The organism is Pseudomonas sp. GW821-FHT02B10, assembly GCF_059421865.1.
In genome coordinates, this window is sequence record NZ_JBWKVU010000007.1 from 1 (window position 1) to 113133 (window position 113133).

Sequence of the window (113133 nt, forward strand, 5' to 3'; positions counted from 1 at the left end):
GCGCAAGATCGGGAACCAAGGTCCTGCGGACCTTATCGCAGCCTCGCGGGCTCGGCAGCGGCTACAGGGCCAATGTCGCGCCAAAATCGGTGGTGGCGTCGGACGGCGATCTCAAGGCCGATAGAGATTCGTGTAGCCGCTGCCGCAGGCTGCGATCGGCCGGTACGGCCGTGGCGTTCTGAAGGCTGCAGGGAGTTTGGCGCAAGATCGGGAACCAAGGCCCTGCGGACCTTATCGCAGCCTCGCGGGCTCGGCAGCGGCTACAGGGCCAATGTTGAGCCGAGATCGGTGTGGCAGTGGTTATAGCGAAAATTCCTACAACACGCGTCGACTCCCATCACCTTGTCCCGCCGGGCCCCGGACTCTATGGTTTGGTCTGTCACTGCCAATTCAGTGACAGGGCGTAGGAACCCTTTTGATGACCCTTGGCGCGTACGCGTCCCGACTGATTGCGGCCCCTTTGAGGTGTCCGTAAGATCAGCCGCGGCGGCTGTGCGCGGGCACGTTTCGACGTGGCCGAGTCCCTGGGTATTCGGTTCCTACCCCGCGCACGGCTGCCACCCAAGCCCGTAGGAAGGCTGTTGGCGGCTCAGATCCCTACCCGGAGCCAGTTCAATGAAAAAAGTCGTTCCCGATCCACCCGCGCTCATCGACGACACCTCCCCCCGCCGCTACATGGCCCTGACCAGCAACGACTGCACCATCCCCGCCTTGCTGATCGACACCGAGGCGCCATTGGATGTGCTGCACGAAGCCGCCGCCCACCGCATCCGCGCCGCGGCCCAGTTGCTGGAAAACCTCGCCAGCGACGCCAACCTGCACAGCAATCCGGCGCTGCTCCAGGATTTCGCCCAGCTCTGCGTCATCCCCCTGCGCGACGGTTGCGACCTGCTGGACGTACTCGGCCGGCGCCTGCAGGAACAACTGCTGAGCTGAACCTCGATCCGGGGCCGGCGACCTTCTGCCGGCCCTGCCCCCATACCCAGCCCCCGCAATTGCAAAGGGACATTAGCCCATCTGTGCTAATCGACCCTCCCCCACCCCGGCGATATAGTGCCAACCACTCACTCGCTCTTCTCAACACCGCCACTCTGCGGTGTCGGGGTCGGCTGCGCCGTAGAAAACACAACAATGCCAAGGAAGAATCACCATGAACCTCCACCCCACTGCTCGTCCCCTCGCCCTGCTCGGCATCCTGGCTCTCGCCCTGGGCGGTTGCGCCATTGCCAAACCCAGCAACGACGACCTCAAGAACCGCGCCCAGACCACCCTCGGCAAGCCCGTGACCACGGTCTCCAATGTGCGCAGCGACGCATCCCAGACCTACTTCACCGCCAGCACCAGCAACGGCGAATACAATTGCATCCTGCCCAGTGGCGGCATGGTCGCCTTCGCCTCCATGGGCGGCGTCGTAGCGCTCCCTGCCGAGTGCACCAAGCAGTAAGCCGCGGCCCATCGCCGAGGGTTGATGGCGCCAGACTTCACACCGTGAAGCAGGGCGGCTGCAGCGCCCGGTGCGGCCACACAGGGCTGCTCAGCTGGAAATCCGCGACTTCAACAGCCAGGCCTCGAAGGCTGTGGCAGTCAGCGGCCGGCTGATCAGGTAGCCCTGGGCCGTGTCGCAATGCCAGCGCTCCAGCAGGCGCAGGCTGCGCTCCTGCTCCACCCCTTCGGCCACCACCTTGAGCCCCAGGTTGTGGCTCATCTCGATGGTGGAACGCACGATCACCGCGTCGCCGCTGGTTTCGTCGAGGTTGCGGATAAACGACTGGTCGATCTTCAGTTCCTGCACCGGCAGCCGCTGCAATTGCGCCAGCGACGAGTAGCCGGTGCCGAAGTCGTCCACCGACAGGCTGATGCCGCAGTCGCGCAGGCTCTGCAACACCTCCAGCGCCTGCTCCGGGTGACGCATGATGGCGCTTTCGGTGATCTCGAAAATCAGCTGCTCGGCGGACAATCGATAACGCTGCAGCAACACGCTCACCCGCGCCGCCAGGTCATGGCCATGCAGGTCGTCCGCCGAGATGTTCAGCGACAACTGCAGATGCAGCCCGCGCATGTTCCATTCGGCCAGTTGCCGCATGCCCTCCTCGATCACCCACAGGGTCAGGCTATTCATGCTGCCGGTGCGCTCGGCCAGGGGGATGAACTCCGCCGGCGAGACCATGCCGAACTCCGGGTGCTGCCAGCGCAGCAGGGCTTCGGCCTGGTGCACATGGCCATGGCGCAGGTCCAGCTTGGGCTGGTACAGCAAGAACAGCTCGCCTTCCGCCGCGGCCCGGCGCAGGTCGCGGATCAGTCCGATCTGGCGCTGATGGGCCAGGTCGCGGTCCTGCTGGTAGATCTGCAGGTAACCGGGCTGGGCGGCCGCATCGTGGCGAGCGATGGCGGCGCGGCTGATCAGTTCTTCCGCCGATTGGCCGTCGGTGGGGTAGACCGCCACGCCGATGCACACCTGGCGCTGCACTTCATCGCCACGCAGGGGCTGCGGCCGGCTCAATAACGCATGGAGCCGGTCGGCCATGGCCACCGCGCCATCGATCTCGGTATTTTCCAGCAGCAACAGAAACTCGTTGGCGGTGATGCGCGCGGCGGTGTCGCCGGTGGACACCGTCTCCGACAGGCGCCGGCTGACTTCGCGCATCATCTGCTCCACCCCTTCCGGGCCCAGGCCTTCGTTGATCGCCCGATAGTCCTCGATCCCCAGGTACAGCAGCACCACCTTGCGCCCGGCGCTGATGGCATTGCTCAGACGCTCCATGGCCAGCGCCCGGTTGGGCAGGCCGGTCAGGGGGTCGTGCAGGGCGTTGTGGGCCAGTTGCAGCTCGCGGCTGGCAATCCCGCTCTGCATGGCGTTGATCGCCTCGGCCAGCAAGCCGAACTCGTCGGTGCGCTTGAGCACCACCGGCACCTGGTAGTTGCCGGCGCCGATGCGTTGGGCGGCATCGGCCAGCACATTCAACGGCCGCGACACCCGCCGCGCCATGAACAGGGCACCGGCCAGCGACACCACCAGCGCCACCAGGGCAATCACCAGGAACTCACGGTCCAGCGGCGCGAAGGCCTGCAAGGCGTGATCCAACGGGCTTTGCAGCAACGCCAGAACCTTGGGGTCGTCGGGATCGTCGGTATTGGCCAGCTGCAGGGCCTGATTGAGGAAGCGCTTGCCGTGGGCATCGCTCAACTGTGGTCGCGCGCGCCAGGACGCATTGCGCAGGGTGGTGATGATGGTCGCCCAGAAAATATCCGGCTGAGTGCTGAACAACTCCCCCGCGCGCCCGTCCTGCAGGGTGAGGAATGACACCTCCAGGTTGCTCATGGAACGCAACTCGCTGGCGAACAGGTCGTCCATGCGAAACGCCATGACCACCCGATTCATGTGCATCGGCGTCAGTATCTGCCCCTGGACCAGCAGATAAGGCTGGCCCTTGAGCGCGACGATCAACATGCTTTTGTTCTGCCGCAGGGCCGTGCGCAATGCTCGGTCGTAGGGGAAATGCTCACGCTCGGCGATCGCCCCCAGGGTGCTGGCGATCACCGTGCCTTCGGCGCCGAGCACGAACAGCTCGCTGCCGCGGGTGCCGGTACCATGCTGACGCAGCGCCTCGAGAATCGCCCGCGAGTCGCCGCTGATCACCGCCTCACGGAACTGCGCGTCCACCACTAACCAGTCCACGCCATAACGCAAGCGCCGACCGCGCAGTTCGAGCAGGCGTTCGAAGACCCGGGCGCCGGTTTGCAGCTGCACTTGCGCCTGGTTTTCCACCGCATGATTGGTCGCGGCCTTGACGGCGAAATACACCACCCCGATCACGATCAACAGCAACAACGCCAATACCCCAGTGATCCTTACCTGGAACGTATGGCGCCACTTCATGAGACGGCTCTCGTCGCCGCGACCTCACTGTTGTCGACCCTGCACCCCCACGGCGACACCCGCCGCTCCCCGCTGAAAAGTCCTTTGATCATTACGCGTCCCTCTGGGCAGCTAAAGATGCGTCAAATAAATGCCATTTTCCTGACAACATTCAATCGGTCCAGATTAGACTGCCAAGAGAAGAAGATCACGCAATAAAATCAGGGGGTTCATAAAGTCATTTTTTTGTCACCGCCAATTTACCAACGTTCTTGCGCAGAAATGACAGCCTCACAATCAGCACTTTGGAAGCTGCACTGCGTTGCGGTGACAAGGACTGAAATAATTGATCCGGCCCGGGCACCATTGAAACCGCTCGTCACCTGCCCCATCTAACCAGGCATACCCCATTGCGCAGGTGCCCCATGAGCGACCAGCAAGAACTTCCTGAAACCTTGAGTGAATACGCCGACCCGGAAAACGCCGAACTCCATACGTCCTCCGGCAAGGGCCTGGCCCTGCCCGGGCAGAATCTGCCAGACAAGGTCTACATTATCCCGATCCACAATCGGCCGTTCTTCCCCGCGCAAGTCTTACCGGTGATCGTCAACGAAGAACCCTGGGCCGAAACCCTGGAGCTGGTGAGCAAGTCCGAACACCATTCCCTGGCGCTGTTCTTCATGGACACCCCGCCGGAAGACCCACGCCATTTCGACACCTCGGCCCTGCCGCTGTACGGCACCCTGGTCAAGGTGCACCACGCCAGCCGCGAGAACGGCAAGCTGCAGTTCGTGGCCCAGGGCCTGACCCGCGTGCGCATCCGCACCTGGCTCAAGCACCATCGCCCGCCCTATCTGGTGGAGGTCGAATACCCGCACCAGCCGAGCGAGCCGACCGACGAGGTCAAGGCCTACGGCATGGCACTGATCAACGCGATCAAGGAACTGCTGCCGCTCAACCCGCTGTACAGCGAAGAACTGAAGAACTACCTCAACCGCTTCAGCCCCAACGACCCGTCGCCTTTGACCGACTTCGCCGCCGCGCTGACCTCGGCCACCGGCAACGAACTGCAGGAAGTGCTCGACTGCGTGCCGATGCTCAAGCGCATGGAAAAAGTCCTGCCAATGCTGCGCAAGGAAGTCGAGGTCGCGCGCCTGCAGAAAGAGATTTCCGCCGAGGTCAACCGCAAGATCGGCGAACACCAGCGCGAGTTCTTCCTCAAGGAACAGCTCAAGGTCATCCAGCAGGAGCTGGGCCTGACCAAGGACGATCGCAGCGCCGACATCGAGCAGTTCGAGCAGCGCCTGGCTGGCAAGGTCCTGCCTCCTCAAGCGCAAAAGCGCATCGTGGAGGAAATGAACAAACTGTCGATCCTCGAGACCGGCTCGCCGGAGTACGCGGTCACCCGCAACTACCTGGAATGGGCCACCGCGGTGCCCTGGGGCGTGTACGGCGAGGACAAGCTCGACCTCAAGCATGCGCGCAAGGTGCTGGACCAGCACCACGCCGGGCTCGACGACATCAAGAGCCGGATTCTCGAATTCCTCGCGGTCGGCGCCTACAAGGGCGAGATCAGCGGCTCCATCGTGCTGCTGGTGGGCCCGCCCGGCGTGGGCAAGACCAGTGTCGGCAAGTCCATCGCCGAATCCCTGGGCCGGCCGTTCTACCGCTTCAGCGTCGGCGGCATGCGTGACGAGGCCGAGATCAAGGGCCACCGCCGCACCTACATCGGCGCCTTGCCGGGCAAGCTGGTGCAAGCGTTGAAAGACGTCGAGGTGATGAACCCGGTGATCATGCTCGACGAGATCGACAAGATGGGCCAGAGCTACCAGGGCGACCCGGCCTCGGCGCTGCTGGAAACCCTCGACCCGGAACAGAACGTGGAATTCCTCGACCACTACCTGGACCTGCGCCTGGACCTGTCGAAAGTGCTGTTCGTATGCACCGCCAACACCCTGGATTCGATTCCCGGCCCGTTGCTGGACCGGATGGAAGTGATTCGCCTGTCGGGCTACATCACCGAGGAAAAGCTGGCCATCGCCAAGCGCCACCTGTGGCCCAAGCAGCTGGAAAAGGCGGGTGTGTCCAAGGCTAACCTGAGTATCAGCGACGCGGCCCTGCGCGCGGTGATCGATGGTTACGCCCGAGAGGCCGGCGTGCGCCAGCTGGAGAAACAGCTGGGCAAACTGGTGCGCAAGGCCGTGGTGCGGCTGCTGGAAGAACCGGACGCGGTGATCAAGCTCGGCCCGAAAGACCTGGAGGCGTCCCTGGGCATGCCGGTGTTCCGCAACGAGCAGGTGCTCAGCGGCACCGGGGTGATCACCGGCCTGGCCTGGACCAGCATGGGCGGCGCCACGCTGCCGATCGAAGCCACGCGGATTCATACCCTCAACCGTGGCTTCAAGCTCACCGGGCAGTTGGGCGACGTGATGAAGGAGTCGGCGGAAATCGCCTACAGCTATGTCACCTCGCACCTCAAGCAATTCGGTGGCGATGCCAAGTTCTTCGACGAGGCATTCGTCCACCTGCATGTGCCGGAAGGCGCCACGCCGAAGGATGGCCCGAGCGCCGGGGTGACCATGGCCAGCGCCCTGCTGTCCCTGGCGCGCAACCAGCCGCCGAAAAAGGGCGTGGCCATGACCGGCGAACTGACCCTGACCGGGCATGTCCTGCCCATCGGCGGGGTGCGCGAGAAGGTCATCGCGGCGCGCCGGCAGAAGCTCTACGAGCTGATCCTGCCGGAAGCCAACCGCGGCCACTTCGAAGAGCTGCCGGAGTACCTCAAGGAAGGCATCACCGTGCACTTTGCCAAGCGTTTCGCCGATGTGGCGAAAGTGTTGTTCTAAACGCTGTCCGTAGGAGCAGGGGGACGCCCAGTCCTTGCTCGCGATGAACGATGACGCAGTGCGTCAGGTACTACGCGCTGCCTTCATCGCGAGCAAGCTTCGCTCCTACAGCGTCTGCCTTCCCCGGCACATATTCCTCAATCTTCGGTTATGCTCGCCCTTTGTCATGACCGGAGCTTTCTGACCCATGTCACCGATTCGTCTGTTGCTGCCCCTCAGCCTCGCCCTGCTCGCCGCCTGCGCCAGCCAACCCAAGCACAACGTCACGGTCGAGAACCAGAGCGAATGCCCAGTGCAACTGAGCAACGGGCAAAACCTGATCCTGACCCTGCCGAGTAACCCGACCACGGGTTATCGCTGGGCGATCCAGGACTCGGCCGGCGGCGTGCTGCGCAAAATCAGCCCCGAGGTCTACAGCAACCCCGAAGACAGCGGCCTGGTGGGCAGCGCCGGCCAGTCCACCTGGCGTTTCCAGGCCTTCGCCGTCGGCACCGGGCGCCTGCTGCTGACCTATCAACAGCCCTGGGCCCCGGAAGTCGCGCCGGTGAAAGCCTTCGACTGCGCCATTTCGGTCAAATGACATGGGCTGGCTGATCCTGGCGCTGATGGGCGCGGTGACCTTCCTCTACGGCCTGAGCATTCACGCCACCCTGCTGTGCCTGCTGGTGAAGCCGCTGCCGGTGCTGGCCCTGCTCGGCTGGCTGCACGATGCGCCCCCCAGCGACTATCGCCGCTGGATCAGCCTCGGCCTGTTGTTCTCCCTGCTCGGCGACGTGCTGCTGGCCTGGCCCGCCGACCTGTTCGTGTTCGGCCTCGGCGCCTTCCTGGTCGCGCACCTGGCCTATCTCAAGGCCTATACCAGCGATTGCCGGCGCCTGGCGCCCTTGCCCCTGCTGCTGGCCCTGATCGTCGGCGCGGCGTTGCTGGGCATCCTGATCAGCCATGGCCTCGGCCCGTTGCTGGTGCCGGTGATCGTCTATGGCCTGGCCATCAGCGCCATGCTCTGGCGCGCCCTGGCTCGCCTGGGCAGCGAGGTGCCCAAGCGCTCGGCGCAACTGGCCGCCGCCGGCGCCGTGGCCTTCGTGTTCTCCGACAGCGTGATCGGCATCAGCCGTTTTGTGGTGGCCTTCGATGCCGCGCCCTACCTGATCATCCTCAGTTACTGGCTGGGGCAATGGGGGATTGCGGCGTCGGCCTTCCGCCAGAAGCCCCGCTGAGCCTGTAGCCCTGTAGCCGCTGCCGAGCCCGCGAGGCTGCGATCGGCTGCGCAGCGGCCGTAAAACCAGTCGCCACGGCTCTTCAGATAAACCCCATGCGCAGGCTTGGCGAGGACTACGTCCTCGTGCGCAGCCTCGCGGGCTCGGCAGCGGCTACAAGCGGCGAATCCAGCCGGCGGCACCTTGTGTCGCCCTTACGGCCCTGAAGGCCCTTCGGGCCTTATCGCAGCCTGCAGCAGCGGCTACAATGCCGCCCCTCTTTCTATCTCCACCGCTGGAACCGCCGTGAGCAAAGAACCCGACCGCCTTTTCGCCCAGCCCCTGGCCCAGGTGCCCGACTTCGCCTTCAACGAGGACGTGGTGCGGGTGTTCCCGGACATGATCAAGCGCTCGGTGCCGGGTTACCCGACCATTGTCGAGAACCTTGGCGTACTCGCCGCCCAGTTCGCCCAGCCCAACAGCGTGCTCTACGACCTGGGTTCGTCCCTCGGCGCCGTGACCCAGGCCCTGCGCCGCCATGTGCGCACCGACGGCTGCCGGGTGATCGCCATAGACAATTCAGCGGCCATGGTCGAGCGCTGCCGCGAATACCTCAACGGCCAGAACTCGATGTTCCAGGAGCTGTTGCCGGTCGAAGTGATCGAAGGCGACATCCTCGCCCTGGAGTTCCAGCCGGCCTCGGTGGTGGCGCTGAACTTCACCCTGCAATTCATCGCCCCCGAACAGCGCCTGGCCCTGCTCGGGCGCATTCGCCAGGCGCTGCTGCCCGGCGGCGCGCTGATCCTCTCGGAGAAACTGCGCTTCAACGACCCCGAGGAGCATGCGCTGCTCACCGACCTGCACATCGCCTTCAAGCGCGCCAACGGCTACAGCGAACTGGAAATAGCCCAGAAGCGCAGCGCCATCGAAAACGTCATGAAGCCCGACAGCCTCGAAGAACACCGCGAACGCCTGCTGGCCGCCGGGTTCTCGAAAGTCGTGCCGTGGTTCCAGTGTCTTAACTTTGCCTCGTTGATTGCCTTGCCATGATTGATCTGTCCCCCCTAGCCCGCCGTCTGGCCGGTACGCCGCTGGCCGACTGGGCCAACACCCTGCAAGCGCAACTCGACACCAAGATGGAAAAGGGCCACGGCGACCTGGAGCGCTGGCAGAGCGCGCTGGACGCGCTGCCGAAGATCCAGCCGAGCACGGTCGACCTGCTCAACGGCCTGACCCTGGATACCGATTGCGACGACGCCACCCGCGCCCAGATGCGCAGCGCGCTGATGGGCCTGTCGCCCTGGCGCAAGGGCCCGTTCGACCTGTTCGGCGTGCATGTGGACACCGAATGGCGCTCGGACTGGAAATGGTCGCGGGTCGCGAAGCACCTCGACCTGCAAGGCAAACGCATCCTCGATGTCGGCTGCGGCAACGGCTACTACATGTGGCGCATGCTCGGTGCCGGTGCCCACAGCGTGATCGGCGTCGATCCGAACTGGCTGTTCTTCTGCCAGTTCCAGGCGGTGCAGCGTTACCTGTCGGAGCCCGCGGTGTGGCACCTGCCGTTCCCGTTCGAAGACCTGCCACCCAACCTGGAAGGCTTCGACACGGTGTTTTCCATGGGCGTGTTCTACCACCGCCGCTCGCCGATCGAGCATCTGCTGGCACTCAAGGACTGCCTGGTCAAGGGCGGCGAACTGGTGCTGGAAACCCTGGTGGTGGAAGGCGACCGGCATCAGGTACTGGTGCCGGAAGACCGCTACGCGCAGATGCGTAACGTATGGTTCCTGCCGTCGGTGCCGGCCCTGGAACTGTGGCTGCGCCGTGCCGGCTTCAGCGATGTGCGTTGCGTGGATGTGAGCGTGACCAGCGTCGAGGAACAGCGCGGCACCGAGTGGATGAAGTACCAGTCGCTGAGCGATTTCCTCGACCCGAACGATCACAGCAAGACCATCGAAGGCCTGCCGGCGCCGATGCGCGCCGTTATCGTCGCCAGGAAGTAAATGCCCCACACCGTGTAGGAGCGAGGCTTGCCCGCGATAGCGATTTCGAGCGTCACGCCAGGTTCGAGGTATGCATGGCCCGGGCTGGCGTCATCGCGAGCAAGCTTCGCTCCTACAGAGGCAGGGGTTCAGTTGCGACTGGCCCGGCGTGCCTTGAAAAACTCGCTCAACACCGCGCCGCACTCTTCGGCCAGCACCCCGCCCTCGACCAATACCCGGTGGTTGAGAAAGCCCTGGCTGAAGAACTGCCCCTGGCTCTGCACGATGCCCGCCTTGGGTTCCAGCGCGCCGTACACCACCCGGGCGATACGCGAATGCACGATCAGCCCGGCGCACATGCTGCACGGCTCCAGGGTCACGTAGAGGGTGCTGCCGGGCAGGCGATAGTTGTCGAGCGCCTGGGCCGCGGCGCGGATCGCGACCATCTCCGCATGGGCACTGGGATCGCTGCCGCTGATCGGGCAGTTGTAGCCGCGACCGATGATTTCCCCGTCCTGCACCAGCACCGCGCCCACCGGCACTTCGCCCAGGGCCGCGCCCTGGGCGGCCAGGGCCAGGGCTTCGCGCATGAAGTCCTGGTCGCGGCTGCGATCGATGATCCGGGCGGGGCGAATCTGCCGCATCAGGCCACCTCGATGGCGGCCATCAGGCCGGTTTCCATGTGGTCGATCACATGGCAATGGAACATCCACACCCCCGGGTTATCCGCCACCAGCGCCACCCGGGCACGCTCGTTCTTGCCCAGCAGGTAGGTGTCGGTGAAGTACGGGGTGATCTTCTTGCGGTTCGAGGCGATGACCTTGAAGCTCATGCCGTGCAAGTGGATCGGGTGCTGGTACTGAGTCATGTTCTTCAATTCGAAAATGTAGCTCTGGCCCTTCTTGAGCGTGGCGATCGGGCGGTCGGCGCAGGTCTTGTCGGTGATATCCCAGGCCTTGCCGTTGATCTGCCAGAGGCTCGGTGGCTTGCCATTGTCCACGTTCACCGAGACCGAGCCAACCCACTCGAAGTTGAAGTTGAGCTTCTCGGCGTTATCCAGGTCCGGCTCGGCGATCGGGTTGGCCGGCAACGCCGGCGGCCACTCGGTCGGCGCATCGCTGTTGGCCACCGAACGCAAGGTGCCCAGGCGCACCGGGCCGTTGCGCAGCGACAATTCTTCACCGGCCGGCGGCGCCTTGATCGCCAGGCAGATGCGCATGCCCGGCCCCAGCCAGTATTCCTTGCCCAGCGGCCGCGGCTCGATGGGGTTGCCGTCCAGGGCGTAGATCTGCGCTTCGACACCCGGAATGTTGATGCGGTAGGTCAGGGTGTTGTCGAGGTTGAGCAGGCGCACGCGGGTGATCTGCCCGGCCGGGATCTCCACCACTGCCTGGGACACGCCATTGATGGTCGACAGGCGCCCCGCCGTGCCGCCACGCGCCGCCTCGCGGGGAATGCTGAAAGGCACGAAGGCACCGGCTTCATCCACATGCCAGCTTTTCAGGCTCAGGGTGCGTTCGTACTTGAAGCCGGTGGGTTCGCGCTCTTCGATGATCAGCGGGCCGACCAGGCCGCGGCCCAGTTCTTCGCTGCTGTTGACGTGGGGGTGGTACCAGTAGCTGCCGGCATCCGGCACGCGGAACTTGTAGTCGAAGTATTCGCCCGGCATCACCGGCAATTGCGAGACGTAAGGCACGCCGTCCATCTCCAGCGGCAGGCGGATGCCGTGCCAGTGGATGGTGGTGGCCACCGGCAGGTGGTTGATGAAGCGCACCCGCAGCCACTCGCCCTGGCGCACCCGCAGCTCGGTACCCGGCGCGGACGGGCCAAAGGCCCAGGCTTCGGTCTTGTGGCCTGGCACCAGTTCCACGTCCAGCGGTGCGGCGATCAGTTGATAATCGTGGCCCGCCTCGGCGTCGGCCATCTTGCCTAGCCAGTAACGCGCCGCGCCGCCGGCGCCCACGCCAACCACTGCAAGACCGGCCAGACCACCGAGTATCTGTCGACGGGTAAAGGACATGGACTCAACTACCTCACGTATCCGCGGCGGGCCGGGGCCCGCAAAAGGCGAATACGATACACCCGCAGTTGAGAAACAGTAAGGCCGGCGCGGCGACCGGCCGCAGGCATAACCGCCCCTGTAGCCGCTGCCGAGCTTGCGAGGCTGCGTACGGGCGCGAAGCGCCCGCCAAGGCATCCAACGTGGTGGCTCAGGTGCAACGCATTGCCTGGGTTGCGGACGCTTCGCATCCGTACGCAGCCTCGCAAGCTCGGCAGCGGCTACGTTGGAGATAAGCCGACGAGCAGATGCACCACGCCGCCGACCAGCGCCATCACCCCGGGCACGCCGGCATTACGTAAGGCCATGGCATCGAGCAAGGTCGGGTCATGCAATTCCACCCGCACCCGGGTCAGGGCCACGCGTTGCCGGGTCTTGAGGTTGTTGGCGCCGCCCAGCGCCGCGATGACGGCCTCGTCCAGGGCGGCGTCGTCCTTGACCGGGGCCGTTGCTTTCGGCTGGTCGGGCACCAGGTCCGGGGTCAGGGCCTTCCAGAACGCCCGCTGCAATTTCTCGAACATGTTCAGTTCTCCAGAACTGGTGAAGGGGCCAGCGTCGATTGCCGATGCTGGTGCAAGGCGTCACGTACCTGCTCGGCGCTTTCCAGGCCGAGAATGCGCCCGGCGAGGGCCTGGCACTGGCTCAACTCGACCTCGCGCACGCCGGCCTTGATCGCCGGAATCAGCGGCACGCTGACCGACAGTTCGTCCACGCCCAGCCCCAGCAGCAGCGGCACCGCCAGGGTTTCCGAAGCCAGCGCCCCGCACACGCCGACCCACTTGCCATGGGCATGGGCGGCCTTGACCGTGGAGGCGATCAGACGCAGCACCGCCGGGTGGAAACTGTCGGCCTGGCTGGCCAGGCGCGGATGATCGCGGTCCATGGCCAGGGTGTACTGGGTCAGGTCGTTGGTGCCGATGGAGAAGAAGTCCACCTCCGGCGCGAACAGGTCGGCCAGCAGCGCCGCCGACGGCACTTCGATCATGATCCCCAGTTTCGGCAACTCCTTGAGCCCCAGGGCCAGGGCTTCGTCCTCCAGCATCTGCCGCGCCTGCCGCAACTCCGCCAGCTGGGTGACCATCGGCAGCATGATGTGCAAGCGAGCCAGCCCGGCGCTGGCGAGAATCGCCCGGAACTGTTCGCGCAACAGCTGCGGGCGCTCCAGGCACAGGCGAATCCCGCGCATGCCGAGGAAGGGGTTGGCTTCAGGCTCCATCGGCACATAGGCCAGCGGTTTGTCGCCGCCGACATCCAGGGTCCGCACCACCAGATTGCGCTCCGGCCCCAGGGCCCGGGCGATGGCGCTGTAGGTCGCGGCCTGTTCCTCGTGGCTCGGGGCGACGCCGCGGTCCTGGTAAAGAAACTCCGAACGCAACAGGCCGACGCCCTCCCCGCCCAGGTCCATGGCCTGCTCGGCCTCGGCCAGCGAGGCGACGTTGGCCGTCACCTCGAAATGATGGCCGTCGCGGGTCATCGCAGCCTGGGCCGACTGTTCCAGCTCCTGGCGCTGGCGCTGCTGTTGCTGCTGACGTCGTGCCTGCAACTGTGCGATCACCGCCGGCGCAGGCTCCAGGTGTAATTCACCCTGGTCGGCATCCAGCAGCACCGGTGTGCCGCTGGCCAACGCCAGCACCTGTACCGGCAGGCCGCAGATCGCCGGCAACCCCAGGGCCCGGGCCAGAATCGCCACATGGCTGGTGGCGCCGCCGCCGACCGTGGCGAAACCCAGAACCTTGCGGGTATCAAGGCCGGCGGTCTGGGACGGGGTGAGCTGCTCGGCAATCAGGATCGCCTGCTCCGGCAGGGCCCAGGCGCTGTCCTGTACACCCAGCAGCAACTTGAGCACCCGCTGGCCGACATCCATCAGGTCCAGGGCGCGCTCGGCCAGCAACGGACTGCCTGAAACCTTGAACAGCTCGGCGGTGGCTTCGGTGGCGCGGTTCCAGGCGAATGCCGCGCTCTTGCCGTCGCTGATCAGGGCCTGGGCCTGCTCCAGCAGGCTCGGGTCTTCCAGCAGTTCCTGGTGAGCCTTGAAGATCTCGCCCTGGGCTGCACTGGCGGCCTTGTCCCGCAGGACTTGCAGGGCCGCGGTGGCCTGCGCCAGCGCCCGCTCCAGTTGCCCGCGCTGCGCGGCCTGATCGCTGGCGAACTCGACGATCTCAAGCTTCTGCTCGGCCACCTGCACCACTTGCCCGAAGGCCGAACCCGTCGAGGCGCAGACGCCTCGCAGCAACTTGCCCGATGGCGCGGCAACCGGCGCCACAGGTTCGGCGGCGATCACCGCGGTCACCGCCTCGCCACAACCACTCGCCAGCAATTCGGCCAGGGCCTTGATCGCCCTCTCGGCATCCTCGCCCGCCGCGCTGACTTGCAGTGCATCGCCCTGCGCGGTCTGCAACGCCATGATCGCCACCAGGGACTTGGCGTTGGCACTGGCCTGCTGCTTGTGCAGGCAGATGCTCGCCTTGAAGCCCTTGGCCGCCTGGGCGAACACCGCCGCCGGGCGCGCATGCAGGCCATTGGGATTGGGCAGCGTCACCGGTTTGGAAAACAGCGCCTCGCCCTCTTCCTCTGACTCCGCGCTTGGCGCAGGCGCGCCCAGGCTCAGCTGCAACAATGGCTGGCCGCTGTCCACCAGCGCGCGGTCCGCGGTCAGCCAGGTGAACGGCTCGCCGCTGACCACCAGCATCAGCGTCAGCAGGCTGCGGGAATGCACGGCGATGTAGTCGGCATCGAACTCGATCAGCGGTTGCCCGGCCTCGACCCGCTGGCCCTCCTCCACCAGGCGGCTAAAGCCCTTGCCCGCCAGGTTCACCGTGTCCAGGCCGATGTGCATCAGCACCTGCACCCCGTTGTCGTCGGTGATGCTCACCGCATGGCCACTGTCCTGCACATTGCTGACCACACCGGCCAGCGGCGCGCGCAGGGTCTGCGAGGTCGGGTCGATGCACAGGCCGTCACCGATGACCCGGCTTGAGAACACCGGATCCGGCACTTGCTCCAGGGGCATCAGCAGCCCGGACAGCGGCGCGAGCAGTTGCAATTGTTGGGTTGTAGCCATGACTTCACCTGCTGTTTGTTCTTGTAAGTGCCGATGGAGCGCGAGCCCCGACAGCATCGCTTATTTCCACCAGTACTCGACTTGCAATCCGACGTTCGCGCCATGCCTGGCGGTGCCGAAGGCGCCGGTATCGGACAGCGCCGACCCCGCCGCCAGCTCATTGGCCGCGCGCTTGGCGGCCTGGTTCCAACTGGCATAGGTGTAGTACAGACGCACCTCGGGGCGCGCCCAGAATTCCGGGCCCTTGGGCGACCAGGTCGGGGCGAAGGTGAACTTGCTGAGCTTACGCGTGCCGCCGGGGGCCTCGACCTGATCGTGGCCCAGCTCGGTGACCAGCTTGAACTGCTCGCTGATCGCATAGGCCGGGCGGATGCCCAGAGAGATCCAGTTCTGGTCGTTGCCGTCGGGGCGGATGTCTTTCTGATAGATCGCCTCGACCTGCCCGCCAAACCGCGGGGTCAATTGCCAGTCGAAGAACTCCACCAGGCGGTAGCTCTTGTTGCTGTCGTCCAGTTGCACATTGCCGGTGTAACCCAGCCCGGTGCCCGGGCCTTCGCCGTACTGCAACGCCAGCTTGTTCTTGCCGCCGAGGAAGTCCTTTTGCACATGCTGGGCGGTGATCGCCCAGCCCCGATGGGCGTCGCGACTGTCGGGCTTGTCGATGTAGCTCAGGCCCAGTTCCAGCTCGCCGCCGGGGTTGGTCTTGAAACCGGCGACGTTGAAGTCGTGCCGGTTGATGTAGTCCTTCTGGTACAGGTTGTCCTTGCGCGAGAAGGCGTAGCTGTATTTCAGATCGCCGATCAGCACGTCCTCGATGCCGCCGCCGGTGGCGCTCTGGTTCCAGTAGTAGAAGTCGGAGATATGGATGTCGTTGCGCTTGTAGTAACGCCGGCCGGCCCACAGCGAGCCGCCATTGAGGCTGGGCATGTTCGACCATTGGGCATACATCTGCGGCATGCGCGCCGAGCCGTTGTCGCCCTGGAAGGTCAGGCTGCGGTCGAACTGGTTATACAGCGACGCCATGGCATCGACACTGAGCACCGAGCCGTCGTCCAGGGTGTACAGGTCCTGGCGCAACTCTAGCTCGGCGTACTGTTCGCATTCGTTGCCCAGGCGGTATTTGGACTGGGCGCCGGGCAGCTGGAAACAGGATTGCGAGCTGCTGTTGACCGAGGTCCCGAGGCCGCTACGCAAGTAACCGGCGAACTCCAGGGCCTGGGCCGGGAACGGCAAGGCCAGGCAGACGCAAGAGGCTGCGAGACCGCGATTTATTGTTGTTTTCATAAGCCACCCCATTATTTTTATTCTGTGTGTGTGCCCCGCAGGCGCCGCCCTACCGGCGAGCGAAAGCTCGCGGTGTACAGGGCACGCCGCGCTCATGCGGGGAAGGTTGTCAGCGGTCGATCAGGTGCAGGACAAAGGACTCGTAAGGCCGCAGGAACAGCTGGCGACTGCGGGTTTGATGGTCTGCGTAGTTACTGATGACCAGGCGCTGCTCCATGCGCTCGGTCATCACTCCCTCCGGCAACTGCACTTCACAGGCGCTGCCGTAGAAATTGTTCACCACCAGCAGGCGCTCGCCCTGGCCCTCGCGCAGATAGGCCCAGACCTGCGGGTGCTCGGCCAGCAGCTGGCGATATTCACCGTCCTGGATCAGCGGCTCGCGACGGCGTAGGGCAATCAACTGGCGGTAGTGGTGCAACACCGAATCCGGGTCTTCGAGCTGCTGCGCGACGTTGATCCGCGCGGCATTGGCCGGCACGCCGATCCAGGGCTCGACGCTGCTGAAACCGGCATGGGCCTCAGTATTCCATTGCATCGGCGTGCGCCCGTTGTCCCGGGACTTCTGCATGATCGCCGCCATGTTGTCCGCCTCGCTGTCGCCGGCTTCGCGCTTGAGGCGGTAGATGTTCAGGGTCTCGACATCGCGGTATTGGTCGATGTGGGTAAAACCGGGGTTGGTCATGCCCAGCTCTTCGCCCTGGTACACGAACGGTGTGCCCTGGAGAAAGTGCAGCGCAGTGGCGAGCATCTTCGCCGAGACCACCCGGTACTCGCCGTCGTCGCCGAAACGCGACACCACCCGTGGCTGGTCGTGGTTACACCAGAACAGCGCGTTCCAGCCGCCACCGGCCTGCATGCCGCTCTGCCACTCGGAGAGGATGCGCTTGAGCTGGAGGAAGTCGAAATCGGCGCGAATCCACTTCTGCAGGTTCGGGTAATCGACCTTCAGGTGGTGGAAGTTGAAGGTCATCGACAGCTCTTTCGACTCGGGCTGCGAGTAACGAATGCAGTGCTCGAGGCTGGTGGAAGACATCTCGCCGACGTTGATCAGGTCAAAGCCCTCGAAGACCTCGCGATGCATCTGCTGCAGGTACGGGTGCACGTTCGGGCCGTCGGTATAGAAGCGCCGGCCATCGCTGGCGTCTTCCGGGAAATCCACCGGTTTGGAGATCAGGTTGATCACATCCAGGCGGAAGCCGCCCACGCCCTTGTCGCGCCAGAAACGCATCATCTTGAACACTTCGGCGCGCACCTGGGGGTTGTCCCAGTTGAGGTCCGCCTGGGTATGGTCGAACAGGTGCAGGTAGTACTGGCCGGTCTGCGCTTCGTATTCCCAGGCGGAACCGCCGAACTTGGACTCCCAGTTGTTCGGCTGGTCGCGCCAGATGTAGAAGTCGCGATACGGGTTGTCGAGGCTGCTGCGCGCCTGCTGGAACCACTCGTGCTCGATGGAGGTGTGGTTGACCACGATGTCCAGCATCAGCTTGATGCCGCGCTTGCCGGCCTCGGCGATCAGCAACTCGCAATCGGCCATGGTCCCGTAGCTCGGGTCGATGGCGTAGTAGTCGCTGATGTCGTAGCCGTTGTCGCGCTGGGGCGAGCGCAGGAACGGGGTGAGCCACAGGCAATCGACGCCCAGCCAGTGCAGGTAGTCGAGCTTGTCGACCACCCCCAGCAGGTCGCCGGTGGCCTGGCCGCTGTGGCTGTAGAAACTCTTCGGGTAGATCTGGTAGATCACCGAACGCTGCCAGTCTTGCATGGCGGGCTCCTTCAATGGGGTTGGTACTGGCCTTGAGGGCCTCATCGCGAGCAAGCTCGCTCCTACAGAGGAATATGCGGTCATGTAGGAGCGAGCTTGCTCGCGATGCGATTTATCAAGCGACGCGATACCCCGGCCGGATGATCTTCAGGCTCAAGCCGCAGGTCAGCACGAACGGCACCACCAGGGCGACGACCATGCCGACCACGAACATCGGGATGTACTGGGGAATGATCGAGATGAATCCCGGCAGCCCGCCGACGCCGATGGCCGAGGCCTGGACCTTGTTCAGCGAGAGGAAAATGCAGCCCAGCGCCGAGCCGATCAGCGCGGCGTAGAACGGGAACTTGTAGCGCAGGTTGACCCCGAACATGGCCGGCTCGGTGATGCCGAAATAGGCGGAGATCGCCGAGGTCGAGGCCATGCTGCGGTCCCGCGCGTTACGGCTCATGCTGAACACCGCCAGTGCCGCGCTGCCCTGGGCCAGGTTGGACATGACGATCATCGGCCAGATGAAGGTGCCGCCCTGGGTCGAGATCAGTTGCAGGTCCACGGCGAGGAACATGTGGTGCATGCCGGTGATCACCAGCGGCGCGTAGAGCAGGCCGAAAATCGCTCCGCCGACCATTGGCGCCAACTCGAACAGGGTGACCACGCCTTCGGTGATCAGGATCCCCAGGTGCCGGGTCACCGGGCCGATCACCGCCAGCGCCAGCACACCGGTGACCACGATGGTGGTGATGGGCACGACCAGCAGGGTGATCGCGTTCGGCACCCGCGCCCGCAGCCATTTCTCGATGACGCTCATGACATAGGCCGCCAGCAGGATCGGCAGGATCTGCCCCTGGTAGCCGACCTTCTCGATCTGGAACAGGCCGACGATGTCGAAGTACGGCAGGCTCTGGCCCTCCAGCCCGGCCACGGCCTTGCCGTAGTTCCAGGCATTGAGCAGGTCGGGGTGCACCAGCATCAGGCCCAGCACGATGCCGAGGATTTCGCTGCCGCCAAAGCGCTTGGCCGCCGACCAGCCCACCAAGGCCGGCAGGAATACGAAGGAGGTGTTGGCCATCAGGTTGATCAGGCTCCAAACGCCATCCAGGGTCGGATAGGCCTCGAGCAGGGTCCGGCCTTCGATGAACATGCCCTTGGCGCCGATCAGGTTGTTCACCCCCATCAGCAGGCCGGCAATGATCAGCGCCGGCAGGATCGGCATGAAGACATCGGAAAACACCCGCACCAGACGCTGCATGGCGTTGGTCTTGTCGGCGCCCTTCTGCTTGACGTCGGCGATGGTGGAAGCGGCCAGCCCGGTGAGTTGGCGCAACGCGGCATAGACCTTTTCGACTTCGCCGGGGCCAATGACCACCTGGAACAGGCCACCGGTGAAAAACGAGCCCTTGACCAGATCGATCTGGTTCAGCGTCGCGCTGTCCACCCGGCTCGGGTCCTTGAGCGCCAGGCGCAGGCGGGTGACGCAATGCGCGGCTTGTTCGAGGTTGTCGGCACCACCGAGGCTGTGCAGCAACTCGCTGGCGATCGTGGAGTAATCGTGGCTCATGCTTGTTCTTCCGCTTTGGTTTTTTGTTATTGGCAGCACGCCGAAGCGAAAAATACTCGTCTGTACGAGTTAAAGCAACAACTCGTACAGACGAGTTTGCCGGCATCGCTCCGAAACCCGGGTCGCAGGGAGTTTCTGCTGCGCAAAAACGGCTCTAGATCCACACTCTCCGGCAGAGCGCGCCATGCGCGACAGAAAATTCTTAAACTGCTGTAAGGTGTTTCATTGCCATTTCGACACCCGCAGTCAGGCGTTCGACCCACTCGCCTCAAATAGACAAATCCGCTCACGGCCCTTAAGGTTCCCGCCTTGAGCGCAGACGGCACAGAGCCATCCCATGAGTAAATACAACCAGATCTACAGCGATCTGCTTGCCAGCATCACCACCGAGCGCCTGGAACGCGGCGCTCGTCTGCCTTCCGAAACCGAGTTGATGGACAGCTACCAGGCCAGCCGCGGCACCGTGCGCAAGGCCATCGAGCAGTTGCAGGAGCGCGGCTTCGCCCAGAAGATCCATGGCAAGGGCACTTTTGTGCTGTCGCCGCACCCGATCGAGTTCCAGCTGGGCGGCATTGTCAGCTTCCAGGAAACCTATCCGCGCCTGGGCAATGACGTCAGCACCGAGGTGGTGGAGTTCACCCAGTTTCCACTCGAAGGCGCGTTGCGCGAACACCTGCAGGCCGAGGAAGGCAGCCTGATTACCCGCATCAAGCGGGTGCGGCGTATTGATGGCAAACGGGTGATTCTCGACATCAACCACTTCGTCGCCGAGTTGATCCCGGGGCTGGACCGGCAGATTGCCGAGCACTCGATCTACGCCTACATCGAGCAGACCCTGCAATTGCAGATCAGCTACGCCCAGCGGACCATCGAGGCCACCCCGCGCACCCGGGATGACCAGCAGCACCTGGACCTGGAGGGCCAGAGCCACGTGATAGTGGTCAGCAACCAGACCTTCCTGCAGGACGGCCGGCAGTTCGAGTACACCGAATCACGCCATACCCTGGACAAGTTCTACTTCTCGGACGTCGCCCGACGCTGACCACCGCGGCAGGCCCGCTCAACCCAGCAGCGCCACCAGTTCGGCGCTCGGGGTGCCGACCCGTCGGGCCTCCTTGGCGACGTTCACGGATTGCGCGACCCGCGCCACCTCTATCACCGGATGCTGCAACAGGTAACCGCCCCGGGCCTCCAGCCAGCTCAGCACTTCCGCCAGATGCCAGAGCGAGGCACTGCCCTCGTGGATCGCCAGGGGGAAACTGCCGGCATGGTTGAGCATCAACTTGCGCATGTTCTGCCGGGAGACCCCGACGATGTCGGCAATCTCGCTCAGGCCGACGAAATCCGGGCTGGCCTCTACCAGCCGCGCATCCGGAATGATCCGCTTGATATCGCCCAGGGCACTGAGCAGCGCCGCCTCACCGCTTTCGGCCTCGCGGCTGAACTCCAGTGCCAGGCGCCCCGCCAGCCCGGTACCGACCAGCGCATCGGTACAGCCCCCCGCGCCGAGGCGCTCCACCAGCACGTCCGGGTCGCAGTCGTGGGCGGGCAGCAGGTAGTTGAGGGTAAACAGGTATTCCATGGTCATGACTCCCGACGAGGTTGCGGGACTTTCCCGCCGCGCAGCTGATTCAGCGTGCAGTTGTCGATTACCCGGCACAGCGCCCGGGCATGCTGGAGGGGATTTTTCGGCGTGCTCCACACACTGGTGATGCAGAACTCGCCGCAACGACACACCTCGCTGTTGTAAGGGCAGTAGATCTTGCCCCAGGCATGACTACCGCCGACTTCGACGCGCCAGCCCTGCCATTCGGCGTAGCGCAGCGCCATTTCAATGTCTTTCTTGGGATGAGGTGTGCGAGCCATCCATGGCCTCCAGTCTCGTCAACAATGAATAGGTTGTCAACTGACAACCACAAATATTCTGAACACCTGCGCCGGAGTCGCCAGAGGCCGCCGCTGGGAGTTCGATGAATGTCTGTCGAGGGTACACAGGCCAGGCGGGCGACGATGTGCCCATGTCTTTCCTGGTATTGCGGAAGGGCTGGAAAACGGGCTTTTTAAAGACCCTGAAACACAAATGGCGATCGACACCCGAAGGTCTCGATCGCCATTGCTGTTGCCTGAACGATCAGCTGCCGATTACTCGGCCGGGATCATTCCCACTCGATGGTGGCTGGCGGCTTGCTCGACACGTCGTAGGTGACGCGGGAGATGCCTTCGATCTCGTTGATGATCCGGCCGCTGACGGTTTCCAGCAGCTCGTAAGGCAGGTGCGCCCAACGCGCAGTCATGAAGTCGATGGTTTCCACGGCACGCAGGGCCACGACCCAGGCGTAACGACGGCCGTCACCGACCACGCCCACCGATTTCACCGGCTGGAACACCACGAACGCCTGGCTGACCTTGTGGTACCAGTCGGCCTTGCGCAGCTCTTCGATGAAGATGTGGTCGGCGCGACGCAGCAGGTCGGCGTATTCCTTCTTCACTTCGCCGAGGATGCGCACGCCCAGGCCCGGGCCCGGGAACGGGTGACGGTAGACCATGTCATACGGCAGGCCCAGCTCCAGGCCCAGACGACGGACTTCGTCCTTGAACAGCTCGCGCAGTGGCTCGACCAGCTTGAGGTTCATTTCTTCCGGCAGGCCGCCCACGTTGTGGTGCGACTTGATCACGTGGGCCTTGCCGCTCTTGGCGCCAGCCGACTCGATCACGTCCGGGTAGATGGTGCCCTGGGCCAGGTACTTGATGTTGTCCAGCTTGCAGGATTCGGCATCGAACACGTCGATGAAGGTACGGCCGATGATCTTGCGCTTCTTCTCCGGGTCGGCTTCGCCGGCCAGGTTGTTGAGGAACTGCTCCTCGGCGTTGGCGCGGATCACCTTGACGCCCATGTTCTCGGCGAACATGGCCATCACTTGCTCGCCTTCGTGCAGGCGCAGCAGGCCGTTGTCGACGAAGACGCAGGTCAGCTGGTCGCCGATGGCCTTGTGCAGCAGGGCCGCGACCACCGAGGAGTCGACGCCGCCGGACAGGCCCAGCAGCACGTTGTCGGTGCCGACCTGGGCACGCACCTGGGCGATGGCGTCTTCAGCGATTTTCGATGGGGTCCACAGGGCTTCGCAGCCGCAGATGTCGAGGATGAAGCGCGACAGGATGCGACCACCCTGCTTGGTGTGGGTCACTTCCGGGTGGAACTGCACGCCGTAGTAGCGCAGGTCGTCGTTGAACATGCCGGCGATCGGGCAGCTCGGGGTGCTGGCCAGGATGTGGAAGTCTTGCGGCATCTTGGTGACCTTGTCACCGTGGCTCATCCATACGTCGAGGCCGAACAGGCCGTCGGCGTCGACGTGGTCTTCGATGCCGTCCAGCAGGCGACTCTTGCCGACCACATCGACGCGGGCATAACCGAATTCACGCAGTTCGGAACCCTCGACCTTGCCGCCCATTTGCTCGGCCATGGTCTGCATGCCGTAGCAGATACCGAAGACCGGCACGCCCAGATCGAACACCGCTTGCGGGCAACGCGGGCTGTTGGCTTCGTGCACGGACTCGGGGCCGCCGGCGAGAATGACGCCTTTGGGAGCGAATTCGCGAATCGCTTCGTCATCCATGTCGAACGGATGCAGTTCGCAGTACACGCCGATTTCACGCACGCGACGGGCGATCAATTGGGTGTACTGAGAACCGAAATCGAGGATCAGGATGCGGTGGGCGTGAATGTCGAGGGCCATGATTCAGTCTCGTCTAGGTAATTCGAAAACAGTCGTGATTCAGAAACGACTCGGGGCTGAATAAAACAGCCCCGGTCATTTAACGTTTTGCTTGAAGCATCAACCTACGCGGTAGTTTGGCGCTTCCTTGGTGATCTGCACGTCATGGACGTGGGATTCAGCCATGCCGGCGCCAGTGATGCGTACGAACTCTGGCTTGGTGCGCATTTCTTCGATGTTGGCGCTACCGGTGTAGCCCATGGAAGAACGCAGGCCACCCATCAGCTGATGGATGATGGCGGTCAGGGTGCCCTTGTAGGGAACACGGCCTTCGATGCCTTCCGGAACCAGCTTCTCGGCACCCGCGGAGGAGTCCTGGAAGTAACGGTCGGAAGAGCCCTGGGCCTGGGACATGGCACCCAGCGAACCCATGCCGCGGTAAGCCTTGTAGGAGCGCCCCTGGAACAGTTCGATTTCGCCTGGCGCCTCTTCGGTACCGGCGAACATCGAGCCCATCATCACTGCGGAAGCACCAGCGACGATGGCCTTGGACAGGTCACCGGAGAAGCGGATGCCGCCGTCGGCGATCAATGGAACGCCGGTGCCTTCAAGGGCTGCGGCGACATTGGCGATGGCGCTGATTTGCGGTACGCCGACACCGGCGACGATACGGGTGGTGCAGATCGAGCCAGGGCCGATACCGACCTTGACCGCGTCGGCGCCAGCTGCGGCCAGGGCCTTGGCTGCGGCACCGGTGGCGATGTTGCCGCCGATCACCTGCACTTGCGGGTAGTTTTCCTTGACCCAGCGAACGCGGTCGATCACACCTTTGGAGTGACCGTGGGCGGTGTCGACCACCACCACGTCCACGCCGGCGTTGACCAGGGCGGCAACGCGGTCACCGGTGTCTTTACCGGTACCGACGGCAGCCCCTACGCGCAGACGGCCTTGATCGTCCTTGCTGGCCAACGGGTAAGCCTTGGCTTTTTCGATGTCGTTGACGGTCATCATGCCTTTGAGGGCGAACTTGTCGTCGACGATCAGCACGCGCTCGATGCGGTGCTTGTGCAGCAGCTCGCGCACGTCGTTCTTGTCGGCGCCTTCCTTGACCGTGACCAGACGCTCTTTAGGCGTCATCACTTCACGGACGCTGGCGTCCAGGCGGTTTTCGAAACGCACGTCACGGGAAGTGACGATGCCGACCAGGTCGCCATCGTGCAGTACCGGAACGCCGGAAATATTGTGCATGCGGGTCAGTTCGAACAGGTCGCGCACCGTGGCGTCAGCCTCGATGGTGATCGGGTCTTTGACGACGCCGGCTTCGAACTTCTTGACCTTGCGGACTTCGGCAGCTTGCTGCTCGATGGTCATGTTCTTGTGGATGATGCCGATGCCACCTTCCTGAGCCATGGCGATTGCCAGACGGGCTTCAGTGACGGTGTCCATTGCGGCGGAAACCAGTGGAATATTCAGCTCGATGCCACGGGTAAGACGGGTCTTGAGACTGACTTCGTTAGGAAGCACCTCGGAATAACCAGGCACTAGGAGAATGTCGTCGAAGGTCAGAGCTTCTTGGCTGATACGCAGCATCGCGGGGGCTCCCGAGCGGGAAAATGGAAGCGCGCCATTATACTCAGACACCTACCCGGGCTCAATGTAAAAGTCTGTCTATTATCAACGGGGTGATGGATGGGGAATTTGCCAGAACACAGCATCTGTTTCGCGAACAGACATGGCACCTGCTGATGATGAATTCACCACCCGGAACCGGCTGCCGAAATCCCCTTACAACTCCACCTTCACCCAGCTCACCGGCTGATCCAGCCATTCGGCGAACTCGTCGAGAAAACTCTGCTTGAACCCGGCTTCGGCCCAGTTGTTGAAGATGAAGCCGAGGTTGGAAAACCCGCACTCCTGCAAGAACAGAAAGCCATTGATGTCATCTTCATGCCCGCACTCGGGGCAGGTGAAGTTATCGGTGCGCCCCGGCATCCAGTCCTCCAGGCTCTCGAACAGCGCCTCCCCCACTTCCTGGCGGCACTCGGCGCAACCCGCTTCCTCGAGAAACCCTTTGGCCGGGGTATAGATGCAGCGCTTGGTAATGATTTCCAGGCCGTTGACCGGTTCACCGAAGGGCAAGGCCTCCGGGTGCAGCACCACCTCCCGCGCGCCAGGGGCGATCGCATGCGCCATGCGATTGCCGGTACGGCCACAGGTGCTCAAGGCTTCCTCGACGATGTTCTTGCGCACCAACCAACGCACGATCGCCCGGGCGCGGGGTTCGTGAACCGGCAAGGTGGAGATTTTCGGGACGATGATGCTTTGCGAGTTCATGGATGGGGCCTGAAGCGTCTGAAGGGAAGTCTGCGTCGCCTGCTCGAACAGTACCGCCAGCAAACCGATACCTACCTAAGTGTAGAAGTCGGCGTGCCTGGCAAATCCGAGGGCCCGCAGCTTAATCCCTGAACCCCACAGGTCAAGTGCTCAGGTAACGACCGATCAGGGCCATGCCGCTGGCCAGCACCAGCCAGGTCACCAGCCGGACGAACGCCTCGCGGGACAATCTCATGGTCAGCCGCCGGCCAATCCACAGGCCCAGGGCCATGGCCGGCAACAAGCACAGCGCCAGCACCAATAAAGGCAGTTGCGCATAAACGCCGGCAATGGCGAACAGGCTCAGGCGCACCACCGTGCTGCAACTGATCAACGCACTCTGGGTGGCCCGCGCCGCATCCTTGGGCAGGCGGCTATTCAGATAGATCGCATATAAAAAGCCGCCGCTGCCGAACAGCGCGCCGAACGTTCCACCCACGGTCCCCATGGGAATCGCCCAGCCCGCCGCCAGCGCCTTGGGCCTTGCCTTGACCCAAAGGCTGTACGCCGCATAAGCGCTGATAAACAGCCCCATCAACAGCAGCAACACATCGGACTTGAGGTTGAGCAGGAAGATCACCCCCAGGGTGCAGCCCAGCGCCATGCACGGCAGCAGGCGCAGCAGCTCGGAGCGATCGACATCCCGCCGCGACGGCAGGAGATTGCCGAAAGCCGCGACAAAATCCAGCAGCACCAGCAGTGGGACTATCTTCGACAGCGGCATGAACAGGATCAGCACCGGCCCCGCCACCAGCGCCGTGCCGAACCCGGCGATGCCAAACACGATATATGCCAGGGCGATCCCCAGGCCGATCGCCAACCAGCCACTCGTCCCCCACGACCACTGCCCCAACAACTCGACCATGCTCATCGATTCGCCTTCCTTCTTTATCAAGGAATGACTTTAGCCAGCCACAACCCTTGCGACTAATATCATCAAAGCCATCCACCCATCTCAAAAAGGCATGACGCGTGATTTCAACCCGCCAACTGCGCTACTTCGTGGAAATCGCCGACAGCGGCAGTTTCAGCGCTGCCGCCGAACGCCTGTTCGTTGCCCAGTCAGCCCTCAGCCGGCAGATCAAGGAACTGGAAACCCACCTCAAGACGCCATTGTTCGAGCGCACCACGCGCCTGCCCAGGCTGACGGCGGCAGGCGAGGCGTTCTACCCGCGTGCCCGCAACCTGCTCGATGAGCTGAACAAGGCCAGCGAACTGGCGACCCAGGTCGGCCAGGGGCAGCTGGGAACATTGCGCCTGAGCCACTCCAGCACCGTGTCCATGAGCGGCCGCCTGCTGCGGGCCATCAGCGGTTACCTGAAGCAGTGCCCGGGGGCCTCGATGGACATCGCCACCCTGTCTTCCGAAGCGCAGTTGGAAGAAGTCGCCGAAGGCCGGCTGGATATCGGCCTGCTGCGACTGCCGGTACTGCGCCAGCGCGAGGGCGTGCGGATCACGCCACTGTTCAGCGAACGCCTGCTGCTGGCCGTGCCGCCGGGCCACCCTTTGGCAGCAGATCCTCCCAAGCAGGGCGTGGATCTGGCGCAACTGCGCGACGAAGCCTTTATCTCCATTCCCCATCCGCAGCGTGGCGGCCTGAGTTACCTGTCGGCCGAGCTGTGCATGCGCCAGGGCTTTTTCCCCAAGGCGGCGCGGGTGTTGTCGCGCAAGACCACGCAGCTGCAACTGATCCAGGCGGGATTCGGCATCGCCCTGCTGCCCGAGTCGATGCGTGACATCGCGCCCGCCAGCCTGCACTTCCTGCCCTTGGCGGACCCGGCCTGCCAGAGCACGGTCGCCCTCGCCTGTCGGCAAGATCCGGCACCTTTGGTCAAGCAGTTCATCGAACACTTCCACAACGCTCTCACGCCCTAACCGCCGAAGGCGTATTCGAGGCCGGCAAAGGCATCGTCTCCTTTTGTTTCGATCCATGGAGATTGTTTGCCGAATGCCTTTAAACTGCGCCCCATGATTAAAGATCCCTTTGCAAGACTCGGCCTGGACCGCGAAGTCCTGACCGTCAGCCAGCTCAACGGCCGTGCGCGGGTGTTGCTGGAAGACGTGTTCAGCAACATCTGGGTCGAAGGCGAAATTTCCAACCTCGCCCGCCCGGCGTCCGGCCATGTGTATTTCACCCTCAAGGACAGCGGTGCCCAGGTGCGCTGCGCGCTGTTTCGGCAAAATGCCGCGCGGGTGCGCCAGGCGCTGAAGGACGGCCTGGCGGTCAAGGTGCGCGGCAAGGTCTCGCTGTTCGAAGGCCGCGGCGACTACCAGTTGATCCTCGATACGGTCGAACCGGCCGGCGACGGCGCCCTGCGCCTGGCCTTCGATGCGCTGAAGGAAAAGCTCAGCGCCGAAGGCCTGTTCAGCACCGAACGCAAGGTGCCGCTGCCCGCCCATCCGCAGCGCATCGGCATTATCAGTTCGCCGACCGGCGCGGTGATTCGCGACATCATCAGCGTGTTCCGGCGCCGAGCGCCACAGGTGGCCCTGACCCTGATCCCTACCGCCGTACAAGGCCGCGAGGCGACCGCGCAGATCGTCCGCGCCCTGAAAATGGCGGATGCCCGGGGCTTCGACGCGCTGATCCTGGCCCGTGGCGGCGGCTCCCTGGAAGACCTCTGGTGCTTCAACGAAGAAGCCGTGGCCCGGGCGGTGGATGCCTGTGTCACGCCGATCGTCAGCGCCGTGGGTCATGAAACCGACGTATCGATCAGCGACTTCGTCGCCGACGTGCGCGCACCAACGCCCTCGGCGGCCGCCGAACTGCTCGCGCCGGACTCCAGCGACCTGCAACACCGGGTCGAAAGCCTGCATCGACGCCTGGTGATGCGCATGCGCGATCGGTTGCTGCGTGATCGCCTGCGCCTGGAAGGCATGGCCCGGCGCCTGCGTCACCCAGGTGAGCGCCTGCGCCAGCAAGCGCAGCGCCTGGATGACCTGGACATGCGTATGCGCCGGGCGTTCGAGCGCAGCCTCAATACCCGCCGCGAGCGCCTGATTCGCCTGGAAACCCGGCTCGCCGGCCAACACCCCGGGCGTCAACTGGCGCTGCTGCGGCAACGCCTCGACAGCCTGGCCGAACGCCTGCCACGGGCCATGCGCGAAGGTTTGAAATCCCGTCGCCTGCAACTGCAAAGCCAGATGCAGACCCTGCATGTGGTCAGCCCGCTGGCCACCCTGGGCCGTGGCTACAGCATCCTGCTGGACGAACGCGGCCAGGCCATTCGCAGCGCCGCACAGACCCAGCCGGGCCAGCGCCTCAAGGCCCGGCTCGGCGAAGGCGAACTGCAGGTCCGGGTCGAGGACAATCACCTGACGCCTGTCACCCTTTCTTTACTGGATTGATCCATGCCGCGTTTTCTTAGCTCCTTGTTGTTGCTGTGCCTGACCTTCAACGCCCACGCCGATAGCTATATCACGCGCCTGCTGAACAAACCGGTACCCGGCGGCGTGGCGGTGATCGACCTGGGCAGCGCCGCCCAGGCGCCCAAGGCCAGCTATCAGGGAAAACCGCTGCTGGTAGTCAAGGAACAGAACAACTGGCTGGCGATTGTCGGCATCCCCCTGACCGTCAAACCCGGTACCCAGCAGATCAGTGCTGGCGGCCGCAGCCTGAACTTCAACGTGACCAGCAAGAAATACCCGGAACAGCACATCACGCTGAAGAACAAACGCCAGGTCAACCCCGATCCGGCCGACCTCAAGCGTATCGACGCCGAGTTGGCCGAGCAGGTCCGCGCCTACCGCAGTTTCAGCCCCAACACCCCGAGCAACCTGCTGCTGGACAAGCCGGTGAGCGGCCCGCTGTCGAGCAAGTTCGGCGTCCGCCGCTTCTTCAACGGTGAGGAGCGCAATCCACACGCCGGGCTGGACTTCGCGGTACCTGCGGGGACGCCGATCAAGACGCCGGCGGCCGGCAAGGTGATCCTGATCGGCAATTACTTTTTCAACGGCAATACCGTATTCGTCGACCACGGCCAGGGCTTTATCAGCATGTTCTGCCATATGTCGAAGATCGACGTAAAGGTCGGCCAGCAACTGGCCCGCGGCGGGGTGGTCGGGAAAGTCGGCTCCACCGGGCGCGCCACCGGGCCGCACATGCACTGGAACGTCAGCCTGAACGACGCCCGGGTCGATCCGGCGATCTTTATCGGGGCCTTCCAGCCCTGAGCCGTGGCTCCCGCAGGGATTGCGCAGGTTCAAAACTCTGCGCAATAAGATCGAGCCAGCCATAAGCTCGACAGAATAAAATCTCGCAAAAAACCATTTTTAAGAGATTTATCTCAATTTTTTTCGACTGCTTGCCATCTTTCACCCCAGTGGTTAGGGTTGAGGGCATGAAAACCTCTCACACCCTCATTCAGCGCCGTCAACACCGAAGCCTCTGCCTCGTCAGCGCACGACTGCCAGGTTGAGTCGCGGTACCTCGTCCCCTGCTTCAAACAACACACCCATTGATTCACCGGCAGGCCGCCTCTTTTCGGCCCGGACAATAAGGATTTCCCCATGAGCATGCTCAAAGACCCTTCCTCGAAGTACCGCGCGTTCCCGACCATCAACTTGCCGGACCGCACCTGGCCGTCGAAGACCATCACCTGCGCGCCGATCTGGTGCAGCTCCGACCTGCGTGATGGCAACCAGTCGTTGATCGAGCCAATGGATGCGGTGAAGAAGCTGCGCTTCTGGAAAACCCTGGTCGCCGTCGGCGTGAAAGAAATCGAGGCCTCCTTCCCGGCCGCGTCGCAGACCGACTTCGACTTCGTGCGTACCCTGATCGAAGGCGGCCACATCCCGGACGACACCACCATCCAGGTGCTGACCCAGGCCCGTGAAGACCTGATCGCCCGCACTTTCGAATCGTTGCGCGGGGCGAAGAAAGCCATCGTCCACCTGTACAACGCCACCAGCCCGTCGTTCCGCCGCATTGTCTTCAACCAGGACAAGGAAGGCGTGAAAGAGATCGCGGTGAACGCCGCCAAGCTGTTCGTCAAATACGCTGCCCAGCAGCCGGAAACCCAATGGCAGTTCGAATACTCGCCAGAGACCTTCAGCGCCACTGAGCTGGAGTTCGCCAAGGAAGTCTGCGACGCAGTGATCGAGGTCTGGAACCCGACGCCAGCCAACAAGGTGATCCTCAACCTGCCGGCCACCGTCGAAGTCGCCACGCCGAACATCTATGCCGACCAGATCGAATGGTTCGGTCGCCACATCAACCGTCGTGACAGCGTGATCATCAGCCTGCACACCCACAACGACCGTGGTACCGGCGTAGCCGCCACCGAGCTGGGCCTGATGGCCGGCGCCGACCGCGTCGAAGGCTGCCTGTTCGGCAACGGCGAACGCACCGGCAACGTCGACCTGGTCACCGTAGCCCTGAACCTCTACACCCAGGGCATCGATCCGGAACTGGATTTCTCCGATATCGACGGCGTGCGCAAAGTGGTCGAAGAGTGCAACCAGATCCCGGTTCACCCGCGTCATCCGTATGTCGGCGACCTGGTTCACACCGCCTTCTCCGGCTCGCACCAGGACGCTATCCGAAAGGGCTTCGCCCAGCAGAAATCCGATGCGCTGTGGGAAGTGCCGTACTTGCCGATCGACCCGGCCGACATCGGCCGCAGCTACGAGGCGGTGATTCGCGTCAACAGCCAGTCGGGCAAAGGCGGTATCGCCTACCTGCTGGAACAGGAATACGGCATCAGCTTGCCACGCCGCATGCAGATCGAGTTCAGCCAGGTGGTACAGCGTGAAACCGATCGCCTGGGTCTGGAGATGACCGCCCAGCAGATCCACGCGCTGCTCCACAGCGAATACTTGCAGGCCAACACCCCGTACGCGCTGGTCAGCCATCGCCTGCAGGAAGAAAACGGCCACAGCGCCGTGGAAGTGGAAGTGTCCGGCAAGGGCCAGGGCGAGACCAACCTGCACTGGCGCGGCAAGGGCAATGGCGCCCTGGAAGCCCTGGTGGCCGGCTTGCCGGTTCCGGTGGAAATCATGGACTACAACGAGCACGCCATCGGCGCGGGCACCAACGCCAAGGCCGCGGCCTATATCGAACTGCGGGTGAACGGCGAGCGCGCGGTGCACGGTGTGGGTATCGATGAAAACATCACCACCGCCAGCTTCAAGGCCCTGTTCAGCGCGCTGAACCGCTCCCTGAGCCAGCTGGACGCCAAAGCCGCCTGACGGTTTACGGCCACAAAAAAAGCCCCGGATGATCCGGGGCTTTTTTTGGCTGTGTATTTATTGCCCCGCTCAGGCGGTGGTATTGATCCGCGCCGTCAGCGCCTGGAGCAAGGCCGCCTGCAATACTTGCAGGTTGTTGGCGGTGATCGCGATCTGCGCCTGCACCTCCAAGGCCTGTTGCGCCTTCTGCTCCTCGCTCGCCTGGCCCTTCTGCACCCCGGACAATTGCGACTGCTGCTCGGACAGGGTCTTTTCCGTCTGGTCGATCTGCTTCTGCAACTGCGCGACGATATCAGCAGTGGATGAGCTGAAGTCGGCCTTGGCACCGTACTCCTGCATGTCGACACTCACCGAGTCGCTGTCATCGACAGCGCCCTTGTCCTGCACCTCGAGCGGGCTGGCCTGCTGCTCGGCGATGTTGAGCTTTTGCGGCGCGGCCCCTAGCGGGAATGGATTGATGCTCGCGGCACCGATAGTGGTCATGACAAATCTCCCTGAAAATCCTCTTACCCCTTAACGGCCCACCCCGACAGATCTTTAAGCCTGAGTGAACTCGAAGGTGTCCGCATCGAGGTAGGCTGGAAAGCGCGCGCGATAGGCCGCCAGGTCCGCGGCATTCAGGCAGACCTGGAATACCCCGTCGGCCTCCCCCGCGCTGAGCAGGGTCTCGCCCTGGAAATCCAGCACCTGGCTATCCCCGGTGTAGGCAAACCCCTTGCCGTCGGTACCGACCCGATTGACCGCGGCCACATAACACAGGTTTTCGATGGCCCTGGCCGGCAACAAACGGTTCCAGTGCTGACGCCGCGCCCCCGGCCAGTTGGCCGTGTACAGCAGCAAGTCGGTATCCCGGGCATCGCGGCTCCACACCGGAAAGCGCAGGTCGTAGCAGATCAGCGGCCTGACCCGCCAACCCTTGAGTTCGAACTGCACCTGGCGCTCGCCCGGCGTGTAGTGATCGTGCTCGCCCGCCATGCGGAACAAATGGCGTTTATCGTAATGCCAGACCTCGCCGTCAGGGCGAGCCCACAGCAGGCGGTTGCGGTGGCTGCCGTCGGCGGTCTGGATAATCACGCTGCCAGTGATGACCGCATCGAGCCTGGCGGCCTGGCTGCGCAGCCACTTGCTGGTCGGACCGTTTTCCGCCTCGGCGAGGGCTTCGGACTCCATGGAAAATCCGGTGGTGAACATTTCCGGCAGGATAATCAGGTCGGCGCCCCGGGCCTGTTCGAGCAACAGCTCGAAGTGCTCGAGATTGGCCTGGCGGTCGTGCCAGACTAGAGAGGTCTGTATCAGCGCCACATTCAGATTGGGCAAAGCACTCAGATCACGCATAGCTTCTCCGCTGCCTGACGCAGCGTCTCCTCACGCTTGGCAAAGCATAGCCTTACCAGACGCTGTCCTTGTGGTGGCTCGCGGTAGAACACCGACACCGGAATGGTCGCGACACCGTGCTCGCGGGTCATCCAGATCGCCATCTCGACGTCATTCAGGTCCGGGCGGATCTGCGAGTAGTCCACCAGTTGGAAGTAAGTACCGGCCACCCGGGTAAAGCTGAATCGCGAAGGTGCCAGCAGGTCGCAGAACAGGTCGCGCTTGGCCTGATAGAAACCGGGTAGCTCTTCGACATGTTCCGGGTGTTCGGCCATGTAGTCCGCCAGAGCGTACTGCAAAGGGGTCACGCCGCAAAAGCTGACATATTGATGCACCTTGCGCAGCTCCGCGCTCAGGGCCGGAGGTGCGACCACATAGCCGGTTTTCCAGCCGGTCACGTGATAGGTCTTGCCAAAGGAACTGACCACAAATGCCCGTTGGTACAGCTCCTCATGGGCCAGCACGCTGACGTGAGGGATGCCGTCGAATACCAGATGCTCGTACACCTCGTCGCTGACCAGGTAGATATCCCGATCGCGAATCAGCGCAGCCAGCTGGTCCAGTTCCGCATGGCTGATCAGCGCACCGCTGGGGTTGTGCGGGGCATTGAGAATGATCATCCGCGTACGCGGGCTCAGAGCTTCACCGAGTTTCTGCCAGTCGATGGCGAAATCGTTCAGGCCAAGCTGTACATGCACGCAACGGCCGCCGGCCAGCTCCACCGAAGGCTCATAGCTGTCGTAGCAAGGATCGAAGACGATCACTTCATCACCGGCCTGGATCACTGCCTGGATGGCGCAGAAGATCGCCTGGGTGGCCCCTGGAGTGATGGTTACCTCGGTATCGGCATTCACCTGCACGCCATAACTGCGGGCGATCTTGGCCGCCACTTGCTGGCGCAAGGCCGGCAGACCGGTCATCGGTGCGTATTGGTTGTGGCCGCTGGCGATATGCCGGGCGACGGCATCGCGCAGGGCCTGTGGGCCATCGAAATCGGGAAAACCCTGGGACAGGTTCAGCGCGCCGGTTTCCACGGCGAGCTGTGACATTTGCGTGAAGATGGTGGTGCCGACATTCGGCAGCTTACTGGTGATCATGGGTGATTCCCTGCTGAACACCCGGCTCTACGGCGGCTCGGGGAGGTCCCGAGAATAGCCCAAACCACAGGCATGAAAAAGGGCGCCAAAGGCGCCCTTTTTCCAAGGCAAATCCTGTAGGAAGTAGCTTACCGGCGAAGCGTTGAATCAGGTCCGGGGCTTCGCCGGCAAGCCGGTTCCCGCAGCGAGTCTCAGCGCTTGTCTTTGCGCTTCTTCTCGGCCTTTTTGTGGTGCGTCATCAAACGACGCTTCTTGTTGACCTGACGGTCGGTGAGCGTGTTCTTGTTGCCTTCGTACGGGTTTTCACCGCCCTTGAATTCGATGCGGATCGGCGTACCGACCAGCTTCAGAACACGCCGGTAGGTGTTTTCCAGGTAGCGCACATAGGACTTCGGCACCTTCTCCACCTGGTTGCCGTGGATCACGATCAGCGGCGGGTTGGCGCCACCCAGGTGGGCATAACGCAGCTTGATGCGACGGTTGTTGACCATCGGTGGCGCGTGCTCGCTCACGGCGTCTTCGAGGATCTGCGTCAGGCGGCTGGTCGGCCAGCGGGTTACCGCGGACTTGAAGGAGTTCTGCACCGACTGGTAGAGGTTGCCCACGCCAGTGCCGTGCAACGCCGAAATGAAGTGGATGTCGGCGAAGTCGACGAAGAACAGCCGGCGCTCCAGCTCGGTCTTCACATAGTCACGCTCGCGCGGGTCCATGCCATCCCATTTGTTCAGGGCGATGACCAGCGCCCGGCCTGCTTCCAGGGCAAAGCCCAGCAGGTTCAGGTCGTGATCCACCACGCCTTCGCGGGCGTCCATGACGAAGATCACCACGTTGGCGTCCTTGATCGCCTGCAGGGTCTTGACCACCGAGAACTTTTCAACTTCCTCGTGGATCTTGCCGCGCTTGCGCACACCGGCGGTGTCGATCAGCGTGTACTTCTCTTCGTTACGCTCGAAGGGAATGTAGATACTGTCCCGGGTGGTGCCCGGCTGGTCGTAGACGATGACCCGGTCTTCGCCGAGCATGCGGTTGACCAGGGTGGACTTGCCCACGTTCGGCCGACCGATGATGGCGATCTTGATCCCGTCTTTTTCGCTCGGGCCCGGAATGCGCTTGGCTTCCTCGCCTTCGGCTACGACTTCTTCCTCACCCTCTTCCGGCTCATCTGCGTCGTCTTTCGGGAACTCGCGCAGGGCGATTTCCAGCATCTGCGTGATACCACGACCGTGAGCGCCGGCGATCGGGATCGCGTCGCCCATGCCCAGCGGGGCGAACTCGGCACGCGCCATGTCAGGGTCGATATTGTCGACCTTGTTGGCGATCACGTAAGAGGTCTTGTTACGTTTGCGCAGATGCTCGCCGATCATCTGGTCGGCCGCGGTGAAACCGGCCTTGGCATCTACCAGGAACAGGACGACATCGGCTTCTTCGATGGCCAGCAGCGACTGCTCGGCCATCTTTTCGTCCATGCCATGCTCGTCACCGGAGATACCGCCGGTGTCGATCAGAATGTAGGTACGCCCTTGCCACTTGGCCTCACCGTATTGGCGATCACGGGTCAGACCGGACAGGTCGCCGACAATGGCGTCGCGAGTCCGAGTCAGGCGGTTGAACAAGGTGGACTTGCCGACGTTCGGTCGGCCCACCAGGGCGATTACGGGAACCATGCGGCTCTCCACTGCGTTAATTCAGAAAATACAAAAGCCGCTGCGAGGCAGCGGCTGGTGCTCGGGGCAGCACGTGACGTGCTGCGAACCTTGCCGGGGCAAGGCCGCTTGGGGATCAACCCCAAGCATAGTCAAACCATTACTTGATGGTCAGGGCTTCCAGTTTGCCGCTGTTGCCATACACATAAATCATGTTGCCCACTACCAACGGACGCGCACGCAGGCCATCGCTGTCGATACGCTCACGGCCAACGAAGCGACCGTCAACCTGGCTCAGCAGGTGCAGGTAACCTTCCAGGTCACCGACCGCCACGTAGCTGGAGAAGACTTCCGGGGCCGACAGTTGACGGCGGGCCAGCGAGTCGTTGCTCCACAGCGCAGTGGTGGAACGCTCGTCGATGCTTTCGACGGTGCCGGAAGACAGGCTCACATAGACGCTGCCGAAACCTTGAGCGACACCCGCATAGCTGGAAGCATCGCGCTGCCAGAGCGGACGACCGCTTTCCAGGTCCAGCGCCGCTACGCGACCCTGGTAGCTGGCGACATACAGGGTGCCGCCGGACAACAGCAGGCCACCGTCGATGTCGACCACGCGATCCAGCTCGGAACGACCTTGCGGAATAGCCACGCGCTGTTCCCACACCGGCACGCCATTACGGATATCCAGGGCCACCACTTTACCGGTCGACAGACCGGCAACCGCCAGGCGGTTGGTGGTGATTGGCGCACTGGTGCCGCGCAGGGTCAGTACCGCCGGGGTGCTGTCGTAGACCCACATCTGGTTGCCGGTGGCGGCATCGAGGCCGATCACACGGTCATCCTGGGTCTGGACCACCACCACATCGCCATTGGTGGACGGCGGAGCCAGCACTTCACTGGTCACCCGCGCGCGCCACTTCTCTTCGCCGCTCGAAGCGTCCAGAGCGACCACTTCGCCCTTGAGGGTACCGATCATGACCAGGCCGTAACCCACGCCAACGGCACCGGACACAGGCAACTCCAGGTCCTGTTTCCATTTGACGTCGCCGTTCATGCGATCCAGTGCCTCTACCACGCCAGTGACGTCGGCGGCGTAGATGGTGCTGCCGTCGATCGCCGGAACCAGCATGTTGTAGGTTTCGCCCTGGCCGTCACCGACCGAACGGCTCCACTGTTTCTGCAGGACCACTTCTTCTTTGAAGTCGACCAGTTCGGCAGGTGGCAATTCTTTCTTGCTGTTGCTGCTGCAACCCGCGGCCAGAACGGCCAGAGCCAGCAATGCTGCATGTTTCCAACGGATCACGTCACGCATCCCCTTTGGCCAGGTCGTCCAGCTTGATTTGTAGGCCACCGACCGCCGCTTCATCGGACAGCGCGGCCTTGGCTTTTTCATACGCAGCATGGGCTTCGTCGGTACGGCCCAATTGGACCAGCAGGTCGCCCTTGAGCTCTTCGCGAGTGGCCAGGAATGCCTTGTCGGCATCGCCTTCGAGTAGCTTCAGCGCTTCGTCAGCCTTGTTCTGCGCGGCCAGGACCTGGGCCAGGCGCTGACGGGCGATTTCGCCCAGCGTCGGGTTGGCCGGCTTGTCGGCGATGGCTTTGAGCTCGGTCGCTGCGTCGTCCAGCTTGCCGGTGTCGACCGCCACCTTGGCGACGAACAGGCTGCCGTATTGCGCGTAGGCAGTACCGCCGAACTCACTGTTGAGCTTGCCGGCCAGGTCTGCAACACGGGCTGCATCCGGCTTGCCGTCAGGCGTCAGCGTGGTCTCCAGCAATTGCTGATAGAGCATCGAGGCGCCTTGCGATTGATTGTTCTGATACTTGTGCCAGGCCTGCCAGCCGAACACGATGACCAGCGCCAACAGGCCGCCGGTGACCAGGGGCTTGCCGTTGCGCTGCCACCAGTCCTTCAAATCCGCCAGCTGTTCATCTTCGGTACTCGACACCCCAATACTCCTTATTCGCTAAATCGGCTGTTTGACAGCTTCAACCCTGCACGACGCAGGTGGCCAGGTGTGCAGCGAGCGCATCCCAGGCAATGCTTTGTTGTTCGCCCTGGCCACGCAGGGGTTTGAAACCTACCACTTGCTGGGCCAGTTCGTCGTCACCGAGGATCAATGCGTACAACGCACCGCTCTTGTCGGCCTTCTTGAACTGGCTCTTGAAGCTGCCGGCGCCGGCGTTGATCTGCAGGCGCAGGTTGGGCAACTGATCACGAACCCGTTCACTCAGCGCCAGAGCAGCCAGTTCGGCGGCTTCCCCGAAAGCGCAGAGATAAACGTCGACCTGGCGCGAGATCTCTTCCGGGATCTGCTCCAGAGTTTCCAGCAGCAGTACCAGACGCTCGATGCCCATGGCGAAACCGACACCCGGAGTAGGCTTGCCGCCCATCTGCTCGACCAGGCCGTCGTAGCGGCCGCCGGCACAGACGGTGCCCTGGGCACCGAGCTTGTCGGTGACCCATTCGAAAACGGTCTTGCTGTAGTAATCCAGCCCGCGCACCAGCTTCGGGTTGATCACATAAGGGATACCGGCGGCATCCAGACGGGCCTTGAGCCCCTCGAAGTGCACGCGGGACTCTTCGTCCAGGTAATCGGCCAGCTTCGGCGCGTCCACCAGCACGGCTTGAGTGTCCGGGTTCTTGGTGTCGAGCACGCGCAGCGGGTTGGTTTTCAGGCGGCGCTGGCTGTCTTCGTCGAGCTTGTCCATGCGTGCCGAGAGGAACGTCACCAGCGCATCGCGATAACGCGCACGGGCTTCGGCGGTTCCCAGGCTGTTCAGCTCGAGCTTGACCGCGTCACGGATACCCAGTTCGCCCCACAGGCGCCAGGTCAGCACGATCAGTTCGGCGTCGATGTCCGGACCGTCGAGGTTGAAGACTTCGCAACCGATCTGGTGGAACTGGCGATAACGGCCTTTCTGCGGACGCTCGTGACGGAACATCGGGCCGATGTACCAGAGTTTCTGCACCTGGCCACCGCCAGTGATGCCATGCTCGAGCACAGCGCGCACGCACGCCGCGGTGCCTTCCGGACGCAGGGTCAGGGAGTCGCCGTTACGGTCGTCGAAGGTGTACATCTCTTTTTCGACGATGTCGGTCACTTCACCGATGGAGCGCTTGAACAGCTCGGTGAACTCGACGATCGGCATACGAATCTGCTTGTAACCGTAGTTATCCAGCAACCGCGCAACGGTGCCCTCGAAATAGCGCCACAGGGGCGTCTGCTCGGGCAGGATGTCGTTCATGCCACGAATGGCTTGCAGAGACTTGCTCACAAAAAATCCTTAATTCGTTCGATTAGCCGCGCGCGATCAGCGCTGCGTCGGCTTCGACCTTTTCGGCCGCTTTCTCGCGGATCAGTTTTTCCAGTTGATCCACAAGATTGTCATTCGTCAGTTTCTGCGACGGCTTGCCGTCGATGTAAATCAGGTTCGGCGTCCCGCCGGTCAGGCCGATGTGCGCCTCTTTGGCTTCACCCGGACCGTTGACCACACAACCGATGACCGCCACGTCCAGCGGTACCAGCAGATCCTCGAGACGCCCTTCCAGTTCGTTCATGGTCTTGACCACATCGAAATTCTGCCGCGAGCAGCTCGGGCAGGCGATGAAGTTGATGCCACGGGAACGCAGATGCAGGGACTTGAGAATGTCGTAGCCGACTTTCACTTCTTCGACCGGGTCGGCCGCCAACGAGATGCGAATAGTATCGCCAATCCCTTCGGCCAGCAGCATACCGAGGCCCACGGCGGATTTCACCGTGCCTGAACGCAAACCGCCGGCTTCGGTGATACCCAGGTGCAGCGGCTGGATGATTTCCTTGGCCAGCAGGCGATAGGCTTCGACGGCCATGAACACGTCGGAGGCTTTCACACTGACCTTGAAGTCCTTGAAGTTCAGGCGCTCAAGGTGCTCGACGTGACGCAGGGCAGACTCCACCAGCGCCGCCGGGGTCGGCTCGCCATATTTCTTCTGCAGGTCCTTTTCCAGGGAACCGGCGTTGACGCCGATACGGATCGGGATCCCGCGATCACGGGCCGCATCCACCACCGCACGCACGCGGTCTTCACGACCGATGTTGCCGGGGTTGATCCGCAGGCAATCGACGCCCAGTTCGGCCACGCGCAAGGCGATCTTGTAGTCGAAGTGGATGTCGGCAACCAGCGGCACCTTGACCTGCTGCTTGATACGGCCGAAAGCTTCGGCCGCGTCCATATCCGGTACGGAAACCCGCACGATATCGACACCGGCGGCTTCCAGACGGTTGATCTGGGCCACAGTGGCCGCCACATCGTTGGTGTCGCTGTTGGTCATGCTCTGCACGGCAATGGGGGCATCGCCACCCACGGGTACCGAGCCGACCCAGATCTTGCGGGACTCGCGACGTTTGATTGGAGATTCGCCGTGCATGACTTATTGACCTAACTTCAGGCGAGCAGTCTCGCCACTGGTGAACGGAGCCACATCGACCGCTTGTCCGTTGTAGCTGACCTGCGCACCACGGGCATAACCCAGGCGCACGGCAAATGGCGGCTTGCCGGAAACATCGGCGGTCTCGCCCTTGCGCTTCAGGCCACTCAACAACACTTTACCGCTGCCGTCGGTGATCTGGGTCCAGCAATCGGCTGTGAACTGGATCTGTACCTGACCCGCGCCGGCTACAGGCGCGGCGGCGGGCGCAGTTGGAACTGCCGGGGCAGCCGGAATAGTCGCTGCTGCGACCACGGGCGCTACAGGGGCAGGCGCGGCCAAAGCGCTCGGCGCTGGTGCCGCCGGGGCCACGACCACTGGAGCAGGAGCAACCGGGGCCGCAGGTGCGGCAGCCGGAGCACTTGGCGCAGGAGCCGCGGCATCCGCAGCGGTCTGGCCTGGAGCCGGGGTTTCAGGCAGGGCCAGGGCGGTTTCGCCCTCGGTCTGACCTTCCACGACCGCCTGGTCTTCCGGCTCGTCGATCGGATGAATCTGCGTGGTGCCGTCGGCCCCCTCGACTTCGACGTGTTCCTGATTGAGGCCAACCAGCTCCTTGGTGCGCACGGACGTTTGATCCTGCCACCAGATAAAGCCACCACCGATCACCGCGATCAGCAGCAACAGGCTGACGATGCGCAAAATGGTGTGGGAAACCCGTACTGGCTCTTCGATACGGCCGAGGCTGTGCACATTGCTGCCCTGGGAATCGGTGCCCGTGTATTGGTCGAAGGCCTGGACCAGAACGGCCTGGTCCATCCCCAGCAACTTGGCATAGGCACGGATATAACCGCGGGCGAAGGTATGCCCCGGCAGTTTGTCGAAAGCGCCGGCTTCCAGGTTGCTCAACGAGTTTGCGGTCAGATTGAGCTTGAGGGCCACTTCAGCCAGCGACCAACCATTGCTTTCGCGGGCCTGACGCAGGGTCTCACCGGGGTTGACGCGAGTCGCTGCTAGAACTTCGGGATGCGCCGCTTTCATCATTGCTCCGACAGGTATTGCTGATATTCCGGCGTACCGGGATAGAGTCGTTTTAATTGCAGGCCGTAACTGGCGGCCTTGTCGCGATCTTCAAACACCGTTGCCAGCCGAACGCCGAGCAATAGACTACGTGCATTTTGCTCGCTCAGCAGGCTAAAACGATCGTAATAGTCGCGTGCGGGCACATAATGCCTGTCTTCGAAGGACAACTCAGCCATTTCCAGCAATGCGCGAGGCTGCTGGCGGTTCAGGCGCAGGGCTTTTTCCAGGTGTTGCCGGGCCAGGTCACGCTCACCCAGCATCGCGGCGGTCATGCCAAGGTTCTCGAACACTCGGGATCGCTCGGGGTACAGGGTATCAGCAGCCGCCTGCTCAAAGCGCTGATAAGCATCTTTGTAACGTTTTTCTTCGAAGAGAAAACTGCCGTAGTTGTTCAGGATACGGGCATCGGAGGGACGCGCAGCCAGGGCCTTGCGGTAATGCTGGTCAGCCAGCTCGGGCTCCATTTCAGCCTGGAACACCAGCGCCAGGGCGGCATTGGCATCAGCGTCGGACTCGTCCAGCTCCAGGGCCTTTTTCAGCGGCACTTTCGCCCGCTCGGTCATGCCTTGCTGCAGATACCCCAGGCCCAGCTGAACATAGGCCTCACGCGCCTCGTCCCGCCCCTTGCTTGTCTTCATCGGGTTGAAATCCCCCGAAAGAACACAGCCAGCCGACAGGCTGACAAAAAGCAGAAGCAGCGCGACGCGCAAGGTCATGGAGATCCTCTCTCAGGTACGATTCGCAGCGCTTTGCGGCATATCGGCGTCGGCGCTCAACTCGCGCACGGCGATATAACGTTCGCTACGACGGGTGCGATCCAGCACCTGCCCGACCAGTTGTCCACAGGCCGCATCGATGTCTTCGCCGCGCGTGGTGCGCACGGTGACGTTGAAGCCTGCGTGATGCAGTTGATCCTGGAACCGGCGAATGGCGTTGTTGCTCGGCCGCTCGTAACCGGAATGCGGGAACGGGTTGAACGGGATCAGGTTGATCTTGCAAGGAATGTCCTTGAGCAACGCGATCATCTCGACAGCGTGTTCAACCTTATCATTGACGTCCTTGAGCAGCGTGTACTCAATCGTCAGCACACGTTTCTCGCCCAGCGACGACATGTAGCGCTGGCAGGACTCGAGCAGCATCTTCAGCGGGTACTTCTTGTTGATCGGTACCAGCTGGTTGCGCAGCGCATCGTTCGGTGCGTGCAGGGACAACGCCAGGGAAACGTCGATGTGCTTGGCCAGCTCATCGATCATCGGTACCACGCCGGAGGTCGACAGGGTCACGCGGCGCTTGGAAATGCCGTAGCCCAGGTCGTCCATCATCAGGTGCATGGCCGAGATGACGTTGTCGAAGTTCAGCAGCGGCTCACCCATGCCCATCATCACCACGTTGGTGATGGCACGGTCGACGGTCGCCGGGACGCTGCCAAAGGATTTGTTGGCAATCCACACCTGGCCGATGACTTCGGCGGCGGTGAGGTTGCTATTGAAGCCTTGCTTGCCGGTGGAGCAGAAACTGCAGTCCAGGGCACAGCCTGCCTGGGACGAAACGCACAAGGTGCCGCGTTTGCCCTGGGGAATGTAAACGGTCTCGACGCAGCTGCCGGACGCCACGCGCACCACCCACTTGCGGGTGCCGTCGCTGGAGATGTCCTCGCTGACCACTTCCGGACCGCGAATTTCGGCAACGGCCTTGAGCTTTTCGCGCAAGGCCTTGCCGACGTTCGTCATGGCGTCGAAATCATCGACGCCAAAGTGGTGAATCCATTTCATTACCTGACCGGCACGGAAACGCTTCTCCCCGATTGAGTCGAAGAATTTTTCCATTTCCGGTTGAGTCAGACCCAACAGGTTAGTTTTGCCAGTCGATGTAGTCATGGTTTCACCTTCACTCACGGGCCTTTGGCTTAGCGAGTGGTCACTTCGGTGGAAGCGAAGAAGTAAGCGATTTCGCGTGCAGCAGCGGCTTCGGAGTCCGAACCGTGAACGGCGTTGGCGTCGATGGATTCAGCGAAGTCAGCGCGGATGGTGCCGGCAGCAGCTTCTTTAGGGTTGGTAGCGCCCATCAGTTCACGGTTCAGAGCGATAGCGTTTTCGCCTTCCAGAACCTGAACGACAACCGGACCGGAAGTCATGAAAGCAACCAGCTCGCCGAAGAAGCCACGAGCGCTGTGCTCAGCGTAGAAGCCTTCAGCTTCGGCTTTCGACAGTTGCTTCATTTTCGAAGCTACAACGCGCAGGCCAGCTTTTTCGAAACGGGTAACGATCTCGCCGATGACGTTTTTTGCAACAGCGTCAGGCTTGATGATGGAGAAAGTACGTTGAACAGCCATGGTGTAACTCCAGAAACGGTGATTAAAGCGAAAAATTAAACCCGCGAATTATACGCGGGTTTATAGGGATTGCCTAACTGCGTACGGGACAGACTCAGTCTGCTTCTTCGATCCAGGCGGCCTGAATGGCTTCAAGAACCTTCTCGCCACCGCGAGCCGGATCGTCGCTGAATTCCGGCAGTGCCAGAACCCATTGGTGCAGATCGACAAAGTTTACGTACCGCGGGTCCACATCCGGCTTGGATTCAGCCAGCTGGATTGCGATTTCCAGCACATCAACCCATTTCAGACTCATGATGATTCCTTGAATCAGTGCGGCGCTTCGGCTGCATGGTTGAGCGAGTATTTCGGAATTTCGACGGTCAGGTCTTCCTCGCCGACGATCGCCTGGCAGGATAGACGCGATTGCGCCTCCAGGCCCCAGGCTTTGTCCAGCAAGTCTTCTTCCAGCTCGTCGGCTTCGTTCAGCGAGTCGAAACCCTCGCGAACGATGCAGTGACAGGTGGTACAGGCGCAGACGCCGCCGCAGGCGCTCTCGATCTCGATGTGGTTGTCATGCGCCACTTCGAGAATCGAGGTACCCGGGGCAGCCTCTACAACCAGGCCATCCGGGCAAAACACGGCGTGTGGCAGAAAAATGATCTGCGGCATCAGTTATTCCTCGATTTCATTCAGATTGCGCCCCGCCAGAGCGGCTTTCACCGTCGAGTCCAGGCGGCGGGCAGCAAAAGCATCGGTCACTTGCGACAGACGCTTGGTCTGCTGCTCGATGGCGTAACCATCGGTGCCACGCATCAATTCACTCAATTCCTGCATTTGCAGCTCGATGACCATGCGCTCTTCGACATCCAGCAGACGCTCGCCGTCCGCCTCCAGAGCACCCTGCACCGCCTCGATCAGGCGCTGGGCATCGACCTGCTGCTCACGCAGCACGCGGGCGACCTTGTCGTCGCTGGCGTACTGGAAGGAATCCTTGAGCATCCTGGCGATTTCGCCATCGGTCAGACCGTAGGAGGGCTTGACCTGGATGCTGGCTTCGACGCCCGAGCCCAGTTCACGAGCGGACACGCTCAGCAGACCGTCGGCATCGACCTGGAAGGTCACGCGGATCTTCGCTGCCCCGGCGACCATGGCCGGAATGCCGCGCAGTTCGAAACGCGCCAGGGAACGGCAGTCGCTGATCAGCTCGCGCTCGCCCTGCAACACATGAATCATCATGGCCGACTGGCCATCTTTGTAAGTGGTGAAGTCCTGGGCCCGGGCGACAGGGATGGTGGTGTTACGCGGAATCACCTTCTCCATCAACCCACCCATGGTTTCCAACCCCAGGGACAGCGGAATCACATCAAGCAGCAGCAGTTCGCCACCATCGCGCTTGTTGCCGGCCAGGGTATCGGCCTGGATCGCGGCACCAATGGCCACCACCTGATCCGGGTCGATCTCGGTCAGCGGCTGGCGACCGAACATTTCGGCGACCGCCTCGCGAACCCGTGGAACACGGGTCGAACCACCGACCATGACCACTGCCTGGACATCTTCCAGCTCGACATTGGAATCACGCACGGCGCGACGGCAGGCCTTGAGGCTGCGCGCCACCATCGGCTCGATCAGGGCATCGAAGGCTTCGCGGGTCAGCGGCGCCGACCAGGCGCCATAGGTCACGTCGACCGATGGGGCATTGGTAAGCGCTTCCTTGGCGGCACAGGCGATTTGCAGCAGATTACGCTGCTTGCCCGGATCAAGATCGGCGGACAGGCCGGCGCTCTCGATGATCCAGCCGGCGATCGCATGATCGAAATCGTCACCGCCCAGGGCGCTGTCGCCACCGGTGGCCAGCACTTCGAAGACGCCGCCGGTCAGGCGCAAAATGGAAATATCGAAGGTCCCGCCACCCAGATCATAAATGGCCACCACGCCTTCAGCGTGTTGATCCAGACCATAGGCCACGGCCGCCGCGGTCGGCTCGTTGAGCAGACGCAACACATTGAGACCGGCCAGCTTGGCCGCATCCTTGGTCGCTTGACGCTGCGCATCGTCGAAATAGGCCGGAACGGTGATCACCGCCCCCACCAGCTCACCGCCCAGGGTCGACTCGGCGCGCTGGCGCAGGACCTTAAGGATATCGGCGGAGACTTCCACCGGGCTTTTCGGGCCCTGGATGGTGTCGATGAACGGCATGTGCGACTCGCCGTCGACGAAGCGGTATGGCAACTGCTCGCCCAACTGCTTGACGTCGGACAGACCACGCCCCATCAAGCGCTTGACCGACAACACGGTGTTCAGGGGATCGGCAGACGCCGCCAGCCTGGCAGACTCGCCCACCTCGACACGGTCGGCGTGATAGCGTACGGCAGATGGCAGGATGACCTGCCCGCTGGCGTCGGCCAGCGGCTCGGAAAGACCACTGCGCAAGGCAGCGACCAGCGAATTGGTAGTACCCAAGTCGATCCCCACAGCCAGGCGACGCTGGTGCGGTTGAGGACTTTGGCCGGGTTCAGCGATCTGCAGTAGGGCCATGTTTATCTGGACTTATCTGTATATCAGGCGTGCGACCGGAGCGGCACTGGGTTAATCGTCGAGGCGCTCTTCTAACTGGCGCACTTCGTAGGTGAGCTTGTCGAGGAACTGCATGCGCCGCATCAGGCGCTCGGCCTGTTCGCGTTGCGCAGCATCATCCCAACAGGCTGCGAAGCTTTCGTTCAATTCATCCTGGGCCACTTTCAGGCGGCGCTTGAAAGCTGCAATACCGGCCAGATCGGCCTCGTCCTGCAGATCCTCGAGCTCTTCGCGCCACTGCATCTGCTGCAGAAGGAACTCCGGATCGTGCACCGTGACCTCCAGCGGCAGCTCATGACCGCCCATCGCGAGCAGGTATCGCGCGCGCTTGGGGGGACTCTTGAGAGTCTGGTAGGCCTCATTGAGGCTGGCGGATTGTTCCAGCGCCAGGCGCTGCTCACGCTCGGAAGCGTCAGCGAAGCGGTCCGGATGAACGGCACGCGCCAACTCACGGTAGCGCGTGGCCAACTGCTCGAGATCCAGGCGGAAGCTCGGTTGCAGCTCAAATAAAGCGAAATGACAAGGAGTACCCACGAGCCGCCTCAGATGTTGAAGCTTTCGCCGCAGCCACATTCACCGCGCACGTTGGGGTTGTTGAACTTGAAGCCCTCGTTCAACCCTTCCTTGACGAAGTCCAGTTCGGTGCCATCCAGGTAGGTCAGGCTTTTCGGATCGATGATCACTTTCTCGCCATGACTCTCGAACACCTGATCGTCTTCACCGATCTCGTCGACGAACTCCAGGACATAGGCAAGGCCGGAACAGCCCGTGGTGCGAACACCCAGACGAATCCCATCACCTTTGCCGCGCCCGTTGAGGGAGCGCCGCACGTGTTGAGCAGCCGCTTCTGTCATGCTGATAGCCATCGTGACTCCTTACTTGTCGCTCAATCTGTGAAAGCTGATCCGCGAAAATCAGATCAGGCCTTTCTTCTGCTTGTAGTCGCGAACGGCTGCCTTGATGGCGTCTTCGGCGAGTACCGAGCAGTGGATTTTCACTGGCGGCAGGGCCAGCTCTTCAGCCAGCTGAGTGTTCTTGATGGTCTCTGCTTCATCCAGAGTCTTGCCTTTCATCCACTCGGTAGCCAGGGAGCTGGAGGCGATAGCCGAACCGCAACCATAGGTCTTGAACTTGGCGTCTTCGATGATGCCCTGTTCGTTGACCTTGATCTGCAGGCGCATCACGTCGCCGCACGCCGGAGCGCCGACCATGCCGGTGCCGACATCAGGATCTTCCGCGTTCATCTTGCCGACGTTGCGCGGGTTCTCGTAGTGGTCGATGACCTTTTCGCTGTAAGCCATGATTCTTAATCCTCACTCATCAGGGCCGCTCTTGAGCCCCTGTAGTTACGCCTGCGTCAGTCGCCGCGTCGCTACAGGAGCTGTACCTGGCGGCTTCTATATTTAGTGTGCCGCCCACTCGATCTTCGAGATATCGACGCCATCTTTGTACATGTCCCACAGCGGCGACAGAGCGCGCAGCTTGGTCACGGCCTCGCAGACTTTCTGCGCGGCATAATCGATTTCTTCTTCGGTGGTGAAGCGGCCGAAGGTGAAGCGGATCGAGCTGTGTGCCAGTTCGTCGTTGCGGCCCAGGGCGCGCAGTACGTACGAAGGCTCCAGCGAAGCCGAGGTGCAGGCCGAACCGGAGGAAACCGCCAGGTCCTTGAGCGCCATGATCAGCGACTCGCCTTCGACGTAGTTGAAGCTCAGGTTCAGGTTGTGCGGTACGCGGGAGGTCATGCTGCCGTTGATGTACAGCTCCTCCAGGTGCTCGACCTGCTTGTAGAAACGGTCGCTCAACGCCTTGATGCGCAGGTTTTCGGCAGCCATGTCTTCCTTGGCTACACGGAAGGCTTCGCCCATGCCAACGATCTGGTGGGTGGCCAGGGTGCCGGAACGCATGCCGCGCTCGTGACCGCCGCCGTGCATGGTCGCTTCGAGGCGAACCCGCGGCTTGCGGCTGACGTACAGCGCACCGATACCCTTAGGACCGTAGGTCTTGTGGGCGGAGAAGGACATCAGGTCGACTTTCAGCGCCTGCAGGTCGATGTCGACCTTGCCGGTGGACTGAGCCGCGTCGACGTGGAACAGAATGCCTTTGGAACGAGTCAGCTCGCCAATGGCGGCGATGTCGTTGATGGTGCCGATTTCGTTGTTCACGTGCATGATCGAAACCAGGATGGTGTCGTCGCGCAGGGCGGCTTCAACCATGGCCGGAGTGATCAGGCCGTCTTCGCCCGGCTCGATGTAGGTGACTTCGAAGCCTTCACGCTCGAGTTGGCGCATGGTGTCCAGGACAGCCTTGTGCTCGATCTTCGAGGTGATCAGGTGCTTGCCCTTGGCGTGGTAGAAATGCGCGACACCCTTGATTGCCAGGTTGTCGGACTCGGTGGCACCGGAGGTCCAGACAATTTCACGCGGGTCGGCATTGACCAGGTCAGCCACTTGGCGACGGGCATTTTCCACCGACTCTTCGGCTTTCCAGCCGAACACGTGGGAGCGGGACGCCGGGTTACCGAAGTTTCCGTCGACCAGCAGGCATTCACTCATCTTTTGCGCGACACGCGGATCAACCGGGGTGGTCGCTGAGTAATCAAGGTAAATCGGCAATTTCATGGACTCTCTCCTAAATCAGGCTGGCTGGCGTGCCGCTAGCTCTTTGGCTGTCATTCGACGGCGGACGCTTCAATCTTGTCCAGGTGCTGCGCCTTGCCATTACAGCGGCGCTGATCCTGACGCTGGGCTACTTCTTGCACCTCACGGCGAGTCACAAGGTCAGCCAAGCTGATACCGCTCAGAAATTCGTGAATCTGCAGGCTCAGATCGCACCACAGGTGGTGGGTCAGACAGGTGTCGCCGGAATGGCAATCGCCCTGGCCCTGGCATTTGGTTGCATCGACCGACTCGTTCACCGCATCGATCACCTGGGCCACCTGAATGCCTTGCATGTCACGCGACAGCTGGTAGCCACCGCCTGGACCACGCACGCTGGACACCAGATTGCTGCGGCGCAGCTTGGCGAAGAGCTGTTCGAGATAGGACAGGGAGATGCCTTGGCGCTCAGAGATATCGGCCAGGGACACCGGCCCATGTTGCGCGTGCAACGCCAAGTCAAGCATGGCTGTTACCGCGTATCGGCCTTTTGTAGTCAGTCGCATGGACAAGTACCACGGAGTGTTTCGGGATGGGAGCGAGTATGCAATTCCCGAGTAATTAAGTCAACTATAAGACCTACTACTTTAGTCAGGTTTACCCGCAAAAGAGCGCGCGAATCATAGCAAAGTCTGCAGGGTAATGGCACACCCTGGATTTGCTCGGTGACTAATGGGTCGCCAACGCCCTTTTGGGCGCTGCACGAGCGGGCTCACTTCGACAAAGCAAGCCAGCTCGCGATCAACGCCAAAGCCCCGAAAGGCTCAGCCAACCTGGCTGTCGCCCTTGTCCTTGACGCCCGCGAAATCCTCATCGCGCAGCGCCGGAAGATCCTTGGCACAGTAGTTACTGCCCAGATCCTTCAAGGCCCCGCACATACCCTCCAGACGCCCATCGACGGCCTGCAGGTGGTCGAGCAACTGGCCAATGGCCCGCGCCACCGGGTCCGGCATGTCTTCACTGACCCCATAGGCGTCGAAACCGAGCTTCTCGGCCATGGCCTTGCGCTTGGCTTCCTGCTCGTCATCGGACTTGACGATGATGCGCCCGGGAATACCCACCACCGTGGCGCCAGCCGGCACCGCCTTGGTCACCACCGCATTGGAGCCGACCTTGGCGCCCGCCCCTACAGTGAACGGCCCCAGCACCTTGGCGCCCGCCCCCACCACCACGCCATCCTCCAGGGTCGGATGACGCTTGCCCTTGTTCCAACTGGTGCCGCCCAAAGTCACACCCTGATAGAGGGTGACGTCGTCACCGATCTCGGCGGTCTCGCCAATGACGATGCCCATGCCGTGGTCGATAAAGAAACGGCGACCGACCTTGGCCCCCGGGTGAATCTCGATCCCGGTCAACCAGCGTCCGAAGTTCGACACCAGGCGCGCCAGCCACTTCCAACCCATGCTCCACAACGCGCCGGACAGGCGATGAATCCAGATGGCATGCATGCCCGGGTAGCAGGTCAGGACCTCGAACGCATTACGCGCCGCCGGGTCACGATGGAAAACACTCTGGATATCTTCACGCAAACGCTCAAACATCATCATTCTTCCGCTTAAGGAGCTCGCCACGGGCCGCTTTCTGGGTCTCCGTGAGGATGCCACGCAAAATATTCATTTCCGCCCGACTCACCGAGCTGCGTCCGTACAATCGGCGCAGGCGCGCCATCAAGTGCCGTGGTTTTTCCGGATCGAGGAAGTCGATGGCCACCAGCGTCTGCTCCAGATGCTCGTAGAACCGCTCCAGTTCGTCCATGGTCGCCAGCTCATCACTGCGCGGCGACGCCACTTCATCCTTCTCGACCTTGCTCGGCTGGCCTTCGGCCGCCAGCCAGGACATACGCACTTCATAAGCCAGTACCTGCACCGCCGTCGCCAGGTTCAGCGAGCTGAACTCCGGGTCCGAAGGGATATGCACATGAAAATGACATCGCTGCAGCTCGTCATTGGTCAGGCCGGAATCCTCACGACCGAAGACCAAGGCAATTTCAGCGCCCTGCCCTGCCTCCTGCACCACCTTGACCCCGGACTCCCGGGGATCGAGCAATGGCCAGGGGATACGCCGGTCACGGGCGCTGGTGCCAAACACCAGGGTGCAGCCGGCCAAGGCATCTTCCAGGGTGGCGACGACCTGAGCGTTTTCCAGAATGTCGGTAGCGCCGGAGGCGCGCGCATCGGCCTCATGGGACGGGAAAATTCGCGGCTCGACCAACACCAGCCGCGACAGCCCCATGTTCTTCATGGCACGCGCAGCACCACCGATGTTCCCGGGATGACTGGTATTGACCAGGACGACACGAATGTTCTGCAGCAAGGGAGGCGCTCTCGGACACAGGAAAGGGGAGCAAATCTTACAGAACAGCCAGCGCTCCCGCCTCAAAAATAACTGCTTCTGGACCGCACCTTATAGAAGCCGACCAGCTCCAGACGAACCGCCACTCGTCAAAATGTGCACGTATTTACGGGCCCGGGCGGCAGTTCAAGGCAAGCGGAGCGAATGTCGACCTTCATCTGCAAAAGTTTTCTGCTAGAATGCTCGGCTTTCTTTAACAACCTTAGGTGACCTATCCATGCAGCCAATGCTGAATATCGCGCTGCGCGCCGCCCGCAGCGCCAGTGAACTGATTTTCCGCTCCATCGAGCGCCTGGATACCATCAAGGTCGACGAAAAAGACGCCAAAGACTACGTATCCGAAGTTGATCGCGCTGCCGAGCAGAAGATCATCGACGCATTGCGCAAGGCCTACCCGACTCACGGCATTCTCGGTGAAGAAACCGGCCTGCACGCTGGCAGCGGCGAAGGCGAAGACTACCTGTGGATCATCGATCCGCTGGACGGCACCACCAACTTCCTGCGCGGCATTCCTCATTTCGCTGTCAGCATCGCCTGCAAATACCGCGGTCGCCTGGAACACGCTGTGGTTCTGGACCCGGTGCGCCAGGAAGAATTCACCGCCAGCCGTGGTCGCGGTGCCCAACTGAACGGTCGTCGCCTGCGCGTCAGCGGCCGCACCAGCCTGGACGGCGCCCTGCTGGGTACCGGCTTCCCGTTCCGTGACGACCAAATGGACAACCTCGACAACTACCTGGGCATGTTCCGCGCCCTGGTCGGCCAGACCGCCGGCATCCGCCGCGCCGGTGCTGCCAGCCTGGACCTGGCCTACGTGGCTGCCGGTCGTTTCGACGCCTTCTGGGAGTCGGGCCTGTCCGAGTGGGACATGGCTGCGGGCGCCCTGCTGATCCAAGAAGCCGGCGGCCTGGTGAGCGACTTCACCGGCGGTCACGACTTCCTGGAAAAAGGCCACGTGGTTGCCGGCAACACCAAATGCTTCAAGGCGGTCCTCACCGCTATCCAGCCGCACCTGCCGGCTTCGCTGAAGCGCTAAGCGCCAGCGACAAAAAAGCACCCCTCGGGGTGCTTTTTTTATGCCTGGGATTTGTCGGAAAACACTCTTTCTGTAGAAGCAAACCCAAGCCACAGGCAATAAAAAAGCACCCCGCAGGGTGCTTTTTTTGATTGACGCCGAAAGGCTTATTGCACCGGCTGGTTCTGGCCCAGGATCAACTGACCTTCCTTGTTGACCGGAATCTGGCTACCTGGATCACGATCCATACGCACCTGACCCTGCTTGCCGTTCAGCTCATACTTCACGTCATAACCCACGACTTTTTCGCTGATGTCGTTGACCGTGTTGCAGCGAGTCTGAGTGGTGGTGTAGGTGTCACGCTCCTGCATGCCTTCCTGCACCTTGTTACCCGCGTAACCACCGCCGACCGCACCGGCGACCGTGGCGATCTTCTTGCCTGTACCGCCGCCGATCTGGTTACCCAGAAGGCCACCGGCCAGCGCACCGACCACCGTACCGGCGATCTGATGTTGATCCTTCACCGGAGCCTGACGGGTCACGGTGACGTCCTTGCACACTTCACGCGGTGTTTTGATCTGTTGTTTGACCGGCTGAACTGCCAGCACCTGCGCATACTCAGGGCCACTATTGACCAGCTTGTAGGTGGCAACAGCCCCCCCAGCAGTCACAGCGACGGCACCTAATACCGCACCAACTAGCATCGACTTGTTCACGTGAACCTCCTGACCATCACAAGCGGGACAAGCCCGCGCTTCTCCCAGCCTTGGAGCATAAAAAAAGGCGCGAGTTCAATACTCGCGCCTTTTCGACTGCCTGCCGGGAATGGAAAACCGTTATGGACGGTCGTCGACTTCCTTCTCGGTATTGGCCGGAGGAATCAGGTCCTCACTGCTCAGGTTCAGCCAGATCAGTACCACGTTGGCGATGTAGATCGACGAGTAGGTACCCGCCAGGACACCGACGAACAAGGCGATGGAGAAGCCCCACAGGTTGTCGCCACCGAAGAACAACAGTGCCGCGATCGCCAGCAGGGTGGAGATCGAGGTCGCCATGGTGCGCAACAGGGTCTGAGTGGTCGAGATGTTGATGTTCTCGATCAGGCTGGCCTTGCGCAGCACACGGAAGTTCTCACGCACCCGGTCGAACACCACGATGGTGTCGTTGAGCGAGTAGCCGATGATCGCCAGTACCGCCGCCAGCACCGTCAGGTCGAAGGTGATCTGGAAGAACGACAGGATACCCACGGTCACCACCACGTCGTGGATCAGGGAGACGATGGCGCCGACCGCGAACTTCCACTGAAAGCGGAAGGCCAGGTAGATCAGGATGCCGCCCAGCGCCATCAGCATGCCGAGGCCGCCCTGGTCGCGCAGCTCTTCACCCACTTGCGGGCCGACGAACTCGACGCGCTTGACCTGCGCCGGGTTGTCGCCGCCGGTCTTCTGCAGCGCCTCCGCCACCTGGTGGCCCAGTTGCGGGTCTTCACCCGGCATCCGCACCAGCAGATCGGTGGTCGCACCGAAGCTTTGCACGATCGCTTCGTGATAGCCGGACTCGCTCAGTTGAGCACGAACCTTCATCACATCCGCCGGACGCTCGTAGGTCAGCTCGATGAGCGTACCGCCGGTAAAGTCCAGGCCATAGTTCAACCCCTTGTGGAACCAGCTGAACAGCGCCAGAACGGTCAGGAGCAAAGTGACGCCGAACGCAACGTTCCGCACGCCCATGAAGTTGATAGTACGTAACATGGCAGCCCCTTAAATCCACAACTTCTTGAAGTCACGACCGCCGAAGATCAGGTTGACCATCGCACGGGTCAGCCAGATGGCCGTGAACATCGAGGTAAAGATCCCGAGGGACATGGTCACCGCAAAGCCCTTGACCGGGCCGGTGCCCATGGCAAAGAGAATCCCGCCGACCAGCAACGTGGTCAGGTTGGAGTCGAGAATCGCGGTGAATGCCCGGCCGAAGCCTTCGTTGATTGCCCGCTGCACGGTCATGCCGGCGGCGATCTCTTCACGTATCCGCGAGAAGATCAGTACGTTGGCGTCCACCGCCATACCCATGGTCAGCACGATACCGGCGATACCCGGCAGGGTCAGCGTAGCCCCCAGCAAGGACATCAGGGCCAGCAGCAGCACCATGTTCAGCGCCAGCGCCACGGTGGCGATGACGCCGAAGAAACGGTAGATGGCGATGATGAACAGCGACACGAACAGCATGCCCCACAGCGACGCATCGATACCCTTGGTGATGTTGTCGGCACCCAGGCTCGGGCCGATGGTGCGCTCTTCGGCGAAGTACATCGGTGCGGCCAGACCACCGGCACGCAGCAGCAGCGCCAGCTCGGAGGACTCGCCCTGGCCGTTCAGGCCGGTGATGCGGAACTGGCTACCCAGCGGCGACTGAATGGTCGCCAGGCTGATGATCTTCTTCTCTTCCTTGAAGCTCTGCACCGCGACGTCTTTCTCGACACCGTCGACCACTTGCTTGGTGTAAGTGGTGGTCGGTTTCTGCTCGATGAAGATCACCGCCATGCTGCGACCGACATTGCTGCGGGTCGAACGGCTCATCAGCTCGCCGCCGTGGCCATCGAGTTTGATGTTCACCTGTGGACGACCATGCTCGTCGAAGCCCGCCTGGGCATCGGTCACCTGGTCACCGGTGATGATCAGGCCACGCTCGATCAGCGCAGGAGGACGATTGCCTTCACGGAACTCGAAAGATTCGGAAGTGGCTTTCGAAGCGCCCGGCTCAGCGGCCAGACGGAACTCAAGGTTGGCCGTCTTGCCCAGGATACGCTTGGCTTCAGCGGTGTCCTGCACGCCCGGCAGCTCAACCACGATACGGTTGGCGCCCTGGCGCTGAACCAGAGGCTCGGCAACACCCAGCTCGTTGACGCGGTTACGCACCGTGGTCAAGTTCTGCTTGATGGAGTATTCACGGATTTCCGCCAGCTTGGCCGGGGTCATCGCCAGACGCAGCACCGCCTGACCATTGAGGTCGGCCGGAACAATGTCGAAATCGTTGAAGTTCTTGCGGATCAGCGCACGGGCCTGTTCACGGGTCGCTTCGTCGCTGAAGCCCAGTTGAATGGCACCGCCCAGCTGCGGCAGGCTGCGATAGCGCAGACGCTCTTTACGCAGCAGGCTCTTCACATCGCCTTCGTAGACTTTCAGGCGTGCGTCGAGGGCTTTTTCCATGTCCACTTCCAGCAGGAAGTGCACACCACCGGACAAGTCCAGGCCCAGCTTCATCGGATGCGCGCCGAGGTTGCGCAGCCATTGCGGGGTGGTTTGTGCCAGGTTCAATGCAACGACGTAGTCGTCACCCAGGGCCTTGCGCACGACGTCCTTGGCTGGAAGCTGGTCTTCCTGCTTGGACAGACGCAACAGCCCGCCCTTGCCCTTGGCCGCGATGGTCGCTGCCTTGACGTTGATCCCGGCGTCGGTGAGCGCTTTGCTCGCACGATCCAGATCCGCCTGAGTGACCTGCAACGCGGTGCTCGCGCCGCTGACCTGAATGGCCGGATCATCAGGGTATAGATTGGGAGCGGAATAAATAAAACCGATCGCCAGCACCGCCAGGATCAGTACGTATTTCCACAGAGGGTATTTGTTCAGCATCACGCCGCCCGTTTATGAAGCGGGGCGCCTTGCGCGCCCCGTCGATTGGTAAAAGTTGAAACTTAGATCGCCTTCAGCGTGCCTTTTGGCAGCGTGGCAGCGATCGCGCCTTTCTGAAACTTCATCTCGATAGTGTCGGAAACTTCCAGCACTACGAAGTCGTCGGTCACTTTGGTGATCTTGCCGGCGATACCGCCAGTAGTCACAACTTCGTCACCTTTTTGCAGGCTGCCCAGCAGGTTCTTTTGCTCTTTGGCGCGCTTGGCCTGTGGACGCCAGATCATCAGGTAGAAGATGACCAGGAAACCGACCAGGAAAATCCACTCAAAGCCAGTGCCGGCAGGGCCAGCAGCAGGTGCAGCAGCATCAGCCATTGCAGTCGAGATAAAAAAGCTCATGTAACACTCCGGATAATTGCAAAAGTGGGTCTAAACGTCTTTAGAACTTATTCTAAAGGCGGCACGGGTAACCCGCGTTTGGCATAGAAGGAATCGACAAAGGCGGCCAATGTACCCTGTTGAATAGCCTCGCGCAAACCAGCCATAAGCCGTTGGTAATGACGCAAATTATGGATGGTATTGAGCATGCTCCCCAGCATTTCGCCGCACTTGTCCAGATGATGCAGATAAGCACGGGAGAAGTTCTGGCAGGTATAGCAATCGCAGGTCGGATCCAGCGGCGAATCATCATGGCGATGGAACGCGTTGCGGATCTTCAGCACGCCAGTGTCAATGAACAAGTGCCCATTGCGGGCATTACGGGTTGGCATCACGCAATCGAACATGTCCACACCGCGGCGCACACCCTCAACCAGATCTTCCGGCTTGCCAACACCCATAAGGTAACGAGGTTTGTCTGCTGGCATCTGGCCTGGCAGGTAGTCCAGCACCTTGATCATCTCGTGCTTGGGCTCGCCCACCGACAGGCCACCAATGGCCAGGCCGTCGAAGCCAATCTTGTCCAGGCCTTCCAGGGAGCGCATGCGCAGGTCCTGGTGCATGCCGCCCTGGACGATGCCGAACAGCGCCGCCGTGTTGTCGCCATGGGCGTTCTTCGAGCGCTGGGCCCAGCGCAGCGACAGCTCCATGGACACCCGCGCGACGTCTTCGTCGGCCGGGTACGGGGTGCATTCGTCGAAGATCATCACGATGTCCGAGCCCAGGTCGCGCTGGACCTGCATCGACTCTTCCGGGCCCATGAAAACCTTGGCGCCGTCGACCGGCGAGGCGAAGGTCACGCCCTCCTCCTTGATCTTGCGCATGGCGCCCAGGCTGAACACCTGGAAACCGCCGGAGTCGGTGAGGATCGGGCCTTTCCACTGCATGAAATCATGCAGGTCGCCGTGCTTCTTGATCACTTCGGTGCCCGGGCGCAGCCACAAGTGGAAGGTGTTGCCCAGGATAATCTCGGCGCCAGTGGCGACGATGTCCCGCGGCAGCATGCCCTTGACCGTGCCGTAGGTGCCCACGGGCATGAAGGCCGGGGTTTCCACAGTGCCGCGGGGGAAGGTCAGACGACCGCGACGAGCCTTGCCATCGGTGGCGAGCAGCTCGAAAGACATACGACAGGTGCGACTCATGCTTGATCCTCAGGGCCGCGTGGCGCGGGATTGCGGGTGATGAACATCGCATCACCGTAGCTGAAAAAGCGGTATCCATGCTCGACGGCAGCCTTGTAGGCGGCCATGGCCTCGGGGTAACCGGCGAACGCCGAAACCAGCATCAACAGCGTGGATTCGGGCAAATGGAAGTTGGTGACCAGGGCATCGACCACATGGAACGGCCGGCCCGGGTAGATAAAGATGTCGGTGTCGCCGCTGAACGGCTTGAGCACGCCATCGCGCGCCGCGCTTTCCAGGGAACGCACACTGGTGGTCCCCACCGCCACCACCCGACCGCCGCGCGCGCGGCAGGCGGCTACCGCATCCACCACGTCCTGGCTGACCTCCAGCCATTCGTTGTGCATATGGTGATCTTCGATGCGCTCCACCCGCACCGGCTGGAAGGTCCCGGCGCCGACATGCAGGGTCACGAACGCGGTCTCGACGCCCTTGGCGGCAATCGCTTCCAGCAGCGGCTGGTCGAAGTGCAGCCCCGCGGTCGGCGCGGCCACCGCGCCCAGGCGCTCGGAGTACACGGTCTGATAACGCTCGCGGTCCGAGTCTTCGTCCGGGCGGTCTATATAAGGAGGCAACGGCATATGGCCGACGCGCTCCAGCAGCGGCAGCACTTCCTCGGCAAACCCCAGCTCGAACAGGGTGTCGTGGCGGGCCAGCATCTCGGCCTCGCCACCGCCGTCGATGAGGATCTTCGAGCCCGGTTTCGGCGACTTGCTGGAGCGCACATGCGCCAGCACACGGTGGCTGTCGAGCACCCGTTCCACGAGGATTTCCAGCTTGCCGCCGGAGGCCTTCTGGCCAAACAGGCGCGCCGGAATCACCCGGGTATTGTTGAACACCATCAAGTCGCCCGGGCGCAAATGCTCAAGCAAATCAGTGAATTGACGGTGGGCCAGGGCGCCAGTGAGCCCATCCAGGGTCAACAGGCGGCTCGCGCGACGCTCGGCCAGGGGATGGCGGGCGATCAGCGAATCAGGGAGCTCGAAGGTAAAGTCAGCAACACGCATGATGGGGTTCGTCTAGCAGGGCCGGAAAGTTTAGCGGAAATAGCCAAAATTGACCATGAAACCTGATTGACCAACGGTAGGCACGTATCTATACTTCGCCGCCATTGAGCCCTGATGGCGGAATTGGTAGACGCGGCGGATTCAAAATCCGTTTTCGAGAGAAGTGGGAGTTCGAGTCTCCCTCGGGGCACCAGCACAATGAAGAAAGGCCTTGATTTTCAAGGCCTTTTTTTTCGTCTGGCGTAAATGTGGCGTAGTGGCCGCCACTTTTCACCGTGTGGGGTAGCTAAGGCGGACGATTCAACTCTAAGAAAATATCGGGAGCGGGACTATGGCTGGATCGAGAAGAAACGAGATCGTAATCGCCGTCATTGGCCTGGTCGGAGTCATCTTCACCGCCGTTATTTCGAACTGGGACAAGATCTCCCCGTCCACGGCAAATTATCCGGTGTCCAGCGACGATATCAACGTCCAGGCTCAGTACTACATAGAGTCGACAGGTTTACGAGCGACCCTAGAGGCATTCGAGAAAACGAGAGTTGAACGCTATCGACGTGAGTACAAGGTCTCAGCCGAAGAGGCGGATTGCATGATCGATATGGGCATCCCCGCTGCTCAACTGGTCAGTATCGCTACGAACGTTCTGAAGGCGCATTACACGCTTGAAGAGCTAAAAGAGATGAACCGCATTGCATCACTTCCTCTCATGCGGAGAGTGACTGAAAAGCAACCCGCGATCGGGTTGGATCTCTTCAAAGGCATTGAGGAAGCGGGCGAAAGAGCGCGTCGACGGAATTTAGCGATCGCAGGCGGGGCGAGGAAGGCCGCTCAGCAGAGTACCGCATGCCCAGCGCACTAGGGCCACTGCAAGACTCTGAATGGGTGGCTGCGCATAGGCCGTAACTCTCAAATGTGCAGCGCGTGAATCTGCGTGCGGCACACACCCTACGCGACGGAAAATTTTTTCCCTGCCCTATGCTCAAAAGCACGTAAGAAGTGTAAGTGAGAGATGTAGATTCTCTGTATCCTTTATAGATAAAGGGATAGAGGTCTCTCTATTACTGTAAGTGAACTGTCGGAAGGCTGTTTTTCCCTAACAGTCGGCACCTGTAAGTAGAAATTCCCCCAAGCCCTTGATTTACAAGGCTTTCAGCGCAGTCAAAATTCACCATACAGTTTCCTACACCCCCACTGTAAGCGGCGATCCCCAATGAATCCGGGGTGTTGAGCCGTTTTCTAACACACCCAACACCACTTACACGTTTGGAAGGGACTACCCAAGAAAGTGTTTTTGGCGATCGACCAAGCCTGGCAGTGATCCGCTCCTGAAATCCGGCACTGTGTGTGAGACTTTGAAACGCATCAAATAACCCGAAACCCTTGATCTGTGCGGGCTGCAGCGAAATTCTACGTCCCGCGAAGTCAGTCAGGTCTCAGGCGTAAAAGACCTACGCCCGCCGGTAAAATCTGCTGAAACCCGAGTTTTCAAAGTCTTCGACCAATCAAACCGGGCACTTCAGCGACTCTCCCCCCGCTGCCGCTCCTTGCGCCTCTGTGCAAGCGCGCTGCATTTCTCTTCAAAACTTTGCACATTGTGAAACGCCCGCCTTGCTGCGAAGCCCCACGGCCCGCCTGGGCTGCAGGATCATTTGCACTACATCCCGATTTGCACAAAAAGAGGACGCAAAGCCCGTCGGCGGGAGGGGGATAAGTGATTTCTCATCCAGATTTTTCTTCAAACGTAGAAGTTCTGGTCGAACGGCATAGCTGCCACGGATGTTGTCGAGTTGAGCGGACAAAGCCATGATTGCGCCCTCTTGGCTGCTCATGGCGGAGACGATCAGATGAAAACACTGCCCATATCAAAATTGACGCCAAGAAAGCTACCGACATCGCGCACTCAGGCGGATTTGCTGCTAGATTGTTCCCAAATCGATTCAAGCTGCGACGGATATCCATGTGATCATTGACTTCACCATCCACAATTTCCGGTCATTTCGGGATACGACTTTGTTCAGCATGTCCGCTGAGCATCCTAAATCAGGGCATCTTGAAAATATCGCTTATCCCCTTGACGACAGCCAAGGAGTCTTTAAGACAGCCGGTATCTATGGTGCGAACGCCTCAGGAAAATCAAACGTACTGCGTGCGTTCCGGGCGCTGCAGTGGATCATTGAGGAGTCGGGAGACCTAAAAGAAGACGGCCGCATCCCATGTTATGAGCCGTATCGTTTATCCGATGAAGGAACGGCCGACGCTGTAACGTTCGAAGTAGAATTCATCGCCCCTGACAACTTTCGCTATATTTACTTCGTCAGTTTTAATCAGTTCGAAATCCTAAGCGAAAGCTTAGACTTTTACCCTTCTCGTCAAAAAGCAAACCTTTTCAAACGAACAAAAACTGACACATGGAACACCATCACCTTTGGCAGTCACTACAAAGGCGGCACTAAACGACTGCCACTGTTTAAAAACAACAGTTACCTTTCAAAAGCGGGAAACAATGCATCCGCGCCGGAAACGATCAGGGAAATCTACAGCTACTTTCGGAACATTTTAATCTTCGGATTTAAAATGACTTTATCAGTAGGCGAGATTTTCGAAGACGACAATTTGCTTAAAAAAACAGCAGATCTAATCAGCCTGTTTGACACTGGAATTGTTGAGATCACAAAAAAAGTCAGCAAACGCGACCCTCTAAAATTTCTACCTCAAGGTATTCCTGAAGATTTAAAAACAGAAATTATAAAGCAAAACAAATATGACTTCTTATTTGGCCACCAGAAGGCCAACGGCGAGCTTGTGTATTTTCGCGAATCGGAAGAATCGGACGGAACCCGAAAACTTTTTAACATGCTCCCCGCAGTAATTGCTTCTTTAGAAACGGGTTCAACAATGATCGTTGACGAACTCGACAATAGTTACCACCCCCACATTGCAGAACTAATTATCAGGTTATTTAACGACCCAAAAACAAACATCAACAACGCGCAGCTAATCTTCACTACGCACAACATCACCTTAATGTCTCATAAACTGTTGCGACGTGACCAGGTGTGGTTCACAGAGAAACACGGCGGAGTTTCAAAACTTTATTCACTTGACGAGTTTGACAAGCGAACTGTGAAAATCAATAGCCCATTCAGCCAATGGTATGACGAAGGAAGGTTTGGTGCGGTTCCGCATCTAAACTACTCAGGAATTGTCGAAACATTAACTCGTGACTATGACGAGCCTCAGGATTTTTTTGAACAGTTAGACTTAATTGATACTACGGGGGAAAATGATGGCTAAGCCCCGTCCGAAGAAGTCAAGACAGCTTCAAAACAGAATGCACATTTACTGCGAAGGGGCTAAAACAGAACCGACTTACATACAAAGCTATATCGACCGAATCAATGATCGTTCTCTGCGAGAAGTGGTGAAAATTGAACCATGCCGGAAAAATACTCCAACTCAACTAGTTGATCTCGCAGTCGAGCAAAAGAAAAGCAGGTCTTGCCCGGAGGGTGATGTCTTCTGGGTTGTTTATGATCGCGAGTCACCTGATCAATACTCAGACAAGTTACATGATCAAGCATTTGAAAAGGCACATGCGCATGGGGTATTCATTGCGCTATCGAACGTTTGTTTCGAACAATGGTTGCTGCTTCACTTCACGGACAGCGGGGCGCCGTATAGATGCTTTAACGACCTGCTAGCAAGAAGCAACCTTAAAACAGAGTTTAAAAAGCAAACAGGTCGTGACTATGACAAAGGTTCAGACAGTTGCGAATACACACCAGAACAAATAAATAACGCACGAGCTAGAGCAACGTCAATAAATGAGCGAACACTCAGGGCAGCTCCAAACAATCGAAACAAGCCGCACCACCTTAATCCATACACTGATATGCCTAAGCTTTTAGATGCGATAGACCATTTCGGGCGAAATTAAAAATAACAAGCTCTTCGCGCTCTTCGCGAGCTCAACGCACAATAACGCAAGATAATAAATTTCAGATCGAAAGCAGCTATTTACTTTACATTTTCTATGAACGTCCCCCAAGAAGCTCACTACAGTGTGATTTCTTCTACCAAAGCTCCAAAAGCTGCAGCCTTTTTTGAGTTAGCCAAGAAAAGGCTTGAATTACTTGGCACCTGGTTCGGTGCGTGAACATGGTTCGCTATTTGCCATCCTAACTCCTCAATCAATTCGAGAGTGCTACTTACAACTGCAAATATATTTACCTGCTCTGAACCTATCCAAGTCTTTGGAGACTGCAGAGACTGGCTCATTTTGGCCATGCTCTCACGCAATCCTCCGATCCGCTCCTGCATATCCCCACCCACTGTCGCATTGTGCTTCTGACCGACAACCAAGTTCAGATCCCGCCCCGTCGCCTGGTGCAGATCGTCCACCGCTGCCAAACTCGCAGATCCACCCGACAGCAATTTGACCGCGCCCAGCGCCTCGATCGTCTTCACACCACCCACCGTCTCGGTCGAATGGTCGTCGACGGCCCGCGTATGACTCTGGAACTGCTCGCGGTTGTCCAAGGCTTCAACTTCGCGCTCGATCGCTTGATCCCGGATCTTGCCATCGGTCTGGCGTAACCAGTTGCCGTCGGCGTCGACGCGCTGCTGGGCGGTGCCGCTGTGCTGCCACACCTGGTCACCCTTCGGCACCTTAGGCATGCTCAGGCCGTGCGGAAGGATCGACTGAATGTAGGGCTTGTTCGGCAGGCCGTAGGCGAAGCACACCACCACCCGCGTGCCCTCCTCCGGAAAGGCGTAAATGCCCATTTCCTCGCCACCGGTGGGCAGCGGCAGCGGTACACCGGTCAGCGGTGGCATGGCCGGATCTGGCGCGTCGTCGGGGCCGAGAACAACAATGTCCACGGCGTAGCGCGGACGGAAGTCGTCGCACAGTCCAGCGTCCGCCGGCGCATCGGCCACGGCAGTGACCTGGGCGAATCGCGGCAAGTGATAGCCGCCAGTGAGTTCGGGAAATTGGCGCTCTACAGCGCGGCGGATTGCGTCTTCCATCGGATAGCCATCTGGTCATTGGCGAGCGCCACACTGGTGACGCGCTCGCCGGTGTTGATCGTTGCACCTGGTCGTAGCCCGGGAAGGGCGGCGACCATCGCGCTCTGGTTGCCCTGGTAGCCGTCGAACAGCTCCGTGGGGATTTGCAGCGGCGCCCGGGCGCCAAAAAAACTATCGGCCCAACTGCCGGCGAACACTTCGCCGTTGCCCAACTGGTGCCAAGTGAAGTCGGGAATGCTGAACACACGGGCCAGACTGTCCATCGCCTGGTATCCGGCGGCGAGGCTGTAGAAATACGGTGCTTTCACGCCGGCATAGAGTTGATCCGGAACACGAAAACGCAGCCCGGTTTGCTCACTGATAGCGGCCAATACGGCACGTAGGTCGACGTGGCGCAGGTTCAGCGGCAAGGGGTTGGCCAGCACAGCGGCCAGCTCGCGGCAGAACAACACCTGCTCCACGGCGTTGGCGGCAGTGCAGCGCTCGACGTAGCCGATGAAATGGCGCTGCAGCGTCCGATCGTTGTAGCCGATATCCAGCGTGACCAAGCCCTTCAGCGTCTCGGCAGACTGAACGGTAAAGTTCGCCCGCCCTGGACTGGTGGCGTCCAGGCGAACGTCTTCTTTGACCAAGGGAACCGGCGCGCCATTGATCGACAGAACTTTGTGCAGCTTCACGTCTGCTCACTCCCCAGCCACTTGTCCACACGGCCCAGCACCTTTTCAAAGCCGCTCAATTCCGGACTGTCGCCAGAGCCAGAGCCGGGGGCGGAACTCGGACGACAAGAAGCGCGCGCGGATCAACTGCATCCGCCACTTTCTGCACTCCCTCGACTATCCGGGCAAGAACCTGCGCGTGGCCCATCAACCTGACCCGGTGCTGGTCGGCCGGGCGTCGCGGGTGATGGAGGAAGACGAGCGGGTGTACAACGAAGCGGCCGCGGAGCCGGTGCGCAATCCGCAGGCGACACTCGCCTAAGCAGCCAGCCTTGAAGCGGGCCCCGCTCCAGGATCGCTGAAAGATCCTGAAGCGGGGCCAGCCAGCTAGATACCCTGCACCGGCAACAATACACAGGCCTGCAGCCCGCCACCGTCACGGTTGCGCAAGCGCAGTTCGCCGCCATGCTCCAGCACGATCGCCCGCGCCGCGGAAAGCCCCAGGCCGACGCCGCCGGTGTTGCGGTTGCGTGAGCTTTCCATGCGGAAGAACGGTTCGAACACCTGTTCCTGCCACTCGACGGGAATCCCCGGCCCGCGATCCAGCACACAGACCTTCACCTGCTCGGCATCCGCCACCACTTCAATCGCCGGTTCGCTGCCATATTTGATGGCGTTTTCCAGCAGGTTGCTCATGACCCGCTTGAGTCCCAGCGGGCGGCCGAAATACACCAGGCGCGGCGGGCCGCTGAACGCGATGTCGATGGACTGGTCGCGGTAATCGTCGACCAGGGTTTGCAGCAGTTCCGCCAGATCGAAGGACGTCGCCTCCTCCAGCCGCGCGTCGTCACGGAAGAAGTCCAGGGCCGAGTTGATCATCGCCTGCATCTCGTCGACGTCATGGAACAGCCTGCGCTGCTGCTCGGGGTCCTCGATGAACTCGCCGCGCAGGCGCATGCGCGTCAGGGGGGTACGCAGGTCATGGGAGATCGCGGCGAGCATCTGCGTGCGGTCCTTGATGAAGTGCTGCAGCTGGGCCTGCATGGCGTTGAACGCGAGGATCGCCTGGCGAATCTCGTGGGGCCCGACCGGCTCGATGGGCGGTGCGCGAAAGTCCACGCCAAAGCGCCGCGCGCCCAGGGCGAACTGCTGCAAGGGCCTGGCCAGGCGGCGGGTGGCGATCAGGGCGACCAGGACGGTGGACAACAACACCAGCCCGATCACGATCAGGTTACGCGGCCCCTCGTCCAGCCCCCAGTTGCGCGAGACCGAGGAGAACATCAGCCAGGAGCCGTCGCTCATCTGGATCAACAACGCATAAGGTCCGCCCGGCTCCGGCCAGTCGCTGGGCTGGTAGGCTTCAATGTGCCCTGCCCCCGGCCTGAGCAGTTGCTTGAGTTTCGTCGAACCCTCGCGGTACTCCGGCTCATCGACTACCGGTACCTCGATGTCCCGTCGCGTGGGGTGCCAGGTCACGCTCAGGCCGTGGTCGCTGACCGACTCGGTCAGGCGCTCGCGTTGCAGCGGCTGCGAGGCGTCGATCAGATTGCTGATGGACGCGATCTTTTCCACCAGGCCGGATTCGCTCAACGGTGGCTTGGCCCAGACCCCGGCCAACTGCACGAACAGCGCATTGAAGGCCAGCGCGGTGAGCATCGCCATCAGGGTGGTCAGGGCGATCCAGCGGGCAATGGTGTCGCGCGGGCCGCCCGGTCTGTGTCTTGCTCTCATTGGCGGGTCACGCTGGGGGTGAACAGATAGCCGCCATTGCGCACCGTGCGAATCATCGCCGGGCGCTTGGTGTCGAACTCCAGCTTGCGCCGCAGGCGACTGACCTGCACATCGATGCTGCGGTCGAAGGCGTCATGGGCCTGCCCGCGCGCCAGGTCGAGCAACTGCTCGCGGGTGAGGATGCGTTGCGGATGCTCGACGAACACCAGCAGCAGGTCGAACTCCCCCGCCGACAGCGGGATCATCACCTGGTCCGGCGAGCGCAGCTCACGGCGGGTCAGGTCCAGTTGCCAGTCGGCGAACCGGATCAACGGGCGCGGCACCTCCCCGGTCACCGGCCGACTCTCCCCGGCCCGACGCAGCACCGCGCGCACCCGGGCCAGCAACTCGCGGGCATCGAAGGGCTTGCTCAGGTAATCGTCGGCGCCCATTTCCAACCCCACCACGCGGTCGCTCAATTCGCCCATGGCGGTCAGCATGATCACCGGCACGGCGTGCTGCTGGCGCAGGCGCTGGCACAGGGTCAGGCCGTTTTCCCCCGGCAGCATCAGGTCGAGAATGATCAGGTCCGGCACCTGCCGCTCCAGCGCCGCCCACAGCGAAGCGCCCTCGGTGGCGACTTCCACCGAGTAGCCGTGTTGCACAAAAAATTTCTTCAGCAGCGCGAGGACCTCAAGGTCGTCGTCCACGATCAACAGACTGCTCACCAGTGTGTATCACTCAAGCTCGGAATGAGCTGTCATTCAAAACCATTGGACGCGGCCCGTCATATATTTCAACGCGGTAACAAACCGACAACCACGCAATAAAGCAGACATCTTTAAGCAAAACGCCCATGCCAGCATCGGCCTCCCTGTTCCCAAGGTCCGCCGCCCATGCGCTCATTCCTGTGTTCCGCCCGCCTGCCTCGTCATACCGCCCTGCTGCTGTCCCTGTCCTACCTGGCGGGCTGTACCAGCCCGGGCCCCACTACCCAAATCGCCTGCGCGAAGGTCGACTATCCGATCTATGACCCCGCCGAGCCGGTCAACCGTGGCGTGTTCGCCTTCAACAAGGCCGTCGACGACTACGCACTGGCACCGGTCGCCCGCGGTTACCGCCATCTGCCCGACTTCATGCAACAGGGTGTGCACAACTTCGCGAGCAACTTCGGCGAGCCCAAGGTCTTCATCAACGACCTGTTGCAGGGCAACCCGCAGCGCTCGGTCAACAGCCTGGGGCGCTTTGCGGTCAACACCACGGTCGGCGTGCTCGGCCTATTCAACGTCTCGGACCCGCTCGGCATCCCACGTCACACCGCCGACTTCGGCCAGACCTTCGGCGTGTGGGGCATCGGCAACGGTCCCATCGTCGAACTGCCGCTGTTGGGCACCGACAACAGCCGCGACTCCGTGGGCAAGATCCTCAACTTCGTGGTCTCCCCCTTCGGCGACAACAGCGACACCGTACAGACCCTGGGCACCGTCGCCATGGTCGGCGGCGTAGTGGACGGTCGCGCCGCCCTGCTGCCGCTGACCGACAGCCTGAAAACCATGCCCGACTACTACAGCGCCCTGCGCGACGTGAACGCCGAACACCGCGCCGCCTTCGTGCAGGAAGGCAAGCAAGGCGCCACCAGCCCCGCGAAAAACCGCTGTGAAGGAGCAACTCATGATGACTTCTGAAACCGACGCCCTGGTCCTGCTGCAACGCGTGGCCAAACACGGCGACGCCTCCCTGCAATGCCGCGAAGTCAGCCTGCGCCTGTCAGACGACCAGCAACACCTGACCCTCAGCCGCTACAGCGAGCACTACAGCCCCGAAGGCCTGGAATGGGTCGAACGCCAACACCGCATCAGCGTGACCGAGCTGATCCGCTGGGTGATCAAGCAGGGGGAGCCGCAGGTGTTGGTGCGAGGGGCGGACAGCGGTCTTGCGTCGTTATGAGTCGGCGGGTCTGAGGCCAGCCGAGGAGATAGGCATTTCAGGATCGCCTGATTCAGCAGCCTGATATTCGTCGTTACGTTCGAGGGCCCATCCCTCACCAGGAACGTACGCCATGGCTTTTGTCATCAGGGAAGGCGACCCCACCACAACCGGCGGCAAGGTTATTGCCGGCTCGGCCACCACCTTTGTCGTGAATCAACGAGTGGCCCGCATTGCCGACCCGGTCTGGTGCCCCGTATGCCAGACGGTAGGTTTTATCGCCGAGGGCCATCACACCTGGGTGGATGACCAGCAAGCCACGGCGGTGGAAGGTGGTCTTGTGCAATGCGGCTGCCCGACCGGGGCCAACCGGCTGGTCGCCACTCAGTGGACGGTCTGCTCCGGGAACCAGCCGACCATCCCCCTCGACAGCGATCACGTTGGGCCGGCGGTGATCAATACCCAGCGCTGGGCCGACGCCATTCATAAGGGCTACCCGCAAAACGAGTTTGCCGATGCGGTGCCGCGGGATCAGGTGCGCGGCCTGAGCGTTGCTCACGGCGATATCGTTTCACCGCCGTTGTCCGTGCAGGACACGCAGCATCTGGTCGAGCCGGGTTTTCATATCGTGCAAACGCCCATGAGCCGAGCGGCGCTGGAGACGGTGCTGTTCGGTCAAGCCGATAAGGCGGTGCTGGAGAAATTCCGTCGGCTCAATCCTCAACTCTCAAACGATGCCAAACCTGGGCAACTCGTCGTGCTCAGTCATCCCGACAACTACCAATGCACTCGCGAAGAAGCGCTGCTGATGGAAGCGGCGGAAAAGGTCAGCGCGGCATTGGCATCCCTGAGCGATGAGGAAGCGGCTTTTATGCTCAAGCACCGGGCGCAGGTTGAATCGATACTGTCCTATGGTTCGACTGCTTTAAACGTTACTGCGGCAGCAGCGGGCAATCATATAAACGGCTTGAAAGGGACCTTGCAGGACATCGAAGCGCTCCACCAAAACTTCTTCCTGCGGGATGGGCATCTGCGCAGCGTCGAGTTCTTTAGTGAAAGGAGAAAGCTGTTTGCACAACTGGACGCCAAGCTGACGTCCATCACGAAAATGAGCATTGCCTTCCCTGATCATCCGAGTCTTAAAAGCGCCTTGGGGATTTCCAGCCAAAGCTTGGTACATCGCTGGACCCAAGCGGGCGCAGTGGGGCAAATACCGGGGTACGCTACACATATTGAGGGTGTATCCAGAGCATCCAAGGTGCTTCAGTGGGGCGGTTGGATTGGGGTTGCTCTAGGCGGTGGAGCCTCTTATGTGAAGGTGCAGGATGTTTGTTTGGCGGGAAGCAAGAAGGCGTGCGAGAAGGTGAAGTTCACTGAGGCCGGAAGTTTTATTGGCGGGGTAGCTATCGGATCAATCGCTACTCCCTTCATACATTCCGGTGCGGCGACTGTCTGTGCGGCAGTTGCAGCCTCCACAGGAGGTGTTGGTGGCGTCATATGTGGCCTGGTATTGGTCGGTGGGGGTGTTTATGTAGCCGGTAAGGCGGGTGAGCGCTTCGGAGAGTATTCAGGGAAGGTTATTTATGAGGTCGGGAAATGAGTAACGTAACGACTGCCGAAATTGTGCTGGTCTCTTTTGGTTGTATAACTTTCCTCGGGGCCTTCATTATGATCGGTGTGCACCTCTATTGGATTCGCACTCATCTAAATGAAGCGCTTGCATACTTCAAAAACAGCAAAATAGTAAATCAGCAGAGGGCTTTTCTATATTTTGGAACCTGGGGAAAAATGGCGTTAATCGGAGGGATAGCAGGGTTTTTGACATATTCCAGTTATTTTATCAAAAGGGGTCTACTAGATGCTGACGAGGTAAACAACTTCCCTGAGCCGCTCAAAAAAAAGCTGATCGCCTCACACTATATTCTGGGGGGACTGCTGACAAGCTTCTTCATCGAATATATAGCAATGCGACTAATCAGATAACAAAAACAAACGACACACAGAATCAAAGTCAACACAAAAGTTAAAGTCCCACAGGCATTAGAATTGGCAATAGACAAACCAAGAGCGAGAAAACTTAAAACCCCACCCACAAAAAGGAAAAACAAACCTGATTAGCTCCCCACATGATTTTTTTGTTGCTGTATGCGCCCTGACTTTTCTTGGAGTATTCAGCATGGCAGGTACCTATCTTTATTGGGGGTACACCCGCATGGAGGAAATACTTGGCCACGTTAAAAACTGCAAGGCAATAACCGGGAGCAGGTTCTATCTTCACATGGGCCCTTGGGGAAGGCTTGTAATGGTAGGCATGGTGGCAGGCTTTTTAGCACGCCCTACTTCCCATATTAAAAAAGGCATATTGGACGCCAACGAGATAGATACTTTCCCCCAGCCGTTTAAAAGAAGGCTCATCGTATCGCACTATATTATATGGGGGCTTGGGGGAAGCATGCTGTTATCGGTTAGCGCGATGAAAGCGATTGAGCTTTTCACCTGAATACAAAAAAGACCCTTTAAGGGCCTTTTGGCATCCTGCCCTCTCTCTCATAATATCTGGCCCCTGCCTCACGATGTCTTTCTGCTAATTCCTGATGTCGAAGCGTTGTTTGCAATGCGGTCATTACAGCAGCTAATACACTCATTACCCCAACCCTAACTACCACCAAAACCCGATCTGCTGCTGCATTGTTGCAAAAACTGTTGTTTCAACAATCGCTGAGAGCGCTACCGTTGGAACAGCAAGCCAAAAATGAATTCTTGAGTAACGCAAAGCCGCTCGATAATGCCCAACAGCTACGGCAGAAGTACGCTCATACCATTGCTGAGCACCAAACAAATATCATCACGACCACCCATAAATCAGCCTCAGCATAAAAACAAAAAGGCAACCCTACCCACCAAACAAAAACAACATCAAACGCGCCGACCTCTAGAGTTAAATATCGGAGCAAAACCTCTAACTATTGATTCCTCAACTTCTTTACGCCCAATCAATATCGGAAGAATAACAACCCTGAGATTCTCTTCCATATATTTTGTAACCAACACCTCAACATCCTCCGGAAATTTATCTTTGGCACTTACCCTAGTAACACCTTCCAGATGGGAAAACTTAGCCTTCCCGAAAGACCGGCGAAAGGAATGATTTACGGTTTTAAACAAGTCTTGCATACGAGCTTTAAGAGAACCTGTCTCACCAACATAAATCAAAGCATCGTCTTCATAAATACAGTAAACACCAGGATCTGCCGAGTAAACTTCAGAGCGACTGAGTGACAAAGAGTTACTGGACTCAGTCAAATATAATTCCATCTTTTCGAAGCATCGAAAAAACGCATCAAAGTCCACTTCTGTCAAATAATCAGAAAAAGCGGTCACATACACCTCAAGCAGCCAGAACAGCTATCTGATAGAAAACCAATCACCTCACTGACTCCCAACTGAATACACTCACCTTGGAATAACAATCGGAATCACCATCGGCGTAGGCCCTGCCGGCGGCATCATCATTCCTTCGCTCTTCACCACAGTCACTCCGCGCTTCTTGATGGTCTCGTACACGCGCTCCGTCGCCGCCGTGTCGTGATAGCCACCGTCATCGATCATCACGCTCAACGCGCTCTGACGGCGCTGTTCGATCAATTGCACCTGGTTGGTCCGGAAGTACGAATCCAAAGCGACCTTGCTCAGGGTCGACAGGTCGACCCGCAGGATTTCCTTGTACTTCAGCGCCGTGGCGTCCCAACCCTGGACGTAGAGTTCGTCCTGGGTCAGGGCGAAGGTGCAGAAGTGGTAGGTGCCGGTGGTAGAGCCCGGAGTGGAGATCAGTAGCGAGCAGCGACCGTGTTGCAGGATCGGTCCCTTGATGTCCGGGAAGTCTTTGCTGACTTGAGTCGTGAACTGCGTGCGATCGTAATAGATGGTGGCCCTGTCATAGGGTGTGGTGTTGCAGCCTGACAACAGAACGGTCGCGCCGATCAACAAGCTGGCACAAAGGTTACGCATGGATCACTCCTGGGAAGGTCAATCGAATCGGTCGTGGCCGGCCAACTCAGCGAACCTGCTGGTCGGGGGCTCTATTTTTGTTGCGCACGTACAACACCGCCCCGCCGGTGGGCGAGCCGCCACGGGTGTCCAGGTCAAACCATTTGCTCTGGCTACGGATCAGGCCACTGAGTTTGGTGTGGCCGTACAGCCGGGAGTCGAAGGCGGGACGCACCTTACTGATGGTGGTGCCCAACATGGCCAAGGGTGCCCAGCCGTCCTCTTCGGCGATGTCATCGAGGATCTTGGCGATGAACTCCACCGGTACTTTTGCCGGACTGCTAGAAGATGAAGCGGCTGGTTGTTTGCCCGTCTCCTCGATGGGACCGGGGGTGACCTGGGCCTTATCGCCCTGGGCGGCGGTCTCAGTGACATCCTGGGGCCGGAGAATTTCGGTGTAGATAAACTTGTCACAGGCCACGACAAAGGGCTTGGGCGTTTTCTCTTCGCCGAAGCCATATACCGTCATGCCTTCCTCGCGCAAACGCCCGGCCAGACGCGTGAAGTCGCTGTCGCTGGACACCAGGCAGAAGCCGTCGAAACGCCGGGTATAAAGCAGGTCCATGGCGTCGATGATCAACGAACTGTCAGTGGAGTTCTTGCCCTTGGTGTAGGAGAACTGCTGGATGGGCTGGATCGAATGCTCCAGCATCAGCTTCTTCCAGCCGCCCAACTGCGGCCCGGTCCAGTCGCCGTACATGCGCTTCACACTGGCGATGCCGTACTTGGCGATTTCCTCGAACAGCGCCTCGACAATTGACGCCTGGGCGTTGTCGGCGTCGATAAGCACGGCGAGGTGTTTTTGCTGGTTCGAGTGCGTGGACTTGGTGGCCATGGTTCATCCTTGAAAGGTGGCAGCTAGGGTAGAACGTCTTCCTTAATAAGCATGAAGAGCCGGACCACGGCATTTTTTGGGGGCCGTAAGCAGAGGCGCTGGGGATCGAAGCTACTATTTTGCCATCGCGCCGTCCACCACCGACTACCGGAAGACGTTCAAGGGAGATTCGCTGATAAATCTCAGGACAACCAAGCACTGAAGGTTGAGCTGAATGACGCTCAAGTACCTGTGTAACTCCACTCGGTTCAGATCAGCCGCGTCAGGCTCACTCTTATGCAAAATAGCTTTCCGTTCAGGTTTGAAGAACCTGCTCGGCTACTGCATCATGCGCGCCCCAAAGGGATGACTCGCAACACTTCAAGGACCGATCATGAGTGGCAAACCCGCTGCCCGCGTCAGCGATCCAACCGCCTGCCCGCTTCCCGGCCACGGCACCAACCCTATCGTCACGGGTTCGCCCAATGTCATTTTCGACGGCCTGGCCGCCGCTCGAAAGAGTGACCAATCAGCTTGTGGCAGCCCGATAACCGGGGCGGTTTCCAGCACTGTATTCATCAATGGCTTGAATGCCGCCACGCTGGACAGCACCGGCGGGCACGGCAACATCATCATCGGGGGCTCCGGCACCGTCATCATTGGCGACACCGTGGTCAACGCTCCCTTCTCCGGGCTCCTACCCATGCCGGTGAACTTCACTGACCGTTTGAAGCTGGTGAACGATGTAACGGGCGAACCGATGCCCAATCATGCTTACGTGATCCAACGGGCCGATGGGCGCCTTGAGCATGGGGTTTCGGATGTCGCTGGTTTCACCCATGAAATCAGCTCGCATGTTGCAGAAAGCATCAAGTTGTTTTTGGAAGAGTGACGCATGGAAGCCAACACCATTACCTCGGCAAACGGTAAACCCGTCAAGTTGAAAGCCGAGCACACGCTTACGGATAAAAAAGACAAGAGTGACAAAGTCATTCCTATCGAGAGCACCAAGGCCATTGTGTTTTTTGTCGGGGGTGCAGGGGATAAGGAAAGCTATTATTTCTCTGGTCCCTACGCCAACATCAATGAGGCAAAGAGACCTCTAGATGACCGGGCGGTACAACTCCAGTTACAAGGCAAGTACCGGTCTGAGTGGCTGGGGTACAACGAAATCAGAGGAAAAAAAGATATTCAAAAAAATGTGCTGAATATCATTCCGTATAAGTCTTGCCCTATCTATATAATGGGCCACAGCCTGGGTGGTTGGAATAGCGGGCACCTGACCAGCATCATGGCCAATTGGGGCTACACCATCAAAATGCTGGTCACTCTCGACCCTGTAGGCGAGGGTGCACTGGTATGGCTCGGATCAGATATTTACGGATCAGTGCCAACTCCCGTCGCCGAGCAGTGGATAAACATCAAAGCCACACCCTCCAATCCCGATAGATCGGATGGCGTCGCTAACTTTGGGGAAAAATGGTTAATAAGCAGCGGGCCTGACCTCAATGTAAGCATGAATACAAACCATGCTAATGCACTCGGCATGTTCACCGGGGCCATTGCAGGTCGAAAGTCCGCTTGCGACCTGATTTTCGAGTCCATTACAAAGGAGTTCAGCAAATGAAAAAAATACTGCTCCTGCTATTAATCGCCATTTGCTCATCCTGCGCCAAAGATCATGGAAAAGTAATCGCCGATCTGACTTTCCTCTCTATCGAACGAAAAGATGATCTTCCGCTGTACACCATCCATTACAACTCGAACGTAAAACTACTAAATCTCTACGGTGAGGGTGTAAGAGACGGGATAGCTGCAGCGTTTTTCATCTGTGCCTTAGGTGATGACCAAGACCTATCCGTTGGTCATACCCCCATGTACTATGCCGCCGGCTTGATTAAAGAGGATGCTATTCAAACTTCAACATCAGCATCTAACTTCACGACTCGACTACCACTTTACGAAACACCCAACAATGGACAATCCAATACTTTTCTTTCCCAAAGCAAACTGAATGAGCTTTTAGCCAACAAACAAAGTATCCCCTGCAAAGCCGTCATCACCGCCTATGGCTACAAAGCCTACTACTCCAACACCTTGCAATTACCCGTTGCCGAACTCCTTCGGGGAATCAATAAACCCGAGACCCCGTAACCCCCTACGAGCACCGCGCAGTTCTTACCCCCCTCTGCGCGACTCCCCCCAAGCAACCCAAGCACTCGCTGACAACTCTTCGACACTGGCTGCGGTACTATCCCCGCCTCCGTTTGCCGCAAGAGCCTCGAACCTGCATGTATCAACCGTCGCCATCGACCGCTTCCAGCATCGCCTTGCCCTGCGTCCTCGCCGGCCCCCTGCTGCGCCGCCTGGAACCCACGCGGCTGGTGCTGTGGCTGGCGGGCTCGCGGGCGCTGGAGCTGACGTTGCGTTTGCAGGCAGGCAGCGAGGCGCAAATCCGCGACTACCCGCTCAGCGCCGAGCAGTGCCAGGTGATCCCGGTAGGCCAGCACGCTTTTATCCACCTGATCGATCTGCCGCTGGACAATCCCCTGCCTTGCGATGTGCGCATCGACTATGACCTGCTGATCGCCAACGCCGACGGCTCCAGTTCGGGTATCGCCGAGTGGGCGCCGCATTTGCTGTATGGGCAAAAGCAGCAGCCGGATTTTGTGCTGCACAGCCGCATCCAGCAGTTGGTCCACGGTTCCTGCCGCAAGCCCCATCATTCGGCGGACGAGGGTTTGCTTTGCGTCGATCGCCTGCTGGCGGAAACAGCCGATCCGCAACAACGCCCTGCCCTGCTGCTGATGACCGGCGACCAGGTGTACGCCGACGACGTGGCCGGGCCGATGCTGCGGGCGATTCATGCGCTGATCGAGCGCCTGGGCTTGTTCGGCGAGCATCTGGAAGGCGCGGTGGTGAGCGACAGCGCCGCGCTTTACCGGCATCGCGCCAGTTATTACAAACGCGCCGAATTGCTGCCGGCGCTGAAAAGCAACGAGACCCTGCGCGAGCGTTTCTTCGGCGGGGTGAAGAAGCCGATCTTCACCAGCAGCAGCGCCGACAACCATTTGGTGACCTTTGCCGAAGTCATGGCCATGTACCTGCTGGTCTGGTCACCGCTGCCCTGGCGCCTGATCGATCCACGACCGCCACAGCTGGATGCCAAGGAACAGCAGCGCTACCAGCGCGAACAACTGCGGATCGAGGCTTTCGCCAAGGGCCTGGGCGGCGTGGCGCGGGTGTTCGCCCACCTGCCGAGCCTGATGATCTTCGACGACCACGACATCACCGACGACTGGAACCTCAGCGCCCAGTGGGAAGAAACCGCCTACGGCCACCCGTTTTCCAAACGCATCATCGGCAATGCGCTGATCGCCTACATGCTGTGCCAGGGCTGGGGCAACAACCCGGATGCCTTCGCCACGCCGCTGCAACACACCCGCGCCCTGAGCGCCGAGGCCCAGGGCGATGCGCTCTACCTGGACAGCACCACCCAGGACACCCTGATCGACGAATTGCTGCGCTTCCAGCAATGGCAATACACCCTGCCCACCACCCCGGCGCTGGTGGTGCTGGACACCCGCACCCGGCGCTGGCGCAGCGAGTTCAACCTGGCGCAGCCCTCGGGCCTGCTCGACTGGGAGGCGCTGAGCGAGCTGCAACATGAACTGCTGGATCACCCGTCGGCGATTATCGTGTCCCCGGCGCCGGTGTTCGGCGTCAAGCTGATCGAGACGGTGCAGAAGGTCTTCAGCTGGTGCGGTCACCCACTGCTGGTGGACGCGGAAAACTGGATGGCCCACCGCGGCGCGGCCCAGGTGATCCTGAATATCTTTCGCCACTCGCGCACCCCGGGTAACTACGTGATCCTCTCCGGCGACGTGCATTACTCCTTCGTCTACGAAGTGCTGATCCGCCACCGCAAGGGCGGCCCGAAGATCTGGCAGATCACCAGCAGCGGCATCAAGAACGAGTTTCCACCGACCCTGCTGGAATGGTTCGACCGCCTCAACCGCTGGCTGTATTCGCCACGCTCGCCGTTGAACTGGTTCACCCGCCGCCGGCTGATGCGAGTGGTGCCCTACAGCCCCGAACATCGCGAAGCTGGCGAACGGCTGTGGAACTCGGCGGGCATTGGCCAGGTGTTCTTCAACGACAACGGCCAGCCCCGGGAGATCTACCAGCACAACGCCAATGGCGCGCCGAAAACCCGGATGCTGGCGCCGGAGGAAGACTAAACCCCGCCGAGCGATTCGCAACAACGGATTCGCTCGGACACGCTATGGTTCAGCCGGTTGATCGCACCACCCCATTAACTCTTCAAAAGCTCCCGGATTCCCATGTTCGAACACCTCGACCTGCATGCCCTGCTCGCGACCTACGGTTACTGGGTGATCGTCCTCGGCTGCCTGCTGGAAGGCGAAACCGTGCTGATCCTGGGCGGCATGGCGGCGCATCAGCAAGTGCTGGACCTGTGGGTGGTGATTGCCGTGGCCACGGTCAGCGGGATGTTCGGCGACCAGTTGCTGTTCTGGAGCGGGCGGCATTTCGGCGGGCGTTTGTTGCCGCGCCTGAAGGGCCAGCAGGCCGCCATCGAGCGGGTGAGCGGGCTGATCCGGCGTTACCCCTCGACCTCGGTGCTGGCGGTGCGTTTCATGTATGGCATGCGCTGGGTCGGCCCGGTGGTGATCGGCGCCAGCGGTCTGTCGCCGCTGCGTTTCACCCTGCTGAACATGCTCGGCGCGCTGCTCTGGGCCACGCTGTTCGTCTGCGGCGGCTACTGGGCCGGCGATGCGCTGGAGCATCTGTTCGGTGATTTGAAGCCTTATCGCCTGCCGATTGTCCTCGGCGTCGTGGTGCTGGTGGTGCTGGTCGCCCTGCTGCGTCAGCGCCGGGCCAGGGCCAGGAACGCCGCGCCGCTTAACGGCTGATCCCGCCCCCACCCCACATCCGGAATTTTCATACTGACCCCCGCACTTTATTTCGTTTGCGGCCCCACCCCGCTCTTGGCTTAGATAGCCCGCATGTTCCAGGCAGACAGAGCCCTTAGCCCATGAGCAGCGAAAGCATCAGCCAGTCGATTTCCATCGTTCACCCCATCCGCCTGAGCCACGGCAAGAATGCCGAGGTGTGGGACGAGAATGGCAAGCGCTACATCGATTTCGTCGGTGGGATCGGCGTGCTCAACCTGGGGCATTGTCATCCGCGGGTGGTGGCGGCGATCCAGCAGCAGGCCACCCGGCTGACCCACTACGCGTTCAACGCGGCGCCCCACGGGCCCTATGTGGAGTTCATGGAGCGGCTGGCGCGCTTCGTGCCCTTGAGTTACCCAGTCAGCGGCATGCTCACCAACAGCGGCGCGGAGGCGGCGGAGAATGCCTTGAAGATCGTCCGGGGCGCCACCGGGCGTACGGCGGTGGTCGCCTTCGATGGCGGTTTCCATGGCCGCACCCTGGCCACCCTCAACCTCAACGGCAAGGTCGCGCCCTACAAGCAGAAGATCGGCGTACTGCCCGGCCCGGTGTATCACCTGCCCTACCCGAGCGCGGACAACGGCGTGACCTGCGAGGAAGCGCTGAAGGCCATGGACCGGCTGTTCAGCGTGGAGATCGACGTTACCGAAGTGGCCTGCTTCATTGTCGAGCCGGTGCAGGGCGAGGCCGGCTTCCTGGCCCTGGACGTCGAGTTCGCCCGTGCCCTGCGACGCTTCTGCGATGAACAAGGCATCCTGCTGATCGCCGATGAAATCCAGTCCGGCTTCGGCCGCACCGGCCAGCGCTTCGCCTTTTTCCGCCTGGGGATCGAACCGGATCTGGTCTTGCTGGGCAAAAGCATCGGCGGCGGTGTGCCGCTGGGCGCGGTGCTCGGACGCAAGGCGCTGCTGGACAACCTGCCCAAGGGCGGCCTGGGCGGCACCTATTCCGGCAACCCCATCGCCTGCGCGGCGGCCCTGGCGACCCTGGACGAGATGAGCGATCACAATCTGCAAACCTGGGGCGAACGCCAGGAGCAGGCCATCGTCAGCCGCTACCAGCGCTGGCGGGCCGAGCGCCTGACGCCTTATCTAGGGCGCCTGAGCGGGGTTGGCGCCATGCGCGGCATCGAGCTGGTCAAGGCCGACGGCTCGCCGGCCCCGGAGCAACTGAGCGCGCTGCTCAGCGCCGCGCGGGACGCCGGCCTGCTGTTGATGCCCAGCGGCAAGTCGCGGCACATCATCCGCCTGCTGGCGCCGCTGACCATTGAACCGCAGGTGCTGGAAGAAGGGCTGGATATTCTCGAGGGCTGCCTGGCGCGGTTGGCATGACACCGCGCGTTTGCACAAAAGCCGCTCGCCATGGACACTGGCGCCCCTCATGCCATCGACAAGGAAGCGCAACATGACATGCCCCAGCTACAGAGAGCGGCCCACGGCCGCCAGCCCAGGAATCTTCGGCCGCGGCGAGCAAGACTCATGAAGCAGTACATCCCCTTTCTACTGCTATACCTGCTGCTGATGCCGCTGTACTACTGGATGAAGCCTTACCCGCTGAGGAAATGGACAGGCTTGGCCATGGGTCTGGCCGGGCTGCTGTGGATACTGTTCTTGCCCCTCATATTGGGCGATATCGATACCGGGCTGGCCGCCGTGGCGCTGGTGACCATGGGCAGCTCGCTGTTTTTCAGCCGACGCCGCTACCAGGACCACGCCTGAGGCGCTGCGTTACAAGCCGAACACCCGCCGCGCATTGCCCTGCAGGAACTTGTCCCGCACCGGCTCCGGCAGCTCCAGGGCCTGGACCTGCTGCATGCATTTGGCGAACGGCAACTGCGGGAAATTACTGCCGAACAACACCTTGTCCTGCCCGTAGCTGCGCATGAAATGCAGCAGCTGCGGCGGGTAATAGGCCGGCAGGTAGGCCGAGGTGTCGATGTAGATATTGTCGTGCTTCCAGGCCAGGCCGATCATCTCGTCGGTCCAGGGATGGCCGATGTGCCCGGCGACGATTCGCAGTTCCGGGAAATCCAGCGCCACCTCATCCAGATAAGGCACCGGCCGCCCGGTTTCCGAAGGCATCAGCGGGCCGGTGTGGCCGACCTGGGTGCAGAAGGGAATGCCCAGCTCCACGCACTTGGCGTACAGCGGGTAGTACAGGCGGTGGTTGGGCGGCAGTTTCCACAGCCAGGGCACGATGCGCAGCGCCTTGCAGCCCAGCTCGCCCACCGCCCGCTCCAGCTCGGCCAGCGCCGCCATCGGCCGGCTCAGGTCCACCGTGGCCACGCCGACGAAACGTTCGGGATAGGCACGGGTGAACGCGGCGATTTCATCGTTGCTGAACACCCAGCGCTCCGGCCGGCACCAGGCCGCCAGCATCAGCTTCTCGACCCCGGCCTGGTCCATCAGCTCGACGGTCTGCTCGATGCTCAGCGGCTGGTCCAGCCAATGCGCGGAACCTGACTTCTCGAACAGCCGCGCCACCTCCGGCAGCAACAGCCGCGCCCGGCCGTTGGCCGGTTGTGCCCATGCGTCGATTGCACCCTTCATGAGAGCTATCCCCCTCTGCTGACCGTGATTCAGGCGACGAGGGCTCAGGCTACGTCCGCGCCATGACAGCGACAATGTTCGCAGCGCTCGGCGGCGTTGACCGATCCGCCCAGGTTCGGCGCCCACCCTTTACCTGGTTCCGTCTCCCTCCTTTCCCCTTCCCTGCCCCTCGGACCGACCAGCGGTTCCAAGCACGCATTTTGCTGGCATCGTCGCTGATCAGGCCGAAAAACAAACTTCTGGAAACACAACAAGCTGAAACGTATCAGCTCCAGCAAAAACGGCAATTATGCATAAATGCAAATTTACCCTTGACCCGAAAAATCGCCTCGCTTAAGGTGAAATTGCTGTATGCACATACAGTATTTTTTGATGAGCATTTATGTGAATCCATTCACGGACGAGGTATTACCTATGAAAAGCAACACTGAAAAATTCGGCAAAACACCCCATCAACCCAGCCTCTGGACTCGCGCCGATGCGCTGAAAGTCCATGCGGACGATCCCACCACGACCCAGCCACTGGTCAGCGCGGATTTCCCGGTATTGAGCAACGAGGTGTTTATCTGGGACACCATGCCGCTGCGCGACCTGGACGGAAACATAACCTCCGTCGACGGCTGGTCGGTGATCTTCACCCTGACCGCGGATCGTCATCCGAACGACCCGCAGTACATCGACGAAAATGGCAACTACGACATCACCCGCGACTGGAACGACCGCCATGGTCGGGCAAAGATGTACTACTGGTTTTCCCGTACCGGCAAGGACTGGGAACTGGGTGGCCGGGTGATGGCCGAAGGGGTTTCGCCCACGGTTCGCGAATGGGCCGGCACGCCGATCCTGTTGAACGAACAGGGTGAAGTGGACCTGTACTACACCGCCGTCACGCCAGGCGCGACCATCGTCAAGGTGCGCGGCCGGGTGGTGACCACCGAGCATGGCGTCAGCATGGTCGGTTTCGAGAAGGTCAAGCCGCTGTTCGAGGCCGACGGCAAGATGTACCAGACCGAAGCGCAGAACCCCTTCTGGGGCTTCCGCGATCCATGGCCGTTCCGCGACCCCAACGACGGCAAGCTGTACATGCTGTTCGAAGGCAACGTGGCCGGCGAGCGCGGCTCGCACACAGTGGGCGAAGCAGAAATCGGCGACGTGCCGCCAGGTTATGAAGACGTCGGCAACTCCCGTTTCCAGACCGCCTGCGTCGGTATCGCCGTGGCCCGTGACGAAGACGGCGACGACTGGGAAATGCTGCCGCCGCTGCTGACCGCGGTCGGCGTCAACGACCAGACCGAACGCCCGCACTTCGTGTTCCAGGACGGCAAGTACTACCTGTTCACCATCAGCCACACCTTCACCTATGCCGACGGCGTGACCGGGCCGGACGGGGTGTACGGTTTTGTCGCCGATTCGCTGTTCGGTCCCTACGTGCCGTTGAACGGTTCCGGCCTGGTGCTGGGCAACCCGTCCTCCCAGCCGTTCCAGACCTACTCGCACTGTGTGATGCCCAACGGCCTGGTGACCTCCTTTATCGACAGCGTACCGACCGACGAAAGCGGCACGCAGATTCGTATCGGCGGTACCGAAGCACCGACGGTCGGGATCAGGATCAAAGGGCAACAGACCTTCGTGGTGGCTGAGTACGACTACGGTTACATCCCGCCGATGCTCGATGTAACGCTCAAGTAATAGCGACACAGGGCGTTCAGGCAGCGGGTTCGAGTTCGATGAAGAACCCGTTGTGGATATGAATCGAGGTATCCCGCCTGGCTCACTGCGACTTTGCTCAGGAGCTTCATTGAACAATGCGTAGTACCGACCCTTCGGAACTGGCTACACGGATGTAGCCAGTTCTGCTCCTTCCTTGCGTGACGCCCCTTTCCCCTTGGCCAGCATGGCTGTCCACTCCCCCCGGCTCAGCTCCCGGTCTTGACCTTGCTCCAGACCCGGGTACGCACCCGTTCCATTTTCAGCGGCAGCGGTTCCAGCGGGAACAGCGTGGCCATCACTTCCCTGGACGGATAGACACCCGGGTTGTCGCGGACTTTCTGCTCCACCAGCGCCGTGGCATCGCGGTTGGCGTTGGGGTAGCCCAGGTAGTCGGAAGACTGGGCAATCACTGACGGACGCAACAGGTAGTCGATGAACTTCAGGCCATCCTGTGGGTGCGGCGCGTCCTTGAGCAACACCAGGTTCTCCACCCAGACCGGCCCGCCTTCGCGCGGAATGCTGTAGACCAGACGGCGGCCGTTGTCAGCCTTCTGCGAGGCGACCTGGGCATCGAACACCCCGCCGCTCCAGCCCACCACCACGCAGACGTTGCCGTTGGCCAGGTCGGAGATGAACTTCGACGAATCGAAGTAGCGGATATGCGGCCGGACCTTGAGCAGCAAGGTCTCGGCCTTCTTGTAATCCTCGGGGTTCTGGCTGTTGTAGGGCAGGCCCAGGTAATGCAGGGCGATGGGGATTATTTCGTTCGGTGCATCGAGCATGGCCACCCCGCACTGGCTGAGCCTGGCCAGGTTCTCTTCCTTGAAGATCAGGTCCCAGGAGTCCACCAGCGCCTGGTCGCCGAGTAGCGCCTTGACCTTGTCGACGTCATAACCGATGCCCGTGGTGCCCCACAGGTAGGGTGCGGCGAAGCGGTTGCCAGGGTCGTTGCTCTGCACCTTGGCCAGCATCTCGGGGTCCAGGTGCGACCAGTTGCCGAGCTGGCTGCGGTCCAGTTCCTGGAGCACCCCGGCCTTGATCAGGTTCGGCAGCAGGTCGCTGCTGGCCACCACCACGTCATAACCACTGCGCCCGGCCATCAGCTTGCTTTGCATCACGTCGCTGTTGTCGAAGGTGTCCTGCAGCACGCTGATGCCGGTTTCCTTGTGGAACTGTCCGGGCGTGTCCGGGGCGATGTAGTCGTACCAGTTGTAGAAATGCACGCTCGGTTCGGCGGCCTGGGCCGTAGCGAAACCGAACAGTGCGGCCAGGGCCAGGGGCAAACAGCGGATAGCTTTCATCTGAGGACTCCGAGCGTTGGCACCCGCCCAAGGGACGTGCGCCTCGCCTGCTGATTATGGATTGTTATGGCAGGGCCGAAAGCGGCGGAAAAACAGCGATGGGGTTTAAGGGATCAACAGCTCGCGACGGCCATCGGCGTGCTCGACGTATTCGCCGGACAGTTGCAGACGCCGGTCGTGCAGGTAGTCGTAATCGCGGCGAGCGGCCTTGAGTTGCCCGAGGTCGAGCTGCACCACCTGCCGGCACTCGTCGCGGCCGGCCTCGAACAGCAGCCGGCCGAAGGGATCGACCAGCGCGCTGCCGCCGGCGAACACCAGGCCGCCGGTGCCGCTGCCGACGCGGTTCACCATCACCGCGAAGGCCTGGTTCTCCTGGGCACGGGCCATGATCGCGGTGCGGTGCACCGGGCCGTAGGGGTCCATGTTGCCGTTGCTCACCAGAATCAGCTCGGCGCCCAGTTGGCCGAGGGCGCGGGCGCTTTCCGGCAGTTCGATGTCGTAGCAGATCAGCAGGCCGACCCGCACGCCCCGCCAGAGCACGGTGGTGTAACGGTCACCGGACTGGAACAGGCCGCGCTCGTCGGGCCACAGATGAGTCTTGCGATAACTCGTCGCCACCCCTTCGGGGGTGACCAGCAGCGAGGTGTTGTAGTAATGGCCGGCGGCTTTTTCGGCGATGCCGACCACCACCGCGACCCCCTTGGCACGCACCGCCCGCAATACGGCCTGGATACTCGGCCCGTCCAATGGCTCGGCGACCTCGGCCAGTTGCTGCTGGTTGGCGAAACCGCTGATCTGGGTTTCCGGGAAGACCAGCAGGTCGATGTCGTCATCACAGTCGGCAATGCCCTGCAGGACCCGCTCGAGGTTGTAGGCCGTGTCGCCGTCACGACCGGCCAGTTGCATCAGTTCAATCTTCATCGTGGATCCTTTGAAGTGTCGGCAGGTCTCCGGACGCCACATGGGTGTCACCCGCCAGGGCTGGTGGCGAGTATGGAGGGGATGCAGCCGCGCGGTAATCACTGCAAAGGAGTACCCCGCCAGGGTTAGCTGGCGGGACAAAGCAACAGAAGACTAGCGGGGTCAGGCGTTACCCAGCGACTGGCGGGAAACCCGCTCAGCCTTCAGCGCGCGCCAGGTCCACAACGCGCCGCACAGGTCCGGCAAGGCCAGCAGCAACAGCACCGGCGACACCAGCCCGGCGGCGACGAAGGCGGCAAAAAACACCGGCACCGACAGACGGATCGCCACCGTCAGGGCCATCAACTCGCGCCGCTCGGTGTAGCCGGCCCAGACGTAATAGACGCCCAGGTACAAGGCCAACTGGCCCATCACCCGGATCCACACCTCATCGGTCAGGGCGAAGCCGAACAACGGCAACAACAGGTTCGGCGCCAGCACCAACGCGGCGCCCAGCAACAACATGTACAGGCCGAACACAAACACGCTCTTGCCCGGATGGCTCATGGTTTCACTCCTTGGGGGTGCGAGGTGAGGCGATAGGCCTCGGCATCGAAATAACGGGTCTGCTGGCGGAACTGCCAGCTGAACCCTGGCCACAGGGCGACGTTGCGCCCGCTGTCGGGGTCCATGTACCAGCTCTGGCAATGGCCGACGCTCCATACCGCGCCGCGCAGCCGGTGGCGCAGGCCCTGGTTGAAACGCGCCTGGGCCTGCGGATCGACATCGACACTGGTCACGCCCAGGCGTTGCAGGGTGTCCAGGGCGCCGAGGATGTAGGCGATCTGCGACTCGATCATGTAGACGATGGAGTTATGCCCCAGGCCGGTGTTGGGCCCCATCAACAGGAACAGATTGGGAAAGCCGCTGACCGTGGTGCCCTTGTAGGCTTCGCTGCCCTGCTGCCAGGTGTTGACTATGTCCACCCCGCCACGCCCGAGGATCATCCCCGCCGGGAACGGCGTGCGCGCCTTGAAGCCGGTGCCGAAGATCAGTGCATCCAGGGCATGGCGCTGGCCGTCGACGGTGATCAGCGCGTCCTCGGTGACTTCACGGATGCCGCTGGTGACCAGCCGGGTATTGGCCTGGGCCAGCGCCGGAAAATAATCGTTGGACAGCAGGATGCGCTTGCAACCGATGGCGTAGTCCGGGGTCAGGCGCCGGCGCAGTTCCGGGTCCTTGACCTGGCGCCGCAGCAGGTTGAGCGCCAGCCATTTGTGCAGGGCCATCAGTCGCGGGTTGAACACGAAACCCAATACCCGGGTTTCATGGGCGGTGTAGATCAACCCGCGCAACAGCCGCTGCACCGCGGGAAAACGCCGCAGCAGGTGCTGGGCGGTCGTGGAAAAGGCCCGGTCCGGCTTGGGGATGATCCACGGCGGCGTGCGCTGGAACACCGCCAGGCTGGCCACCCGCGGCTGGATCTGCGGCACGAACTGGATCGCCGAGGCGCCGGTGCCGATCACCCCCACCCGCTTGCCGGCCAGGACGTAGTCATGGTCCCAATGCTGGGAATGAAAGACCCGGCCCTTGAAGCGCTCAAGCCCCGGCAGTCGGGGATAGTCCGGGGTCGACAAGGCCCCGGTGCCGGCCACCACCACCTGGGCGAAACGCACGCCGCCACGGGCATCCGTCACCTGCCACAGGGCGCGCTCTTCCAGCCAGCGCAGGCCGGTGACCGCGGTGTTGAAGCGGCAGTGTTGCAGCACCTGATACTTGTCGGCGCAGTGCCGCAGGTAGTCGCGGATCTCCGGCTGCGGCGAAAAGCGTCGCGACCAGTCGGGGTTGGGCTCGAAGGAAAACGAATAGAGGTGGGAAGGAATATCGCAGGCACAGCCCGGGTATTGATTGACCCACCAGGTGCCGCCGACGCCGGCTTCCTGTTCGAGGACCAGGAAGTCCTGCTCGCCGCGCTGGCGCAGGTTGATCGCCATGCCGATGCCGGAGAAGCCGGCGCCGATGATCACGACCCGATAGACCCGCGCGGGGTCGGCCTGCTCCTGAAGTAGCGCACTCATGTTCCTGACTCCTGGCGGCACAAACGCCGGGCGAGACCGCCCGCAGCGCATGCACGGCTGTTCATTCCGAAGTTCTGTGGATCGAGGGTGGGCCGCTCACCGGCCCTGGCGGTTAGGTTGACGTTGCGTGCAGCCTGCTGGTCCGGTGCGCCAGGTTCTCCAACGCCTGCGGGTCGAGTTCGGCGGCAATCACCAGGGCCTGGCGGCGCAGGGTCTGCAGGGGCGTGCGGCGGCCGAATAGGCCGGTGAAGTGCATGAACATGCGCAGGCCGAAACCCAGCCCATCGCCCCTTTGCCGCGGCACCAGGTGCAGGTGGGCGTGGGGAATGTGCTGGTTGGTGGCCTTGCCGTCGTTGACGATCAGGTGCGTGCCTTCCACCCCGAAGCCGGCGCGCCGCTGGGCGGCGAGCAAGGTATCGAACACCTGATACAGGTGCTGGCGGATGACCGTGGGCAGTTGCTCGAGTTTTTCCACATGGGCCAGCGGGATCAGCAGCAAGTGCCCCTGCCCCAGCGGATGCACATCCATGAAGGCCATGCAGTGGGTGTCGCGATAGACCAGGGCACTGGGCAATTCGCCGGCCGCGATCTGGCAGAAAATACAGGTCATCCGTGAATCCTCGGTGAGTGGCGCTCCTTCGGGCGCTGTAAATGTAGCTCACGCCGCTCGCCGAGGTTCGGCGCAAGTTGTTACCGGACGTCGCGCGAACATCCGCGCCAGCAGCCAGCGGTCGCGCAGGTAGGGCTTGTTGTCCAGCAGCGCCGCCAGCCGCGGCAGGTTGACGAAGGGCACGCCGGGGTAGATGTGATGCTCGACGTGGTAGTTGATATTGGCCCACAACAGGCCGATCAGCCGGTCGCTGACGGTCACGGTGTTCTTCGCCAGGTCCAGGCGCTCCGGGTCGCCAACCGCCAGGGTGGCCATGGGGAAGTGCTCGTAGCCCCGGGAAATCGGGTTGATCACCAGCGCCAGCAACAGCAGCGGCACGATGAAAATCAGCACGAATTGCAGCATCAGCCCCTGGCTGTAGCACCAGGCGCCGATCGCCGCCATCGACAGCAGATTGAACGCCAGCTCGCGCAGCACCCGGTTGCGCACCGCCTTGCCGTAGCGCACCAGGGAAAAGTAGATGAAGCGCGGCACGAACACGGCGATACGCAGGAACATCCACTTCACCCCGCCGGTGTAGTTCCAGTCGTCGGGGTCCTTGTCCGGATCGCCCAGGTAGCGGTGATGGTATTTGTGGCACTCGGTGAAGGAGGAAAACGGGAACACGATGAACCAGGCCATGAAGCGCCCGACCCACAGGTTCAGCGCCGCCGAATGAAAGCCGCTGGCATGCCCGCAATCGTGCTGCAGCACGGTGAAGGCATGCAGCTGGTTGCCCAGCACCAGCACCGCCAGCGCCAGGCCCCAGGGGTTGTCGCCGAGCAGGATGTACAGCGCGGCCGCGCACCAGACCAGCACATGCAGTACCGACCAGAGCACGAACTTCAGCGGCTGCAGCTGCATCAGTGCCTGCAGCTGGGCCTGGCGCTCGCGGTCGACCCGCAGTTCGGCGCGCTTGGCCAGCCGCAGTTCGTCCTCGGCGGCGTGGTGGGTTGAATGATTCATGAATTGACCTTCCTCTGTCTGTATCGCTAATCGACTTGCAGGCGCACGTCGTCCGTCAATGGATAGCCCACGCACAACAGTGCCTGGCCCCGGTTCAGTTCGTCCGCCGACAGCCCATGGTCCTCGCGCATGCGTACCTGCCCCGCCAACCGGGTGCAGACGCAGGCCGTGCAGAAACCGCTGCGGCAGGAAAACGGTGGCTGCACGCCGCTGGCCAGGGCCGCGTCGAGCAGGGTCTGGCCCGGGGCGACCGTGAAACTGAACGCCTGGCCCTGCATCAGCAGCTCCACGCGTTTTTCCGTGTCGCCGCTGGCCACTGGCGCCTTGGCCGGGGTGAAACGCTCCTGGTGCACGCTTTCCGGGGCGATGCCCAGGGCCTCCAGGGCGGCGGTCACCTCGTCCATCATGCCGCTGGGGCCGCAGCTGTAGTATTCGCGGGCTTGCGGGCCGGGCAGCGCGCCGAGAATGTCGATCACCCGCTGCCGGGTCAGGCGTCCTTCGTGGGCCCCCGGGGTGTCCGGCCGCGACAGCACATGCACCAGCTGCAAACGCTCGCCGAAGGTCTGGCGCAGCTGGTCGAGCTTGTCGCGGAAGATCACCGACTGCTGATTGCGGTTGCCGTAGATCAGCGACACCTGGGCATCCGGCTCGAAGTGCAGTGCTGACTTGAGGATCGAGAAGATCGGCGTGATCCCGCTGCCCGCCGCCAGCAGTACCAGGTGCCGCCCCCGGCCCGGCTGCGGGGCGAAGGTGAAGCGGCCGTGGGTGCCGAGGGTCTGCACCGCGTCGCCGGCGCTCAGCTCCTGCACCAGGCGGTTGGAAACCTTGCCGCCGGCCACGCGCTTGACGGTGATCGACAGGGTCTTGTCCAGCCCCGGCGTGCTGCTGATGGAATAGGCGCGGCAGCCCTTGGCGCCGTCGACGTCGACCTCCAGGGTCAGGTACTGCCCGGCGCTGTAGCGGACTTTGCGCAGCAGCGGCTGCTTGAGGTGAATGGTCACCGCATCGTCGGTTTCCCGTTCGATGGCGGCGACTTTCAAAGTCAGGGGACGGTTCATGGCTGGCCCAGGGCGCTGTGCGCGGGGGTGGGTTCGTCGGCGTTGCGCGGTGTGGCGAGGCGCCGTTGATGGGCATGTTCATGGGCCGCGATGGGCGCCGGCAGCACCCGGAATTGCAGCAGGCGGACTTTCTCTGCGTGGTCCAGCGGCTGCCACCAGTCGAGCTTGTCCGCCAGCGCATCGAAGCGGCGCAGCATCAGCAGCACGAACAGGCCGAATACGCTGAGGTCGCGAAACACCATGGAACCCGCGGCCGCCAGTTCCGGCTTGAGCCGCTCGAACAGCGCCGGGCTCTCCGACCAGTGGCCGACAGACCAGTGATGGTGGCAGGCGTGGTAACCCTCGTTGAGGATATTCACCGGCGTTTCCAGCAGGGTCACGGTGTTGTACATCCAGTCCTTGGGGTCTTGCTGACCGCCGTAGAAGGCGTGTTGGCTCCAGTGGATGACGCCCATCAGGAAGTTGCTCGCGCACCAGGGCACCAGCATGTAGAACACCGCGATCGGCAGGCTGTAGCACGCCAGCGCGACGAACAGCCCGACATGCACCAGGTTGCCCATGACCATGGCCCGGGCCTGGCTGCGCTTGTGTTTGCTCTTGAAGTACAGCCAGGGCGAAACCATGAACTGCTGGTACATCACCTCGCGCACCATATACACGGCGAAATCCCAGGCGCTGGCATGGTCGTAGCGCGCGGTGGCGTAGACATCCAGCGGCCCGGCGTTTTCCCGGTGATGCTGTTGCAGGTGCGCCGCCGCATGGGGGATCAGGCCCATGGGAATGGCGAAGAACATGTACAGGAAGGAATTGCCGACCCAGCGATCGAGCAGGCTCGAACGCTTGAAGATGCCGCCGGGCACATGGCCTTCCTGATGCATGGCGCTGAAGGAGCGGACAAAGCCGCGAATGTTCGGCCCATAGACGAAGGCGTAGAACAGCAGCACCAGCAGCCAGGAGATTTCCTTGAGCCACAGCTGGGCGATGAACACCGGCCCGGCGGTCAGGCCCAGGCTGATGGCGGCGGCCAGGATCGGCTCGTCCCGCGGGTCCTTGAGCAAGCGGTCGGCTAGGGGTTGCAACAAGCGGTGATAGCTCGTCACCAGCCAGTTGCCCAGGGCCTTCATGCCCGGCAGCCACGACAACGACCGGCGCCCGGCCTGCAAGGTGCATGACAGGGTCAGAATCACAGCGATGGCCGCGGTGTTGAACACCAGCAGCAGGCTGAACAGCGGAATAGCCAGGCAGTGAAACCCGCGACCGACATTGGCCGGGCGCGGCGGATAGAGAAAATCGCTACTCATGCTTCTACTCCATTAGGCATGTTGCCGAGGCCGGAGCGACGCCAGGGGCGCCGAAGCTCCGGCTGCGGTAGCAGGCGAATCAGGCGCTGTAGGACTCGCGCAGGAACTGCGCCAGCAACGGCGTGGCGGCGCTGCGGGAGATCGGGTGGAAGCCGATCGCCCGGGAGGCCGCCAGCAGATAGGCCACTTCGTCGGAGGCGATGAACGCCATGCCACCCAACAGCTCGACGCTGAGGTTGGTCGCCCGCTCGATCGCCGCCTGCACCAGGAAGCGCGTGCACAGCGCCTTGTGGTAGGTGTTCATCGGCGCATCCTGTTGTGCCTGCAATTCGCCGGCGGTGCCGAGCAGCGCCTGATGGGCGCCCTCCAGCTCGATGCACAGCAGGGCCAGTTGCGCGGGGTCGGCGAAGGGCTTTCTCAGCAACCGGTCGACCAGCGCCGAAGCCACGCCCAGGTAGCTGCCGCCGACCATCAGCTGGAACCAGCTCAGGCCGTTGAGCGAGGTTTCCATGGCGGTGGCGGCCACTTCTTCGCTGTCGGCGCCGTCGGCCAGCAGCATGCGCTCGCTGGGCACGAACACGCCGTTGAACACCAGTTCGTTGCTGTCGGTGGCACGTAGCACCGTGGCGTTCCAGAAGGGTTCGCGGGTGATCGTGCTGCCATCGGCAAAGACCACGGCAAAGCCCTGGCTGACACTGCCGTCGTCCTGTTCACAGGCGACGCCGACCACGATCACGTCCATGTGGTGGCTCATGGTGCAGGGCTTCTTGCTGCCGTCGAGGACGAAACCGCCCTCCACCGGCCGCGCCTTGACGCTGCGGTTGAAGATCTCCGAGCCCGGCTTGCCCTCGGCGAAGGCCGAGGCGATCAGCAACTGGTCCTGGGTGATGCCCCACAGCAGCTCTTCCGCCGCCGGGATCAACCCGCCCAGTTGCACGATGGTGGCGATGGTGTGGTGATGCATGGTCATCATCACCGCCAGGGACGGGCACAGCGAACCGATGGCGCGCAGGATCTCCACGGTTTCCTCCGGCGAGGCGCCGAGGCCGCCGTAGGTCTCGGGGATGATCAGGCCGGCGGCGCGGTAGTCGCGAAACAACCCGCAGAGCACGGCCGGATCGGCTTGCTCCAGGGCCATCAGGCCGCGCTCCCGGAGGGCGGCGAGCAGGCCCGGCAGGTACTTCTCGGTGGCGTTGCGGGCGTTGTGCATCGACATGGTGTGGACTCCTTTCTCGTTGTCAGGGTTAACCGGCTTTTTCGATCAACTGCTCCACCGCGGGGGCGAAACCGAAGGCTCGGGCCAGGTCGAAGATCGCTTCGGCATCCTCCAGTGGAGGACGCTTGCCGATGCTGTAGTCGCGCTGCAGGCCGGCCATGGTCAGGACCATGGTTTCGGCCAGGCAGCTGAAGGTCACGCCCGTGGGCAGACCGGTGAGGTTCTGCTGGCCGAAACGCTGGCTGCGGTCGGGCAGATGGATCAGGCCGCCTTCGATCACCGTGACGTCCGGGCGCAGCGCCAGGGTGACGTGGCCGATGTCCGGCGGCTGCGCGCAGTCGCAGATGATCGCGTTCTGATGCAGCACCAGCGGATCGATAAAGGCCGAGCCGTTGGAGGTCGCCGAGAGCACGGTTTCCAGGCGCGGCAGCCAGTGGCCCAGGTCCGCGGTGATCACCAGCGGCGGCTGCACCTGCGGCTTGCCCTGGGCCAGGGCGTCGACGCTGTCGAACAGCGTACGCAATTGCTCCTCGTCGCCAAGGTCGCGATCCAGCAGTTGCTCGACACTGGCCAGGCTTGGCAGGAGCAGCACCAGGGTCTTGGCGATGCCGCTGCTGTGGCCGCCCTGGATCTGCAGCAAGGCATCGCGATACAACTCGCCGGCCACCAGCCGCAGCTCGTCCATGGCGCCCCGATTAGCCCCATTGCCGAGCAATACCAGGTGCTCGCAGAAGCGCCCCAGGCGCAGGCTGGCCAGGCGACCCACCGAACCGTAGGCACCGATCACCCCGGTCAGGCGCTTGGCCAGCGGCGCGCCGCGGTTGGCGCAAGTGCTCAGCAGCGCATCGACACCGACCATGGCCGTCAGGCTGTTGCCGGTGGTGGTGTGGAACCGCTCGTTGATGACATCCACGCCGGCACTGGAAATCACCGAGGTGTAGGCCCCCAGCCCGACGAAATCCACCTCCAGCTCGGCGACGCTGTCCAGGTAGTTGGCCAGCAGCTTGCGCCGCTTGCCCAGGCTCAGGCGCATCAGGTCGCGCGGTTGCAGCAGGCTGCCGACCAGCCAGCCTTCGACGTAGTCGCCGACATCGTTGTAGACCCGGCGGGCGTGATAGGACACCCCGGCGTCGAGGTCGGGCTTGGCCCATTCGGAGAAGTCGTCGAGCCAGCCCTGCATAAAGGTTTTTTCCGCCGCCGACAGCCCCAGGCCATCCACCACGCTGTCGCCATTCACGCTCTCGGCAGTGGTCGGGTGCAGCAGGAAGGCGAAGCGCCCCAGGCAACGCCCGCTGCTGCGTGGTTTGCCCGGTGCGATCCAGGGGCTCAGGGCCCCCCGTGGCCCGGCATAACCGTGGGCTTCGAGAATCAAGCGGTGTTGCTGGTTATGCACCACCAGTTCCGCCACCGCCTTGAGGCCTTCGAGCAGCAGGTCGATATCGGCGCGCTCAATGCACAGCGGCGGCTGGATGCGCAGCACGTTGCCTTCGGTGAGGGTCGGCAGGCAGTACACGCCATGCCGGCTTTTCAGGTAGCCGCAGACGATCGGCACCAGGGCGCCGAAAGCGCTGGCCAGGGACAGCGTATACAGGCGCTCGCCGCTCCAGCGGCGGAATTTCAGGCCGAGCATCAGGCCGCGGCCGTCGAGGCTGTGGAACACCTCGGGATAGTCCTGCACCAGACGCGACAGCCCGGCGTACAGGTAGGCGCCCTGCTGCGCCGCATGCTTGAGCTGGGCGCCGTCGTTGGCGGTGAGCTGGTCGAGCACGGCCAGGCCGATGGCAGCGCTGAAGCCGTTGACGGCGAAGGTGGAGCTGTGGTGCCGGTCGAAATCGCGGCTCCAGCACTGCTCGCCGTAGATGCACGCGCCGATGGCCGCGACGCCGCCGCCCAAGGCCTTGGCCAACAGCACCACGTCCGGCTCCAGACCGTGGGCGGTGGCGGCGAACAGCTCGCCGGTGCGGCCCAGTCCGGTCTGGATCTCGTCGAGCACGAACAAAGTGCCGTATTGGCGGCAGAGGTTCTGCGCCGCCAGCAGGTAGCCTGGCGGCGGGGTGATCATGCCCGCCTCGCCCTGCACCGCCTCGACGAAAAAGGCCGCGGCGCGTCGAGTTTTCAGCAGCGCCTCGAGGGCCTCCAGGTCACCATAGGGCACATGGCTGAAACCGTCGGCGCGGATCTGGAACGGCTCGCGGTAAGTGGCCTTGCCGGTGACCCCGACCGCGCCCTGGGTCTTGCCGTGAAAACCGGTCAGGGTGCCGATCACCAGCTCGCGCTGGGTCGCGGCGCGACACAGCTTGATCGCCGCTTCAACAGTCTCCGCGCCGCTGGTGGTGAAGGTCACCTTCGAGTGGGTGCCGGGCGCCAGCTCGATCAGGCGTCGCGCCAGTTCTTCGGCGCCGGGGTTGATCAGCGGCTGGACCAGCGAGGCCTGGCCGCTGGCGAGAAAGGTGTGGATCGCCTCGGTAATAGGCGCCGCGCCATAACCGAAGGGCACCGCGCCGAACTGGCCGACGAAATCGATCAGGGTCTGGCCGCTGGCGGTCTCGATGCGGGTGCCCTGGGCGCGCACCACGGTCTCGTTGAGGCCGACGAATTCCAGCAGTTCCTGGCGGGTGATATTGAGCAATGAATCAGCCATGACTGACCTCCCCCACCGCGCCAAGCGCGCCCTGGTTGATGACGCCGTACAGGTGCTGGCTGACCTTGCTCACGGTGTCGTGCAGGTAGGCCAGCTCAGGGTCCAGGGAGATGCCGAAACGGTCCTCGAACTCGGCGGACAGGCCGACGATCAGCACCGAGTCGACGCCCATCTCGTGGAACGAGCGCTCGACGTCCAGCGACCCGGAATCGACCTCCAGCAGGCTGGCCAGGGTTTCGGTCACGACAAAGGTTATTTCGTCTATGTGCACAGTCGCCTCCCAGCGTATTTCGCTTCCTTTGCATGGCCGTTGGCCCGCGCCAACCGCGTGGTGAAACCAGCGGATCAACGCTTGGGCAGGCGTCATGATGCAAACGCGTTTTGAGTGTGGATAACCCGACGGAGCAGGCTATTTGCTACACCCCGATGCTCGGCGTCATGCCGGTTCAGCTCAATACTCCGTAAGGAGTAGCGAGCCCTGTAGCCGCTGCCGCAGGCTGCGATAGGACCGAAGGTTCTCCAGCGGTCTCAAGATCCCTGCGCCTGCTGCGCAGTCGATCGCAGCCTCGCAGGCTCGGCAGCGGCTACAGGTTTAGCGCCGACCGGCAGGTCGCGCATGGCGCAGCTTTGGCTTTTGATCTACCCGCCCCATCGGGAGGCCGAGTGGAGGTGTTCATCAGGGGGATGGCGCGCAGCGCCCCTCGACGCAGTCGAGGACATCGTATGGAGGTCTAAGCGAAGCCGACCGGAGTCGATGCCCCCTGATGGACGCCGGAGCGAGGGAACCTGAGCGCAGCGAAGGCCGTATGCAGGGGCAAGCGTTTTTTGGTTACTTTTTGCTGGGCCGGCATTCCGGCGTTTGAAAAAAAGTGACCCGCCGTAAGGGCGGAACCCTAAGTGGCCGTTACCGCAGAAATGGATATGTACACCGACCAACATCCCCAGCGAGGCGACCATCGTCATCGCGGGCAAGCCTCGCTCCTACAGAAGCCTCCCCCTGCCGCCAGCCAAGAATGGATATGTACACCATCCAAAAAATGCAGCCCCCAAACGGACACCATCACGGCCAATCGAGCGTCGACCGGCCGCTCCTACAGAGGCGCAGGCGACGCCGAAGCACTGACCCCCGTCAGCACTGTGGAAGGGTTACCGGATGAAAGACAGGCAGGCAGCACTCACTCGTCGCAGAACAACGCCGCGATCTGCGCCCGACTCGACGCCTGGAGTTTAGAGAAGATGTTCTGCAGGTGGGTTTTCACGGTCTTGTCGCTGATGCCGAGGATCTGGCCAATCTCCCAGTTGGTCTTGCCTCGGGCCACCCAGCGCGAAATCTCCGCTTCGCGGCTGGACAGGATGGACAACAGTTGATGGTTCGGCCCCGGATTGTGGCGCAACAGCTTGCTGCCCAGCGCCCGGTTCAGGGCGATGTGCAGGTACGGGGCGAAGACCATCATGCGCATTTTGCTTTCGTGGGCCACGGTGGCCGAGATGTTGTGAAAGAAGTAGCCGGTGAAGGTGTTGCGGTGCAATCCGGGCAGCAGGGTCCAGCCCAGGTTGCGTATGCCGTGTTCGCGAAAGATCTTCGCCCACACCTGGTCCGGCGAGTTGCCCAGCCGCTCCAGGGTGGTGAACTTGGGGCGCCCACAGTGCTCGATGGGGTCGATGCCCAGCGGCGGAATCATGCCGTCGCGACCGACGATAGCCTTGATCAGGTCATCGGAGAGGCTGTCCGGATGAATCAGGTGCGAAAAGAACACCCGGTGCGCGCGGACCCTGCCGCTGGCGAACACAAAGTTCTCGCACGGCAGGATCTGCGGCAGCGCCAGCTGGGTCTGCTGCGTCAGCTCGGCGATGCTGCGCGCCGAGGTGATGCAGTTGAGCACGCTGGTCAACTGCAGCCGTTGCTGGCTGTCGGTGGGCGGCAACGACAGCACCGACCGCGGGCGGCTGGCCAGTTCCAGCCGCGGTTCGCAGAAGGCCGGCTGGGCGAACAGCAGCGCCGCGGGCTTGGGCGCATGCACCGGGCCGATCGATAGACTGGTCATGCTTCCACGACCTGGCTGTCGACGGTGATGTCACGCAATACCCGGCCGTTGCTCTCCACCGCGACCACCGACTTGTCCAGCGGATGGGCTTCGGCCGGCGCGGCATCATCGAGTGCCGCCAGCCAGGGAGCGAACTGCTTGCGACACTCCTGGCGCTTGATCTTGCCGCTGGAGGTACGCGGCAACGACCCGCCGAACACCAGCAACAGCACCGGCCGCGCCAGTTGGTGCTGTTGCCACAGCCGCGCTTTCAAGTCGCTGAACAGCTGCGGCAGGTCGAGGCTGCGCAAGGCCCGCCGTTCGATTTCCTGGGCGATCACCACCTGCTCGCTGTCGCCGGTCTCGATGCTGAAGGCCGCGGTGCCGTCCGGGCGAAAGCTGTCATGGGTGCGCAGCACGGTGTTCTCGATATCACCAGGGTGATGGTTGACGCCATTGACGATGATCAGGTCCTTGAGCCGCCCGGTGACGAACAGCTCTCCGTCGAGCAGGAAGCCCAGGTCGCCGGTGCGAAAGTAGCGCGACCAGCCGAGCGCCGGCGGCGCCGGGCGAAAGGCCGCGGCGGTGCTCTCCGGGCGCTGCCAGTAACCGCTGGCGACGCTGTCGCCGAGGATGCAGATCTCCCCGACCCGCCCGTCTTCCAGCGGCTGCTCGGTGTGCGGGTCGCAGATGAACGGGCCCTGCCCGGGAATGCCGCGACCGCTGCTGACCAGGGTGCGCAGGCGCAACTCGGCGTCGCTGCCCGGTCCTTCATGCAGGCGTGCCACATTGTCCTCCAGCAAGCCGGCATGGAACTGGCGGATCACCGGCTCGCGCTTGCTGCCGCCGGCGCTGACCATCAGCGTGCCTTCGGCCAGCCCGTAGCAGGGAAAGGCCGAGGTGCTGGCAAAACCGGCGCGGGCGAAACGCTCATGAAAGGCGGCAATGGTCTGCGCCCGCACATGCTCGGCGCCGTTGAACGCCACCTCCCAGCTGCTCAGGTCGAGGCCGGCCAGCTCTTCGTCCTTGATCTTGCGCAGGCACAATTCATAGGCGAAGTTCGGCCCGCCGCTGACGGTACCGCGGTAGGTGCTGATGGCCTGCAACCAGCGCAGCGGCCGTTGCAGGAAGTGGATCGGCGCCAGCAGCGTCGAGCCGAAGCCGACGAACAAGGATTGCAGGATGCCGCCGATCAACCCCATGTCGTGATACGGCGGCAGCCAGCTGACCAGGTGGCTGTCCTTGTGGGTCAAAAAACCGCGGCTGATGCTGCGCGAATTGTGAATCAGGTTGCCGTGGGTCACCGCCACTCCTTTGGGAATCCCGGTGGAGCCGGAGGTGTATTGCAAAAAGGCGATATCGTCCCGGGTTACCGGGACGGCCCGCCACTCGCTGGCCAGGGCCAGGTCGAGGCTCGCCATGTCCAGCACCCGCGGACTCTGCGCCTGCCCCAGCCGGGCCAGGATGGTCGGGACATCCTCGCCACTGGCCAGTGCCGCCGTCGGCTGGCAGTCATCGATGATGCCATCCAGCCGGTCCAGGGTCTTGGTCGCCCCCGGTGGATAGGCCGGCACCGCCACCAGCCCGGCATACAGACAGCCCATGAAGGCGATCACATAGTCCAGGCCTGGCTTGAGCAGGATCAGCACCCGGTCCCCCGCCTGGCAATGCCCCTGCAACCGGGCCGCCGCCGCTCGGGCCGCGCGGTCCAGTTCAGAGAAGGTGATCAGGGTTTCTTCGTCTCGCCCGTTGTGCAGAAAACGATAGGCCAATCGGTCCGGGATCGTATGGGCGTGAAGCTGCAGACATTCCGAAAAATTCGCATACGGAACGTCGCTATCGTGGTCGTTCGTAGTCATTATTTTGTGTCCAGGCAGCCGTACTTAGCCATCTCCCGCAAGGCCCGAAATCTGCGGCCTTGCGCATCCATTACGCTTGATCATCCTCTGGGAGCGCGCAGTCGAAGTTAATACTCCGAACGGCGTATACCCGCAATTTCCGCCCCCGGCGCATATTCGCCTCACAGCTCGATGCATGCATGGCTTTTTGCCATGCCGCTTGCAGTCATCAGCCTTTTCCAAGGATGTGAAGCCGATATCCAGGCCCGTGCAAGCCGGGCCTGTGTAACCGGCCATGTCATCAAACCCAGGCCGGAGCGGGAGCGCCCCGGTATCGCCAGCAGCGTGCGCAGCACGGGAGAACAGGATGTCTTTTAGCGAATACGCCACCTTCGATGCGGTCGGCCTGGCCGATCTGGTCAGGACCGGGCAGGTACGCCCCTCCGAACTGCTGGAGGAAGCCATACGCCGCATCGAAGCCTTCAACCCGGCGGTCAACGCCGTGGTCTACAAAGCCTACGACAAAGCCCGGGCGCAGGCCGCCGCACAGGACAAGGCGCCGCCGACCGGCGCGCTGCACGGCGTGCCGTTCCTGCTCAAGGACATCCTCGGCGACTGCCAGGACCTGCCTTCAACCCTCGCCTCGCGCATGCTGCAAGCGCGGGTCATGCCCCAGGACTGTGAGCTGGTGAAGCGTTTTCGCCAGGCCGGGCTGGTGTTCGTCGGCAAGACCAACGCCCCGGAGTTCGGCATTCTGCCCACCACCGAAGGCGCCTTCCATGGCCCGGCGCGCAACCCGTGGAACCTGGAGTATTCCACCGGCGGCTCCAGTGGCGGCGCGGCCGCCGCGGTGGCCACCGGCATGGTCCCGGCGGCCCATGGCAACGACGGCGGCGGCTCGATCCGCATTCCCGCGTCCTGCTGCGGCCTGGTCGGCCTCAAGCCGACCCGGGCGCGCAACTCCCTGGCCCCGGACTTCGGCGAGCTGCTCAGCGGCCTGCTGGACGAACATGTGCTGACCCGCAGCGTGCGCGACAGCGCCGCCCTGCTCGATGCCACCCATGGCGTGGTGCCGGGCGACCCGTATCGCGCGCCGCCGATGCAGGGGCGTTTTCTCGACCAGCTCGGTCGCGAACCGGGACGCCTGCGCATCGCCTATTCCAGCACCGACCCGGCCGGGCGGCCGCTGCACCCCGACTGCATCGCGGCGGTGGAAAGCACCGTGCGCCTGCTCGAATCCCTCGGCCACCATGTGGAAGAAGCCGCGCCGCAGCTGGACCTGCAAAGCTTCGCCGAAGCCTTCAGCGCCCTGTGGTTCTCCGGCATTGCCTTCGCCGTGGAACTGATGAGCCTGCAACTGGGACGCGGCCCGTTGCCCGGCGAGCTGGAAAACCTGACCCAGGCCGTGCATCAACGTGGCCTTGGCGTCAGCGCGGTGGAGTACCAGATGTCCGAGCTGGTGTTGCAGCAGGTGGGTCGGGAAATGGCGCGTTTCCACCAGACCTACGACTGCTGGCTGACCCCGACCCTGGCCCGGCCGCCGCTGCGCAATGGCGTAGTGGATATCCATTCCAGCGACCTGGAAAGCACCTACGGCCCGCTGATCGACTACAGCCCGTTCACCGCCATCCACAACGCCTCGGGGCAACCGGCGATTTCCTTGCCGCTGCACTGGAACGCCGAGGGCCTGCCGATCGGCCTGATGCTCAGCGCCGCCTTTGGCGAGGAAGGCCTGTTGTTCCGCCTGGCCGGCCAGTTGGAACAGGCACGCCCGTGGAAGGACCGGCGGCCGCAGTTGTTCCTGCAGCACAGCTCCGACGAAGCGGTTATCGGCTAAGGAGAGCACCAAGCATGCGCACCCTGGACACCTCGACCGCCTCTGCTTGTTGCCGTGCCAGCGCAGGCCAGGAGCCACACCAGCCGGGGGCCATCCCCTGGCCCACCGACGGCCTGGACCGCGAGCAACTGGCGCGTTATGGCAAGGAGCTGATTCGCCAGACCCTGCCCTTCACCGTGGAAAACCGCCGCCTGAGCTGGTGGCATTTCTACTCGACGCTGCTGGTGATCGGGCTGTTCGGCGCGGCCGTTGCCCTGCCGCTGTGGTGGCCGCTGCGCCTGGGGTGCAGCGTGCTGCTGGGCTTGTCCCTGGTGCGCATGTTCGTGCTGTACCACGACTACATGCACGGTGCGATCCTCAAGGGCTCGCGTTTTGCCGAGGTGTTTTTCAAGACCTTCGGCCTGCTGCTGATGGCCCCGCCGACACTGTGGAAGCAGTCCCACGATTACCACCACGGGCACAGCTGCCAGTATGTCGGCGCGCAGAAAAAACGCCTGCCGCTGCTCTCTACTCACACTGACCTGGGCACCTTTCCCCTGCTGTCCACCGAGGAATATGCCCGGGCCGGGCGCCTCAAGCGCGTGCGTTATCGCATCGCCCGGCACCCGCTGATGATCCTGCTGGCGTCATTCAGTATCTTTATTTTCAGCATCTGCCTGGTCTCGCTGATCACCCAGCCGCGGCATCGTCTGTGGTCGCTGTTGGCCCTGGCGCTGAACCTGGCGAGCGCCGTCGCCCTGGCGCTGCTGGCGCCGGACATCCTGCTGTACGGGGTGCTGGTCCCCAGCCTGTCCGGCTCGGCGCTGGGCGCCTACATGTTCTACTGCCAACACAACTTCCCCGGCGTGCGTTACCCTGAGCGCGCCGACTGGGACTACGCGGCCACCGCGGTGTTCTCCTCCAGCTACATGCGCACCGGCCCACTGATGGCCTGGTTCACCGCCAATATCGGCTACCACCATGTGCACCACGCCAACTCGGGCATCCCCTTCTACCGCCTGCCGCAAGCCATGGCGGCGATCCCCGCGCTGCAATCGCCGATCACCACCTCACTGCACCCGCGGGATATCTACCGCTGCCTGCGGCTCAAGCTGTGGGACCCGGCGCGCCAGCGCATGGTCTCGTTCGCCGAGTTTCACCAGCAGGCGCGACGCTGAAGGAAATGCGGCAGAGGCGTTGCCCCGCGAACGCCCGCCAGGGATGATCGGCGCCGGAATTTTCCCGGCGATCGCGGGTCAGTAGAGCCACGCCTTTTCGCACCGGTCCGTTGGTCCGTGACAATGGGGCCTCGGTCCCATAAATTAGGCGCCCTGAAAAGGCCCGGTGCTTTTCTAGCCTCATTTCCAGTTAAACGAAGTAGTGAAATATCAATGTCCGATTCCAATACAGAAGAATCCGTAAACGCCTTGTCGTCCAAAGCGGAATACGAAAACGCCATCAATCTTTCACAGCATGTCTCCCAGGCCAAGACCATCAGCGAGATGGTCCTCGACGCTTTCCAGTCCACCAAGGAAAGCGACCAGATCCGCGAATTGCGCGCCGAGATCCGCCAGGCTCACGACCGCTTCGACGACGACCGCGCCTATGAACTCATGGGCCAGCTCAAACAGCTCAAGGACGCCGAGGCCGCCGACAGCGCCGCCCTGGAAGACCTGAGCAGCAAGTTCCCGATCAGCCGCATCCTGTCCAGCTACAAGGACGACCCGAGCTTCCAGGAGCTGGTCTACGGCCTGGCGCTGAAGGTGCTGAACCAGACCCACCAGGCCATCAGCAGCCCGGGTGGCGGCAAGAGCAAGGCCTCGCGGGCCAAGAAGGAAATGGAAGTGTTCGCCATCAGCAAGGACGGCATCAGCGTCACCCTGCCGATCCGCCCGCGCTCCAAGGCCAACGTCGACCGTGAAGCCTTCGAGTTCCTCGGTTTCGCCTTTGTCGGCGAAGGCGACGAAGCGGAACTGGAAAGCGAAGTGTTCTTCGACAAGGACGGCAACGAACAGCCGGCCACGCGCAAGAACATCGTCACCGCGATCCAGCAGCAGACCGCGTTCGAAGGCTACAGCGCTCTACAACAGCAGTAACCCGTACCGCGGGCTTGCTCGCGCAGACGGCGGATAGGGCAACAGTGCAGCGCGCCCTTCCGCCGGCTGGCTCCTACGAATCAAAGGCCGGGGCCCCCTCAGTTGCCCCGGTAATCGGCGATGGGATACATCGCGCACAAAGCCTCGGTCTGAAGACGGAACTGTTCCTGCAACTCAGGCTCCAGGCGGTACTTCTGCTCGCTGAGGGGCGTCACCTTGTCCAGTATCCGGCAGACCAGTTCGACGACTTCACGACAGCCCTGGGGATCGATGTAGCGTTGGGCGATGGAGCCCGTGCCGATACACAAGCCATTGGCGACGAATGAGGATCGGGTTTCCCCCAGTGCGCGGTTTTTACTCACGATGATGCCGCATCGCTCCAGTGCCGAGGCGGCAATCGAACCGCTAACCCCACCACGCAGCCTGAGCAGAATCGTGTGGTTCTCCGTCCCCCCGCCCACAACTTCGTAGTCCTGTGCCATGAATGCGCTGGCCATTGCATCGGCCGTGCTGCGAATCCGTCCCATGTAGGCGTCGAACTCCGGGGTCATCGCGTAGCCCAGCGCAGCCGCCTTGGCGGCGATCATGTTGACCGCCGGCGAGCCCTGCATCCCGGGGAATACCGCTTGTTCAAGGACACGACTGAAGCTCGCCCTCAGGCCGGGAACCTTGGTGTCGGCATCCCGGCCGGAAAGGATGAGGCCGCCACGAGGCCCCGCGAGCTGCTTGTGGGTACACGCGGTGGTGACGTGCGCCACGTCGATCGGGCTTGGATGTCGACCCGTTGCGACCAGCCCGGCGATATAAGAGATATCCGCCAGCAGGATGGCCCCGGCCTCGTCGGCAATAGCGCGAAAGCGTTGGAAGTCCACGACCCGAGAATAGGCCGTCGCACCGCAGATAATGATGCGCGGACGATGGGCGAGCGCCAGATGGCGTACCTCTGCGTAATCGATCACGCCCTGCGATGTGGTGCCGTAGCGGATCGCCTTGTAGTTAGTGCCCGTGAATGCAACAGGACTGCCGTGGGTCAGGTGCCCGCCATGATCGAGGGCCATGCCGAGAATGGTGTCCCCGGGCTCGAGCAGGGCAGCAAGCACCTGGTAGTTGGCGTTGGAGGCGGAATGCGACTGTACGCTGGCATATTGCGCCCCGAACAGCTCCCGCGCCCTGCGAATCGCCAGGGACTCGACCAGATCGACGTTCTCGCAGCCGACATGATGGCGCTTGCCTGGTATGCCCTCGGCGGTGACATTGACCAGTGCCGAGGCAGACGCCGCGAGGATTCGAGGGTTGGCCGCGCAGGAAGATGAAACCAGGGACAGTGTGCGGTGTTGACGCCTGACTTCAGCGTCCAGGATCCCAGCCAGTTCGGCGTCTTCTGCCCGCAGATCCGCCAAACCTCGTCGCAGCAGGTCGGCCTGGTTCCTCAGTGGTGCTGTATAAGCTGCCATCGTTCGGTATTCCTTCCTTGTCATTTGCGTGCCACGAACGACAGCACGCTTCCTGATTTAACGTTCGCGAGCCGCTAATTAATCAAAGAATTAAACATTTTCCAAACAAAATGCTTCTTTTCCGAGAATCAGGAGGGGACAGCAGATTTGCGTTGCCGCCGAATGTTCATCAATCGAGGCCAGGGCACCGGAAGTTTCGGGGCTTTATTGTCATGACTGGGACATGCAACACTTGCCGCCGCGGCGCCTCCGGTCCGGACCCTCCCGACAATTCCGAGCGCGCCCCATACCGACAGCGAAATATCCCAGGATGGATGCAGGCTGGCTAAAGGAGTGCTAGCGAGTTGGTACAGGCCACGAAAGAACCCGACAAGCTCTAGCCGCATCCATCCGACTGTTCTCACCTTTGGCGTCGAGCAGTTGAATGTCATGCACGGCACGCATTCCATGAAAGACCCTATGCGTGACGACTATAAGGAAATGGTGAGCATTTGATGCACAGAAGAGAAAGAACAGAGTATTTGAAGAGCAACATCAAATACCTGATAAAAAGTCGCGGCGAGACGCAACTGTCTTTGTGCAATGCCAGCGGCCTGACCCGAACGACCATCTACAACATCCTGGAAGGCAAGGTCAGCAACGTACAGCAATCCACCATTCGCAAAATCTCCGATTTCTTCGGTGTCTCCTATGAAGAAATAGAAACCGTCGATTTTGAAGAGAAGGAGATCATCGACAGCAGTATTTCCCCACAAGGAAACATGAACCCGGCGGCGGTTCCGATCCTCAAGGAAAGCCTGCTGATGATCAACATGGACAAACGGATTGGCGAACTGGCCATACTTCACCCACTGACTTATTACTTCGGCGCATCCTACAACTTGATAGCGGTGCTGCTCGAGAATGAGATCAAGGGCCTGTACGAGGCCGGTGACCTGTTGATCATTCAAAAGGCAACGTCGACCGACGACAAGGAAAAACTGGTTTACGACAGGCAGACAAAAAAGCTGTTCATCATCAATGAGCCATGCTCCGACTCAGATCGAGTATTTGTGGTGGGTGACATCATCGAGGAGCGATTCAATGGCAGCTTATGAAGGCGAACTCGAGAACAGCAAATACAAACTTCTGGGCTTTGAAAACAACAAGAACCTGGCCGTGATCATGATCATCGCCACAGGCAAAGTCATAAAGATCAAATTAAGCGAAGTGCTTAACAGCGAAATAATGGAAAACCTGAACAAAATGGAAGTTAAAAACATTTACAAGAAGTTCTACTCCCAAGGAGGAGCACTTACTGCATACGACCTGAACGACCGCCACGAAAGCTCATGGATGATTTATATCATCCTGAATCTATTGCTCTTTACATTTTATATATTCACCAGCATTGCCGCCACCAAGCCCATTTATCTAGAATCACTTGGCATCATTATCACTCCGGGTACCTTTCTTTACCCTCTGACCTTCCTGATCGTTGACCTGTTGAACGAGAACTTTGGCCTCAGGTTGGCAAGAAAAGCGATCTTCTTTGCCTTCGCCAGCAACGCCATGATTATCGTCCTTCTGTATGGCTCGACCTTTCTTCCCGGCCTGCCGGGCTGGAAGCTCGACACCCCGTACAACGACGTCATCATTCATGTGTCATCCGTGCTGGTGGCGTCTTCGGTCTCGTTCCTGGTTTCGGAAAACATAAACTCTTACTTGCTGTGCAAGATAAAAGAGCTGACCAACTCCAGATTCCTGTTCCTGCGGATATTCTTGAGCACGCTGTTCGCGGTCATTATTGACAGCTTCGTGTTTTGCTACATTGCCTTTTACGGCTCGATGGAGAACAACGACATCCTGAACATGATTTATGTGCAGATCGCGATCAAGGTATGTTTTGCCTTCTTCAACATCTTGCCTGCCTATGGAGCAAGGTCACTGTTCAAGAAATACATAACGGACAGCCAGGCAAAATAGTACGACCACGCTTGGCTCAAGCTGATGGATTCAACACTCATCCAGCAGGCAGATGCAGTGTTGAATTCCATTGAGACGGTCGATCAAGCCTTCATTGCAAGTTCATCTTGCTTCTCAAGCTGCTCATGACTGCTGCCTTGTTCCCCAGATAATCATTCAGCCCTCTGCTACGAAGATTGCATGCATCGCAATTGGCACAACCGCTGCCAATAACGCCGTTGTAGCAGGTCAGGGTCTGCTCGCGAACCAGGCTCAACTGATGGTGATGATCCGCCAGCGCCCAGGTCTCCGACTTGTTCAGCCACATCAGCGGAGTCTCAAGGCGCAGGCGGTATTCCATGCCCAACTCGACGGCCTTGTTCAAGGCCTTTACAAACTCGTCGCGGCAATCGGGATAGCCGGAGAAGTCCGTTTCACATACCCCGGTAATGACCGTTTCAGCCTTTACCTGGTAGGCATAGATAGAGGCCAGGGTCAGAAACAGAATATTTCTTCCCGGAACGAAAGTGCTGGGCAGGCTTTCGCCTGAACTGTTCACCGTGGGAACCGGGATATTGTCCCGAGTGAGACTGCTGATCGCCAATTCATTGAGTAGCGAAGCATCCAGCACTTTGTGGACTGTTGCCCCCAATTGCTTCGCGAGTTGCTGCGCCACTTCTATTTCCGCGCGGTGGCGCTGACCGTAATCAAAGGTAATGCAGTGCACTTCATCATAGAGCGGCAATGCGTGGATCAGACAGGTCGTCGAGTCCTGCCCGCCACTGAATACGACAACGGCTTTTTTCTTCATCATTCTGCTTCCTGCATGAATAGAGTCATTTGAATATTTAAACAGCCCACTGACTGACACTCAATAAAAAAGCCCCGCGCTTCTCTCGAAGGCGGGGCTTTTTCATAGCGTTTGCAGCTTATGGCGCGTAGGTCAGCAGCAGCTCGCTCGGTACCTTGAAATCCAGGGACATCATCACGCTCAGCGCGGTGATGGTGAAGATCGAGAACACGAACAGCTTGCGCGCCCAGACGGTGTCGTCCACCGCCTTGTAGCCGGTCCAGGCCATGTACAGCCAGTACATGCCCATCGCGGCCGCGACGGCCAGGTAACTCATGCCGGCATACCCGCTGAAGGTCAGCATCAGGGTCGCCACCAGGAACGCCAGGATGTAGAGCAGGATGTGCTTCTTGGCCACCAGGATGCCGCGCTTCACTGGCAGCACCGGAATCGATGCGGCCAGGTAATCGTTGAAGCGGAAGATCGCGATGGCATAGGAATGCGGCATCTGCCACAGGCTGAACATCACCAGCAGGGTCAGCGCGGCCATGTCGAAGCTGTTGCTCACGGCCACGTAACCGATCACCGGCGGCATCGCCCCCGACAGGCTGCCCACCAGCGTGCCGTGCACCGACTTGCGCTTGAGGTACAGGCTGTAGAAGCCGACGTAGATGACGAAGCCGATCACGGCGAACAGCGCCGCCAGCGGATTGGCCACCTTGTACAACAACGCAACGCCGGCGACACCCAGAAGAGTCGCGTAGACCAGTGCCACTTTCAGGGAGATCAGGCCCTGGACCAGCACACGGTTCTTGGTGCGTTCCATCTTCAGGTCGATGTCACGGTCGATGCAGTTGTTGAACACGCAACCGGAAGCCACCACCAGGGACGTGCCGATCATCGCGGCCAGGAAGATGGCCAGATCGACATGTCCCTTGGAGGCCAGGAAAAAACCGCCCGCCACAGAAAGCACGTTACCGAAAATGATCCCCGGTTTGGTGATTTGGATAAAGTGCTTGAGCGACATCGGGTCTTACCTCACTTCGCCATCATGTAGGTGTGGATGCTGAACATGATCCACAACGACAGACCAACCAGCAGGACGATCACCAGGGCAGCGAAGACGAACGCGATCACGTTGTTACGCTGGGCCTCGGAGCGGTCCAGGTGCAGGAAGTACACCAGGTGAACCAGGACCTGGATCACCGCGAAGGCAAGCACGATCATCAGGGTGATGGATTTCGGCAGGGTCGGGTACATCACCAGGCCGAACGGGATGATCGTCAGGATCACCGACAGGATGAAGCCGATGGCGTACGACTTTACGCTGCCGTGGCCCGCATCATGGCTGTCATGGGAGTGTGCATTAGCCATTACATAGTCCCCATCAGGTAAACAACGGTGAAGACGCAGATCCAGACCACGTCCAGGAAGTGCCAGAACAGGCTCAGGCAGCTCAGGCGGGTCTTGTTGGTTGCGGTCAGGCCGTGCTTGTTGACCTGATACATCATGATCGCCATCCAGATCAGGCCGGCGGTCACGTGCAGACCGTGGGTGCCGACCAGGGTGAAGAACCCGGACAGGAAGCCACTGCGGCTAGGGCCGTAGCCTTCGGAGATCAGCAGGTGGAACTCGTTGATCTCCATGCCGATGAAGCCCAGGCCGAACAGGAAGGTCAGGGCCAGCCAGCCCAGGACCTGCTTCTTGTTGCCCCGGAAGAACGCCAGCATGGCGAAGCCGTAGGTGATCGAACTGAACAGCAGCAAGGCGGTTTCGCCGAGCACGTAAGGCAGTTCGAAGATGTCGTGGCCCGACGGGCCACCCGCTACGTTGTTTACCAGTACCGCGTACACCGCGAAGATCGACGCAAACAGAATGCAGTCGGTCATCAGGTAGAGCCAGAAACCGTATACGGTCATCTCGCCCGAGTCGTGGTGATGGTCATCGTGCCCATGGTCATCGACATGGGTGTGTCCAGCATTGGTCACTAAGTTCGACATGGTTTAAGCCTGTTCCAACGAGGTTTCTACACGGTTGGCCGGAATCTTCTTCTCGGCTACCAGGCGAGCGTGCTGCTCGGCTTCGATGCGTTCGATCACGTCGACCGGCACCATGTAGCCTTGATCATCGCGAGCCGCGTGGATCACGAAATAGATCACGGTACCGGCCAGGCTAGCGATCGCCAGCCACCAGATGTGCCAGATCATCGCGAAACCGAAGACGGTCAACAGAGCACCCATCACCAGGCCGGTGGCGGTGTTGTTCGGCATGTGGATCGGTTCGTAGCGAGCAGGCTTCTGGTACGCGGTACCGTTTTCCTTGGCTTCGGTGAACGGGTCGATGCCATTGGCCTTCGGCAGTACGGCGAAGTTGTAGAACGGCGGTGGCGACGAAGTCGACCACTCCAGGGTGTGGGCATTCCACGGGTCGCCGGAAACGGTCTGGTTCTGCTTGCGATCACGCACGCTGACGTACAGCTGGATCAGCTGGCAGGCGATACCGATGGCGATCATCACCGCACCGAACATGGCGACGTACAGGTACGGCACCCACTCAGGGTTGGTCGTGGCGTTCAGACGACGGGTCATGCCCATGAAGCCCAGTGCATAGAGCGGCATGAACGCGACGAAGAAGCCCGAGATCCAGAACCAGAATGCCGCCTTGCCCCAGCCTTCGTGCAGCTTGAAGCCGAACGCTTTCGGGAAGTAGAAGCTGAAACCGGCGATGTAGCCGAACACGGCACCACCGATGATCACGTTGTGGAAGTGCGCGATCACGAACAGGCTGTTGTGCAGGACGAAGTCGGCACCCGGGATGGCCAGCAGTACGCCGGTCATGCCGCCGATAGCGAAGGTCACCATGAAGCCGAGGGTCCACAGGACCTGGCTGGTGATACGCAGACGGCCGTGGTAGATGGTGAACAGCCAGTTGAACAGCTTCACCCCCGTCGGGATGGAAATCAGCATGGTCGCCAGGCCGAAGAAGGCGTTGACGCTGGCCCCCGAACCCATGGTGAAGAAGTGGTGCAGCCAGACCATGAAGCCCAGTACCGAGATCGCGCCGGAAGCGTAGATCATCGAGTGGTGGCCGAACAGGCGCTTGCCCGAGAAGGTCGAGATGACTTCGGAGAAGATACCGAACGCCGGCAGGATCAGGATGTACACCTCAGGGTGACCCCAGGCCCAGAACAGGTTCACGTACATCATTGGATTGCCACCAAGTTCATTGGTGAAAATGTGGAAATCCATGTAACGGTCGAGGGTCAGCAGTGCCAGGGTAGCGGTCAGGATCGGGAACGAAGCCACGATCAGCACGTTGGCCCAGGTGCAGGTCCAGGTGAAGATCGGCATGTCCATCATCTTCATGCCCGGGGTACGCATTTTCAGCACGGTGGCCAGGAAGTTGACCCCCGTCAGCGTCGTCCCTAGCCCTGATAGCTGTAGTGCCCAGATGTAGTAGTCGACACCCACGCCCGGACTGTATTGCAGGCCCGACAGCGGCGGATACGCAACCCAGCCGGTCTTGGCGAATTCGCCGACGCCCAGGGACAGGTTGATCAGCACGACGCCGGAAACCAGCAGCCAGAAGCTCAGGGAGTTGAGGAACGGATAGGCAACGTCACGCGCACCGATCTGCAGCGGCACTGCAAGGTTCATCAGGCCGGTGAAGAAAGGCATCGCCATGAAGATGATCATGATCACACCGTGGGCGGTGAAGATCTGGTCATAGTGTTCAGGAGGCAGGTAGCCCGGCGAACCCTCGGTGGCCATGGCCAGCTGGGTACGCATCATGATCGCGTCGGCGAAGCCGCGCAGGAGCATGACCATGGCGACGATGATGTACATCACGCCGATTTTCTTGTGGTCGACCGAAGTCAGCCATTCGGTCCACAGGTAGGACCATTTCTTGAAGTACGTGATACCCGCGACAAGCGCCAGACCACCGAGGATGATCATGGCAACGGTCACCATGACAATCGGCTCGTGGAACGGTATCGCGTCCAGACTTAATTTACCAAACATCGTTTACTCCTCTGCCCCAGCAGCTGAATGCGAGCTCATGTCAGTCCCTTCCACAGCGGCCACTTCTTTCTTCTCGTGCTTGACCGGTGCGCCTGGTTTCATGCCTTCATACTTGTCGACGATTTTCTGAAACAGGTCCGGCGTGTACGAGGAGTACAGCGCGACAGGGTTGTTCTGGCTTGGCTTGGCAAGGGCTTCGTATTCAGCTTGATCAAGCTGTTTAGGTGCGGCCTTGACTTCGGCTACCCAGGCGTCGAAATCTTCCTGGCTCGTCGAGATCGCTTTGAATTTCATGCCGGTGAAGCCAGCGCCACTGTAGTTAGCGGAGATGCCTTCCATTTCAGCTTTCTGGTTGGCGATCAGGTGCAGCTTGGTCTGCATGCCTGCCATCGCGTAGATCTGGCCGCCCAGGGCAGGGATGAAGAACGAGTTCATCACGGCGTCGGAGGTGATCTTGAAGTTCAGCGGAGTGTGCTCCGGGAACCGGATCTGGTTAACAGTGGCGATACCCTGGTCCGGGTAGATGAACAGCCACTTCCAGTCCAGCGCGACCACTTCGATGTTGATCGGCTTGACGTCGGATTCCAGCGGACGATACGGGTCCAGCGCGTGGGTGGACTTGTAGGTCACATAACCCAGGGCAATGATGATGAGGATCGGGACCAGCCACACCGCGATTTCGATCTTGGTGGAGTGCGACCACTTGGGCGCGTAGGTCGCGTTGGTGTTGGACGCGCGGTATTTCCAGGCGAACGCGAAGGTCATCACGATCACCGGAATCACGACCAGCAGCATCAGCAGGGTAGCGGTGATGATCAGGTTTCGCTCATCCAGACCGACCTGTCCCTTCGGGTCGAGCAAGGTCCACTTGCAGCCTCCCAGCATTAACATCATGCCAAGCAGCGGCAAAAAGCCTAGTAATCGGGGGTACCTGTTTTTACTCATCTCACGACCTCTAAAGCAGCTTGCGCCATGCAGTTGGGTTTTGATCGCCAACACTTCACCGTGCCAAGGGTTGGCATTTTTTCTTCGATTGAATAAGGGCCTGCCCGACGCGTTACGCGTTGTTTGACAAATCCTGGGCTAGCAGTGAGTTCTTATTCGAATTCGTGGTCAAAGGCCTTTTACAGACCAATTCCATTTGGTGCGGATATTTGGAAGGTGCCGACACCTGGGGTCGCATGGAGCGTCCAACGCCCCTCGACCGCCGCCGTATGCTCAGGGGTGAGCAGCGCCGGAAATTCAGTGCGGGCGATTGTAGATATGTAGCGTTTTATAAACCATGTCTTATCCCGAAATAATTTTTATCGGCTCGCGCAACAATGCGTGGCGATTATTGCAACGGGTCGCGATCATATCGAGATTCATTCGCAATAAAAAGCCCCAAAAACGCCTTCCAGCCAAGTCGAAAAAGGCGCCTTTCACCCGTACAAAATCCACCGATGGCATCGCGCTACCCCTTGTAAAACGAGGGCTGAACCGATTTATTTAGATAGCAGGCTATGCTTGCCTGGCCGTTCACCGCGCCGACACGAACTGACAGACTTTTTTCGTTCCTGGCGCAAGAAAAATCGTCTCGACGTCATCCTCTGAAACACAGCTGCGACACCGCCATGTGACAACATGTCGCACTTTTATCGCGCATCCGATTGCCCCATATCACGCCCCCTTCACACATTGTCCTACACGCAAAAAAGCCCCGGCCCCGAACATCGGGACCGGGGCTTTTTTGCGCCGGGTCAGGCGCTCTGGCGACGGTTACGAATGATGCCCAGCGGCACCAGCACCAGGGTCAGCACAAAGGCCACCAGCGCCCACTGCGCCAGGGACAGGCCCAGCACCGGCGGGTACGGCGTGGAGCAGAAGCCATCGACCTGGAACCCCAGCGGGAAGACGGTCGCCAGCGGCAGGCTGTCGACGATCGGCTGCAACACATCGATGCCACAGCTGACCGCGGGATGGGCCTGGGTGTAGACGTGATGCCCCGCCACCGCCGCCCCGAACAGCGCGCTGATCACTACCAGCGCTTCCAGCACGGTGAGGCTGCGACGGCTGCGCATGGCCGCGCCGATGAAGGCGAAAATCGCGATCAGCAGAAACGCGTAGCGCTGCAGGATGCACAACGGGCAAGGCGCCTCGCCCAGCACCACCTGCATGTACAGCGCGCCGCCGATCAGCGCCAGGCAGATCACCCCCAGCAACACCAGAAAACGTCGCTCGCGCCCCAAACGCAGTGTGTCGTCAGTCATCCTCAATTCCTTTCTGTCTGTGGCTCAACCCGACGGTAGCGTTTGCAACTGCTGCATCAGGCTGAGGTTGTCTTCGATATGCCAATTGGCGGTGATCCGGCCATCGGCGATCTGATAGATGTCGGTTGCCCGGAAGTCTACACGCTGACCATGACCTTTGAGTGCATTGAAGGTCCCGCTGAAGTGCCCGCGAAAATGCAGGTGCAGCACCACCCGATCCCCGGCCACGATCATCTGCTCGATGTCTGCGCTCAGGTCCGGCACCGCCGTGCGAAAGAACCGCGACGCCAGTAGCGGCCCCGTCGGCCCCTGGACCCGCCCTGCAGGCGGCGTCATATCGACGAAATTCTCCGCCAGCGCGGCCCTGGCCAGGCTTTCATCGCCGCTGTTCCAGAAACTGCCGTAGCGCCGCGCGGCCAGCTCCATGGCTTCACGCTGGGCCTTGGGCAGGCTCTGATCGACGATCAGGGTCTGCGGTTGGAGCAAGGCCGGCTCGGCGAAAACCAGGGGACTGGCGAGCAGGGTCGCGGCCAGGGTGATACGGGAAATGGCTGAGAGTTGCATGGGATGATCCTGATCAGTGCGAACGAGCGCCTATCATCAGCATCGGGGAATTAACGATAAACAGGTTAAGAACGGATTAACCTTTAAAGGATTTTTACGAGTGCGCCCTTGTAGCCGCTGGCACAGCCTGCGATCGGTTGCGCAGCGACCGCCAGGCCTGAGCTTGCGGTTT

The 113133-nt window shown here is 61.3% G+C and carries 108 protein-coding genes, 1 tRNA gene and 1 pseudogene; 37 read left to right on the forward strand and 73 right to left on the reverse strand.

The features are described 5' to 3' along the window. Window positions 1-615 precede the first annotated feature (615 nt). Window positions 616-936, forward strand: coding sequence for a hypothetical protein (locus AC07VU_RS16360; protein WP_495030141.1), 321 nt, complete (start codon window positions 616-618; stop codon window positions 934-936). A gap of 214 nt (window positions 937-1150) precedes the next feature. Beyond that, a complete protein-coding gene (locus AC07VU_RS16365; protein WP_007930783.1) occupies window positions 1151-1444 on the forward strand; it encodes a hypothetical protein in 294 nt (97 codons plus the stop codon). Between the two features lie 90 nt (window positions 1445-1534). Here the strand turns inward: AC07VU_RS16365 and AC07VU_RS16370 are convergent, their stop codons facing one another. Continuing rightward, window positions 1535-3877: a putative bifunctional diguanylate cyclase/phosphodiesterase gene (locus AC07VU_RS16370; protein ID WP_457274777.1), complete on the reverse strand. Its 2343-nt coding sequence runs from the start codon at window positions 3875-3877 to the stop codon at window positions 1535-1537. A 404-nt stretch (window positions 3878-4281) separates the two neighbouring features. Here AC07VU_RS16370 and lon point away from each other — a divergent pair, with 404 nt between their 5' ends. The 5 genes from lon (at window position 4282) to cmoB (ending at window position 9901) form a co-directional block, all read left to right on the forward strand. Then, the gene (lon, locus tag AC07VU_RS16375) at window positions 4282-6702 is read left to right on the forward strand and encodes an endopeptidase La (protein ID WP_495030142.1); all 2421 of its coding nucleotides are present in this window, start codon (window positions 4282-4284) and stop codon (window positions 6700-6702) included. A gap of 187 nt (window positions 6703-6889) precedes the next feature. Continuing rightward, a complete protein-coding gene (locus tag AC07VU_RS16380; protein WP_457274780.1) occupies window positions 6890-7282 on the forward strand; it encodes a protease inhibitor I42 family protein in 393 nt (130 codons plus the stop codon). 1 nt (window position 7283) lies between these two features. Continuing rightward, the gene (locus tag AC07VU_RS16385) at window positions 7284-7919 is read left to right on the forward strand and encodes a lysoplasmalogenase (RefSeq protein ID WP_274304519.1); all 636 of its coding nucleotides are present in this window, start codon (window positions 7284-7286) and stop codon (window positions 7917-7919) included. Between the two features lie 285 nt (window positions 7920-8204). Further along, on the forward strand, window positions 8205-8948 hold the full coding sequence (cmoA, locus tag AC07VU_RS16390) for a carboxy-S-adenosyl-L-methionine synthase CmoA (protein WP_457274781.1): 744 nt from the start codon (window positions 8205-8207) through the stop codon (window positions 8946-8948). Further along, window positions 8945-9901: a tRNA 5-methoxyuridine(34)/uridine 5-oxyacetic acid(34) synthase CmoB gene (gene cmoB, locus AC07VU_RS16395; RefSeq protein WP_457274783.1), complete on the forward strand. Its 957-nt coding sequence runs from the start codon at window positions 8945-8947 to the stop codon at window positions 9899-9901. The genes cmoA and cmoB overlap by 4 nt, the downstream gene beginning before the upstream one ends. A 128-nt stretch (window positions 9902-10029) precedes the next feature. On the opposite strand, the gene tadA is transcribed toward cmoB, so the two are convergent. From tadA to treP, 7 genes are all read right to left on the reverse strand, one after another. Further along, a complete protein-coding gene (tadA, locus tag AC07VU_RS16400; protein WP_274304520.1) occupies window positions 10030-10524 on the reverse strand; it encodes a tRNA adenosine(34) deaminase TadA in 495 nt (164 codons plus the stop codon). After that, window positions 10524-11900, reverse strand: a complete 1377-nt coding sequence (locus AC07VU_RS16405; protein WP_007929587.1) for a multicopper oxidase family protein — start codon at window positions 11898-11900, stop codon at window positions 10524-10526. Before AC07VU_RS16405 ends, tadA begins: the two co-directional genes overlap by 1 nt. Before the next feature lie 260 nt (window positions 11901-12160). After that, window positions 12161-12460 (reverse strand): PTS sugar transporter subunit IIB, encoded by a 300-nt coding sequence (locus tag AC07VU_RS16410; RefSeq protein ID WP_274304521.1) that lies wholly within the window; start codon window positions 12458-12460, stop codon window positions 12161-12163. Window positions 12461-12462: 2 nt separating this feature from the next. Then, complete coding sequence (gene ptsP, locus AC07VU_RS16415) at window positions 12463-15000, reverse strand: phosphoenolpyruvate--protein phosphotransferase (RefSeq protein ID WP_495030143.1); 2538 nt, start codon at window positions 14998-15000, stop codon at window positions 12463-12465. Window positions 15001-15060: 60 nt separating this feature from the next. Further along, a complete protein-coding gene (locus AC07VU_RS16420) occupies window positions 15061-16284 on the reverse strand; it encodes a maltoporin (RefSeq protein ID WP_495030144.1) in 1224 nt (407 codons plus the stop codon). A gap of 109 nt (window positions 16285-16393) precedes the next feature. Further along, the gene (treC, locus tag AC07VU_RS16425; RefSeq protein ID WP_495030145.1) at window positions 16394-18043 is read right to left on the reverse strand and encodes an alpha,alpha-phosphotrehalase; all 1650 of its coding nucleotides are present in this window, start codon (window positions 18041-18043) and stop codon (window positions 16394-16396) included. Window positions 18044-18158: 115 nt separating this feature from the next. Continuing rightward, window positions 18159-19601: a PTS system trehalose-specific EIIBC component gene (gene treP, locus AC07VU_RS16430; RefSeq protein WP_274304524.1), complete on the reverse strand. Its 1443-nt coding sequence runs from the start codon at window positions 19599-19601 to the stop codon at window positions 18159-18161. Window positions 19602-19938: 337 nt separating this feature from the next. Between treP and treR the strand changes: the two genes are divergently transcribed. Then, complete coding sequence (treR, locus tag AC07VU_RS16435; RefSeq protein WP_007929570.1) at window positions 19939-20643, forward strand: trehalose operon repressor; 705 nt, start codon at window positions 19939-19941, stop codon at window positions 20641-20643. 18 nt (window positions 20644-20661) lie between these two features. Here the strand turns inward: treR and AC07VU_RS16440 are convergent, their stop codons facing one another. From AC07VU_RS16440 to AC07VU_RS16465, 6 genes are all read right to left on the reverse strand, one after another. After that, window positions 20662-21183: a helix-turn-helix transcriptional regulator gene (locus AC07VU_RS16440; RefSeq protein ID WP_274304525.1), complete on the reverse strand. Its 522-nt coding sequence runs from the start codon at window positions 21181-21183 to the stop codon at window positions 20662-20664. Between the two features lie 2 nt (window positions 21184-21185). Continuing rightward, complete coding sequence (locus AC07VU_RS16445) at window positions 21186-21467, reverse strand: hypothetical protein (protein ID WP_007929564.1); 282 nt, start codon at window positions 21465-21467, stop codon at window positions 21186-21188. Between the two features lie 290 nt (window positions 21468-21757). After that, window positions 21758-23335, reverse strand: coding sequence for a glutamine-hydrolyzing GMP synthase (guaA, locus tag AC07VU_RS16450; RefSeq protein ID WP_274304526.1), 1578 nt, complete (start codon window positions 23333-23335; stop codon window positions 21758-21760). 99 nt (window positions 23336-23434) lie between these two features. Continuing rightward, window positions 23435-24904 (reverse strand): IMP dehydrogenase, encoded by a 1470-nt coding sequence (gene guaB, locus AC07VU_RS16455; RefSeq protein WP_009050626.1) that lies wholly within the window; start codon window positions 24902-24904, stop codon window positions 23435-23437. Between the two features lie 195 nt (window positions 24905-25099). After that, window positions 25100-25648, reverse strand: a complete 549-nt coding sequence (locus AC07VU_RS16460) for a hypothetical protein (RefSeq protein WP_038576146.1) — start codon at window positions 25646-25648, stop codon at window positions 25100-25102. 142 nt (window positions 25649-25790) lie between these two features. Next, window positions 25791-26558 (reverse strand): sulfite exporter TauE/SafE family protein, encoded by a 768-nt coding sequence (locus tag AC07VU_RS16465; RefSeq protein ID WP_007929557.1) that lies wholly within the window; start codon window positions 26556-26558, stop codon window positions 25791-25793. A 101-nt stretch (window positions 26559-26659) separates the two neighbouring features. Here AC07VU_RS16465 and AC07VU_RS16470 point away from each other — a divergent pair, with 101 nt between their 5' ends. From AC07VU_RS16470 to leuA, 4 genes are all read left to right on the forward strand, one after another. Next, a complete protein-coding gene (locus tag AC07VU_RS16470; RefSeq protein ID WP_495030146.1) occupies window positions 26660-27562 on the forward strand; it encodes a LysR family transcriptional regulator in 903 nt (300 codons plus the stop codon). A 93-nt stretch (window positions 27563-27655) separates the two neighbouring features. Then, window positions 27656-29035, forward strand: coding sequence for an exodeoxyribonuclease VII large subunit (xseA, locus tag AC07VU_RS16475; protein ID WP_274304529.1), 1380 nt, complete (start codon window positions 27656-27658; stop codon window positions 29033-29035). Between the two features lie 3 nt (window positions 29036-29038). Beyond that, entirely contained in the window at window positions 29039-29860 is an 822-nt protein-coding gene (locus tag AC07VU_RS16480) for a peptidoglycan DD-metalloendopeptidase family protein (RefSeq protein WP_457274789.1), read from the forward strand. A gap of 336 nt (window positions 29861-30196) precedes the next feature. Further along, window positions 30197-31876, forward strand: a complete 1680-nt coding sequence (gene leuA, locus AC07VU_RS16485; protein WP_277589530.1) for a 2-isopropylmalate synthase — start codon at window positions 30197-30199, stop codon at window positions 31874-31876. 69 nt (window positions 31877-31945) lie between these two features. On the opposite strand, the gene AC07VU_RS16490 is transcribed toward leuA, so the two are convergent. The 22 genes from AC07VU_RS16490 to trmJ form a co-directional block, all read right to left on the reverse strand. Then, complete coding sequence (locus tag AC07VU_RS16490) at window positions 31946-32359, reverse strand: hypothetical protein (protein ID WP_087090054.1); 414 nt, start codon at window positions 32357-32359, stop codon at window positions 31946-31948. Window positions 32360-32413: 54 nt separating this feature from the next. Continuing rightward, window positions 32414-33211, reverse strand: a complete 798-nt coding sequence (locus tag AC07VU_RS16495) for an amidohydrolase (protein WP_274304535.1) — start codon at window positions 33209-33211, stop codon at window positions 32414-32416. Beyond that, window positions 33199-34347 carry a pyridoxal phosphate-dependent aminotransferase gene (locus AC07VU_RS16500; RefSeq protein ID WP_457274790.1) on the reverse strand — a complete coding sequence of 383 codons (1149 nt, stop codon included), beginning with the start codon at window positions 34345-34347 and terminating at the stop codon, window positions 33199-33201. Before AC07VU_RS16500 ends, AC07VU_RS16495 begins: the two co-directional genes overlap by 13 nt. 191 nt (window positions 34348-34538) lie before the next feature. Next, on the reverse strand, window positions 34539-36011 hold the full coding sequence (der, locus tag AC07VU_RS16505) for a ribosome biogenesis GTPase Der (protein WP_007929542.1): 1473 nt from the start codon (window positions 36009-36011) through the stop codon (window positions 34539-34541). A gap of 139 nt (window positions 36012-36150) precedes the next feature. Then, window positions 36151-37302 (reverse strand): outer membrane protein assembly factor BamB, encoded by a 1152-nt coding sequence (gene bamB / locus AC07VU_RS16510; RefSeq protein ID WP_009045434.1) that lies wholly within the window; start codon window positions 37300-37302, stop codon window positions 36151-36153. Further along, a complete protein-coding gene (locus AC07VU_RS16515) occupies window positions 37295-37936 on the reverse strand; it encodes a tetratricopeptide repeat protein (RefSeq protein ID WP_007929540.1) in 642 nt (213 codons plus the stop codon). The genes bamB and AC07VU_RS16515 overlap by 8 nt, the downstream gene beginning before the upstream one ends. A 40-nt stretch (window positions 37937-37976) precedes the next feature. Then, window positions 37977-39266 carry a histidine--tRNA ligase gene (gene hisS / locus AC07VU_RS16520; protein WP_009045435.1) on the reverse strand — a complete coding sequence of 430 codons (1290 nt, stop codon included), beginning with the start codon at window positions 39264-39266 and terminating at the stop codon, window positions 37977-37979. Between the two features lie 22 nt (window positions 39267-39288). Then, window positions 39289-40398, reverse strand: a complete 1110-nt coding sequence (gene ispG, locus AC07VU_RS16525) for a flavodoxin-dependent (E)-4-hydroxy-3-methylbut-2-enyl-diphosphate synthase (protein WP_007929536.1) — start codon at window positions 40396-40398, stop codon at window positions 39289-39291. Between the two features lie 3 nt (window positions 40399-40401). Then, entirely contained in the window at window positions 40402-41436 is a 1035-nt protein-coding gene (locus AC07VU_RS16530; protein WP_274304537.1) for a RodZ domain-containing protein, read from the reverse strand. Next, window positions 41436-42194, reverse strand: a complete 759-nt coding sequence (pilW, locus tag AC07VU_RS16535) for a type IV pilus biogenesis/stability protein PilW (protein WP_053262508.1) — start codon at window positions 42192-42194, stop codon at window positions 41436-41438. Before pilW ends, AC07VU_RS16530 begins: the two co-directional genes overlap by 1 nt. Window positions 42195-42206: 12 nt before the next feature. Continuing rightward, the gene (rlmN, locus tag AC07VU_RS16540) at window positions 42207-43355 is read right to left on the reverse strand and encodes a dual-specificity RNA methyltransferase RlmN (RefSeq protein WP_007929531.1); all 1149 of its coding nucleotides are present in this window, start codon (window positions 43353-43355) and stop codon (window positions 42207-42209) included. Between the two features lie 29 nt (window positions 43356-43384). Beyond that, window positions 43385-43810, reverse strand: a complete 426-nt coding sequence (ndk, locus tag AC07VU_RS16545; protein WP_007929529.1) for a nucleoside-diphosphate kinase — start codon at window positions 43808-43810, stop codon at window positions 43385-43387. Between the two features lie 94 nt (window positions 43811-43904). Continuing rightward, entirely contained in the window at window positions 43905-44105 is a 201-nt protein-coding gene (iscX, locus tag AC07VU_RS16550; RefSeq protein WP_007929528.1) for a Fe-S cluster assembly protein IscX, read from the reverse strand. A gap of 14 nt (window positions 44106-44119) precedes the next feature. Next, window positions 44120-44461 (reverse strand): ISC system 2Fe-2S type ferredoxin, encoded by a 342-nt coding sequence (gene fdx, locus AC07VU_RS16555; protein WP_009045439.1) that lies wholly within the window; start codon window positions 44459-44461, stop codon window positions 44120-44122. Between the two features lie 3 nt (window positions 44462-44464). Next, entirely contained in the window at window positions 44465-46327 is a 1863-nt protein-coding gene (gene hscA / locus AC07VU_RS16560) for a Fe-S protein assembly chaperone HscA (protein WP_495030147.1), read from the reverse strand. A gap of 51 nt (window positions 46328-46378) precedes the next feature. Continuing rightward, window positions 46379-46900, reverse strand: coding sequence for a co-chaperone HscB (gene hscB / locus AC07VU_RS16565; protein WP_007929525.1), 522 nt, complete (start codon window positions 46898-46900; stop codon window positions 46379-46381). Window positions 46901-46908: 8 nt separating this feature from the next. After that, window positions 46909-47232, reverse strand: a complete 324-nt coding sequence (gene iscA, locus AC07VU_RS16570; RefSeq protein ID WP_007929524.1) for an iron-sulfur cluster assembly protein IscA — start codon at window positions 47230-47232, stop codon at window positions 46909-46911. 48 nt (window positions 47233-47280) lie between these two features. Further along, window positions 47281-47667 (reverse strand): Fe-S cluster assembly scaffold IscU, encoded by a 387-nt coding sequence (gene iscU, locus AC07VU_RS16575; RefSeq protein WP_007929523.1) that lies wholly within the window; start codon window positions 47665-47667, stop codon window positions 47281-47283. A gap of 102 nt (window positions 47668-47769) precedes the next feature. Further along, window positions 47770-48984 (reverse strand): IscS subfamily cysteine desulfurase, encoded by a 1215-nt coding sequence (locus AC07VU_RS16580; protein ID WP_495030148.1) that lies wholly within the window; start codon window positions 48982-48984, stop codon window positions 47770-47772. 50 nt (window positions 48985-49034) lie between these two features. Further along, window positions 49035-49526: a Fe-S cluster assembly transcriptional regulator IscR gene (gene iscR, locus AC07VU_RS16585; protein ID WP_009045442.1), complete on the reverse strand. Its 492-nt coding sequence runs from the start codon at window positions 49524-49526 to the stop codon at window positions 49035-49037. A gap of 258 nt (window positions 49527-49784) precedes the next feature. Next, the gene (cysE, locus tag AC07VU_RS16590; RefSeq protein WP_274304540.1) at window positions 49785-50561 is read right to left on the reverse strand and encodes a serine O-acetyltransferase; all 777 of its coding nucleotides are present in this window, start codon (window positions 50559-50561) and stop codon (window positions 49785-49787) included. Then, window positions 50554-51333, reverse strand: coding sequence for a tRNA (cytosine(32)/uridine(32)-2'-O)-methyltransferase TrmJ (trmJ, locus tag AC07VU_RS16595; protein WP_007929516.1), 780 nt, complete (start codon window positions 51331-51333; stop codon window positions 50554-50556). The genes cysE and trmJ overlap by 8 nt, the downstream gene beginning before the upstream one ends. Before the next feature lie 256 nt (window positions 51334-51589). Here trmJ and suhB point away from each other — a divergent pair, with 256 nt between their 5' ends. Then, window positions 51590-52405: a type III secretion system regulator SuhB gene (suhB, locus tag AC07VU_RS16600; protein ID WP_007929514.1), complete on the forward strand. Its 816-nt coding sequence runs from the start codon at window positions 51590-51592 to the stop codon at window positions 52403-52405. Window positions 52406-52551: 146 nt separating this feature from the next. Here the strand turns inward: suhB and AC07VU_RS16605 are convergent, their stop codons facing one another. The 6 genes from AC07VU_RS16605 to queA all read right to left on the reverse strand — a co-directional run bounded on the left by AC07VU_RS16605 (window position 52552) and on the right by queA (window position 58638). Next, complete coding sequence (locus tag AC07VU_RS16605; protein ID WP_007929513.1) at window positions 52552-53100, reverse strand: glycine zipper 2TM domain-containing protein; 549 nt, start codon at window positions 53098-53100, stop codon at window positions 52552-52554. A 120-nt stretch (window positions 53101-53220) separates the two neighbouring features. Next, entirely contained in the window at window positions 53221-54135 is a 915-nt protein-coding gene (gene secF, locus AC07VU_RS16610) for a protein translocase subunit SecF (protein WP_007929512.1), read from the reverse strand. A gap of 9 nt (window positions 54136-54144) precedes the next feature. After that, complete coding sequence (gene secD, locus AC07VU_RS16615) at window positions 54145-56013, reverse strand: protein translocase subunit SecD (RefSeq protein ID WP_495030149.1); 1869 nt, start codon at window positions 56011-56013, stop codon at window positions 54145-54147. Window positions 56014-56075: 62 nt separating this feature from the next. After that, entirely contained in the window at window positions 56076-56411 is a 336-nt protein-coding gene (yajC, locus tag AC07VU_RS16620) for a preprotein translocase subunit YajC (RefSeq protein ID WP_007929510.1), read from the reverse strand. A 47-nt stretch (window positions 56412-56458) separates the two neighbouring features. Next, a complete protein-coding gene (gene tgt, locus AC07VU_RS16625) occupies window positions 56459-57574 on the reverse strand; it encodes a tRNA guanosine(34) transglycosylase Tgt (protein WP_162096445.1) in 1116 nt (371 codons plus the stop codon). 14 nt (window positions 57575-57588) lie between these two features. Then, window positions 57589-58638, reverse strand: a complete 1050-nt coding sequence (gene queA / locus AC07VU_RS16630; RefSeq protein ID WP_007929508.1) for a tRNA preQ1(34) S-adenosylmethionine ribosyltransferase-isomerase QueA — start codon at window positions 58636-58638, stop codon at window positions 57589-57591. 108 nt (window positions 58639-58746) lie between these two features. Between queA and AC07VU_RS16635 the strand changes: the two genes are divergently transcribed. Both AC07VU_RS16635 and AC07VU_RS16640 read left to right on the forward strand, forming a co-directional pair. Beyond that, window positions 58747-58831: transfer RNA gene (locus AC07VU_RS16635), tRNA-Leu, on the forward strand. A gap of 138 nt (window positions 58832-58969) precedes the next feature. After that, window positions 58970-59497 carry a hypothetical protein gene (locus tag AC07VU_RS16640; protein WP_495030150.1) on the forward strand — a complete coding sequence of 176 codons (528 nt, stop codon included), beginning with the start codon at window positions 58970-58972 and terminating at the stop codon, window positions 59495-59497. Between the two features lie 718 nt (window positions 59498-60215). Here AC07VU_RS16640 and AC07VU_RS16645 read toward each other — a convergent pair. Further along, window positions 60216-60467, reverse strand: a complete 252-nt coding sequence (locus AC07VU_RS16645) for a hypothetical protein (protein WP_495030151.1) — start codon at window positions 60465-60467, stop codon at window positions 60216-60218. Between the two features lie 130 nt (window positions 60468-60597). Here AC07VU_RS16645 and AC07VU_RS16650 point away from each other — a divergent pair, with 130 nt between their 5' ends. Further along, window positions 60598-61932 (forward strand): AAA family ATPase, encoded by a 1335-nt coding sequence (locus AC07VU_RS16650; RefSeq protein WP_495030152.1) that lies wholly within the window; start codon window positions 60598-60600, stop codon window positions 61930-61932. Further along, a complete protein-coding gene (locus tag AC07VU_RS16655) occupies window positions 61925-62575 on the forward strand; it encodes an RloB family protein (RefSeq protein WP_495030153.1) in 651 nt (216 codons plus the stop codon). Before AC07VU_RS16650 ends, AC07VU_RS16655 begins: the two co-directional genes overlap by 8 nt. 119 nt (window positions 62576-62694) lie before the next feature. Here AC07VU_RS16655 and AC07VU_RS16660 read toward each other — a convergent pair whose 3' ends face one another. Then, window positions 62695-63666 (reverse strand): hypothetical protein, encoded by a 972-nt coding sequence (locus AC07VU_RS16660; protein ID WP_495030154.1) that lies wholly within the window; start codon window positions 63664-63666, stop codon window positions 62695-62697. Further along, complete coding sequence (locus AC07VU_RS16665) at window positions 63639-64343, reverse strand: hypothetical protein (RefSeq protein WP_495030155.1); 705 nt, start codon at window positions 64341-64343, stop codon at window positions 63639-63641. The genes AC07VU_RS16660 and AC07VU_RS16665 overlap by 28 nt, the downstream gene beginning before the upstream one ends. Window positions 64344-64440: 97 nt before the next feature. On the opposite strand from AC07VU_RS16665, the pseudogene AC07VU_RS16670 reads away from it, so the two are divergent. Beyond that, window positions 64441-64644: pseudogene (locus AC07VU_RS16670) on the forward strand (polyphosphate kinase 2); the annotation flags it as partial. A gap of 65 nt (window positions 64645-64709) precedes the next feature. Here the strand turns inward: AC07VU_RS16670 and AC07VU_RS16675 are convergent. Both AC07VU_RS16675 and AC07VU_RS16680 read right to left on the reverse strand, forming a co-directional pair. Further along, a complete protein-coding gene (locus AC07VU_RS16675; RefSeq protein WP_495030156.1) occupies window positions 64710-66053 on the reverse strand; it encodes an ATP-binding protein in 1344 nt (447 codons plus the stop codon). After that, window positions 66050-66760 (reverse strand): response regulator, encoded by a 711-nt coding sequence (locus AC07VU_RS16680; protein ID WP_009045463.1) that lies wholly within the window; start codon window positions 66758-66760, stop codon window positions 66050-66052. The genes AC07VU_RS16675 and AC07VU_RS16680 overlap by 4 nt, the downstream gene beginning before the upstream one ends. Before the next feature lie 168 nt (window positions 66761-66928). Between AC07VU_RS16680 and AC07VU_RS16685 the strand changes: the two genes are divergently transcribed. The 5 genes from AC07VU_RS16685 to AC07VU_RS16705 all read left to right on the forward strand — a co-directional run bounded on the left by AC07VU_RS16685 (window position 66929) and on the right by AC07VU_RS16705 (window position 70458). Next, entirely contained in the window at window positions 66929-67717 is a 789-nt protein-coding gene (locus AC07VU_RS16685) for an MlaA family lipoprotein (RefSeq protein WP_062824734.1), read from the forward strand. Next, window positions 67704-67979 carry a hypothetical protein gene (locus AC07VU_RS16690; protein WP_087090035.1) on the forward strand — a complete coding sequence of 92 codons (276 nt, stop codon included), beginning with the start codon at window positions 67704-67706 and terminating at the stop codon, window positions 67977-67979. Before AC07VU_RS16685 ends, AC07VU_RS16690 begins: the two co-directional genes overlap by 14 nt. 112 nt (window positions 67980-68091) lie before the next feature. Next, window positions 68092-69558 (forward strand): PAAR domain-containing protein, encoded by a 1467-nt coding sequence (locus AC07VU_RS16695; protein WP_495030157.1) that lies wholly within the window; start codon window positions 68092-68094, stop codon window positions 69556-69558. Beyond that, window positions 69555-69941: a hypothetical protein gene (locus AC07VU_RS16700; protein WP_274304546.1), complete on the forward strand. Its 387-nt coding sequence runs from the start codon at window positions 69555-69557 to the stop codon at window positions 69939-69941. Before AC07VU_RS16695 ends, AC07VU_RS16700 begins: the two co-directional genes overlap by 4 nt. Window positions 69942-70134: 193 nt before the next feature. Further along, entirely contained in the window at window positions 70135-70458 is a 324-nt protein-coding gene (locus tag AC07VU_RS16705; protein ID WP_259697082.1) for a hypothetical protein, read from the forward strand. A gap of 416 nt (window positions 70459-70874) precedes the next feature. Here AC07VU_RS16705 and AC07VU_RS16710 read toward each other — a convergent pair whose 3' ends face one another. The 3 genes from AC07VU_RS16710 to AC07VU_RS16720 form a co-directional block, all read right to left on the reverse strand. Then, on the reverse strand, window positions 70875-71339 hold the full coding sequence (locus tag AC07VU_RS16710) for a GIY-YIG nuclease family protein (RefSeq protein ID WP_123411132.1): 465 nt from the start codon (window positions 71337-71339) through the stop codon (window positions 70875-70877). Between the two features lie 72 nt (window positions 71340-71411). Then, window positions 71412-71966 (reverse strand): hypothetical protein, encoded by a 555-nt coding sequence (locus tag AC07VU_RS16715; RefSeq protein ID WP_274304547.1) that lies wholly within the window; start codon window positions 71964-71966, stop codon window positions 71412-71414. 46 nt (window positions 71967-72012) lie between these two features. Next, window positions 72013-72840 (reverse strand): NYN domain-containing protein, encoded by an 828-nt coding sequence (locus AC07VU_RS16720; protein ID WP_277589539.1) that lies wholly within the window; start codon window positions 72838-72840, stop codon window positions 72013-72015. A 373-nt stretch (window positions 72841-73213) separates the two neighbouring features. On the opposite strand from AC07VU_RS16720, the gene AC07VU_RS16725 reads away from it, so the two are divergent. From AC07VU_RS16725 to AC07VU_RS16755, 7 genes are all read left to right on the forward strand, one after another. Then, entirely contained in the window at window positions 73214-73711 is a 498-nt protein-coding gene (locus AC07VU_RS16725; protein ID WP_495030158.1) for a PAAR domain-containing protein, read from the forward strand. 3 nt (window positions 73712-73714) lie between these two features. Next, the gene (locus AC07VU_RS16730; RefSeq protein WP_495030159.1) at window positions 73715-74446 is read left to right on the forward strand and encodes an alpha/beta hydrolase; all 732 of its coding nucleotides are present in this window, start codon (window positions 73715-73717) and stop codon (window positions 74444-74446) included. Beyond that, on the forward strand, window positions 74443-74973 hold the full coding sequence (locus tag AC07VU_RS16735) for a hypothetical protein (protein WP_495030160.1): 531 nt from the start codon (window positions 74443-74445) through the stop codon (window positions 74971-74973). The genes AC07VU_RS16730 and AC07VU_RS16735 overlap by 4 nt, the downstream gene beginning before the upstream one ends. A gap of 137 nt (window positions 74974-75110) precedes the next feature. Beyond that, window positions 75111-77060 carry an alkaline phosphatase D family protein gene (locus AC07VU_RS16740; protein ID WP_495030161.1) on the forward strand — a complete coding sequence of 650 codons (1950 nt, stop codon included), beginning with the start codon at window positions 75111-75113 and terminating at the stop codon, window positions 77058-77060. A 102-nt stretch (window positions 77061-77162) separates the two neighbouring features. Further along, window positions 77163-77753 carry a DedA family protein gene (locus AC07VU_RS16745; RefSeq protein WP_495030162.1) on the forward strand — a complete coding sequence of 197 codons (591 nt, stop codon included), beginning with the start codon at window positions 77163-77165 and terminating at the stop codon, window positions 77751-77753. 122 nt (window positions 77754-77875) lie between these two features. Beyond that, the gene (locus tag AC07VU_RS16750) at window positions 77876-79126 is read left to right on the forward strand and encodes a 2-aminoadipate transaminase (RefSeq protein ID WP_495030163.1); all 1251 of its coding nucleotides are present in this window, start codon (window positions 77876-77878) and stop codon (window positions 79124-79126) included. Window positions 79127-79273: 147 nt separating this feature from the next. Then, window positions 79274-79513: a hypothetical protein gene (locus tag AC07VU_RS16755; RefSeq protein ID WP_277589544.1), complete on the forward strand. Its 240-nt coding sequence runs from the start codon at window positions 79274-79276 to the stop codon at window positions 79511-79513. Window positions 79514-79522: 9 nt separating this feature from the next. On the opposite strand, the gene AC07VU_RS16760 is transcribed toward AC07VU_RS16755, so the two are convergent. Continuing rightward, window positions 79523-80344 (reverse strand): amidohydrolase family protein, encoded by an 822-nt coding sequence (locus AC07VU_RS16760; protein ID WP_495030164.1) that lies wholly within the window; start codon window positions 80342-80344, stop codon window positions 79523-79525. A gap of 74 nt (window positions 80345-80418) precedes the next feature. Here AC07VU_RS16760 and AC07VU_RS16765 point away from each other — a divergent pair, with 74 nt between their 5' ends. Together AC07VU_RS16765 and AC07VU_RS16770 are read left to right on the forward strand one after the other, a co-directional pair. After that, window positions 80419-80775: a hypothetical protein gene (locus AC07VU_RS16765; RefSeq protein WP_125738109.1), complete on the forward strand. Its 357-nt coding sequence runs from the start codon at window positions 80419-80421 to the stop codon at window positions 80773-80775. Continuing rightward, window positions 80759-82033 (forward strand): glycoside hydrolase family 68 protein, encoded by a 1275-nt coding sequence (locus AC07VU_RS16770; protein WP_277589546.1) that lies wholly within the window; start codon window positions 80759-80761, stop codon window positions 82031-82033. The genes AC07VU_RS16765 and AC07VU_RS16770 overlap by 17 nt, the downstream gene beginning before the upstream one ends. 227 nt (window positions 82034-82260) lie before the next feature. Here AC07VU_RS16770 and AC07VU_RS16775 read toward each other — a convergent pair whose 3' ends face one another. The 13 genes from AC07VU_RS16775 to AC07VU_RS16835 form a co-directional block, all read right to left on the reverse strand. Further along, window positions 82261-83355, reverse strand: a complete 1095-nt coding sequence (locus AC07VU_RS16775) for a polyamine ABC transporter substrate-binding protein (protein WP_495030165.1) — start codon at window positions 83353-83355, stop codon at window positions 82261-82263. 105 nt (window positions 83356-83460) lie between these two features. Continuing rightward, entirely contained in the window at window positions 83461-84276 is an 816-nt protein-coding gene (locus AC07VU_RS16780; protein ID WP_495030166.1) for a carbon-nitrogen hydrolase family protein, read from the reverse strand. A gap of 162 nt (window positions 84277-84438) precedes the next feature. Continuing rightward, window positions 84439-84822, reverse strand: coding sequence for a hypothetical protein (locus AC07VU_RS16785; RefSeq protein ID WP_495030167.1), 384 nt, complete (start codon window positions 84820-84822; stop codon window positions 84439-84441). Next, window positions 84819-86333 carry a flavin-containing monooxygenase gene (locus AC07VU_RS16790; protein WP_277589549.1) on the reverse strand — a complete coding sequence of 505 codons (1515 nt, stop codon included), beginning with the start codon at window positions 86331-86333 and terminating at the stop codon, window positions 84819-84821. Before AC07VU_RS16790 ends, AC07VU_RS16785 begins: the two co-directional genes overlap by 4 nt. Window positions 86334-86445: 112 nt before the next feature. After that, a complete protein-coding gene (locus AC07VU_RS16795) occupies window positions 86446-86943 on the reverse strand; it encodes an HIT family protein (protein WP_009045475.1) in 498 nt (165 codons plus the stop codon). A gap of 48 nt (window positions 86944-86991) precedes the next feature. Further along, window positions 86992-87948: a fatty acid desaturase family protein gene (locus tag AC07VU_RS16800; protein WP_277589550.1), complete on the reverse strand. Its 957-nt coding sequence runs from the start codon at window positions 87946-87948 to the stop codon at window positions 86992-86994. A 26-nt stretch (window positions 87949-87974) separates the two neighbouring features. Then, the gene (locus AC07VU_RS16805; protein ID WP_053262532.1) at window positions 87975-89006 is read right to left on the reverse strand and encodes a ferredoxin--NADP reductase; all 1032 of its coding nucleotides are present in this window, start codon (window positions 89004-89006) and stop codon (window positions 87975-87977) included. Then, complete coding sequence (locus AC07VU_RS16810; protein WP_495030168.1) at window positions 89003-90307, reverse strand: fatty acid desaturase; 1305 nt, start codon at window positions 90305-90307, stop codon at window positions 89003-89005. The genes AC07VU_RS16805 and AC07VU_RS16810 overlap by 4 nt, the downstream gene beginning before the upstream one ends. A gap of 79 nt (window positions 90308-90386) precedes the next feature. Beyond that, entirely contained in the window at window positions 90387-91523 is a 1137-nt protein-coding gene (locus tag AC07VU_RS16815) for an acyl-CoA dehydrogenase family protein (RefSeq protein WP_053262534.1), read from the reverse strand. A 28-nt stretch (window positions 91524-91551) separates the two neighbouring features. After that, entirely contained in the window at window positions 91552-94164 is a 2613-nt protein-coding gene (locus AC07VU_RS16820; RefSeq protein ID WP_495030169.1) for an aminotransferase class III-fold pyridoxal phosphate-dependent enzyme, read from the reverse strand. After that, window positions 94157-94435, reverse strand: a complete 279-nt coding sequence (locus AC07VU_RS16825) for an acyl carrier protein (protein ID WP_495030170.1) — start codon at window positions 94433-94435, stop codon at window positions 94157-94159. Before AC07VU_RS16825 ends, AC07VU_RS16820 begins: the two co-directional genes overlap by 8 nt. A 904-nt stretch (window positions 94436-95339) precedes the next feature. Next, the gene (locus AC07VU_RS16830) at window positions 95340-96209 is read right to left on the reverse strand and encodes a LuxR C-terminal-related transcriptional regulator (RefSeq protein ID WP_277589554.1); all 870 of its coding nucleotides are present in this window, start codon (window positions 96207-96209) and stop codon (window positions 95340-95342) included. Then, window positions 96206-98047 (reverse strand): fatty acyl-AMP ligase, encoded by a 1842-nt coding sequence (locus AC07VU_RS16835; protein ID WP_495030171.1) that lies wholly within the window; start codon window positions 98045-98047, stop codon window positions 96206-96208. Before AC07VU_RS16835 ends, AC07VU_RS16830 begins: the two co-directional genes overlap by 4 nt. Before the next feature lie 346 nt (window positions 98048-98393). Between AC07VU_RS16835 and AC07VU_RS16840 the strand changes: the two genes are divergently transcribed. The 3 genes from AC07VU_RS16840 (at window position 98394) to AC07VU_RS16850 (ending at window position 101938) form a co-directional block, all read left to right on the forward strand. After that, a complete protein-coding gene (locus AC07VU_RS16840; RefSeq protein WP_277589556.1) occupies window positions 98394-99863 on the forward strand; it encodes an amidase in 1470 nt (489 codons plus the stop codon). Window positions 99864-99877: 14 nt separating this feature from the next. Then, the gene (locus AC07VU_RS16845; RefSeq protein WP_495030172.1) at window positions 99878-101020 is read left to right on the forward strand and encodes a fatty acid desaturase family protein; all 1143 of its coding nucleotides are present in this window, start codon (window positions 99878-99880) and stop codon (window positions 101018-101020) included. 213 nt (window positions 101021-101233) lie between these two features. Next, entirely contained in the window at window positions 101234-101938 is a 705-nt protein-coding gene (locus AC07VU_RS16850; RefSeq protein ID WP_007929715.1) for a hypothetical protein, read from the forward strand. 98 nt (window positions 101939-102036) lie between these two features. Here the strand turns inward: AC07VU_RS16850 and glyA are convergent, their stop codons facing one another. Then, entirely contained in the window at window positions 102037-103392 is a 1356-nt protein-coding gene (gene glyA, locus AC07VU_RS16855; RefSeq protein WP_277589558.1) for a serine hydroxymethyltransferase, read from the reverse strand. A 494-nt stretch (window positions 103393-103886) separates the two neighbouring features. On the opposite strand from glyA, the gene AC07VU_RS16860 reads away from it, so the two are divergent. Further along, entirely contained in the window at window positions 103887-104489 is a 603-nt protein-coding gene (locus AC07VU_RS16860) for a helix-turn-helix transcriptional regulator (protein WP_101339010.1), read from the forward strand. Next, entirely contained in the window at window positions 104476-105357 is an 882-nt protein-coding gene (locus AC07VU_RS16865; RefSeq protein ID WP_007929709.1) for a queuosine precursor transporter, read from the forward strand. The genes AC07VU_RS16860 and AC07VU_RS16865 overlap by 14 nt, the downstream gene beginning before the upstream one ends. 91 nt (window positions 105358-105448) lie before the next feature. On the opposite strand, the gene queC is transcribed toward AC07VU_RS16865, so the two are convergent. From queC to AC07VU_RS16905, 8 genes are all read right to left on the reverse strand, one after another. Next, window positions 105449-106147, reverse strand: coding sequence for a 7-cyano-7-deazaguanine synthase QueC (gene queC, locus AC07VU_RS16870; RefSeq protein WP_101339482.1), 699 nt, complete (start codon window positions 106145-106147; stop codon window positions 105449-105451). A 118-nt stretch (window positions 106148-106265) separates the two neighbouring features. Beyond that, window positions 106266-107153 carry a heme o synthase gene (cyoE, locus tag AC07VU_RS16875; RefSeq protein ID WP_007929705.1) on the reverse strand — a complete coding sequence of 296 codons (888 nt, stop codon included), beginning with the start codon at window positions 107151-107153 and terminating at the stop codon, window positions 106266-106268. Between the two features lie 11 nt (window positions 107154-107164). Beyond that, entirely contained in the window at window positions 107165-107500 is a 336-nt protein-coding gene (gene cyoD / locus AC07VU_RS16880; protein WP_007929704.1) for a cytochrome o ubiquinol oxidase subunit IV, read from the reverse strand. After that, window positions 107500-108126 (reverse strand): cytochrome o ubiquinol oxidase subunit III, encoded by a 627-nt coding sequence (locus AC07VU_RS16885; protein ID WP_007929702.1) that lies wholly within the window; start codon window positions 108124-108126, stop codon window positions 107500-107502. The genes cyoD and AC07VU_RS16885 overlap by 1 nt, the downstream gene beginning before the upstream one ends. Window positions 108127-108129: 3 nt before the next feature. After that, window positions 108130-110148 carry a cytochrome o ubiquinol oxidase subunit I gene (gene cyoB / locus AC07VU_RS16890; protein ID WP_007929700.1) on the reverse strand — a complete coding sequence of 673 codons (2019 nt, stop codon included), beginning with the start codon at window positions 110146-110148 and terminating at the stop codon, window positions 108130-108132. A gap of 3 nt (window positions 110149-110151) precedes the next feature. After that, window positions 110152-111093 (reverse strand): ubiquinol oxidase subunit II, encoded by a 942-nt coding sequence (gene cyoA, locus AC07VU_RS16895; protein WP_007929698.1) that lies wholly within the window; start codon window positions 111091-111093, stop codon window positions 110152-110154. 794 nt (window positions 111094-111887) lie between these two features. Next, window positions 111888-112397: a disulfide bond formation protein B gene (locus tag AC07VU_RS16900; RefSeq protein WP_110176128.1), complete on the reverse strand. Its 510-nt coding sequence runs from the start codon at window positions 112395-112397 to the stop codon at window positions 111888-111890. A gap of 24 nt (window positions 112398-112421) precedes the next feature. After that, on the reverse strand, window positions 112422-112961 hold the full coding sequence (locus AC07VU_RS16905) for an ester cyclase (RefSeq protein ID WP_101339012.1): 540 nt from the start codon (window positions 112959-112961) through the stop codon (window positions 112422-112424). Window positions 112962-113133 lie beyond the last annotated feature (172 nt).

What these genes read in the sequence shown, in the direction of transcription:
- AC07VU_RS16480 (WP_457274789.1), top strand. Translation starts at nt 29,039, where the DNA reads ATGCCGCGTTTTCTTAGCTCCTTGTTGTTGCTGTGCCTGACCTTCAAC.
- AC07VU_RS16905 (WP_101339012.1), bottom strand. Translation starts at nt 112,961, where the DNA reads ATGCAACTCTCAGCCATTTCCCGTATCACCCTGGCCGCGACCCTGCTC.
- lon (WP_495030142.1), top strand. Translation starts at nt 4,282, where the DNA reads ATGAGCGACCAGCAAGAACTTCCTGAAACCTTGAGTGAATACGCCGAC.
- iscX (WP_007929528.1), bottom strand. Translation starts at nt 44,105, where the DNA reads ATGAGTCTGAAATGGGTTGATGTGCTGGAAATCGCAATCCAGCTGGCT.
- secF (WP_007929512.1), bottom strand. Translation starts at nt 54,135, where the DNA reads ATGTTACGTACTATCAACTTCATGGGCGTGCGGAACGTTGCGTTCGGC.
- AC07VU_RS16380 (WP_457274780.1), top strand. Translation starts at nt 6,890, where the DNA reads ATGTCACCGATTCGTCTGTTGCTGCCCCTCAGCCTCGCCCTGCTCGCC.
- hscA (WP_495030147.1), bottom strand. Translation starts at nt 46,327, where the DNA reads ATGGCCCTACTGCAGATCGCTGAACCCGGCCAAAGTCCTCAACCGCAC.
- tadA (WP_274304520.1), bottom strand. Translation starts at nt 10,524, where the DNA reads ATGCGGCAGATTCGCCCCGCCCGGATCATCGATCGCAGCCGCGACCAG.
- cmoB (WP_457274783.1), top strand. Translation starts at nt 8,945, where the DNA reads ATGATTGATCTGTCCCCCCTAGCCCGCCGTCTGGCCGGTACGCCGCTG.
- secD (WP_495030149.1), bottom strand. Translation starts at nt 56,013, where the DNA reads ATGCTGAACAAATACCCTCTGTGGAAATACGTACTGATCCTGGCGGTG.
- guaA (WP_274304526.1), bottom strand. Translation starts at nt 23,335, where the DNA reads ATGGCCCTCGACATTCACGCCCACCGCATCCTGATCCTCGATTTCGGT.
- cyoD (WP_007929704.1), bottom strand. Translation starts at nt 107,500, where the DNA reads ATGGCTAATGCACACTCCCATGACAGCCATGATGCGGGCCACGGCAGC.
- AC07VU_RS16740 (WP_495030161.1), top strand. Translation starts at nt 75,111, where the DNA reads ATGTATCAACCGTCGCCATCGACCGCTTCCAGCATCGCCTTGCCCTGC.
- AC07VU_RS16385 (WP_274304519.1), top strand. Translation starts at nt 7,284, where the DNA reads ATGGGCTGGCTGATCCTGGCGCTGATGGGCGCGGTGACCTTCCTCTAC.
- AC07VU_RS16830 (WP_277589554.1), bottom strand. Translation starts at nt 96,209, where the DNA reads ATGACCAGTCTATCGATCGGCCCGGTGCATGCGCCCAAGCCCGCGGCG.
- AC07VU_RS16800 (WP_277589550.1), bottom strand. Translation starts at nt 87,948, where the DNA reads ATGAATCATTCAACCCACCACGCCGCCGAGGACGAACTGCGGCTGGCC.
- AC07VU_RS16775 (WP_495030165.1), bottom strand. Translation starts at nt 83,355, where the DNA reads ATGAAAGCTATCCGCTGTTTGCCCCTGGCCCTGGCCGCACTGTTCGGT.
- rlmN (WP_007929531.1), bottom strand. Translation starts at nt 43,355, where the DNA reads ATGACTACATCGACTGGCAAAACTAACCTGTTGGGTCTGACTCAACCG.
- AC07VU_RS16645 (WP_495030151.1), bottom strand. Translation starts at nt 60,467, where the DNA reads ATGAGCAGCCAAGAGGGCGCAATCATGGCTTTGTCCGCTCAACTCGAC.
- AC07VU_RS16660 (WP_495030154.1), bottom strand. Translation starts at nt 63,666, where the DNA reads ATGGAAGACGCAATCCGCCGCGCTGTAGAGCGCCAATTTCCCGAACTC.
- iscU (WP_007929523.1), bottom strand. Translation starts at nt 47,667, where the DNA reads ATGGCTTACAGCGAAAAGGTCATCGACCACTACGAGAACCCGCGCAAC.
- AC07VU_RS16785 (WP_495030167.1), bottom strand. Translation starts at nt 84,822, where the DNA reads ATGAGCCATCCGGGCAAGAGCGTGTTTGTGTTCGGCCTGTACATGTTG.
- AC07VU_RS16850 (WP_007929715.1), top strand. Translation starts at nt 101,234, where the DNA reads ATGTCCGATTCCAATACAGAAGAATCCGTAAACGCCTTGTCGTCCAAA.
- AC07VU_RS16445 (WP_007929564.1), bottom strand. Translation starts at nt 21,467, where the DNA reads ATGGCTCGCACACCTCATCCCAAGAAAGACATTGAAATGGCGCTGCGC.
- pilW (WP_053262508.1), bottom strand. Translation starts at nt 42,194, where the DNA reads ATGACCTTGCGCGTCGCGCTGCTTCTGCTTTTTGTCAGCCTGTCGGCT.
- AC07VU_RS16780 (WP_495030166.1), bottom strand. Translation starts at nt 84,276, where the DNA reads ATGAAGATTGAACTGATGCAACTGGCCGGTCGTGACGGCGACACGGCC.
- suhB (WP_007929514.1), top strand. Translation starts at nt 51,590, where the DNA reads ATGCAGCCAATGCTGAATATCGCGCTGCGCGCCGCCCGCAGCGCCAGT.
- AC07VU_RS16770 (WP_277589546.1), top strand. Translation starts at nt 80,759, where the DNA reads ATGAAAAGCAACACTGAAAAATTCGGCAAAACACCCCATCAACCCAGC.
- treR (WP_007929570.1), top strand. Translation starts at nt 19,939, where the DNA reads ATGAGTAAATACAACCAGATCTACAGCGATCTGCTTGCCAGCATCACC.
- bamB (WP_009045434.1), bottom strand. Translation starts at nt 37,302, where the DNA reads ATGCGTGACGTGATCCGTTGGAAACATGCAGCATTGCTGGCTCTGGCC.
- xseA (WP_274304529.1), top strand. Translation starts at nt 27,656, where the DNA reads ATGATTAAAGATCCCTTTGCAAGACTCGGCCTGGACCGCGAAGTCCTG.
- AC07VU_RS16820 (WP_495030169.1), bottom strand. Translation starts at nt 94,164, where the DNA reads ATGGCTGATTCATTGCTCAATATCACCCGCCAGGAACTGCTGGAATTC.
- AC07VU_RS16805 (WP_053262532.1), bottom strand. Translation starts at nt 89,006, where the DNA reads ATGAACCGTCCCCTGACTTTGAAAGTCGCCGCCATCGAACGGGAAACC.
- glyA (WP_277589558.1), bottom strand. Translation starts at nt 103,392, where the DNA reads ATGGCAGCTTATACAGCACCACTGAGGAACCAGGCCGACCTGCTGCGA.
- iscA (WP_007929524.1), bottom strand. Translation starts at nt 47,232, where the DNA reads ATGGCTATCAGCATGACAGAAGCGGCTGCTCAACACGTGCGGCGCTCC.
- AC07VU_RS16370 (WP_457274777.1), bottom strand. Translation starts at nt 3,877, where the DNA reads ATGAAGTGGCGCCATACGTTCCAGGTAAGGATCACTGGGGTATTGGCG.
- AC07VU_RS16685 (WP_062824734.1), top strand. Translation starts at nt 66,929, where the DNA reads ATGCGCTCATTCCTGTGTTCCGCCCGCCTGCCTCGTCATACCGCCCTG.
- AC07VU_RS16815 (WP_053262534.1), bottom strand. Translation starts at nt 91,523, where the DNA reads ATGTCGATGCACAACGCCCGCAACGCCACCGAGAAGTACCTGCCGGGC.
- AC07VU_RS16420 (WP_495030144.1), bottom strand. Translation starts at nt 16,284, where the DNA reads ATGAAAACAACAATAAATCGCGGTCTCGCAGCCTCTTGCGTCTGCCTG.
- ptsP (WP_495030143.1), bottom strand. Translation starts at nt 15,000, where the DNA reads ATGGCTACAACCCAACAATTGCAACTGCTCGCGCCGCTGTCCGGGCTG.
- guaB (WP_009050626.1), bottom strand. Translation starts at nt 24,904, where the DNA reads ATGCTGCGTATCAGCCAAGAAGCTCTGACCTTCGACGACATTCTCCTA.
- AC07VU_RS16580 (WP_495030148.1), bottom strand. Translation starts at nt 48,984, where the DNA reads ATGAAATTGCCGATTTACCTTGATTACTCAGCGACCACCCCGGTTGAT.
- AC07VU_RS16845 (WP_495030172.1), top strand. Translation starts at nt 99,878, where the DNA reads ATGCGCACCCTGGACACCTCGACCGCCTCTGCTTGTTGCCGTGCCAGC.
- AC07VU_RS16695 (WP_495030157.1), top strand. Translation starts at nt 68,092, where the DNA reads ATGGCTTTTGTCATCAGGGAAGGCGACCCCACCACAACCGGCGGCAAG.
- cyoB (WP_007929700.1), bottom strand. Translation starts at nt 110,148, where the DNA reads ATGTTTGGTAAATTAAGTCTGGACGCGATACCGTTCCACGAGCCGATT.
- AC07VU_RS16900 (WP_110176128.1), bottom strand. Translation starts at nt 112,397, where the DNA reads ATGACTGACGACACACTGCGTTTGGGGCGCGAGCGACGTTTTCTGGTG.
- AC07VU_RS16760 (WP_495030164.1), bottom strand. Translation starts at nt 80,344, where the DNA reads ATGAAGGGTGCAATCGACGCATGGGCACAACCGGCCAACGGCCGGGCG.
- cyoE (WP_007929705.1), bottom strand. Translation starts at nt 107,153, where the DNA reads ATGTCGCTCAAGCACTTTATCCAAATCACCAAACCGGGGATCATTTTC.
- AC07VU_RS16640 (WP_495030150.1), top strand. Translation starts at nt 58,970, where the DNA reads ATGGCTGGATCGAGAAGAAACGAGATCGTAATCGCCGTCATTGGCCTG.
- AC07VU_RS16755 (WP_277589544.1), top strand. Translation starts at nt 79,274, where the DNA reads ATGAAGCAGTACATCCCCTTTCTACTGCTATACCTGCTGCTGATGCCG.
- leuA (WP_277589530.1), top strand. Translation starts at nt 30,197, where the DNA reads ATGAGCATGCTCAAAGACCCTTCCTCGAAGTACCGCGCGTTCCCGACC.
- yajC (WP_007929510.1), bottom strand. Translation starts at nt 56,411, where the DNA reads ATGAGCTTTTTTATCTCGACTGCAATGGCTGATGCTGCTGCACCTGCT.
- AC07VU_RS16530 (WP_274304537.1), bottom strand. Translation starts at nt 41,436, where the DNA reads ATGAAAGCGGCGCATCCCGAAGTTCTAGCAGCGACTCGCGTCAACCCC.
- iscR (WP_009045442.1), bottom strand. Translation starts at nt 49,526, where the DNA reads ATGCGACTGACTACAAAAGGCCGATACGCGGTAACAGCCATGCTTGAC.
- queA (WP_007929508.1), bottom strand. Translation starts at nt 58,638, where the DNA reads ATGCGTGTTGCTGACTTTACCTTCGAGCTCCCTGATTCGCTGATCGCC.
- AC07VU_RS16700 (WP_274304546.1), top strand. Translation starts at nt 69,555, where the DNA reads ATGAGTAACGTAACGACTGCCGAAATTGTGCTGGTCTCTTTTGGTTGT.
- AC07VU_RS16655 (WP_495030153.1), top strand. Translation starts at nt 61,925, where the DNA reads ATGGCTAAGCCCCGTCCGAAGAAGTCAAGACAGCTTCAAAACAGAATG.
- AC07VU_RS16730 (WP_495030159.1), top strand. Translation starts at nt 73,715, where the DNA reads ATGGAAGCCAACACCATTACCTCGGCAAACGGTAAACCCGTCAAGTTG.
- queC (WP_101339482.1), bottom strand. Translation starts at nt 106,147, where the DNA reads ATGAAGAAAAAAGCCGTTGTCGTATTCAGTGGCGGGCAGGACTCGACG.
- AC07VU_RS16690 (WP_087090035.1), top strand. Translation starts at nt 67,704, where the DNA reads ATGATGACTTCTGAAACCGACGCCCTGGTCCTGCTGCAACGCGTGGCC.
- AC07VU_RS16460 (WP_038576146.1), bottom strand. Translation starts at nt 25,648, where the DNA reads ATGAACTCGCAAAGCATCATCGTCCCGAAAATCTCCACCTTGCCGGTT.
- AC07VU_RS16360 (WP_495030141.1), top strand. Translation starts at nt 616, where the DNA reads ATGAAAAAAGTCGTTCCCGATCCACCCGCGCTCATCGACGACACCTCC.
- cysE (WP_274304540.1), bottom strand. Translation starts at nt 50,561, where the DNA reads ATGTTTGAGCGTTTGCGTGAAGATATCCAGAGTGTTTTCCATCGTGAC.
- AC07VU_RS16860 (WP_101339010.1), top strand. Translation starts at nt 103,887, where the DNA reads ATGCACAGAAGAGAAAGAACAGAGTATTTGAAGAGCAACATCAAATAC.
- AC07VU_RS16885 (WP_007929702.1), bottom strand. Translation starts at nt 108,126, where the DNA reads ATGTCGAACTTAGTGACCAATGCTGGACACACCCATGTCGATGACCAT.
- AC07VU_RS16865 (WP_007929709.1), top strand. Translation starts at nt 104,476, where the DNA reads ATGGCAGCTTATGAAGGCGAACTCGAGAACAGCAAATACAAACTTCTG.
- AC07VU_RS16735 (WP_495030160.1), top strand. Translation starts at nt 74,443, where the DNA reads ATGAAAAAAATACTGCTCCTGCTATTAATCGCCATTTGCTCATCCTGC.
- AC07VU_RS16835 (WP_495030171.1), bottom strand. Translation starts at nt 98,047, where the DNA reads ATGACTACGAACGACCACGATAGCGACGTTCCGTATGCGAATTTTTCG.
- ndk (WP_007929529.1), bottom strand. Translation starts at nt 43,810, where the DNA reads ATGGCTGTTCAACGTACTTTCTCCATCATCAAGCCTGACGCTGTTGCA.
- AC07VU_RS16405 (WP_007929587.1), bottom strand. Translation starts at nt 11,900, where the DNA reads ATGTCCTTTACCCGTCGACAGATACTCGGTGGTCTGGCCGGTCTTGCA.
- AC07VU_RS16750 (WP_495030163.1), top strand. Translation starts at nt 77,876, where the DNA reads ATGAGCAGCGAAAGCATCAGCCAGTCGATTTCCATCGTTCACCCCATC.
- AC07VU_RS16495 (WP_274304535.1), bottom strand. Translation starts at nt 33,211, where the DNA reads ATGCGTGATCTGAGTGCTTTGCCCAATCTGAATGTGGCGCTGATACAG.
- AC07VU_RS16795 (WP_009045475.1), bottom strand. Translation starts at nt 86,943, where the DNA reads ATGACCTGTATTTTCTGCCAGATCGCGGCCGGCGAATTGCCCAGTGCC.
- AC07VU_RS16725 (WP_495030158.1), top strand. Translation starts at nt 73,214, where the DNA reads ATGAGTGGCAAACCCGCTGCCCGCGTCAGCGATCCAACCGCCTGCCCG.
- AC07VU_RS16705 (WP_259697082.1), top strand. Translation starts at nt 70,135, where the DNA reads ATGGCAGGTACCTATCTTTATTGGGGGTACACCCGCATGGAGGAAATA.
- AC07VU_RS16490 (WP_087090054.1), bottom strand. Translation starts at nt 32,359, where the DNA reads ATGACCACTATCGGTGCCGCGAGCATCAATCCATTCCCGCTAGGGGCC.
- AC07VU_RS16440 (WP_274304525.1), bottom strand. Translation starts at nt 21,183, where the DNA reads ATGGAATACCTGTTTACCCTCAACTACCTGCTGCCCGCCCACGACTGC.
- AC07VU_RS16365 (WP_007930783.1), top strand. Translation starts at nt 1,151, where the DNA reads ATGAACCTCCACCCCACTGCTCGTCCCCTCGCCCTGCTCGGCATCCTG.
- treC (WP_495030145.1), bottom strand. Translation starts at nt 18,043, where the DNA reads ATGCAAGACTGGCAGCGTTCGGTGATCTACCAGATCTACCCGAAGAGT.
- treP (WP_274304524.1), bottom strand. Translation starts at nt 19,601, where the DNA reads ATGAGCCACGATTACTCCACGATCGCCAGCGAGTTGCTGCACAGCCTC.
- cyoA (WP_007929698.1), bottom strand. Translation starts at nt 111,093, where the DNA reads ATGAGTAAAAACAGGTACCCCCGATTACTAGGCTTTTTGCCGCTGCTT.
- AC07VU_RS16790 (WP_277589549.1), bottom strand. Translation starts at nt 86,333, where the DNA reads ATGAGTGCGCTACTTCAGGAGCAGGCCGACCCCGCGCGGGTCTATCGG.
- AC07VU_RS16465 (WP_007929557.1), bottom strand. Translation starts at nt 26,558, where the DNA reads ATGAGCATGGTCGAGTTGTTGGGGCAGTGGTCGTGGGGGACGAGTGGC.
- AC07VU_RS16765 (WP_125738109.1), top strand. Translation starts at nt 80,419, where the DNA reads ATGTTCGCAGCGCTCGGCGGCGTTGACCGATCCGCCCAGGTTCGGCGC.
- AC07VU_RS16675 (WP_495030156.1), bottom strand. Translation starts at nt 66,053, where the DNA reads ATGAGAGCAAGACACAGACCGGGCGGCCCGCGCGACACCATTGCCCGC.
- AC07VU_RS16410 (WP_274304521.1), bottom strand. Translation starts at nt 12,460, where the DNA reads ATGTTCGAGAAATTGCAGCGGGCGTTCTGGAAGGCCCTGACCCCGGAC.
- AC07VU_RS16840 (WP_277589556.1), top strand. Translation starts at nt 98,394, where the DNA reads ATGTCTTTTAGCGAATACGCCACCTTCGATGCGGTCGGCCTGGCCGAT.
- der (WP_007929542.1), bottom strand. Translation starts at nt 36,011, where the DNA reads ATGGTTCCCGTAATCGCCCTGGTGGGCCGACCGAACGTCGGCAAGTCC.
- ispG (WP_007929536.1), bottom strand. Translation starts at nt 40,398, where the DNA reads ATGCACGGCGAATCTCCAATCAAACGTCGCGAGTCCCGCAAGATCTGG.
- AC07VU_RS16720 (WP_277589539.1), bottom strand. Translation starts at nt 72,840, where the DNA reads ATGGCCACCAAGTCCACGCACTCGAACCAGCAAAAACACCTCGCCGTG.
- AC07VU_RS16500 (WP_457274790.1), bottom strand. Translation starts at nt 34,347, where the DNA reads ATGATCACCAGTAAGCTGCCGAATGTCGGCACCACCATCTTCACGCAA.
- AC07VU_RS16745 (WP_495030162.1), top strand. Translation starts at nt 77,163, where the DNA reads ATGTTCGAACACCTCGACCTGCATGCCCTGCTCGCGACCTACGGTTAC.
- fdx (WP_009045439.1), bottom strand. Translation starts at nt 44,461, where the DNA reads ATGCCGCAGATCATTTTTCTGCCACACGCCGTGTTTTGCCCGGATGGC.
- tgt (WP_162096445.1), bottom strand. Translation starts at nt 57,574, where the DNA reads ATGTCTTTCGAGCTGCTCGCCACCGATGGCAAGGCTCGTCGCGGTCGT.
- AC07VU_RS16715 (WP_274304547.1), bottom strand. Translation starts at nt 71,966, where the DNA reads ATGCGTAACCTTTGTGCCAGCTTGTTGATCGGCGCGACCGTTCTGTTG.
- AC07VU_RS16810 (WP_495030168.1), bottom strand. Translation starts at nt 90,307, where the DNA reads ATGAGTAGCGATTTTCTCTATCCGCCGCGCCCGGCCAATGTCGGTCGC.